111 protein-coding genes, 5 tRNA genes, 1 rRNA gene, 4 pseudogenes, 1 riboswitch and 1 other annotated feature are annotated in these 110,909 nt (G+C 64.2%); of the genes and pseudogenes, 13 read left to right on the forward strand and 108 right to left on the reverse strand.

Features of this window, described 5'->3' with window-relative positions:
- Window positions 1–103 precede the first annotated feature (103 nt).
- Together BLU17_RS24325 and BLU17_RS24330 are read right to left on the reverse strand one after the other, a co-directional pair.
- Window positions 104–427, reverse strand: a pseudogene (locus BLU17_RS24325) (integrase core domain-containing protein); the annotation flags it as partial.
- 20 nt (window positions 428–447) lie between these two features.
- Window positions 448–1,682: pseudogene (locus BLU17_RS24330) on the reverse strand (IS3 family transposase).
- Window positions 1,285–1,401 (reverse strand) — a sequence feature (AL1L pseudoknot). (Overlaps the previous pseudogene by 117 nt.)
- On the opposite strand from BLU17_RS24330, the gene BLU17_RS24335 reads away from it, so the two are divergent.
- Entirely contained in the window at window positions 1,681–3,639 is a 1,959-nt protein-coding gene (locus tag BLU17_RS24335; RefSeq protein WP_092002547.1) for a phage/plasmid primase, P4 family, read from the forward strand. The pseudogene BLU17_RS24330 and the gene BLU17_RS24335 overlap by 2 nt on opposite strands.
- A gap of 107 nt (window positions 3,640–3,746) precedes the next feature.
- Here the strand turns inward: BLU17_RS24335 and BLU17_RS24340 are convergent, their stop codons facing one another.
- The 8 genes from BLU17_RS24340 to BLU17_RS24375 form a co-directional block, all read right to left on the reverse strand.
- Complete coding sequence (locus BLU17_RS24340; protein WP_092002550.1) at window positions 3,747–4,970, reverse strand: tyrosine-type recombinase/integrase; 1,224 nt, start codon at window positions 4,968–4,970, stop codon at window positions 3,747–3,749.
- Window positions 4,971–5,130: 160 nt separating this feature from the next.
- A tRNA-Thr gene (locus tag BLU17_RS24345) sits at window positions 5,131–5,206 on the reverse strand.
- 18 nt (window positions 5,207–5,224) lie between these two features.
- Window positions 5,225–5,713, reverse strand: a complete 489-nt coding sequence (locus BLU17_RS24350; RefSeq protein WP_092002553.1) for a ClpXP protease specificity-enhancing factor — start codon at window positions 5,711–5,713, stop codon at window positions 5,225–5,227.
- A 79-nt stretch (window positions 5,714–5,792) separates the two neighbouring features.
- Window positions 5,793–6,404: a glutathione S-transferase N-terminal domain-containing protein gene (locus BLU17_RS24355; protein ID WP_027797364.1), complete on the reverse strand. Its 612-nt coding sequence runs from the start codon at window positions 6,402–6,404 to the stop codon at window positions 5,793–5,795.
- 114 nt (window positions 6,405–6,518) lie between these two features.
- Entirely contained in the window at window positions 6,519–7,304 is a 786-nt protein-coding gene (locus BLU17_RS24360) for a cytochrome c1 (protein WP_092002792.1), read from the reverse strand.
- A gap of 18 nt (window positions 7,305–7,322) precedes the next feature.
- Window positions 7,323–8,708, reverse strand: coding sequence for a cytochrome b (locus BLU17_RS24365; protein WP_092002556.1), 1,386 nt, complete (start codon window positions 8,706–8,708; stop codon window positions 7,323–7,325).
- Complete coding sequence (gene petA / locus BLU17_RS24370) at window positions 8,708–9,328, reverse strand: ubiquinol-cytochrome c reductase iron-sulfur subunit (RefSeq protein WP_092002559.1); 621 nt, start codon at window positions 9,326–9,328, stop codon at window positions 8,708–8,710. The genes BLU17_RS24365 and petA overlap by 1 nt, the downstream gene beginning before the upstream one ends.
- A gap of 282 nt (window positions 9,329–9,610) precedes the next feature.
- Window positions 9,611–10,357, reverse strand: a complete 747-nt coding sequence (locus BLU17_RS24375) for a Nif3-like dinuclear metal center hexameric protein (RefSeq protein WP_092002562.1) — start codon at window positions 10,355–10,357, stop codon at window positions 9,611–9,613.
- A gap of 19 nt (window positions 10,358–10,376) precedes the next feature.
- Here BLU17_RS24375 and BLU17_RS24380 point away from each other — a divergent pair, with 19 nt between their 5' ends.
- Window positions 10,377–11,591 (forward strand): Do family serine endopeptidase, encoded by a 1,215-nt coding sequence (locus tag BLU17_RS24380; RefSeq protein WP_092002564.1) that lies wholly within the window; start codon window positions 10,377–10,379, stop codon window positions 11,589–11,591.
- Between the two features lie 126 nt (window positions 11,592–11,717).
- Here BLU17_RS24380 and tatC read toward each other — a convergent pair whose 3' ends face one another.
- From tatC to BLU17_RS24520, 28 genes are all read right to left on the reverse strand, one after another.
- Window positions 11,718–12,500, reverse strand: a complete 783-nt coding sequence (gene tatC, locus BLU17_RS24385; protein ID WP_092002567.1) for a twin-arginine translocase subunit TatC — start codon at window positions 12,498–12,500, stop codon at window positions 11,718–11,720.
- A gap of 45 nt (window positions 12,501–12,545) precedes the next feature.
- A complete protein-coding gene (gene tatB / locus BLU17_RS24390; RefSeq protein WP_092002570.1) occupies window positions 12,546–13,106 on the reverse strand; it encodes a Sec-independent protein translocase protein TatB in 561 nt (186 codons plus the stop codon).
- Window positions 13,107–13,154: 48 nt separating this feature from the next.
- Window positions 13,155–13,397 (reverse strand): Sec-independent protein translocase subunit TatA, encoded by a 243-nt coding sequence (gene tatA / locus BLU17_RS24395; RefSeq protein WP_092002573.1) that lies wholly within the window; start codon window positions 13,395–13,397, stop codon window positions 13,155–13,157.
- A 129-nt stretch (window positions 13,398–13,526) separates the two neighbouring features.
- Window positions 13,527–13,895 carry a histidine triad nucleotide-binding protein gene (locus BLU17_RS24400; protein ID WP_092002576.1) on the reverse strand — a complete coding sequence of 123 codons (369 nt, stop codon included), beginning with the start codon at window positions 13,893–13,895 and terminating at the stop codon, window positions 13,527–13,529.
- Window positions 13,896–13,956: 61 nt separating this feature from the next.
- The gene (locus BLU17_RS24405; RefSeq protein ID WP_092002579.1) at window positions 13,957–14,349 is read right to left on the reverse strand and encodes a DUF4870 family protein; all 393 of its coding nucleotides are present in this window, start codon (window positions 14,347–14,349) and stop codon (window positions 13,957–13,959) included.
- 37 nt (window positions 14,350–14,386) lie between these two features.
- Entirely contained in the window at window positions 14,387–14,755 is a 369-nt protein-coding gene (locus tag BLU17_RS24410) for a phosphoribosyl-ATP diphosphatase (protein WP_092002582.1), read from the reverse strand.
- Entirely contained in the window at window positions 14,752–15,177 is a 426-nt protein-coding gene (gene hisI, locus BLU17_RS24415) for a phosphoribosyl-AMP cyclohydrolase (RefSeq protein WP_092002585.1), read from the reverse strand. Before hisI ends, BLU17_RS24410 begins: the two co-directional genes overlap by 4 nt.
- A gap of 4 nt (window positions 15,178–15,181) precedes the next feature.
- Window positions 15,182–15,955, reverse strand: a complete 774-nt coding sequence (hisF, locus tag BLU17_RS24420; RefSeq protein ID WP_092002589.1) for an imidazole glycerol phosphate synthase subunit HisF — start codon at window positions 15,953–15,955, stop codon at window positions 15,182–15,184.
- Window positions 15,956–16,152: 197 nt separating this feature from the next.
- Complete coding sequence (gene hisA / locus BLU17_RS24425; protein WP_092002592.1) at window positions 16,153–16,905, reverse strand: 1-(5-phosphoribosyl)-5-[(5-phosphoribosylamino)methylideneamino]imidazole-4-carboxamide isomerase; 753 nt, start codon at window positions 16,903–16,905, stop codon at window positions 16,153–16,155.
- 176 nt (window positions 16,906–17,081) lie between these two features.
- Window positions 17,082–17,723 (reverse strand): imidazole glycerol phosphate synthase subunit HisH, encoded by a 642-nt coding sequence (gene hisH, locus BLU17_RS24430; RefSeq protein WP_092002595.1) that lies wholly within the window; start codon window positions 17,721–17,723, stop codon window positions 17,082–17,084.
- 245 nt (window positions 17,724–17,968) lie between these two features.
- Entirely contained in the window at window positions 17,969–18,556 is a 588-nt protein-coding gene (gene hisB, locus BLU17_RS24435) for an imidazoleglycerol-phosphate dehydratase HisB (RefSeq protein WP_092002598.1), read from the reverse strand.
- Between the two features lie 54 nt (window positions 18,557–18,610).
- Window positions 18,611–19,687, reverse strand: a complete 1,077-nt coding sequence (gene hisC / locus BLU17_RS24440; RefSeq protein ID WP_092002601.1) for a histidinol-phosphate transaminase — start codon at window positions 19,685–19,687, stop codon at window positions 18,611–18,613.
- Between the two features lie 254 nt (window positions 19,688–19,941).
- A complete protein-coding gene (gene hisD / locus BLU17_RS24445; protein ID WP_092002604.1) occupies window positions 19,942–21,261 on the reverse strand; it encodes a histidinol dehydrogenase in 1,320 nt (439 codons plus the stop codon).
- Window positions 21,262–21,339: 78 nt separating this feature from the next.
- On the reverse strand, window positions 21,340–22,038 hold the full coding sequence (hisG, locus tag BLU17_RS24450) for an ATP phosphoribosyltransferase (protein WP_092002607.1): 699 nt from the start codon (window positions 22,036–22,038) through the stop codon (window positions 21,340–21,342).
- The gene (gene murA, locus BLU17_RS24455; RefSeq protein WP_092002609.1) at window positions 22,035–23,297 is read right to left on the reverse strand and encodes a UDP-N-acetylglucosamine 1-carboxyvinyltransferase; all 1,263 of its coding nucleotides are present in this window, start codon (window positions 23,295–23,297) and stop codon (window positions 22,035–22,037) included. The genes hisG and murA overlap by 4 nt, the downstream gene beginning before the upstream one ends.
- A gap of 108 nt (window positions 23,298–23,405) precedes the next feature.
- Window positions 23,406–23,645 carry a BolA family protein gene (locus tag BLU17_RS24460; RefSeq protein WP_092002612.1) on the reverse strand — a complete coding sequence of 80 codons (240 nt, stop codon included), beginning with the start codon at window positions 23,643–23,645 and terminating at the stop codon, window positions 23,406–23,408.
- Between the two features lie 27 nt (window positions 23,646–23,672).
- On the reverse strand, window positions 23,673–24,440 hold the full coding sequence (locus BLU17_RS24465; protein WP_092002615.1) for an ABC transporter permease: 768 nt from the start codon (window positions 24,438–24,440) through the stop codon (window positions 23,673–23,675).
- Window positions 24,437–25,363 (reverse strand): ABC transporter ATP-binding protein, encoded by a 927-nt coding sequence (locus BLU17_RS24470; protein WP_092002796.1) that lies wholly within the window; start codon window positions 25,361–25,363, stop codon window positions 24,437–24,439. Before BLU17_RS24470 ends, BLU17_RS24465 begins: the two co-directional genes overlap by 4 nt.
- 323 nt (window positions 25,364–25,686) lie before the next feature.
- Complete coding sequence (locus BLU17_RS24475) at window positions 25,687–25,959, reverse strand: STAS domain-containing protein (RefSeq protein ID WP_092002619.1); 273 nt, start codon at window positions 25,957–25,959, stop codon at window positions 25,687–25,689.
- Window positions 25,956–26,588, reverse strand: coding sequence for an MlaC/ttg2D family ABC transporter substrate-binding protein (locus BLU17_RS33940; protein ID WP_092002622.1), 633 nt, complete (start codon window positions 26,586–26,588; stop codon window positions 25,956–25,958). Before BLU17_RS33940 ends, BLU17_RS24475 begins: the two co-directional genes overlap by 4 nt.
- Before the next feature lie 171 nt (window positions 26,589–26,759).
- The gene (locus BLU17_RS24485) at window positions 26,760–27,770 is read right to left on the reverse strand and encodes an MlaA family lipoprotein (RefSeq protein ID WP_092002625.1); all 1,011 of its coding nucleotides are present in this window, start codon (window positions 27,768–27,770) and stop codon (window positions 26,760–26,762) included.
- A gap of 10 nt (window positions 27,771–27,780) precedes the next feature.
- Window positions 27,781–28,332 (reverse strand): outer membrane lipid asymmetry maintenance protein MlaD, encoded by a 552-nt coding sequence (gene mlaD / locus BLU17_RS24490; RefSeq protein WP_176929188.1) that lies wholly within the window; start codon window positions 28,330–28,332, stop codon window positions 27,781–27,783.
- A 66-nt stretch (window positions 28,333–28,398) separates the two neighbouring features.
- A complete protein-coding gene (mlaE, locus tag BLU17_RS24495; RefSeq protein WP_092002628.1) occupies window positions 28,399–29,175 on the reverse strand; it encodes a lipid asymmetry maintenance ABC transporter permease subunit MlaE in 777 nt (258 codons plus the stop codon).
- Window positions 29,172–29,993: an ABC transporter ATP-binding protein gene (locus BLU17_RS24500; protein WP_092002631.1), complete on the reverse strand. Its 822-nt coding sequence runs from the start codon at window positions 29,991–29,993 to the stop codon at window positions 29,172–29,174. The genes mlaE and BLU17_RS24500 overlap by 4 nt, the downstream gene beginning before the upstream one ends.
- 168 nt (window positions 29,994–30,161) lie before the next feature.
- The gene (gene thiE / locus BLU17_RS24505) at window positions 30,162–31,274 is read right to left on the reverse strand and encodes a thiamine phosphate synthase (protein ID WP_092002634.1); all 1,113 of its coding nucleotides are present in this window, start codon (window positions 31,272–31,274) and stop codon (window positions 30,162–30,164) included.
- A complete protein-coding gene (locus tag BLU17_RS24510; protein ID WP_092002637.1) occupies window positions 31,271–32,089 on the reverse strand; it encodes a thiazole synthase in 819 nt (272 codons plus the stop codon). The genes thiE and BLU17_RS24510 overlap by 4 nt, the downstream gene beginning before the upstream one ends.
- A gap of 79 nt (window positions 32,090–32,168) precedes the next feature.
- Window positions 32,169–32,366 (reverse strand): sulfur carrier protein ThiS, encoded by a 198-nt coding sequence (gene thiS / locus BLU17_RS24515; protein WP_092002640.1) that lies wholly within the window; start codon window positions 32,364–32,366, stop codon window positions 32,169–32,171.
- A gap of 55 nt (window positions 32,367–32,421) precedes the next feature.
- Entirely contained in the window at window positions 32,422–33,570 is a 1,149-nt protein-coding gene (locus BLU17_RS24520) for an FAD-dependent oxidoreductase (protein ID WP_092002644.1), read from the reverse strand.
- A 240-nt stretch (window positions 33,571–33,810) separates the two neighbouring features.
- A riboswitch (TPP riboswitch) is annotated at window positions 33,811–33,925 on the reverse strand.
- 275 nt (window positions 33,926–34,200) lie between these two features.
- Here BLU17_RS24520 and BLU17_RS24525 point away from each other — a divergent pair.
- The 4 genes from BLU17_RS24525 (at window position 34,201) to BLU17_RS24540 (ending at window position 39,846) form a co-directional block, all read left to right on the forward strand.
- A complete protein-coding gene (locus BLU17_RS24525; protein ID WP_092002647.1) occupies window positions 34,201–35,958 on the forward strand; it encodes an ABC transporter ATP-binding protein/permease in 1,758 nt (585 codons plus the stop codon).
- Window positions 35,955–36,737, forward strand: a complete 783-nt coding sequence (locus tag BLU17_RS24530; RefSeq protein WP_092002651.1) for an SDR family NAD(P)-dependent oxidoreductase — start codon at window positions 35,955–35,957, stop codon at window positions 36,735–36,737. Before BLU17_RS24525 ends, BLU17_RS24530 begins: the two co-directional genes overlap by 4 nt.
- 228 nt (window positions 36,738–36,965) lie before the next feature.
- The gene (locus BLU17_RS24535) at window positions 36,966–38,261 is read left to right on the forward strand and encodes an MFS transporter (RefSeq protein WP_092002654.1); all 1,296 of its coding nucleotides are present in this window, start codon (window positions 36,966–36,968) and stop codon (window positions 38,259–38,261) included.
- 220 nt (window positions 38,262–38,481) lie between these two features.
- Window positions 38,482–39,846 carry a D-amino acid dehydrogenase gene (locus BLU17_RS24540; protein WP_092002657.1) on the forward strand — a complete coding sequence of 455 codons (1,365 nt, stop codon included), beginning with the start codon at window positions 38,482–38,484 and terminating at the stop codon, window positions 39,844–39,846.
- A 13-nt stretch (window positions 39,847–39,859) separates the two neighbouring features.
- On the opposite strand, the gene thpR is transcribed toward BLU17_RS24540, so the two are convergent.
- The 4 genes and pseudogenes from thpR to BLU17_RS24560 all read right to left on the reverse strand — a co-directional run.
- Window positions 39,860–40,420, reverse strand: a complete 561-nt coding sequence (gene thpR / locus BLU17_RS24545) for an RNA 2',3'-cyclic phosphodiesterase (protein ID WP_092002659.1) — start codon at window positions 40,418–40,420, stop codon at window positions 39,860–39,862.
- A gap of 437 nt (window positions 40,421–40,857) precedes the next feature.
- Window positions 40,858–42,324: a glutamate synthase subunit beta gene (locus tag BLU17_RS24550; protein ID WP_092002661.1), complete on the reverse strand. Its 1,467-nt coding sequence runs from the start codon at window positions 42,322–42,324 to the stop codon at window positions 40,858–40,860.
- A 114-nt stretch (window positions 42,325–42,438) separates the two neighbouring features.
- Complete coding sequence (locus BLU17_RS24555) at window positions 42,439–47,139, reverse strand: glutamate synthase-related protein (protein WP_092002664.1); 4,701 nt, start codon at window positions 47,137–47,139, stop codon at window positions 42,439–42,441.
- A gap of 632 nt (window positions 47,140–47,771) precedes the next feature.
- Window positions 47,772–48,461, reverse strand: a pseudogene (locus BLU17_RS24560) (transposase); the annotation flags it as partial.
- A gap of 188 nt (window positions 48,462–48,649) precedes the next feature.
- Here BLU17_RS24560 and BLU17_RS24565 point away from each other — a divergent pair.
- On the forward strand, window positions 48,650–49,369 hold the full coding sequence (locus BLU17_RS24565) for an OmpW/AlkL family protein (protein WP_092002667.1): 720 nt from the start codon (window positions 48,650–48,652) through the stop codon (window positions 49,367–49,369).
- 375 nt (window positions 49,370–49,744) lie between these two features.
- Window positions 49,745–50,122: an ElaB/YgaM/YqjD family protein gene (locus BLU17_RS24570; protein WP_092002670.1), complete on the forward strand. Its 378-nt coding sequence runs from the start codon at window positions 49,745–49,747 to the stop codon at window positions 50,120–50,122.
- Between the two features lie 39 nt (window positions 50,123–50,161).
- On the opposite strand, the gene ugpQ is transcribed toward BLU17_RS24570, so the two are convergent.
- From ugpQ to pilM, 8 genes are all read right to left on the reverse strand, one after another.
- A complete protein-coding gene (ugpQ, locus tag BLU17_RS24575; RefSeq protein ID WP_092002672.1) occupies window positions 50,162–50,917 on the reverse strand; it encodes a glycerophosphodiester phosphodiesterase in 756 nt (251 codons plus the stop codon).
- 38 nt (window positions 50,918–50,955) lie between these two features.
- Window positions 50,956–52,098: a deoxyguanosinetriphosphate triphosphohydrolase gene (locus BLU17_RS24580; RefSeq protein ID WP_092002675.1), complete on the reverse strand. Its 1,143-nt coding sequence runs from the start codon at window positions 52,096–52,098 to the stop codon at window positions 50,956–50,958.
- A gap of 133 nt (window positions 52,099–52,231) precedes the next feature.
- Window positions 52,232–53,314 carry a 3-dehydroquinate synthase gene (aroB, locus tag BLU17_RS24585; RefSeq protein ID WP_092002678.1) on the reverse strand — a complete coding sequence of 361 codons (1,083 nt, stop codon included), beginning with the start codon at window positions 53,312–53,314 and terminating at the stop codon, window positions 52,232–52,234.
- Window positions 53,315–53,364: 50 nt separating this feature from the next.
- Complete coding sequence (gene aroK, locus BLU17_RS24590; protein ID WP_092002682.1) at window positions 53,365–53,919, reverse strand: shikimate kinase AroK; 555 nt, start codon at window positions 53,917–53,919, stop codon at window positions 53,365–53,367.
- A gap of 131 nt (window positions 53,920–54,050) precedes the next feature.
- Window positions 54,051–55,649, reverse strand: coding sequence for a type IV pilus secretin PilQ (locus BLU17_RS24595; RefSeq protein ID WP_092002687.1), 1,599 nt, complete (start codon window positions 55,647–55,649; stop codon window positions 54,051–54,053).
- A complete protein-coding gene (locus BLU17_RS24600) occupies window positions 55,646–56,518 on the reverse strand; it encodes a hypothetical protein (RefSeq protein WP_143189332.1) in 873 nt (290 codons plus the stop codon). Before BLU17_RS24600 ends, BLU17_RS24595 begins: the two co-directional genes overlap by 4 nt.
- A complete protein-coding gene (locus BLU17_RS24605; protein WP_143189333.1) occupies window positions 56,515–57,186 on the reverse strand; it encodes a fimbrial assembly family protein in 672 nt (223 codons plus the stop codon). Before BLU17_RS24605 ends, BLU17_RS24600 begins: the two co-directional genes overlap by 4 nt.
- Window positions 57,187–57,191: 5 nt before the next feature.
- On the reverse strand, window positions 57,192–58,172 hold the full coding sequence (gene pilM, locus BLU17_RS24610) for a type IV pilus biogenesis protein PilM (protein WP_092002697.1): 981 nt from the start codon (window positions 58,170–58,172) through the stop codon (window positions 57,192–57,194).
- 253 nt (window positions 58,173–58,425) lie between these two features.
- Between pilM and BLU17_RS24615 the strand changes: the two genes are divergently transcribed.
- Window positions 58,426–60,873 carry a penicillin-binding protein 1A gene (locus BLU17_RS24615; protein WP_092002700.1) on the forward strand — a complete coding sequence of 816 codons (2,448 nt, stop codon included), beginning with the start codon at window positions 58,426–58,428 and terminating at the stop codon, window positions 60,871–60,873.
- A 61-nt stretch (window positions 60,874–60,934) separates the two neighbouring features.
- Here the strand turns inward: BLU17_RS24615 and cyaY are convergent, their stop codons facing one another.
- The gene (cyaY, locus tag BLU17_RS24620; RefSeq protein WP_092002702.1) at window positions 60,935–61,252 is read right to left on the reverse strand and encodes an iron donor protein CyaY; all 318 of its coding nucleotides are present in this window, start codon (window positions 61,250–61,252) and stop codon (window positions 60,935–60,937) included.
- 53 nt (window positions 61,253–61,305) lie between these two features.
- Here cyaY and BLU17_RS34450 point away from each other — a divergent pair.
- Window positions 61,306–61,389: pseudogene (locus tag BLU17_RS34450) on the forward strand (hypothetical protein); the annotation flags it as partial.
- Window positions 61,390–61,406: 17 nt separating this feature from the next.
- Here BLU17_RS34450 and BLU17_RS34455 read toward each other — a convergent pair.
- On the reverse strand, window positions 61,407–61,637 hold the full coding sequence (locus tag BLU17_RS34455; RefSeq protein ID WP_342713861.1) for a hypothetical protein: 231 nt from the start codon (window positions 61,635–61,637) through the stop codon (window positions 61,407–61,409).
- On the opposite strand from BLU17_RS34455, the gene lysA reads away from it, so the two are divergent.
- Window positions 61,636–62,907 carry a diaminopimelate decarboxylase gene (gene lysA / locus BLU17_RS24630; RefSeq protein ID WP_092002709.1) on the forward strand — a complete coding sequence of 424 codons (1,272 nt, stop codon included), beginning with the start codon at window positions 61,636–61,638 and terminating at the stop codon, window positions 62,905–62,907. The two genes, BLU17_RS34455 and lysA, sit on opposite strands and share 2 nt — an antisense overlap.
- Before the next feature lie 97 nt (window positions 62,908–63,004).
- On the opposite strand, the gene msrQ is transcribed toward lysA, so the two are convergent.
- The 5 genes from msrQ to BLU17_RS24655 all read right to left on the reverse strand — a co-directional run bounded on the left by msrQ (window position 63,005) and on the right by BLU17_RS24655 (window position 69,341).
- Entirely contained in the window at window positions 63,005–63,724 is a 720-nt protein-coding gene (gene msrQ, locus BLU17_RS24635) for a protein-methionine-sulfoxide reductase heme-binding subunit MsrQ (protein WP_092002712.1), read from the reverse strand.
- 14 nt (window positions 63,725–63,738) lie between these two features.
- Entirely contained in the window at window positions 63,739–64,740 is a 1,002-nt protein-coding gene (gene msrP, locus BLU17_RS24640; protein ID WP_092002802.1) for a protein-methionine-sulfoxide reductase catalytic subunit MsrP, read from the reverse strand.
- Window positions 64,741–64,946: 206 nt separating this feature from the next.
- Window positions 64,947–66,191 carry a c-type cytochrome biogenesis protein CcsB gene (gene ccsB / locus BLU17_RS24645; RefSeq protein ID WP_092002715.1) on the reverse strand — a complete coding sequence of 415 codons (1,245 nt, stop codon included), beginning with the start codon at window positions 66,189–66,191 and terminating at the stop codon, window positions 64,947–64,949.
- A gap of 68 nt (window positions 66,192–66,259) precedes the next feature.
- Window positions 66,260–68,494, reverse strand: coding sequence for a cytochrome c biogenesis protein ResB (locus BLU17_RS24650; protein WP_092002718.1), 2,235 nt, complete (start codon window positions 68,492–68,494; stop codon window positions 66,260–66,262).
- A 172-nt stretch (window positions 68,495–68,666) separates the two neighbouring features.
- Complete coding sequence (locus tag BLU17_RS24655) at window positions 68,667–69,341, reverse strand: c-type cytochrome (RefSeq protein ID WP_092002721.1); 675 nt, start codon at window positions 69,339–69,341, stop codon at window positions 68,667–68,669.
- 237 nt (window positions 69,342–69,578) lie between these two features.
- On the opposite strand from BLU17_RS24655, the gene yihA reads away from it, so the two are divergent.
- Window positions 69,579–70,229, forward strand: coding sequence for a ribosome biogenesis GTP-binding protein YihA/YsxC (gene yihA / locus BLU17_RS24660; RefSeq protein WP_092002724.1), 651 nt, complete (start codon window positions 69,579–69,581; stop codon window positions 70,227–70,229).
- A gap of 421 nt (window positions 70,230–70,650) precedes the next feature.
- Window positions 70,651–71,649: a porphobilinogen synthase gene (gene hemB, locus BLU17_RS24665; protein ID WP_092002727.1), complete on the forward strand. Its 999-nt coding sequence runs from the start codon at window positions 70,651–70,653 to the stop codon at window positions 71,647–71,649.
- A 94-nt stretch (window positions 71,650–71,743) separates the two neighbouring features.
- Here the strand turns inward: hemB and dsbD are convergent, their stop codons facing one another.
- The 51 genes from dsbD to rrf all read right to left on the reverse strand — a co-directional run.
- Window positions 71,744–73,714 carry a protein-disulfide reductase DsbD gene (gene dsbD, locus BLU17_RS24670; protein ID WP_092002731.1) on the reverse strand — a complete coding sequence of 657 codons (1,971 nt, stop codon included), beginning with the start codon at window positions 73,712–73,714 and terminating at the stop codon, window positions 71,744–71,746.
- Entirely contained in the window at window positions 73,707–74,018 is a 312-nt protein-coding gene (gene cutA, locus BLU17_RS24675; RefSeq protein ID WP_176929190.1) for a divalent-cation tolerance protein CutA, read from the reverse strand. Before cutA ends, dsbD begins: the two co-directional genes overlap by 8 nt.
- A 248-nt stretch (window positions 74,019–74,266) precedes the next feature.
- Window positions 74,267–74,659 carry a 50S ribosomal protein L17 gene (gene rplQ, locus BLU17_RS24680; RefSeq protein ID WP_027797304.1) on the reverse strand — a complete coding sequence of 131 codons (393 nt, stop codon included), beginning with the start codon at window positions 74,657–74,659 and terminating at the stop codon, window positions 74,267–74,269.
- Between the two features lie 126 nt (window positions 74,660–74,785).
- Window positions 74,786–75,763, reverse strand: coding sequence for a DNA-directed RNA polymerase subunit alpha (locus tag BLU17_RS24685; protein WP_027819335.1), 978 nt, complete (start codon window positions 75,761–75,763; stop codon window positions 74,786–74,788).
- A gap of 124 nt (window positions 75,764–75,887) precedes the next feature.
- Window positions 75,888–76,511, reverse strand: coding sequence for a 30S ribosomal protein S4 (rpsD, locus tag BLU17_RS24690; RefSeq protein ID WP_092002737.1), 624 nt, complete (start codon window positions 76,509–76,511; stop codon window positions 75,888–75,890).
- A gap of 151 nt (window positions 76,512–76,662) precedes the next feature.
- On the reverse strand, window positions 76,663–77,067 hold the full coding sequence (gene rpsK, locus BLU17_RS24695) for a 30S ribosomal protein S11 (protein ID WP_006052224.1): 405 nt from the start codon (window positions 77,065–77,067) through the stop codon (window positions 76,663–76,665).
- A gap of 28 nt (window positions 77,068–77,095) precedes the next feature.
- Window positions 77,096–77,461 (reverse strand): 30S ribosomal protein S13, encoded by a 366-nt coding sequence (gene rpsM, locus BLU17_RS24700; protein WP_092002740.1) that lies wholly within the window; start codon window positions 77,459–77,461, stop codon window positions 77,096–77,098.
- 35 nt (window positions 77,462–77,496) lie between these two features.
- On the reverse strand, window positions 77,497–77,613 hold the full coding sequence (gene rpmJ / locus BLU17_RS24705) for a 50S ribosomal protein L36 (protein ID WP_027819338.1): 117 nt from the start codon (window positions 77,611–77,613) through the stop codon (window positions 77,497–77,499).
- A gap of 21 nt (window positions 77,614–77,634) precedes the next feature.
- The gene (gene infA, locus BLU17_RS24710; protein ID WP_004521905.1) at window positions 77,635–77,853 is read right to left on the reverse strand and encodes a translation initiation factor IF-1; all 219 of its coding nucleotides are present in this window, start codon (window positions 77,851–77,853) and stop codon (window positions 77,635–77,637) included.
- An 8-nt stretch (window positions 77,854–77,861) separates the two neighbouring features.
- Window positions 77,862–79,208 (reverse strand): preprotein translocase subunit SecY, encoded by a 1,347-nt coding sequence (secY, locus tag BLU17_RS24715; protein WP_028206524.1) that lies wholly within the window; start codon window positions 79,206–79,208, stop codon window positions 77,862–77,864.
- A 59-nt stretch (window positions 79,209–79,267) separates the two neighbouring features.
- Entirely contained in the window at window positions 79,268–79,702 is a 435-nt protein-coding gene (gene rplO / locus BLU17_RS24720) for a 50S ribosomal protein L15 (protein WP_092002743.1), read from the reverse strand.
- Between the two features lie 34 nt (window positions 79,703–79,736).
- Window positions 79,737–79,919 carry a 50S ribosomal protein L30 gene (rpmD, locus tag BLU17_RS24725; protein WP_004202755.1) on the reverse strand — a complete coding sequence of 61 codons (183 nt, stop codon included), beginning with the start codon at window positions 79,917–79,919 and terminating at the stop codon, window positions 79,737–79,739.
- Between the two features lie 11 nt (window positions 79,920–79,930).
- Complete coding sequence (rpsE, locus tag BLU17_RS24730; protein ID WP_042269744.1) at window positions 79,931–80,449, reverse strand: 30S ribosomal protein S5; 519 nt, start codon at window positions 80,447–80,449, stop codon at window positions 79,931–79,933.
- A 14-nt stretch (window positions 80,450–80,463) separates the two neighbouring features.
- Entirely contained in the window at window positions 80,464–80,829 is a 366-nt protein-coding gene (gene rplR, locus BLU17_RS24735; RefSeq protein WP_028228149.1) for a 50S ribosomal protein L18, read from the reverse strand.
- Between the two features lie 12 nt (window positions 80,830–80,841).
- Window positions 80,842–81,372 carry a 50S ribosomal protein L6 gene (gene rplF / locus BLU17_RS24740; protein ID WP_028222619.1) on the reverse strand — a complete coding sequence of 177 codons (531 nt, stop codon included), beginning with the start codon at window positions 81,370–81,372 and terminating at the stop codon, window positions 80,842–80,844.
- An 18-nt stretch (window positions 81,373–81,390) separates the two neighbouring features.
- Window positions 81,391–81,786 (reverse strand): 30S ribosomal protein S8, encoded by a 396-nt coding sequence (rpsH, locus tag BLU17_RS24745; RefSeq protein WP_092002746.1) that lies wholly within the window; start codon window positions 81,784–81,786, stop codon window positions 81,391–81,393.
- Between the two features lie 14 nt (window positions 81,787–81,800).
- Window positions 81,801–82,106: a 30S ribosomal protein S14 gene (gene rpsN / locus BLU17_RS24750; protein ID WP_028228152.1), complete on the reverse strand. Its 306-nt coding sequence runs from the start codon at window positions 82,104–82,106 to the stop codon at window positions 81,801–81,803.
- Window positions 82,107–82,113: 7 nt separating this feature from the next.
- Window positions 82,114–82,653 carry a 50S ribosomal protein L5 gene (gene rplE / locus BLU17_RS24755; protein WP_092002749.1) on the reverse strand — a complete coding sequence of 180 codons (540 nt, stop codon included), beginning with the start codon at window positions 82,651–82,653 and terminating at the stop codon, window positions 82,114–82,116.
- Between the two features lie 16 nt (window positions 82,654–82,669).
- The gene (gene rplX / locus BLU17_RS24760; RefSeq protein WP_092002752.1) at window positions 82,670–82,978 is read right to left on the reverse strand and encodes a 50S ribosomal protein L24; all 309 of its coding nucleotides are present in this window, start codon (window positions 82,976–82,978) and stop codon (window positions 82,670–82,672) included.
- A gap of 9 nt (window positions 82,979–82,987) precedes the next feature.
- Window positions 82,988–83,356: a 50S ribosomal protein L14 gene (rplN, locus tag BLU17_RS24765; RefSeq protein WP_028213345.1), complete on the reverse strand. Its 369-nt coding sequence runs from the start codon at window positions 83,354–83,356 to the stop codon at window positions 82,988–82,990.
- Window positions 83,357–83,704: 348 nt separating this feature from the next.
- On the reverse strand, window positions 83,705–83,977 hold the full coding sequence (gene rpsQ / locus BLU17_RS24770; RefSeq protein ID WP_065062790.1) for a 30S ribosomal protein S17: 273 nt from the start codon (window positions 83,975–83,977) through the stop codon (window positions 83,705–83,707).
- Window positions 83,974–84,168, reverse strand: a complete 195-nt coding sequence (gene rpmC / locus BLU17_RS24775) for a 50S ribosomal protein L29 (RefSeq protein WP_075159014.1) — start codon at window positions 84,166–84,168, stop codon at window positions 83,974–83,976. Before rpmC ends, rpsQ begins: the two co-directional genes overlap by 4 nt.
- 10 nt (window positions 84,169–84,178) lie before the next feature.
- Window positions 84,179–84,595 carry a 50S ribosomal protein L16 gene (gene rplP / locus BLU17_RS24780; RefSeq protein WP_092002755.1) on the reverse strand — a complete coding sequence of 139 codons (417 nt, stop codon included), beginning with the start codon at window positions 84,593–84,595 and terminating at the stop codon, window positions 84,179–84,181.
- A gap of 2 nt (window positions 84,596–84,597) precedes the next feature.
- Window positions 84,598–85,401 (reverse strand): 30S ribosomal protein S3, encoded by an 804-nt coding sequence (gene rpsC, locus BLU17_RS24785; RefSeq protein ID WP_092002758.1) that lies wholly within the window; start codon window positions 85,399–85,401, stop codon window positions 84,598–84,600.
- Window positions 85,402–85,412: 11 nt separating this feature from the next.
- A complete protein-coding gene (gene rplV / locus BLU17_RS24790) occupies window positions 85,413–85,742 on the reverse strand; it encodes a 50S ribosomal protein L22 (protein WP_004199272.1) in 330 nt (109 codons plus the stop codon).
- A gap of 12 nt (window positions 85,743–85,754) precedes the next feature.
- On the reverse strand, window positions 85,755–86,030 hold the full coding sequence (gene rpsS, locus BLU17_RS24795) for a 30S ribosomal protein S19 (protein ID WP_027797286.1): 276 nt from the start codon (window positions 86,028–86,030) through the stop codon (window positions 85,755–85,757).
- 10 nt (window positions 86,031–86,040) lie between these two features.
- On the reverse strand, window positions 86,041–86,868 hold the full coding sequence (gene rplB, locus BLU17_RS24800) for a 50S ribosomal protein L2 (protein ID WP_092002761.1): 828 nt from the start codon (window positions 86,866–86,868) through the stop codon (window positions 86,041–86,043).
- A gap of 2 nt (window positions 86,869–86,870) precedes the next feature.
- On the reverse strand, window positions 86,871–87,185 hold the full coding sequence (gene rplW / locus BLU17_RS24805) for a 50S ribosomal protein L23 (protein WP_028206513.1): 315 nt from the start codon (window positions 87,183–87,185) through the stop codon (window positions 86,871–86,873).
- On the reverse strand, window positions 87,182–87,802 hold the full coding sequence (gene rplD, locus BLU17_RS24810) for a 50S ribosomal protein L4 (RefSeq protein WP_028213350.1): 621 nt from the start codon (window positions 87,800–87,802) through the stop codon (window positions 87,182–87,184). Before rplD ends, rplW begins: the two co-directional genes overlap by 4 nt.
- Window positions 87,802–88,461, reverse strand: coding sequence for a 50S ribosomal protein L3 (rplC, locus tag BLU17_RS24815; RefSeq protein ID WP_092002805.1), 660 nt, complete (start codon window positions 88,459–88,461; stop codon window positions 87,802–87,804). Before rplC ends, rplD begins: the two co-directional genes overlap by 1 nt.
- Window positions 88,462–88,669: 208 nt before the next feature.
- Window positions 88,670–88,981: a 30S ribosomal protein S10 gene (gene rpsJ / locus BLU17_RS24820; protein WP_017777154.1), complete on the reverse strand. Its 312-nt coding sequence runs from the start codon at window positions 88,979–88,981 to the stop codon at window positions 88,670–88,672.
- Between the two features lie 127 nt (window positions 88,982–89,108).
- Entirely contained in the window at window positions 89,109–90,299 is a 1,191-nt protein-coding gene (gene tuf, locus BLU17_RS24825; protein ID WP_012402197.1) for an elongation factor Tu, read from the reverse strand.
- Window positions 90,300–90,383: 84 nt separating this feature from the next.
- A complete protein-coding gene (fusA, locus tag BLU17_RS24830) occupies window positions 90,384–92,486 on the reverse strand; it encodes an elongation factor G (RefSeq protein ID WP_092002764.1) in 2,103 nt (700 codons plus the stop codon).
- Window positions 92,487–92,619: 133 nt separating this feature from the next.
- Window positions 92,620–93,090, reverse strand: a complete 471-nt coding sequence (gene rpsG / locus BLU17_RS24835) for a 30S ribosomal protein S7 (RefSeq protein WP_008343817.1) — start codon at window positions 93,088–93,090, stop codon at window positions 92,620–92,622.
- Window positions 93,091–93,278: 188 nt separating this feature from the next.
- Window positions 93,279–93,659 carry a 30S ribosomal protein S12 gene (gene rpsL / locus BLU17_RS24840; RefSeq protein ID WP_027797953.1) on the reverse strand — a complete coding sequence of 127 codons (381 nt, stop codon included), beginning with the start codon at window positions 93,657–93,659 and terminating at the stop codon, window positions 93,279–93,281.
- A gap of 286 nt (window positions 93,660–93,945) precedes the next feature.
- Window positions 93,946–95,793 (reverse strand): DNA helicase RecQ, encoded by a 1,848-nt coding sequence (recQ, locus tag BLU17_RS24845; RefSeq protein WP_092002768.1) that lies wholly within the window; start codon window positions 95,791–95,793, stop codon window positions 93,946–93,948.
- A gap of 337 nt (window positions 95,794–96,130) precedes the next feature.
- Complete coding sequence (locus tag BLU17_RS24850) at window positions 96,131–96,406, reverse strand: hypothetical protein (RefSeq protein ID WP_092002771.1); 276 nt, start codon at window positions 96,404–96,406, stop codon at window positions 96,131–96,133.
- Window positions 96,407–96,650: 244 nt separating this feature from the next.
- On the reverse strand, window positions 96,651–100,901 hold the full coding sequence (gene rpoC, locus BLU17_RS24855; RefSeq protein ID WP_092002773.1) for a DNA-directed RNA polymerase subunit beta': 4,251 nt from the start codon (window positions 100,899–100,901) through the stop codon (window positions 96,651–96,653).
- 21 nt (window positions 100,902–100,922) lie between these two features.
- Window positions 100,923–105,029: a DNA-directed RNA polymerase subunit beta gene (gene rpoB, locus BLU17_RS24860; protein ID WP_092002776.1), complete on the reverse strand. Its 4,107-nt coding sequence runs from the start codon at window positions 105,027–105,029 to the stop codon at window positions 100,923–100,925.
- A 364-nt stretch (window positions 105,030–105,393) separates the two neighbouring features.
- Window positions 105,394–105,768 (reverse strand): 50S ribosomal protein L7/L12, encoded by a 375-nt coding sequence (gene rplL / locus BLU17_RS24865; RefSeq protein WP_092002781.1) that lies wholly within the window; start codon window positions 105,766–105,768, stop codon window positions 105,394–105,396.
- 66 nt (window positions 105,769–105,834) lie between these two features.
- Entirely contained in the window at window positions 105,835–106,332 is a 498-nt protein-coding gene (gene rplJ / locus BLU17_RS24870) for a 50S ribosomal protein L10 (RefSeq protein ID WP_092002783.1), read from the reverse strand.
- A 311-nt stretch (window positions 106,333–106,643) separates the two neighbouring features.
- Entirely contained in the window at window positions 106,644–107,339 is a 696-nt protein-coding gene (gene rplA / locus BLU17_RS24875; protein WP_092002786.1) for a 50S ribosomal protein L1, read from the reverse strand.
- A complete protein-coding gene (gene rplK / locus BLU17_RS24880; RefSeq protein WP_090541963.1) occupies window positions 107,340–107,771 on the reverse strand; it encodes a 50S ribosomal protein L11 in 432 nt (143 codons plus the stop codon).
- A gap of 191 nt (window positions 107,772–107,962) precedes the next feature.
- A complete protein-coding gene (nusG, locus tag BLU17_RS24885; protein WP_028208939.1) occupies window positions 107,963–108,520 on the reverse strand; it encodes a transcription termination/antitermination protein NusG in 558 nt (185 codons plus the stop codon).
- Window position 108,521: 1 nt separating this feature from the next.
- Complete coding sequence (secE, locus tag BLU17_RS24890) at window positions 108,522–108,902, reverse strand: preprotein translocase subunit SecE (protein ID WP_092002789.1); 381 nt, start codon at window positions 108,900–108,902, stop codon at window positions 108,522–108,524.
- Window positions 108,903–108,939: 37 nt separating this feature from the next.
- Window positions 108,940–109,015: transfer RNA gene (locus BLU17_RS24895), tRNA-Trp, on the reverse strand.
- A 70-nt stretch (window positions 109,016–109,085) separates the two neighbouring features.
- On the reverse strand, window positions 109,086–110,276 hold the full coding sequence (tuf, locus tag BLU17_RS24900; protein ID WP_012402197.1) for an elongation factor Tu: 1,191 nt from the start codon (window positions 110,274–110,276) through the stop codon (window positions 109,086–109,088).
- A gap of 109 nt (window positions 110,277–110,385) precedes the next feature.
- A tRNA-Thr gene (locus tag BLU17_RS24905) sits at window positions 110,386–110,460 on the reverse strand.
- A gap of 16 nt (window positions 110,461–110,476) precedes the next feature.
- A tRNA-Gly gene (locus BLU17_RS24910) sits at window positions 110,477–110,550 on the reverse strand.
- Between the two features lie 40 nt (window positions 110,551–110,590).
- A tRNA-Tyr gene (locus BLU17_RS24915) sits at window positions 110,591–110,676 on the reverse strand.
- Between the two features lie 143 nt (window positions 110,677–110,819).
- Window positions 110,820–110,909, reverse strand: a 5S ribosomal RNA gene (gene rrf / locus BLU17_RS34615); the annotation flags it as partial.

Below are 110,909 nucleotides of genomic sequence, written 5' to 3' on the forward strand. Positions count from 1 at the left end.
ATTTCCCCCCATATCGAGCCTGATACCGGACAGCCAGCCGGGGCCGACGCTCGCCTTGAGTATTTTGGATACCTTAATTTATGAATAACGAAAAGTGTAGTGGTCAACTCATCCCGGACACTGCGTTAAGTTTTTCTTCCGCAACCGCCGGTGCCAGTCCGTCGTTGAACTGATGCGGCCGTATCCAGTTGTACCGGTGCATCAGGTAGTGGCTGATATCGCGATGTGCTTCCTGCGCCGACATGTAACCCACTGACGGCTGCCATTCCGTCTTGAAGCTGCGAAACAGCCTCTCCATCGGGGAGTTATCCCAACAATTGCCACGACGGCTCATGCTCTGCCGTATCCGATAACGCCATAGGCGCTGACGGTATTTCCGGCTCGCATACTGGCCGCCTTGATCCGAGTGGAACTGAACCGCCCCGGGAATCGTGGAGGCTGGTCGGTTTAAGTTAATACGGGTTCAGCGGCAGCTGTTTCAAGTTGCCGATAGTAGTTTGCCTCAGCTTCGGCGGGCGGGATATAGCCGAGGGGTTCCATCAATCGATGATGATTGAACCAGGCCACCCACTCCAGCGTTGCCAGTTCAACGGATTCCCGCGTTTTCCAGGCGCGGCGATGAATCAGTTCAGCCTTGTACAAGCCGTTGATCGTTTCAGCCAAGGCGTTGTCATAGCTGTCGCCCCGGCTGCCGACCGACGGTTCGATGCCCGCTTCGGCCAGCCGTTCGCTATAGCGAATACTGACGTATTGGGACCCTCTGTCCGAATGGTGTATCAAGGTCCCGTCGTCGCCCGGGCGTCGCGCGTAAAGCGCCTGTTCAAGTGCATCCAGAACGAAGTCCGTGGTCATCGAGGTGCTGACGCGCCAGCCGACAATACGGCGAGCGAATACGTCGATCACGAAGGCCACGTACAGCCAGCCCTGCCACGTCGAAACGTAGGTGAAATCCGAAACCCAGAGCTGGTTCGGCCGTGCCGCCTTGAACTGGCGATTGACCCGATCCAGTGGGCGCGGGGCTATGGCATCAGGAACAGTCGTGCGAACACGCTTGCCTCGCATCACGCCGCGCAAACCCAGTTGCTTCATCAACCGTTCGACCGTGCAGCGCGCCACCGCGATACGCTCCCGGTTCATCTGCTTCCAGACTTTATCGGCACCGTAGACCTGCATGTTGGCCCGTCACACACGCTCGATCTCCGGCCGCAGACGTTCATCGCGGATTGCGCGAACAGAGCGCCGCGACGGATCACGAAGCTGCGCGGCATGGCGTCGGTAGCCCGACGGGGCAATCCGCAAGACCTTGCAGATCGGCTCGACCCCGAAGGTGTCGCGATGCTGATCTATAAAGGCCTTCAGGACTTGAAACGGCGGTCGAGCTCCGCCTGGGCGAAAAACGCGCTCGCGACCTTGAGAATCTCGTTGGCACGACGCAACTCCTTGACTTCGCGCTCCAGGGCCTTGAGGCGCTCGCGCTCGTCTGAGGTCACGCCATCGCGCTCACCGTGGTCGACCTGGTCGCGCTTGACCCACTCGTGCAGTGTCTGCGGTGTGCAGCCGATCATCGGCGCAATCGATTCGACCGCCGCCCACATCGACGGATGTTCGCTACGCTGCTCGCGCACCAGACGCACTGCGCGCTCCCGGACTTCCGGGGAAAACTTGGTTACCTTCTTGTTCATGGCTCCATTCTCTCAAGAGTTGGAGCCTCCACAAAATCCGGGGCGGTTCAAAACCTCTCCCGGCCACTACCACGCGGTCTGGCTCGTCGACGGTTGCCCGATCGAAGCGTATCGCCACGTGCAGGCGTTTATCGCCAAGAAGTTTGGCGGCGATCCGAACGTAACCGACGTGACTCGCTGCATGCGTCTCGCGGGCACTATCAACAGGAAGAACGGGCAGAACCACGTGGTCAGGATCGTTTCACCGACAGAAGGCGAAGAGTGCACGCCGATTGCGTTTAGCGAGTTCAGACGCGCGTTCGGTATGAAGCCGAAGCGCAAACCTACTGCGCAGAAGCGACCGCATGGCGCGGGTACGCATGACCTTGAGGAGGTGCGCCGCGCACTGGAGAAAATCCCGGCCGAGGAGCGCCACATCTGGCTCTATATCGGTATGGCTCTGCACTCAATCTTGCCTAACGCTCAGGGCAAAGCTTTGTGGGACGATTGGGCCAAGACTGCTAGGGGCAAGTTCGATCAGGCCGAACAGGATCGTGCATGGCGCAACTTCAAGTCGACCGGCGGCGTTACGAAGGGGACGTTGTTCTACTACGCACAACAGTTCTCCCCCGGTGTCACGCATGTTGACGTTCCGACCACCGAAGCCGATCTCGCGAAGCTGTTTGTCGCAACGTACAAGGGCGAGGTCGCATTCGACCGCCACACCTCGGCGTGGTGGGTATTTGACCGCACGTGGGAAAAGTCGCCGCATCTGGCACTGCGCCGCTGCAAGACGATGATCGAAAACCTGATCGAAGCGACGCGCGGCGTGCAATCCGAGAAGCAGAGCGGCGTGTTGTCCGCCCTCCAGCGTCAAGCGACCGCGTCTTCGCTTACTGCGATCCTCCGTCACGCCTCGCTCGATGCCGACGTGGAGATTTCCGGCTCGCGTTTCGATACCAACTCCGACCTGCTCGGGGTAGAGAACGGCGTTATCGACCTCGTCGTTGGACGGCATCGCCCTGCGCGTCCGGACGATTTCATCACGCTGAGCTGCGGTACGGCCTATGACGCCGAAGCCAGGTGCCCCGAGTTCGTGAAGTTCATCGAAAGCATTACCGAGGGCGATAACGAGTTCGCGCACTATATTCAGCGCGCGCTGGGCTACAGCGTGTTCGGCCACACCCGCGAACAGGTTTTCTTCCTGATTATCGGTCTGGGTGCGAACGGCAAAGGCGTATTGCTGCGTGTGCTGAATCAGGTGCTGGGCGACTATGGAAGGACAGTAGCTCCGAACCTGCTGCAACGCGCCTACAATGGCAATCCGAACGCGTCGACTTCGGCGCTTATGGCGCTCAAGGGTGCCCGGCTGTACGCGTGTACGGAGTTCGACGGGCAGAAGCGTTTCGACGAGGCGTTCGTGAAGCAAATCAGCGGCAGCGATGCGTTGACGGGCCGCTGCAATTTCGGGGAGCAGGAAACGTTCAAGCCGGTAGGCAAGCTCTGGCTGTCAACGAATTCCGATCCGGAAATTGCACACGACAATAAGGCAGTATGGCGTCGCCTTCTCGTCATTCCGCTGATGCGCAGCTTCAGCGGCAAGGACTGCGATCCTGACCTCGAAGAAAAGCTCGTGCATGAGGCACCAGGCATCCTGAACTGGCTCATCGAGGGTGCGCAGCAGTATCGCGTGCGCGGACTCGGCCAGTGCGCGAAGGTTGTGTCAGAGACCGCAAAGCTGCGCTCGCGCTCGGATACGGTTCGTTCGTGGCTGATGGCCTGCTGCTCGACGAGGAATGCCTCAGTGATTCAAGGGGCCAAGGATGTGTACGACAGTTACCGCGCCCACACCCGTAACAATGGACGTACCGCACTGACGGTTGCCAAATTCAACGCGAAGCTCGAAAAGCTCGGATTTGAACATGTGCGCCGTGCTGCATTCAACGGCTGGAAGGGCTTCGTGCTGAAGAGTGAATGAATGAGGTCATGGCCGGGGGCAGTGAATCGCCCTCTGGCCGATTCACCCCGCTTCGATTTCGTCAACCTGCCCCCTCGATAGATTCTCCCAGCCGGGCGCGGAATTCGTTACTTTCGCAGTCGCGAGCGCCCGAACTCAGTCGGTGCAGCGAATCCGTCAGTTGCCGCACTGTCAAGATAGTCCGCCCATACCTGCATCATCTCCCTGCGCTCCACGAGATACTGAGCCCGGTTGTACGCCGCGCGGACCTTGTTTCGCTCCGCGTGCGCCAGCTGGCGTTCAATCCAGTCGGGCTGAAAACCCATCTCGTTCAGGATGGTCGATGCGGTCGCGCGGAAGCCATGCCCTGTCGCCCGCGAGTGGTAGCCCATGCGGTATAGCGCGTACAAGACGGTATTCTCGCTGATGAAAGCTCCGCGCCCATTGCGCGACGGAAAGACATAGTCGCCATCGCCATTGATCGCCTCCAGCCGTCTTAGTACATCGACGGCCTGCCGCGAGAGTGGAACGATGTGCGTCTCACGCATCTTCATCCGCTCAGCGGGAATGCGCCATTCGCCCCCGTCGAGATCGAACTCGGTCCATCGCGCGGCCCGCAGTTCCCCTGTACGTACAAACGTCAGTGCTAGAAGCCGCAAGGCTAACCGCGTCTGCAAATCGCCATCGTACTCCGTAACTTTTCGTACGAACTCAGGTAAATCTGCATGGCCCAGCGCCGCGTAGTGCCGCTTCTCTGGCGTTTTTAACGCACCTCGCAGATCGGCCGACGGATTGTATGTCCCGCGCCCAGTCGCGATAGCGTATCGGAACACCGCACTGCACCTCTGCAGAACTCGACCGGCAACTTCCAGCGCACCGCGTTTTTCAATGGTGCGCAATACCTCAAGCAACTCCGGAGCGGTGACCTCGACCAACGGGCGATCACCAAGCGTTGGGAAAACGTCAGCTTCGAGCGATCCGAGAATCTTCGCGGCATGTGAGGCGGTCCAACTCGCCCGCTTGGTCTGGTGCCACTCGCGCGCCATCACCTCAAAAGTGTTCGACCGGTCGTCGGCGTTCTGCTTTGCCGCCCGTTTGCGCTCGGTAACCGGGTCGATGCCCTGCTTGACTAGCGTCTTCGCGTCGTCCCGTATCTTGCGCGCTTCGGCAAGCGTAACGTCTGGATAAACCCCGATCGCAAACAACTTTTGCTTGCCTGCTATCCGGTACGCCATGCGCCAGTAGCGGGAACCGTTCGGGTGGACGTGGAGGTACATCCCCCCGCCGTCCGTCAGTTTGTACGGTTCGGCGGTGGGCTTGGCGTTGCGGACAGCGGTGTCTGTAAGGGGCATGGCGTCGATACCAACATCCTTGGCTTTGGTACCAACGAATATACCAGCAATTTTTCCGGGCACTTTCGGATGCAATCGAACGCCAGCAAACAAAAAACCCCGCAAGACCGTTGATCTTACGGGGTTTTTAACTTCCGTCGGGTCACGACGGATTTGAATGTGGTGCCGGCTGCAGGACTCGAACCCGCCACCTGATGATTACAAATCAACTGCTCTACCAGATGAGCTAAGCCGGCGTAGCCCGCTATTCTACTTCATTTGACGATCTTGAGGTGACCCTTGCTGCCCTTGCCGCCGCCGTCTTCATCCTTGTCGGCCTGGCGGGTAGCCGCCTGCGCTGCCGGCTCGCCGGCAGGCTCGTCGCGCGCTTCGTGCGGCGCTGCTTCTTCGTGGTCCTCGGAAGACAGCACATCGTCGGCACCGCCGGCCGGCGACTCGACGGGGAAGGCCATGCCCTGTCCGTTTTCGCGAGCATAGATCGCGAGCACGTTCGACACCGGCACCTCGATCTTGTGCGACTTGCCGGAAAAGCGAGCATGGAACTCGATCATTTCGTTGCCCATCTGCAACTGGCTCGTCGCCTCGAAGCTGATGTTCAGAACGATCTCGCCGTCACGCACGAACTGCCGCGGCACGCGCGTGCTGTTGTCGACCCGCACTGCGATATGCGGCGTGAAGCCGTTGTCGGTGCACCACTCGTACAGCGCGCGCAGCAGATACGGCTTGGTGGAAATCTCTTGCATCAACAATCCTCTCGCGAGGCGGCGCCCACACCCACGCCGTGCACGCCGCCTCTGTTACCCGCAACTACCGGGATACTGCTTAACGACGCATGACCTTTTCCGACGGCGTCAGCGCCTCGATGTACGCCGGACGGCTGAAAATGCGCTCGGCGTACTTCATGAGCGGCGCGGCGTTCTTCGACAGCTCGATGCCGTAGTGGTCGAGACGCCACAGCAGCGGCGCGATCGCGACGTCGAGCATCGAGAACTCTTCGCCCAGCATGTACTTGTTCTTCAGGAAGATCGGCGCGAGCTGCGTGAGGCGGTCGCGGATCGCGAGGCGCGCCTTCTCGTGGTTCTTCTCGGCGGCCTTGCCCTTCTCGTTTTCGAGCGTGCTCACGTGCACGAACAGTTCCTTCTCGAAGTTGAGCAGGAACAGACGCGCGCGCGCGCGCTGCACCGGGTCGGCCGGCATCAGTTGCGGATGCGGGAAGCGCTCGTCGATGTACTCGTTGATGATGTTCGATTCGTACAGGATCAGGTCGCGCTCGACCAGAATCGGCACCTGACCGTACGGATTCATCACGGCGATGTCTTCCGGTTTGTTGAACAGGTCGACGTCGCGGATTTCGAAGTCCATGCCCTTTTCGAACAACACCAGCCGGCAGCGCTGGGAGAACGGGCAGGTAGTGCCGGAGTACAGAACCATCATGATTTACATTTCCTCAATAAACCCAAAAGGCCAGCGGGCGAAAAAACCGTCTGACGGTCCCTGAACCGTCAGACGGCTTCTCGTCGCACCGGCCCCACGTCGGTCAGGACGTGCCTATTTGATATCTTTCCAGTACGCGGCGTTCAATCGCCATGCAAAAAAGCTCAGGACGCCAAGGAACAGGAGCACCCACACGCCAAGCTGCCTGCGGGTTTTCTGCTCGGGTTCGGCCATCCAGCCGAGGTATGCCACCAGATCGGCCACGTCGGCATCATAATCCGCCGGCGAAAGCTTCCCTGGCACGACCTGCTGGAATCCAGCAAAGCGACGGACTTTTTCCCCGGTTTCCTCGTCCGTCGTGTCCTCGAACTTCACCGTGCGTATGCCCTGCAACTGCCACAGCACGTGCGGCATGCTTACGTTCTCGAACACCAGGTTGTTCCAGCCGGTCGGCCGCGTGTCGTCGCGGTAGAAGCTGCGCAGGTACGTGTACAACCAGTCACGCCCTTTCGCCCGCGCTTCCACGGAGAGGTCCGGCGGTGCTACGCCAAACCACGATTTCGCGTCGTCCGGGCGCATCGCGATGGACATCGTGTTGCCGACCTTGTCGGTCGTAAACAACAGATTATCTTCGATTTGCTTCTGCGGAATGCCGAGATCCTGCAACCGGCTGTAGCGCATCAAGTTCGCACTATGGCAATTCAGGCAATAGTTTACAAACAATTGGGCGCCGTGTTGCAGCGAAGCAAGATTTTCGCCGTTATCGGGTGCGCGGTCGAGCGGAATGTTTTCCTGCGCCCCTGCCGATCCCACCCCAAATGCACACGAGAGCGCCAGCGCGGCCACGCTGGCCCGGACGCTCGCCTTCACGAGCGCCGAAAAAAGAGATTTCCTCGTCATGTCTTTCTCGCTCGTCAATTAATGGGACTTGAACCGCACACGCTCGGGCGGCTGCCTGAAGGTGCCAAGCGGCGTCCAGAACGGCATGCCGAGGAAAAACGCGAAATAGACCAGCGCGCACACCTGCGCGATCAGCGTGGCGGCGGGCGATGGCGGCTTGGTGCCGAGGAAGGCGAGCGTAAGGAATGCGAGCACGAAGACGCCGAGAAATACCTTATGGAAGAACGGCCGATACCGGATCGACTTAACCGGCGCGCGATCGAGCCACGGCAGGAAGAAAAGCGAAATCACCGCCGTGCCCATCACCACTACGCCCCAGAACTTCGATTCGGTGAAGTACATCGCGAGAAGCACGAGCACGGCCAGCACCGGCAGCCCCACGCGCCATTTGCCGCGCGCGCGCACAAGCGCGAGCAGCCCGAGCAGCGCGATCACGATCATCAGCACGATCTTGAACGGGTCGGTCGTGGCGCGCAGCATCGCGTAGAACGCCGTGAAGTACCAGACCGGCGCAATTTCGGGCGGCGTTTGCAGCGGGTTGGCCGGCACGAAGTTGTTCGCCTCGAGGAAGTAGCCGCCCATCTCCGGCGCGAAGAACACGATCCCCGCGAAAATCATCAGGAAGATGCACACGCCCATGAAATCGTGCACGGAGTAATAGGGATGGAACGCAATGCCGTCGAGCGGAATGCCGTTCGCGTCCTTTTTCTCCTTGATCTCGATGCCGTCCGGGTTGTTCGAGCCCACCTCGTGCAGCGCGATGATGTGGCAGATCACGAGCCCGATCAGCACTAGCGGGATGGCGATCACGTGGAACGCAAAGAAACGGTTCAGCGTGACGTCCGACACCACGTAGTCGCCGCGAATCCACAGCGAGAGGTCCGGGCCGATGAAGGGGATCGCCGAGAACAGGTTCACGATCACCTGCGCGCCCCAGAACGACATCTGCCCCCACGGCAGCAGATAGCCGAAGAACGCCTCGGCCATCAGGCACAGGAAAATCGCGCAGCCGAAGATCCACACGAGTTCCCGCGGCTTGCGGTACGAGCCGTACAAAAGCCCGCGGAACATGTGCAGGTACACGACCACGAAGAACATCGAGGCGCCCGTGGAATGCATGTAGCGGATGAGCCAGCCCCACGGCACCTCGCGCATGATGTACTCGACCGACGCGAACGCGAGCGTCGAATCGGGCTTGTAGTTCATGGTCAGGAAGATGCCGGTGACGATCTGGTTGACGAGCACGAGCAGCGCAAGCGAGCCGAAGAAGTACCAGAAGTTGAAGTTCTTCGGCGCGTAGTATTCGGAGAGATGCGCGCGCCAGGTCGCGCTCAGCGGAAAGCGCCTGTCGATCCAGCCGACGACGCCCGTGGTGTTCACCTCTTTTTCGGTTCCCGTCGCCATCACGCTTCTCCTTTTTCGTCCTTGCCGATCACGATCTGCGTCGGCGACGCAAACATGTAGCGGGGAATGTCGAGGTTCTGCGGCGCCGGCTTGTTCCTGAACACGCGGCCGGAAAGATCGTAGGTGGAGCCGTGGCAAGGACACAGGAAGCCGCCCGGCCAGCTGTCGGGCAGGTTCGGCTGCGGGCCTTCCTGGAAGCGCGGCGTCGGCGTGCAGCCCAGATGCGTGCACACGGCGACGGCCACGAGAATGTTCTGATGCTCGGCGCGCGAACGGAACTCGTTCATGCAGTAGTCGGGCATCGGCATCGAGAACGGGTGTTCGGAGTTCGGGTCGGCCAGATCGGGATCGGCCTTCTTGACGTCCGCCATCATGCGATCCGTGCGATTGAGGATCCACACGGGCTTGCCGCGCCAGGCCACGGTCAGCAGCGAGCCGGGCTGCAGATTCGTGATGTCGACTTCGACGGGCGCGCCGGCGGCACGGGCTTTCTCGGATGGTGCAAAGGAACCGACGAAGGGTACGACAGTGGCCACGCCTCCAATGCCACCTGCTACGGACGTCGCAATCAGCCAGGTTCGGCGGCTGCCATCGACGCGGTCATTCTCGTTGTCTCGCATCACATCGCCCCACTTCTGAGTTGGATTTATCCGTCACGCCAGCTTACCCGCGGTGCTGCCGAACGCTAGTTTGCGCGAATGGAGTTGGCATTTACAAGGGGCGCTCCTGAAAAAGCCCCGGAAGTCCTTGATATCTCGGGGTTTTCCCGCAGAAAAGAGGGCCACTTTCTTTTCGGTTTGTAAATGCCTCATGAATAAAACCATGCTGCGGCATGACAATTCGGGCATGGCTCGATGCCGTGCCCGATATCCGCTCAGTGGGGACGCGGACCGTAAAAGCGATTAAACGGGATTATGGATGTCGATGAAGAGATGCTCGATGTCGAACGCTTCGGAGAGGTGCGCCCCCAGTGCCTGGACGCCGAAGCGCTCAGTCGCGTGATGGCCCGCGGCAAGGAATGCCACGCCGCTTTCCGCCGCCGTGTGCGTGGTCTGCTCGGAAATCTCGCCGGTGAGGAAGACGTCGGCGCCGGCATCGATGGCCGCGTCGAAGAAGCTTTGCGCCGCACCCGTGCACCAGGCCACGTGGCGCAGTTCCCAGTCGGGGTCGCCGAGCGCGAGCGGCACGCGTCCCAAGGTTTGCTCCACCTGGGCGGAGAAGTGCGCAAGCGTGATCGGCATGGGCAGCGTCGTCATCCAGCCGAGATCCTGCTCGCCGAAGCGTTTTTCGCCTATCCAGCCCAGTTTGGCGCCTAGCTGCGCGTTATTGCCGAACTCGGGGTGGCTGTCGAGCGGAAGGTGATAGGCGAAGAGATTGAGGTCGTTCGCGAGCAGCGTATGCAAACGCCGGTATTTGCGCCCTGTGATCTGCGGCGCCTCGTTCTTCCAGAAGTAGCCGTGATGGACGAGCACGGCGTCGGCGCCCCATTCGAGCGCGGCTTCGAGGAACGCAAGCGAGGCAGTCACGCCTGTGGCGATCTTCTCCACGCGCCGCCGCCCTTCCACCTGCAGACCGTTCGGGCAGTAGTCCTTGAACCGCGCGGATTCCAGAAGATTGTTCAGATACAATTCCAGTTCGATCCGATCCATATAATCCTCTAATCTTCAGATGCTTAGACGCTTTTGGCTGTTCTTCGCCCAGGCGGTGACGGTCCTGCTGGCGTTGATGTTCATCATCGCGACGCTCAAGCCGCAGTGGCTGCAGCACCAGGGGCAGTTCGGCAAGCAGCTCGCCGAGCCGATCGTCGCACTACGGGAAGTCGCGCCTGGCATCGGCGGAAGCCCCGCCCAGGGCTCCTATGCGGACGCCGCCCAGAAGGCCATGCCCGCGGTCGTCAACGTGTTCTCGAGCAAGGATGGGTCGCTGCCGCCCGACCCCCGCCAGAACGATCCGCTATTTCGCTACTTCTTCGGCGATCGCAACAATAACCACAAGCAGCAGGAGCAGCCTGCCGCCAACCTCGGTTCGGGCGTCATTGTCAGTCCGGACGGTTACATTCTAACTAACCAGCACGTTATCGACGGCGCGGACCAGATCGAAATCGCGCTTTCCGACGGCCGCACCACGAACGCAAAGGTGATCGGCATCGATCCGGAAACCGATCTCGCCGTGCTCAAGATCAACCTGCCGAACCTGCCGACCATCACGCTCGGCCGCATGGACCAGACGCGCGTAGGCGACGTCGTGCTCGCCATCGGCAATCCGTTCGGCGTGGGACAAACGGTCACGATGGGCATCATCAGCGCGCTCGGCCGCAATCACCTGGGCATCAACACGTTCGAGAACTTCATACAGACCGACGCGCCGATCAACCCGGGCAACTCGGGCGGCGCGCTCGTCGACGTAAACGGCAACCTGCTCGGCATCAACACCGCCATTTACTCGCGCTCGGGCGGCTCGCTCGGCATCGGCTTCGCGATTCCGGTGTCGACGGCGCGCAGCGTGCTGGAAAGCATCATCACCACGGGCTCGGTCACGCGCGGCTGGATCGGCGTGGAACCGCAGGACGTGACACCCGAGATCGCCGACTCGTTCGGGCTCAGGGAAAAATCGGGTGCGATCGTCGCGGGCGTGCTGCAGGGCGGCCCCGCCGACAAGGCCGGCATCAAGCCGGGCGACGTGCTGACTTCGGTGAACGGCGAGGCCATCACCGACACCACGCGCCTTCTGAACGTGATTGCGCAGATCAAGCCTGGCACCGACGCGAAGGTCCACCTCGTGCGCAAGAACAAGGACATGGATCTCGACGTGCTGATCGGCAAGCGCCCGCCGCCGCCCAAGCAGCCCGAGCAGGAAGACGGCGAAGGCGATGACGGGGGTTGACGCCCCCTGGCATCCGGCGTGCGAATGGCGGATATGCGGCAGCGCCCTCGCCGCGCTACAGGAAAGCAAAAAGGCCGCGAACGGGTTCGCGGCCTTTTTGCTTTCCTGATTCTCCCGCTGGCGACGCTAGCCAGCCGCCTGGCTCTCGTCTGCGGCCTTCTTTTCGCCGGTGCCGACAAAAATACGCGCCGCGATGATGCCCGCCTCGTACAGGACGATCAGCGGCAACGCCAGGATGAGTTGCGAGAACACGTCCGGCGGCGTCACGACGGCCGCGACGATGAACGCGCCGACGATCACATAGGGCCGGATCTCCTTGAGCTTTTTCACCGTCAGCACGCCCATCCGCACGAGCAGCACGACGACGATCGGCACCTCGAAAGTCACGCCGAACGCAATGAACATGGTGAGCACGAAGCTCAGGTAATTGTCGATATCGGTCGTCATCTCCGCACCGAGCGGCGCGTTGTAGTGCGCCATCACGCGGAAGATGGTCGGGAACACCACGAAATACGCGAACGCCATGCCGCACAGGAAGAGCGTGTAGCTGCTCGCCACGAGCGGTGCGACTAGCTTCTTTTCGTGCTGATAGAGGCCAGGCGCGACAAACGCCCAGATTTGATAGAGCACGAACGGCAGCGCGATCACGAAGGCCACGAGCATCGTGACTTTCATTGGCACGAAGAACGAGCCGGTCACGTCGGTCACGATCATCTTGCCGTCGCGCGGCAGGTTCTGCATGAGCGGACGTGCGAGCAGCCGGAAGATGTCGGGCGCCCAGTACACGAGGCCGACGAATACGACGACCACGGCAATGCCCGCGCGAATGATGCGATCACGCAGTTCGACGAGATGGGAAATGAAGGTCTCTTCGGAGCCTTCTTCCTGATTTTGCTGGGGGTCGCTCACACCGGCCCTCTGTTGGAAATGAAGGTGCGCAAAGGCGGATCGGCTTCAGAAAAACCGCGTGCGCCGACGCAGGCTAGCCGGCGTGTGCTGCGCGACGCGCGCCGCGCCCGACTGCACTCGCGTTCGGCGCAGCGTGGCGCGCTTGTACCAGACGGGCGCCGCGCCCTGCTTCACGCGCCAGTTCTTGCGCTTCGCGACGCTCGTGCTTGCATTACCGGAGCGCCAGCTGGACTGGGTTACCGTGCCGTCCGCGGCGTTGGCGGCTGCGCCCTCGAGGCTTGCCGGATCGGCGCCGCCCGCGATGCTCGGCGAAACCGAGGTGCCCGCGTTCCAGGCGTCGTTCAGCTCTGCTTCATGCTTGCGCAGGTTCTCGTGGACGGTTTTCTCGACGTTCTGAGCGGCCGACTCGAACTCGGTCTTCATGCGGCGCAATTCGTCGAGTTCGATCTCGCGCGTGACTTCCGCCTTGACGTCGTTGATGTAGCGCTGCGCGCGCCCGAACAACGCGCCCGCCGTACGCGCGACGCGCGGCAGCCGCTCCGGCCCGAGTACGACCAGCGCAACAACGCCGATCAGCGCCATCTTGGTTAAACCGAGATCGAGCATGAATGGAATTTCCGTCAGCTTGGCGGCGGGAGAGAGCGGCTGCCGCGTCTAGCGGTAGTCGTTCGAGCGTTGCGTCTTGTCCTTGGCTTCGACGTCGACTGCTCCGCCGTTGGCCGGCAGTTCGCGCTTTTGTGCGTCGGCGGCGGGCGCTTCGCCGTCCCGCATGCCTTCCTTGAAACCCTTCACCGCGCCGCCCAGATCGCTACCGATATTGCGCAGCTTCTTCGTGCCGAAAACGAGCGCCACGATCAGCAAGACGATCAGCCAGTGCCAGATGCTCAACGAACCCATGATTGACTCTCTCCTTAACCCCGCCGCCGCGCTTACTGCGCGGCGCGAAAAATTATGCCTGTGTGACGTTGCAGAGGCGTGGCGTGCGCCCCTTTAACGCCGCCGATTGCGCGGATTGCCGCGTGCATTTCAGCCCATGCGGTGCCACGGACGCGGCCCGGCCAGCAGATGCGCGTGCAGGTGATAGACCTCCTGGCCGCCGCCCGGTCCCGTGTTCACGACCGTGCGAAACCCGGTTTCGCCGCCCGTGTACGACACGCCGAGCTCTTTTGCCAGCCGCGCGACCAGTACAAACATTCTACCAAGCAGCGGTGCATCGTTTTCGCCGCAATCGGCAAGGGTGGGAATATGCTGGCGCGGAATCACGAGGACGTGCGTTTCTGCCGCGGGACGGATGTCGCGGAAAGCGACGAATTCCTCGTCCTCGTACACCCGCGTGCTGGGGATTTCGCCATCGGCGATCTTGCAGAAGAGACAGGTGCTGCGGTCGTGACTCATGGTGCTCCTGGTGAGCGACAAGACGCCAGATTGGACAAGCGGTACCGGACGCCCGGGCCGCTCAGAACCAGGCGCGCGGGTTCTGCAGCGGCTTGTTGTCGTACAAATATAGCCAGCCTTTGATGATACGGTACAACGTCCAGATTGCGACAGCCCACAAAATCGGAATGCCGACCAGCACGAAAATGAGCACACCGCCGATCAGATGCCCGGCGAGACCGAGCCAGAACGTGCGGATTTGCCAGGTGAAGTGCTGCTCGTAGGGCGTGCCGAGCGCTTCGTCGCGTTTGAGGTAATTGAGAATGATGGCGACCAGCACGGAAATACCGCCCGTGAGCCAGTACACCGCATACAGCGCATAGAGCACGTGCGTGAAAGTGCGCAGACTGCGCAAACGGTCGGCATCGACACTGTTACGGTACGAAGGGGGCGGATAATCGCCGGACGTGGACATGGTGTTCGTCTCCGGGTGTGTCGGCCGAGCGCAACCCTCAGTCGCCGTTCGCTTCGCGCTCGCGGCTCTTGCGCAGCGCCTTTTCCTCGAGCCCCGAAAGCCCTTCGCGACGTTCCAGCTCCGCGAGCACATCGGCAGGGCTCAGATCGAAGTGAGAGAGCGTAACGAGGCAATGGAACCACAGGTCGGCCATTTCGCCCACCAGCGCCTTCGGCGCGCCGCCCTGCCGCACGTCTTTCGCGGCCAGCACGACTTCCGTCGCTTCCTCGCCGACCTTTTTGAGCACCGCGTCGTCGCCCTTGTGGAAGAGCCGCGCGACGTAGGAAGCGTCCGGATCGCCGCCCTTGCGGCTGTCGATCACCGCCGCGAGGCGCAGCAAGGTGTCGTTGGTGTTCAGTTGTGTCATTTGTAAATATGTTCGGGGTCTTTCAGCACGGGATCGACAGCGACCCAGCGGCCTTCGTCGACAGTGCCTTCGAATTGCTGGAAGAAGCACGAGTGACGGCCCGTGTGGCACGCGATGCCCGAAACCTGCTCGACCTTGAGCAGTACGACATCTTCATCGCAGTCGAGGCGGATGTCGCGCACGTGCTGCACGTGGCCCGACTCCTCGCCCTTGAACCACAGACGCTGGCGCGAGCGCGAGAAGTACACCGCGCGGCGCAACTCGACCGTCCTGGCGAGCGCCTCGCGATTCATCCACGCGAACATGAGTACGTCGCCCGTAGTGGCTTCCTGCGCGATCACGGGCACGAGGCCGTTGGCGTCCCAGTTGACCTTGTCGAGCCAGCCGGCCTTGGCGGCATCCTGCGTCTCAGCATTGCTCATGGCGTCACATCCTCACCGAAATGCCCCGGTCGGCCATGAAGCGCTTCGCCTCGCCCACCGTGTGCTCGCCGTAGTGGAAGATGCTCGCAGCCAGCACGGCGTCGGCGTGGCCCTTGACGATGCCGTCCGCGAGATCCTGGAGACAGCCCACGCCGCCCGAGGCGATCACCGGGACCGGCACCGCGTCGGACACCGCGCGCGTAAGGTCGAGGTCGAAGCCGCTCTTCGTGCCGTCGCGGTCCATGCTCGTGAGCAGGATTTCGCCCGCGCCCAGCTCGGCCATCTTGCGCGCCCATTCCACGGCGTCGATGCCCGTTGCCTTGCGGCCGCCGTGCGTGAAGACTTCCCAGCGCGAGGGCTCGCCCGGCGCCGAGGTCCGCTTCGCGTCGATGGCGACGACGATGCACTGCGAGCCGTATTTGTCGGCGGAATCGCGCACGAGCTGCGGATTGGCGACCGCCGACGAATTCATGCTGACCTTGTCCGCCCCGGCGTTGAGCAGGCGCCGGACGTCCGCCACGGCGCGCACCCCGCCGCCCACGGTCAACGGAATGAATACCTGGGAAGCCACCGCTTCGATGATCGGCAGGATGAGGTCGCGCTGGTCGGAAGTTGCTGTGATGTCGAGGAACGTGAGTTCGTCGGCACCCTGATCGTCGTAGCGGCGCGCGATTTCCACGGGGTCGCCTGCGTCGCGCAGCTCGACGAAATTGACGCCTTTCACGACGCGCCCGGCGGTCACGTCGAGGCAGGGGATGATGCGTTTGGGTAGAGCCATGATGTTGCCGAATTAACGGATCGGTTGATGCCCGGAGCCGTGCCGAGGCAGGCCCGTTCGGGCCATTGTCGCGCGCTTCGCCGGCACCCGACGCGTTTCGAAAAAATTATCGCGAAAAATATCGCGCGCGCCGCGCTTATGTGGCGCGGCTGCGCCAAAACAAAAGGCCTCCGGTAACGGAGGCCAGCATGCGACCCTTACGCGTCGTCCGATTCGCGCAGGCTGTCTGCGCGCGTTTGTGCCTGGGCGAAATCGAGGTCGCCCGAATAGATCGCGCGGCCGCAGATCACGCCTTCGACACCCTCGTCCTCGACCTCGCAAAGCGCGTCGATGTCGGCGAGGTTCGAGAGGCCGCCGCTCGCGATGATCGGAATCTTCACCGCACGCGCGAGGCGCACCGTTGCTTCGATGTTGATGCCCTGAAGCATGCCGTCGCGGCCGATGTCGGTGTAGATGATCGACTCGACGCCGTAGTCCTCGAACTTGCGCGCGAGATCCACGACTTCGTGGCCCGTGAGTTTGCTCCAGCCGTCGGTGGCGACCTTGCCGTCCTTCGCGTCGAGCCCGACGATGATATGGCCCCCGAATGCCGTGCAGGCTTCCTGCAGGAAGCCGGGATTTTTCACCGCCGCCGTGCCGATGATGACGTAGGAGAGGCCGTCGTCGAGATAGCGCTCGATGGTGTCGAGATCGCGGATGCCGCCGCCCAGTTGCACGGGAATCTGGTCGCCCACTTCCGCGATGATCTCGCGAATCGCGTCTTCGTTCTTCGGCTTGCCTGCGAACGCGCCGTTCAGGTCGACAAGGTGCAGGCGCCGTGCGCCGCGCTCGACCCAGTGTCGGGCCATGGCCGCCGGTTCCTCGGAAAAAATCGTCGCCTGGTCCATATCGCCTTGCTTGAGGCGCACGCAGTGACCGTCTTTGAGATCGATGGCCGGAATCAGCAGCATAGCTTCGGGTGTGTCTGGGAATGAGGTTGAAATCTGCCGGCGCCGACGGAAAAAAGGCCCGATCCGACGCCGTTTCGCTAGTTTAGTACAACTCTTTCGGCGGCCTGGCTGATGCAAATCGAATGCCGCGGCGCTCCTGCGCAAAAGCACGGCTGCGAGCGTCAGGCCGCGGGAAATCAGGGATTCCAGTGGACGAAGTTGCGATAGACGCGCAAGCCCGTAGCGGCACTCTTTTCCGGGTGGAATTGGGTGGCGAAGATGTTATCTCTCGCCACTGCCGAGGTAAAGGCTGTGCCGTACGGCGTCTCGCCCACGGTGTGCGCCGGGTCGGCCGGCACGACGTAGTAGCTGTGCACGAAATAGAAAAAGCTTTCGTCCGGCACGCCTTCCCACAAGGCGTGCGCGCGCGTCTGGCGCACGCGGTTCCAGCCCATTTGCGGGACCTTGAAGCGCGAGCCGTCGTCCTGCAACCGCCCCTCCAGCTCGAAGCGCACGACCTTGCCCGGCAAAAGGCCGAGGCCCTTCGTGTCGCCTTCCGCGCTCCAGTCGAACAGCATCTGCTCGCCCACGCACACACCCATGAGCGGCTTGGTACGCGAAGCTTCGAGCACGGCGTCCTGCAGGCCCGACTCGGCGAGGCTGCGCATGCAGTCGGGCATCGCGCCCTGACCCGGCAGCACCACGCGGTCGGCCGCGCGGATCGCCTCGGGGCGCCCGACGATGGCCACCTCGGCTTCCGGCGCGGCGTGCATCAACGCCTGGGCCACCGAACGCAGGTTGCCCATCCCATAATCCACAATTGCAATTGAAGTTTTCATTTCGAATCCGGCCTGCTCGTCAGGCCCTGCCCCTGGCTGTGCGGGCGCGTGCGCGCCGCGATATGCCCTGATCTGCTCTCAAAGCCGTCAATGTACGCTAGTCGGCACGCGCAAGCCCATAGACCAAATGGCCAATGTGGCGCAATCGCCGCACCGTCGACCGCATCGGCGCGAAACCCCGCCAAGGCGCGTGCCTGCCTGGTCCGCGCGGCGCGGCGCGCCTTCTGGTCGCGCGAAGGCCTGCCCTAGAGGCTGCCCTTCGTCGACGGAATCCTGCCTGCCTGACGTTCGTCCAGTTCGGCAGCCTGACGCAGTGCGCGGCCGAATGCCTTGAACACGGTTTCCATCTGATGATGCGCGTTGAGGCCGCGCAGATTGTCGATGTGCAGCGTCACGCCTGCATGGTTCACGAAGCCGCGAAAGAACTCGATCGACAGGTCGACGTCGAACGTGCCGATGCGCGCGCGCGTGAACGGCACATGAAATTCGAGGCCCGGACGCCCCGAAAAATCGATCACGACGCGCGAAAGCGCCTCGTCGAGCGGCACGTAGGCGTGCCCGTAGCGGCGGATGCCCTTCTTGTCGCCGATGGCCTGCGCCACCGCCTGGCCGAGCGTGATGCCGACGTCTTCCACCGTATGGTGGTCGTCGATATGCGTGTCGCCATGCGCCTCGATTTCCAGATCGATCAGACCGTGTCGTGCGATCTGGTCGAGCATGTGGTCGAGAAACGGCACGCCGGTCGCGAGCTTTTGCTCGCCGGTGCCGTCCAGATTGAGTTTCACGCGGATTTGCGTTTCGCTGGTGTTGCGAACGACTTGCGCGACGCGCATGGCAATTTCCTTCAAACAGCCCGTAACAGGAGGATGGGAGAGCGAAGCGTCGGCTTACTTGAGCACGAGCTTCAGGGCAGCGAGCAATTGCGCGTTTTCGTCGGGGGCCCCGACGGTCAGACGCACGCAATTCGCCAGCAATGGGTGCATTTTACCCACGTTTTTAATCAGGATCCGGGCGGACAGCAGCGTATCGAATACCGCCGCCGCGTCCGGCACGCGCACGAGCAGGAAGTTGCCCGCGCTTTCGAACACCTGCGCACCCGGCAGCTTCGCCACTTCGGCCGCGAGCGCCGCACGCCCCGCGCGCAGTTGCGCGGCCTGCGCGTCGAGCACGTCGATGTGGTCGAGCAGCAGGTCGGCGGCCGCCTGCGTGAGCACGTTCACGTTGTAGGGCGGGCGCACCTTGTCGAATTCGTTGAGCCATGCCGGACGCCCGGCCAGATAGCCAAGGCGGATGCCCGCGAGCCCGAGCTTCGACATCGTGCGCATCACGACCACGTTGTCGAACTCGCCCGCGCGCGGCATCCAGCTTTGCATGGCGAACGGCTGGTAGGCTTCGTCGATCACCACGAGGCTCTTCGACGCGGCAGCCGCTTCGATCACGCGCTCGATGTCGGCGTCGTCGAACAGCGTGCCCGTGGGATTGTTCGGGTACGCGAGCCAGATCACGGCCGGCGTGTGTTCCGCGACGGCCGCGAGCGTCGCTTCGATATCGAGCGTGAAGTCGGGCTTCAGCGGCACGCCGACGAACTCCACCTGCGCAAACTTCGCCGACATCGCATACATGACGAAGCCCGGCACCGGCGCGAGCACTTTCGCGCCCGGCTTCGCGCACGCCGTCGTGATCATGCTGATGATCTCGTCCGAGCCGTTGCCGAGCAGCACGTCGCAGTCGGCCGGCACGCGCATTGCGTTCTTGAGCTTTGCGATCAGCGCCTCGGGGCGCGGCGCGGGATAACGGTTGAGCGCGACCGCAGCAAGGCGCTCGCCCAGTTGCGCGGCAAGGCCGGCCGGCAGCGGATACGGATTTTCCATGGCGTCGAGCTTCACGAAACCGGAAGCGTCGGGCACCGGGTAGCTCGTCATCGCGAGCACGTCGCGACGGATGATGTCTTGTGGTGTCGTCATGTCGGAAGGCGGCACGCGAAAAGCGGGTCCGCCAGCACGGGCGGCTCGGTGAGCCGGCCGCCCTGGTTATCGTCGTGGTCTCTGCTGCGCGTGGGTAACACTGCGGATCGGGCTGCTGCGCCCCGCGCACGCACGGGGCTGGCCGCTGCACAACGTCTGCGTGCTGCGCGGCGGCGTCACTCGACCAACTTTCTCTCTACGGGAAGCGACTTGCCGAGGCGCGCCGCTCCCCGCAACGGGGCGTCGGACCGCCCTTACCCCTGCCTCATGCGGAATTCGGCGCTGCGCGCGTGAGCTTGCAGGCCTTCGCCGTACGCCAGCTCGGCCGCGATTTCGCCGAGCGTTTGCGCGCCTTCCGCGCTCACTTCGATCAAGCTCGAGCGCTTGATGAAATCATAGACGCCGAGCGGCGACGAGAAACGTGCGGTACGAGACGTAGGCAGCACGTGATTCGGCCCCGCGCAGTAGTCGCCGAGGCTCTCGCTCGTGTAGCGGCCGAGGAAGATCGCGCCCGCGTGGCGGATCTCGCTGCCCCACTTCTGCGGCTCCAGCGCCGAGATTTCGAGGTGCTCGGGCGCGATCTCGTTGGCGATCGAGCAGGCTTCCGCCATGTCGCGCACCTTCACGAGCGCGCCGCGGTTCGTGAGCGACGTGGCGATCACGTCGGCGCGCGGCATGGCGGGCAGCAGTTCGTCGATGGCCTCTTCCACGCGCTTGATGAACGCCTCGTCGGGGCACAGCAGGATCGACTGCGCGAGTTCGTCGTGCTCGGCCTGCGAGAACAGGTCCATCGCCACCCAGCGCGGGTCGGTCGTGCCGTCGCACAGCACGAGGATTTCCGAGGGGCCCGCGATCATGTCGATGCCGACCGTGCCGAACACGCGGCGTTTGGCCGACGCCACGTAGGCGTTGCCGGGGCCGCAGATCTTGTCGACGGGCGGAATCGTGTCCGTGCCGTAGGCGAGCGCGGCGACGGCCTGCGCGCCGCCGACCGTGAACACGCGATCGACGCCGCCGAGCAGCGCCGCCGCCAGCACGAGCGGGTTCTTCACGCCGTCGGGCGTGGGCACGACCATGACGATCTCGCGCACGCCCGCGACGCGCGCGGGAATCGCGTTCATCAGCACCGACGACGGATACGCGGCCTTGCCGCCCGGCACGTAGAGGCCCACGCGGTCGAGCGGCGTGACCTTCTGGCCGAGCACGGTGCCGTCGGCTTCGGTGTACTGCCAGCTATGCGAGCCGCACTCGATGCGCTGCTTCTCGTGGTAGCCGCGCACGCGCGCGGCCGCCGCTTCGAGCGCCGCGCGCTGCTTGGGTTCGAGGCTCTCCAGCGCCGCTTCGAGTTCGGCGAACGGCAGCTCCAGCGCCGCGACGCTCGTGGCCGTGAGGCGGTCGAAGCGGTTCGTGTAGTCGAGCACGGCGGCGTCGCCGCGCGCCTTCACATCGGCGAGAATCTGCGCCACCGCGCGCTCGATGGCCTCGTCCTCGCTCGCCTCGAAGGCGAGCACCGCGTGCAGCGCCTTCTTGAAGCCTTCGGCGCTGGAATCGAGTTTGCGCATCGTGATAGCCATGCTGGTATCCATCCGTATCGGTTGTGCGCGCGGCGCCCCGCTGACACGCGAGGCGCACGGCGCGCGTGCGGCGCCTTCCTACGCGGCCTGCTCGCGGCGCGACGCGCGTTCGAACGCGTCGATGATGGGCCGCAGCGCAGCACGCTTGAGTTTCAGGGCCGCCTGATTCACGACGAGGCGCGACGAGATCTCCATGATCTCCTCGACCTCGACCAGATTGTTCGCGCGCAGCGTGCCGCCCGTGCTCACGAGGTCGACGATCGCGTCGGCGAGACCGACGAGCGGCGCGAGCTCCATCGAGCCATACAGCTTGATGAGGTCGACGTGCACGCCCTTGGCCGCGAAGTGCTGGCGCGCGGCTTCCGTGTACTTGGTCGCCACGCGCAGGCGGGCGCCCTGGCGCACCGCATTCGCATAGTCGAAGCCCGCCTTCACGGCCACCGAAAGACGGCAGCGCGCGATGTCGAGATCGACCGGCTGATAAAGGCCGCCGCCGCCGTGCTCGTTGAGCACGTCCTTGCCCGCCACGCCGAAGTCGGCCGCGCCGTATTCCACGTAGGTGGGCACGTCGGTCGCGCGCACGATGATGACGCTCAGATTCGGGTCGGTGGTCGGCAGGATCAGCTTGCGCGAGGTTTCCGGGTCTTCGGTCACGTGCACGCCCGCGGCGGCGAGGAGCGGCATCGTCTCCTCGAAGATGCGGCCCTTGGACAGTGCAAGCGTGAGCGGCGCGCCGGCCGCGGCCGCCGGTGTGGGCTTGGAGTCGACCGTGCTCATGCCGCGTTCCCCTTGATGCGCGTCACGTTCGCGCCGATCTTCGTGAGCTTGGCTTCCATGCGGTCATAGCCGCGGTCGAGATGATAGATGCGGTCGATCAGCGTTTCGCCGTCGGCGCACAGGCCCGCGATCACGAGGCTCGCCGAAGCGCGCAGATCGGTCGCCATCACCTTCGCGCCCGACAGCTTCTCGACGCCCGCCACGAGCGCCGTCTTGCCGTCGATCGTGATGTGCGCGCCGAGACGGTTCAGTTCCTGCACGTGCATGAAGCGGTTCTCGAAGATCGTCTCGACGACCTGCGAGGTACCGTCGGCGATCGCGTTGAGCGCCATGAACTGCGCCTGCATGTCGGTCGGGAACGCCGGGTATTCCGAGGTGCGCACGTTCACGGCGCGCGCGCGCTCGTGCATGCGCACGCGCATCCAGTCGTCGCCCTCTTCGATCGTCACGCCCGCTTCGCGCAGCTTGTCGGTGACGGCGTCGAGAATGCGCGGACGCACGTGGCGCAGCGTGACGTCGCCGCCCGCGGCCGCGACCGCGCAGAGGAACGTGCCCGCTTCGATGCGGTCGGGAATGACCGTGTGCTGCGCGCCGTGGAGCTTCTCCACGCCCTGGATGACGAGACGGTCGGTGCCGATGCCGTCGATCCTGGCGCCCATCGCCACGAGCAGATGCGCGAGGTCGCCCACTTCGGGTTCGCGCGCGGCGTTCTCGATCACCGTTTCGCCGTCGGCGAGGACGGCCGCCATCAGCAGGTTTTCCGTGCCGGTGACCGTGATCATGTCGGTGACGATGCGCGCGCCCTTCAGGCGCTTCGCGCGCGCCTCGATGAAGCCGTGCTCGATGTTGATCTCGGCGCCCATCGCCTGCAGGCCCTTGATGTGCTGGTCGACGGGGCGCGCGCCGATCGCGCAGCCGCCCGGCAGCGACACCTTCGCCTCGCCGAAGCGCGCGACGAGCGGCCCGAGCACGAGGATCGAAGCGCGCATGGTCTTCACGAGTTCGTACGGCGCGACGAGGTTGTCCACCTTCGAGGCGTCGAGCTGCACGCGCGCGCCGTCCTGTCCGGTGCGCACGCCCATCTGGTTGAGCAGCTTGAGCGTCGTGCGCACGTCCTGGAGGTCGGGCACGTTGTCGAGATGCACGGGTTCCGCGCTCAACAGGCCTGCGCAGAGAATGGGCAACGCGGCGTTCTTCGCACCCGAAACGGCGACTTCCCCTGCGAGCTTCCGCCCGCCGACGATGACGAGTTTATCCATGCCTGAGGTTTCCTGATCGGTGCGGCCGGTTTGCGGGCCCGCTTCGTGTTGAGCTGCGCCGCTTGCTGCGGCGCCTTTGTCCTGGGTAATTCGCACTGAGATTCCAGATTATGCGTTCTGCCATTCGGCGGGCGTGAGCGTCTTCATGCTGAGCGCGTGGATTTCCGCGCGCATGCGCTCGCCGAGCGCCGCGTAGACGAGCTGATGGCGCTGGATCAAGCGCTTGCCGTCGAATGCCGACGAGACGATTGTCGCGAAGAAGTGCTGGCCATCGCCTTCGACTTCGAGGTGCTCGCATGCGAGACCTGCCGAGATGTACTGCTTGACCTGTTCCGGAGTCGGCAACATGAGTATGGCTCCTGCCTGATATTGCGCTTAGTGACGCAGCTTGTACCCGCTCGCAAGCAGACGCATCGCGAGCGTGGCGAGCGCCACGAAAAACACGAAAACGATCGAGAGGCTCACGAGCGGGTTGATATCGGACAGGCCGAAGAACCCGTAGCGGAAGCCATCGATCATGTAGAAGAACGGATTGAGCCGCGACACCTCGCGCCACAGCGGCGGCAGCGTATGGGTCGAGTAAAACACGCCCGAAAGAAACGTGAGCGGCATGATGAGAAAGTTCTGGAACGCCGCGAGCTGGTCGAATTTTTCCGCCCAGATGCCGGCGATCAGGCCGAGCGTGCCGAGGATCGCCGAGCCGAGCACGGCAAACGCGAGTATGTAAACCGGCGCGGCGAAGCTCATCGGAATGAACCAGATCGTCACGACGAACACGCCCGCGCCGACGGCGAGGCCGCGCACGATCGAGGCGAGCACGTAGGCGCCGAACATTTCCCAGGCGGCGAGCGGCGGCAACAGCACGAATACGAGATTGCCCGTGATCTTCGACTGGATTAACGACGACGAGCTGTTTGCAAAGGCGTTCTGCAGCACGCTCATCATCACGAGGCCCGGAATCAGGAAGCTCGTGTACTCCACGCCCGGATACACTTCCACGCGGCCGCGCAGCGCGTGGCCGAAGATCGTGAGATAGAGCAGCGCCGTGATGACGGGCGCGAGCACGGTCTGGAACGCGACCTTCCAGAAACGCAGCACTTCCTTGTAGAACAACGTGCCGAATCCACCGCGATAGCCGCTCATGCGAGACCCTCGACCACTTCGGGACCGTTCATCACCTGCACGAATACATCCTCCAGATCGGCCTTGCGCACTTCCATTTCATCGAGCTTGCAGCCGTTCGCGCGGCAGAGGGCGAGAATGCGCTCCACGTCGTCGTAGCTCGCGAGCCGCAGCAAATGCTGGCGCGCGTTGACGTTCGACGGATCGACTTCGAGCGCGCGCAATTCGCCGGGCAACACGCCCTCCGAGAAACGCAGGAAGAGCTGCGTGCCGGCGAAGCGCTGCAGCAGCGTGCTGGTGCGCTCGAGCGCGACCATCTCGCCGCGGCGCAGCATGGCGATGCGATCGCATAGCTGCTCGGCCTCTTCGAGGTAATGCGTGGTGAGCACGATGGTGTGCCCCTCGCGATTCAGACGCGCGATGAACTTCCACAGCGTCTGGCGCAGTTCCACGTCCACGCCGGCGGTGGGCTCGTCGAGCACGATCACGGGCGGACGATGCACGAGCGCCTGCGCGACCAGCACGCGGCGCTTCATGCCGCCCGAGAGCGCGCGCATGTTCACGTCCGCCTTCTCGGTGAGGTCGAGATTGGCCATGACTTCGTCGATCCACGCGTCGTTGTTGCGCAGACCGAAGTAGCCGGACTGGATGCGCAGCGTCTCGCGCACGGTGAAGAACGGATCGAACACCAGTTCCTGCGGCACGACACCGAGGTTGCGGCGTGCGTTGCGGTAGTCGGCGACGACGTCGTGGCCGCGCACGGCGATCGAACCCTCGTCCGCGCGGGCGAGGCCGGCAAGAATGCTGATGAGCGTCGTCTTGCCCGCGCCGTTCGGTCCGAGCAGCCCGAAGAACTCGCCGTCTTCGACCGTGAAGCTGACGCCCTTGAGCGCCTGAAGCGCCTTGTAGCGCTTCTTGACATTACGGATTTCTATGGCTGGCATGACAAATACGCCGCCCGTGCGCACGGCGCGGCTCAAGAATGCATCAATGCTGCGGGGAAGACCGGAATTGGGGACGGCCTGTGACGCCGGCCTTGCTGTCTCGACGCACGCTTGACCGGTGCCGCCCGGTCGGTGCGATTGTGCGATTGGTGCGATTGGTGCGATCCGTACTTTTCGCGTACTTTTCGCGCCGAGGCAGCGCCCAAAAAACGGTTGATTATAGGCCAAGTCGGAAACCCCGGCCCGGCCCTGAGATGAGGAAGCGTCGGTCTGGTTGCGCGGCGATGCCGCCCGCACGCGCACGTGCGGCCAGACGACTCGCGTCAATGTCGCTCGTGCAGGAGCGAATCGACGCCGTAGGCGCGCGCGAGAGACGCGAGCGCGGAAGGCAGGTTAAGCACGGCGAGGGAAGCGCCGCGCTCGCGCGCGGCGCGTTGCCAGGCGATCAGCACGGCGAGCGCCGACGAGTCGAACCGGGTGAGCGCCGCGCAGTCCACGGCGGATGCGCCCGCCGAAATCTGCGCCAGGCCTGCGAGGAGCGCGGCCTTCGCGCTCTCGTGGGTCAGGGTGGCGCCGGTGGCGAAGCGCTCGCTCACGAGGTCGCCTTGCCCGAGGCGAGCTGCTGGTTGCGCTGCGTAAGGAACTGGATCAGGCCGTCCACGCCGCCTTGCTGGATCTTTTCCTGGAATTGCTGCTGGTAGGCCTGAATGAGCCATGCGCCGAGCACGTTGATGTCATACACACGCCAGCCTTGCGCCGTCTTGTACAGGCGATAGTCGAGCTCGATCGGCTGGCCGTTGTTCAGCACGGTCGAGCGGACCACGACGTCGGTATCGTCCGGGTTCGCGCGGAACGGCTTGTACTGGATCTGCTGGTCGCGCACCTGGGCGAGCGCGCCCGAATAGGTACGGATCAGGAGCGTCTTGAACTGCTCGATGACCTGCTGCTGCTGCTCCGGCGTGGCCGCGCGCCAGTTGCGGCCCATCGCGAGTTGCGTGGTGCGGCGGAAGTCCGTGTACGGCAGGATCTTTTCGTTGACGAGCTGCGTGATCTTGCTGATGTCGCCCGACTGGATCGACTTGTCACCCTTGATCTGGTCCATTACCTGCTGCGTGACCGTCTTGACCATTGCGTCGGGATTGCCGGTATCCACCGTTTGGGCGAACGCGCCGCCGGCAAACGAAAAAAACATGGCGAAAATCGGGTACAGAAAGAATTTCTTCATATCGAGTCCTGCTTGTTGGGGGACATGAGCCCCGTTGGAACCAACGATATCACGCGAGTTCTATCTCGCTATGTCACAAACTGCCAGCAAACTGCGACAAGCGTTTCTGCTTGTTACGTCAGACGTTTATGTCGAACGTTCGACCAGGCGACGCGACGCCGGCCACGGCGTTCAATGCAGACGCAGCAGCCCCGGAAAACCGATGCGCGCCGGCGGGATCATCTGGTCGCCCGGCACGTTGGTTTCGGATGCGCCCACGGGCGCGGCTGCGCCAGCCGGGCCTTCCAGCGTGGCAGGGGCGGCCGTTTCGCCGTTGGGGAGCGCAGACGGCATGCTGGCCGCGCCCGGTGCAGCCGCACGCCCGGTGCCAGACGCCGGAGCAACCGCGCCGGCCGACGCAGGCGCGGGTGCCCCCGCGGCCGCCGCGCCTTCGTCGACGTCGTCGTACTTCGGCAGCGGAGCGCCATCGCCGTAATCAGGCAGGTTGTCGCCGGACGCGCGTCCGTCCGAAAGCAGATAGCGGCGACGCTGCAGATAGGCGTTACGAACGAACGAATACCGGTCGATCGCCGCGCCTTCGAGCAGATCGCTCGCGCCCAGCAGGTTCGCGCGCGTGCTCACCACGTTCAGCCCGTACAGGCCCCACGAGAGCGCGGCCGGATCCACGTACGTGAGCGGATTGATGAAGTAGTTGGGCACGAGCGCCACGCCGTCGCGCACCGTGCTCGGGCCGAAGAGCGGCAGCACGAGGTACGGGCCGGACGGCACGCCGTAGTGGCCGAGCGTGAGGCCGAAGTCCTGGTTGTGCTTGGGCAGCTTCGCGAGCGTCGCGACGTCGAACAGGCCGCCCACGCCGAAGACCGTGTTGATCACGATCCGCATGATGTCCTGCACGCCGTCCGTGATCTTCAGCTGCAGGAAGTTGTTCGCGGCGTTGTAGACGTCGCCGATGTTCGCGAAGAAGTTCGTCACGCTGTCGCGAACCGGCTGCGGCGTCACCTTCACATAGCCCTGCGCCGCCGGCTTGAGCGCGTACCGGTCGACCTTGTCGTTGAACGTGTAGACCGTACGGTTGAAGCCTTCCCAGGGATCTTCCTTCGACGGCGTCTGCACCGTCGAGCACCCCGCGAGAGCAAGCGCCGCCGCGCCGAGCGTAATGGCGCGCATGCGTGTGGTCGTCATTTTTTTCTCCTTATTGTGCCGCCGGAGCTGCCGGGGCCGACGCGGGCGCCGCTGCGGGCGCCCCATCCGCGCTTGCGCCGCCGGGCGACTTCGCGGCCCCCGAATCGGCCGCCTTGCTATAGAGGAACTGGCCGATGAGGTTTTCGAGCACGATGGCCGACTGCGTCATCGAAATGGTGTCGCCGGCCTTGAGCATTTCCGAATCGCCGCCCGGCTCGAGGCCGATGTACTGCTCGCCGAGCAGGCCAGCCGTCAGGATCTTCGCGGATGTGTCCTTCGGAAACTGGTACTGCTGGTCGATATTGATCGTCACCAGCGCCTGATAGGTGTTGGTGTCGAACCCGATCGACGCCACCCGGCCCACCGTCACGCCCGCGCTCTTCACCGGCGCGCGCGGCTTGAGACCGCCGATATTGTCGAACTTGAGCTTCACCGGATAGGTGGGCTGGAACGACAGCGAGCTCATGTTGCCGGCCTTCAGCGCCAGAAACAGCAGCGCGATAAAGCCCAGCACCACGAACAGGCCGACCCAGAAGTCGAGAGCATTCTTTTTCATCGTCATCCCAATGAGAATCCGTTGCGGCGGCGCTCATGCAAGCGCCGCGAGGCCGGGGTGCGGCCCGGCGCCTTAGCTGAACATCAGCGCGGTGAGCAGGAAGTCGAGGCCGAGCACCGCGAGCGATGCATACACGACCGTCTTCGTGGTCGCACGCGACACGCCTTCGGGCGTGGGTTTCGCCTCGTAGCCCTGATAGAGCGCGGTGAACGTGACGGCGAAGCCGAACACGATACTCTTCAGCACGCCGTTGCCGACGTCCGCCCAGACGTCCACGCCGCCCTGCATCTGCGACCAGAACGCGCCGGCGTCCACGCCGATCAGCAGCACGCCGACCACGTAGCCGCCGAGAACGCCGACCGCGCTGAAAATGGCCGCGAGAACCGGCATGGCGACCACGCCCGCCCACATGCGCGGCGCGACCACGATGCGCACGGGGTCGACGGCCATCATCTCCATCGCCGTGAGTTGCTCGCCGGCCTTCATGAGGCCGATTTCGGCCGTGAGCGACGTGCCCGCGCGGCCTGCGAACAGAAGCGCGGTGACGACGGGACCGAGCTCGCGCACGAGCGAGAGCGCCACGAGCAAACCGAGCGCCTGTTCGGAGCCGTAACGGTTGAGCGTGTAATAGCCCTGCAGGCCGAGCACGAAGCCCACGAACAGACCGGACACCGCAATGATCAACAGCGAATAGTTGCCGACGAAGTGGATCTGCTTCGTGACAAGCCGCGGGCGGCGCAGCAGCGGGAAGAATTCGAGCAAGAGCCGCAGGAAGAGGCGCGTGGCGTGCCCCGCGCGTGCGATCGTGTCGAGCACGGTGCGCCCGACCGAGCTGATGGCGCCGATCATGAGCGGCCTCCGCCAATGCCGAAGTCCGCTTCGAGCGGCACGTTCGACGGGTAGTGAAAGCGGAACGGACCGTCCGGCGCGCCGTCGATGAACTGGCGCACGGTCGGGTCGGTCGAGGCGCGCAGTTCGGCGGGCGTGCCCTGCGCCTGCACCCGGCCGTTCGCGAGGAAGTAGACGTAGTCGGCGATTGCGAACGACTCGGGCACGTCGTGCGTGACGAGGATCGAGGTCGCGCCGAGCGCGTCGTTGAGCGTGCGGATGAGGTTCGCCGTAATGCCGAGCGAAATCGGGTCGAGTCCAGCGAACGGCTCGTCGTACATCATGAGCTCGGGGTCGAGTGCGATGGCGCGCGCGAGCGCCACGCGGCGCGCCATGCCGCCCGAGATTTCCGAGGGCGCGAGGTCGCGTGCGCCGCGCAGGCCGACGGCATTGAGCTTCATGAGCACGAGGTCGCGGATCAGCTCTTCGGGCAGGTCGGTGTGCTCGCGCAGCGCGAAGGCGACATTCTCGAACACCGACATGTCGGTGAACAGCGCGCCGAACTGGAACAGCATGCCCATCTTGCGGCGCAGCGCGTAGAGACCTTCACGCGATTGCGTGCCGACATCCTGGCCGCCGAACAGCACCTGGCCGCGCTGGGCACGCACGAGGCCGCCGATCAGGCGCAGCACTGTGGTTTTTCCGCCACCTGACCCGCCCATGACCGCCACCACCCGGCCGCGCCCGAAGCGCATGTTCAGGCCGGACAGGACAAGCCGGTCGCCGTAGCCGAAGTCGACGTCGCGCAGCTCCAGTAGGGTCTCGGAAGTTGAGGGCACGTGGCTGACAGTCCATTTACACGAAGGCGGGATTATAGGGCCATCGTGAAAAACCTGCCGTGGCGCACCCAGTCCCGCTGAGGTAAGCCGCTTTGCCCGCTGCTGCGGTTTGCGGCCGCCTGGTCCCGGGTTTGCGCACGCGGCGCGCCCCCAAGCCAGGGCGGACCATTATTGCGTAAACGCGTTGCGCAATGCAGCAACAGCAGCAGCCGGATCGGCCGCCTCGGTCACGGCGCGCACCACCGCCGCGCTGCCGGCGCCCGTGGCGAGCACGTCGGGCAGCACATTGCCGTCGATGCCGCCGATCGCCACCACCGGCACGACGCCGTCCAGCAGCTTCACGTAGCGGGCGAGGCGCGCGAGGCCTTGGGGCTCGGTGGGCATCGCTTTCGTCGTGGTGGCGAATACCGCGCCGCAGGCCAGATAGCTCGGGCGGAAGTGGAGCGCCGTCAGCATTTCGAAGTAGCCGTGCGTGGAGAGGCCGAGCCGCACGCCCGCCGCCGCGATCGCGCCGAGATCGGCTTCGCGCAGGTCCTCCTGGCCGAGGTGCACGCCATACGCGCCCGCGGCAACGGCCTCGCGCCAGTGATCGTTGATGAAAAGCCGGGCGTCGTGCTTGCGGCCCGCCGCGACGCAGCGCTCGATCTCGTACGTGAGCGCCGCGGACTTCGGCTGCTTGCTGCGCAGCTGCACCGTCTTCACGCCGTAGTCGAGTACGCGTTCGACCCAGTCGGCCGTCGGCAGCACCGGGTAGAGGCCGAGCTTCGCCGGGCATGGCGCGAACGGCTGCGCGGGCGCAGCCGGCAGGCCCAGCACGCGCGGAAAACGCCTGATGTCGGCCGGCCAGGCGTCGGCTTGCCGTTCGTCGCCGTCGCGCCAGGCGAGCGCGAGCACAAGCGCGTCGTGCGGGTCGAACCCGCAGTCGAGAAACGCCGCCAGCGCCGGAATCCAGTCCTCCGCCAGTTCGCCTTCGAGCGCATAGCGCTCGCCGCCCAGGTGCAGCGTGGCGCGCGCCGACTTCGGATCGTCGCCCGCCGCTTCGATCACGCCAGCGCCGTCGGTCATCCAGCGCGCGATGCTGGCGAGATGCGGCGCCGCATCGGTCACGACGATGAGATCGCCGCCGTTGGGCATATCGGGCGGCGTGAGGCAGATGCGCCACGGCGCATGCGTGGGCGGCCAGTCGCCGAGGCGCGCGCGGATGCGCTCCGCCGTTTCGGTGAGCTCGTCGGCGGGCGGCCAGAACAGCTCGCGGTCCTGTAGTCGTAGCGTCTCGGTCATCGCTTGTCTCCATCCTGGTGCCAGAACGGCATGCCCACCACGGGCGTGCTCGCCACTGCGGCTTCGCGCTCGGCCATCGGCCCGGCGAGGAACGCGGCGCGCCCCGCCTCGACGCCGAGCGCGAACGCGCGCGCCATGGCCTCGGGGTGCGTGGCCTGCGAAACCGCCGTGTTGAGCAGCACGCCGTCGAAGCCCCACTCCATCACCTGGCACGCATGCGACGGCACGCCGAGGCCCGCATCGACGATGAGCGGCACGTCGGGCAAGCGCTCTCGCAGCACGCGCAACGCGTATGGGTTGATCACGCCCTTGCCGGTGCCGATCGGCGCTCCCCACGGCATGAGCGCCTCGCAGCCTGCGTCGAGCAGACGCCGGCCGATCACGAGGTCCTCGGTGCAATACGGCAGCACCTTGAAGCCGTCCTTCACGAGCCGCGAGGCGGCCTCGATCAGGCCGACCGGATCGGGCTGCAGCGTGTAGTCGTCGCCGATCAGTTCGAGCTTGATCCAGTCGGTTTCGAAGACTTCGCGCGCCATGTGCGCGGTCGCCACGGCCTCGTTGACCGTGAGGCAGCCGGCCGTGTTCGGCAACAGCGGCACACCGTGGCGCCTGAGCAAGTCGAAGAAGCCCGCCTCGGCGGTGCCGTCGTTCATCTGGCGGCGCAGCGCGACGGTAATCATGCCGGGGCACGCGGCGGCCATCGAATCGGCCAGCGATTGCAGCGACGGATAGCGCGACGTGCCGAGCAGCACGCGGCTCGCGAAAGTTTCGCCGTAGAGCGTGAGCGCGTCGGCGGATGGAGGATTGGTGGTCATGGCGTGAAATCCCTGGCGGTGTCGTGAGAGCGCGGTCAGCATGTGCGCGATGCGCGGCCTGTGGCTGGGCGAGCGCGGCTCAGCCGCCGGCCACGGGGCTCACGACGTCGAGGCGGTCGCCCGCCCGGAGCGCGCGCGCGCCGTGCTGGGCGCGCGCCACGAAGTTGCCGTTCAAGGCGACGGCGAACGGAGGACGCGCGCCGAACGCGGCGAGCGCATCGGCGACCGTCGCGCCCTCGGGCAGCGTGACGGGCTTCTGGTTGATGTGAATGTCCATGGCAAATACGTTCTCAGACTGCGGTTTGTTTCGGTTGGCGTCGCACGCGTGCACATCAGGCGGACGCGTGCGCGCGCGGCCCGTGCAGCATGTCGCCCCAGCGCGACGCACGGCGCAGCGACTCGAACGAGTCGGCGTCGTTCACGCGCGCGTCGAACAGCGCCTGCGCGAAGCGCACGGCTTCGTCGGCGACTTCCGGCGCGATCATGAAGCCGTGCCGGTAGAGGCCGTTCACGCGCAGCGTCGTCGTGCCATCCCAGATCAGCGCCGGGCGATGGTCGGGCAGCGTCGGGCGGCACTGCGAGTTCAGCTCGAGGATGCGGGCCTCGCCGAACGCCGGATGCACCGCAAACGCCGCGCTCAGCAGTTCGAGCGCCGAGCGCACGCTCACGGGCGAACGATCCTCGCCTTCGATTTCGGTGGCGCCGATCACATAGACGTCGTTCTCCTTCGGCGCGAGGTAGAGCGGATAGCGCGGATGCAGCAGGCGCACGGGCCGCGTGAGGCCGATACCCGGCGCATGCACGCGCGCCACCTCGCCGCGAATGCCGCGCAGACCCGGCAGCGTCGGTTTCGCGCCCAGCCCGCGGCAGTCGATCGTCACGCGCGCGGGCGGCAGGTTGGCTTCGTCGACCGTGGTGTGCCAGTGCGCCTCGACGCCGCGCGCGGCCAGCCCGGCCGCCAGCGCGGCCAGCGTCTGGCGATTGTCGAGCTGGCCTTCGCCTTCGAGCAGCCAGCCGCGCGCGAAACGTCCGGCGAGCGCCGGTTCGGCCGCGTCGAGCTGCGCACCGGCGAGCGCGACAAAGTTGGCGTCGGCGAGCGAGCGCGGCGCGTTGGCGCGCACGCGGCGCTCGAAAAGCGGCGCCTCGGTGCGATCGGCGCTATGCCAGACGACGAGCGTGCCGTTGCGCTGGAAGAAGACGGGCTCGGGCAGCTCGGCCAGAATGCGCGGCCAGCTTTCGAGCGACGCCACGCCAAGCTCGGTGATGAGCAGTTCGGCGACGGCGGCTTCGGCGAGCGGCGCGAGCATGGCCGCCGCGACCCAGGCAGCGGCCTCGCTGCCTTCGGGGCCGCCGCGCTCGTAAAGCGCAACGCGATGGCCCTCGCCGGCGAGACGCCACGCGACGAGCCGGCCGCACAGGCCGCCGCCGAGCACGGCGAAGTCGGGCACGCTGCCCACGCTGCGAAGATGGGCGCGACTCATGACGACGCTCCGGCGAGCAAGGGGAGCGGGGCGCAAATCAGGGAACAAGCAAGAGAATAGGCGGTCATCGTATCCTTTCCGTACGGTAGCAGCAGACGTACCCAAGGACGAAACCGGCTGGCAAGGCCGACCGTGGAGGCTATGCGGCGCAGACGGCCCGAAACGCAAATCTACGGACCCGAGCGCCGGACGCGCAGCCCGGCGGGAAACCTGGCGCCCCTGCAAAGGCCGGGGCTCCGGCAAGACTTTCTGGAAACTTCCCGCGCCGGTATTACCCGGATCGGGTGCGAAGGGTCTCTCTCAGCCTCACTCGCGGCATGCCCGGCATACCGGTGAAGCACCCCTGTTTCGTCAACGTCGATTAGACCACAAAACGCGCGCGGCCCGCAAACCTCGGCGGGACGACAATTCGGCTCCGGCACAATGCCCTGCGCCCGCCTCTTTCGCCTCGCAGGCCCACGCGGTGAGACAATGGGCGCCACGCTACGGCGGCGCCGGCGCGCGCTTTTGTCTCATTAAGTCTCGCTTAAGCGCCCGGCGACAGAATCGCTGCGAAAATCGCTGCACTACGGCCGTCGCTCGGCATGCGGCGCATGCCGCCAGGCGGGCCGCCACACCTTCAGGATGCACATGACCAACCAACCTTCCCGTGCCACACCCGATCAGAACGAGCATCAGAAGATCACCGCGTGGAGCCTGATCAAGCCCTACTGGGTGTCCGAGGAACGCTGGATCGCATGGGGCCTGCTCGTCGCGATCATCGTGATGAACCTGCTCGTCGTGTGGATCAACGTGCGGCTCAACGGCTGGAGCGCCGACTTCTACAACGCGCTGCAGAACAAGGACGTCAAGCGGTTCCCGCATCTGCTGATGATCTTCTCGGGCCTTGCGTTCGGCTTCATCATTCTCGCGGTGTATGGCCGATATCTGCGCCAGATGCTCGGCTTTCGCTGGCGCCAGTGGCTCACCAACCGCTTCCTGAACGAGTGGCTCGGCCACGGCGCGTTCTATCGCATCGAACGCGACCGCCTCGCCGACAACCCCGACCAGCGGATCAGCGACGACCTCCAGTCGTTCGCCACGACAACGCTCTCGCTCACGCTCGACCTGCTCTCCACCGTCGTCACGCTCATCTCGTTCATCACGATCCTGTGGACGCTCGCGGGCGCGCTCACGATCACGCTGGGCGGCACGCCGCTCGCGATTCCGGGCTACATGGTCTGGGCGGCCGCGCTCTACGCGGTGTTCGGCTCGCTCGTGATCCAGAAGGTCGGCCACCCGCTCGTGTCGATCAATTATCAGCAACAGAAGGTGGAGGCGGACTTCCGCTTCGGCCTCATCCGTTTGCGCGAAAACGCCGAGCAGATCGCGCTGTACGACGGCATGGACACCGAGCGCGGCAGCGCGCAAGGCCTCTTCCAGCACATCCGCGACAACTGGTGGCGCGTGATGAAGTACACGAAGCGCCTCACCTTCGTGCTGAGCTTCTACGGCCAGATCGCCATCATCTTCCCGCTCGTGGTGGCGGCGCCGCGCTACTTCGCGGGCGCGTTCACGTTCGGCGTGCTCATGCAGATCTCGCAGGCGTTCGGCACCGTGAGCGACTCGTTTTCGTGGTTCATCAACAGTTACGCCACGCTGGTCGAATGGCGCGCTACCGTGAACCGTCTGCGCGAGTTCGTGCGCGTGGTCCACTCGCCGCGCCTGAAGGAGTCGGTTTCGCCGGCCACCGAGCATGGCGGCATCAACCTGCACTACGTCGACAACAACGAGCTCGCCACCGCGCACCTCAAGCTCGCGCTGCCCAACGGCACGCCGCTCTCCGAAGTGCGCGACATCGCCATCAAGCCCGGCTCGCGCTGGCTCGTGCGCGGGCCATCGGGCGCGGGCAAGAGCACGCTGATGCGCGCGCTCGCGGGTCTCTGGCCGTTCGGCGAAGGCTCGATCGACGCGCCCGTGGATGCGCGCATGATGTTCATCCCGCAGCAAAGCTACCTGCCGATCGGCACGTTGAAAGCCGCGCTCACCTACCCCTCGCCCGCCGACGACTACAGCGACGAAGACTGCCGCGAAGCGCTGCGCGCCTGCCGCCTCGAGGACTATGTGGACCGGCTGGACGAATCGGCGCACTGGACGCGCGTGCTCTCGCCGGGCGAGCAGCAGCGTGTCGCGGGGGCGCGCGTGCTGCTGCACAAGCCCGACTATCTGTTTCTCGACGAAGCGACGAGCGCGCTCGATCCCGACAACGAAGGCCGCCTCTACAAGCTCTTCATGGAACGCCTGCCGAAGGCGGCCATCGTGAGCGTCGCACACCGCGAATCGCTTGCGGCCTATCATCACGAAACGCTCGAGATCGAGCGCATGCCGGAAGAACGGGTGGCCGCGTGAGCGCAGCCGGCGCTGACCAGGGCTTTGCGCGCGTCGTCCTGATTACGGGCGCGGGCTCGGGCATCGGCGCGGCGCTTGCGCGTCGCATCGCGGGGCCCGGCGTCGCGCTGATGCTGCACGCGCGCGGCGCGGACGAAGCGGCGCGCGCCCGGCTCGCCGCTGTCGCTGCGCAGTGCGGGCAGCGAGGCGCCGCTTGCGCCACGACATACGGCGATCTCGCCGAAGCGGGCAATGCGCCCGCGCTCGTGGAGCGCACGCTTGCGCACTTCGGCGCACTCGACCAGCTTGTCGCCAACGCCGGGCATGCGCAGCGCCAGACGCTCGCCGCGCTCGACACCGGCTCGCTCGAAGGGGCCTTCGCGGCCATGCCCGCGGCGTTCGCCGCGCTCGTGCAGCGCGCGCAGCCGGCGCTCGAGCGCTCGGCACGCGCCCGGGTGGTCGCGCTCAGCTCGTTCGTCGCGCACCGCTATCGCGCCGACGCGCCTTTCGCCGCCACCGCGGCCGCGAAGGCCGCGCTCGAATCGCTCGCCAAGACCGCCGCGGCGGAACTGGCGCCGCGCGGCGTGACCGTGAACTGCGTCGCGCCCGGCTATACGCGCAAGGACAAGGGCCCCACGCCCGAAAACGCCCCCGTCTGGGCGCGCGCGGCACAGGAAACGCCGCTCGGCCACGTGGCCGATCCCGCCGATATCGCCGAGCTCATCGCCTTTCTGCTGTCGGACGCCGCGCGCCACATCACCGGCCAGGTAATCCACGTCGACGGCGGGCTGACGCTCTAGCGCCCTGCCGCCCGGCGGGCTCAGCCCCCCCTCGCCTCACCACGGTTTTGCACCGTAAAATATCCGCACAGCACACGGAAGACGGGCAGCGGTCCGCCGCGCAAGCCACGTCGGCGTCACGCACATGCGCCATCTGTGTCGCTTGCGGCACGCGCACCGCCGACGGCGGTCGTCAAGCATCGTTGAACGGTCGTTGCACGCACAACAAATATGGGGGGAAGACAGGCGATGGGCTACTTTCAATGGTTCACCGAGTTGAACGAGCGTGAGCGGCGCACGCTCTACGCGGGCTTCGGCGGCTATGCCGTCGACGCGTTCGACTTCATGATCTACTCGTTCCTGATCCCGACGCTCATCGCCGCCTGGGGCATGACGAAGAGCGAAGCCGGCATGATCGCGACGAGTTCGCTGATTTCCTCGGCGATCGGCGGCTGGCTCGCCGGCATCCTCGCGGACCGCTACGGCCGCGTGCGCGTGCTGCAGTGGACCATCGCCACCTTCGCGGTCTTCACCTGCCTCTCCGGCTTCACGCATTCGTTCTGGCAACTGCTCGCCGCGCGCACGCTGCAGGGCATCGGCTTTGGCGGCGAATGGACGGTCGTCACGATGATGATGGCCGAGACAATCCGCTCGCCGCAGCATCGCGCCAAGGCCGTGGGCACCGTGCAAAGCAGCTGGTCGTTCGGCTGGGGCGCGGCCGCCGTCCTCTACTGGGCCTTCTTCGCCCTGCTGCCCGAAGCGTACGCGTGGCGCGCGTGCTTCTGGATCGGCATCGTGCCCGCGCTCTGGATTCTCTACGTGCGCCGCAACGTGAGCGACCCCGAGGTGTTCGTCGCGACCCGCCGCGCGCGCGAAAGCGGCGCGGCGCAGGGCGGCTTCCTGCAGATCTTCGCGCCCGCGCATCTGGCCACCACGGTGCTCGGCAGCGCACTGTGCACCGGCATGCTCGGCGGCTATTACGCGATCACGACCTGGCTGCCCACCTACCTCAAGACGGTGCGCCACCTCTCGGTGTTCAACACGAGCGGCTATCTCATCGTGCTGATCGTCGGCTCGTTCACGGGCTATATCGTCGGCGCGATCCTCTGCGACAAGATCGGCCGGCGCGCCTCCTTCATCCTCTTCGCCATCGGCTCGTTCGCGCTCGGCATGGCCTACACGATGCTGCCCATCACCGACACCGCCATGCTCCTGCTCGGTTTTCCGCTCGGCATCGTCGTGCAGGGCATCTTCGCGGGCGTGGGCGCGTACCTCTCCGAGCTCTATCCGAACGCGATCCGCGGCTCGGGCCAAGGCTTCTGCTACAACCTCGGGCGCGGTCTCGGCTCCTTTTTCCCGATTCTCGTGGGCACCTTCGCGCAGACCACGTCGCTCGTGAAGGCGATCGGCGCGGTGGCGGGCGCAGGCTACCTGCTCGTGATCGTCGCCGCGCTGTGTTTGCCCGAAACGAAGGGCAAGGTGCTCACCGACGAACTGCCCGCCGCGTCGGACGAGCGCTCGTCTGCGCAATCCGCTGCACGATGAGCGCGAGCATGCTGCCATACCGTCCGTCCCCTTCGAGGGCGTGTCTGCACGGGAAACGCGCATGCGGACGCCTGAAATCGCCGGCAGCGCAAGGAGCGCGAAGCGCCGTTTCGCCGCGCCGGACAGGCGACGAACGACGCGACCATGCACGCGGCCGTTCCTGCGGCGATGCCCGCGCGCTTCCTGCGCAGTTTCCCATGCACACAGACCCTGGCCCGGCATGAAAACGATCGTCCTCGGCGCCGGTGTGATCGGCGTCGCTACTGCGTACTATCTGAGCGAACGGGGCTGCGACGTCACGGTCGTCGAGCGGGAACCGGGCGTCGCGCTCGGCACGAGCTTCGGCAACGCCGGGGTGATCGCGCCCGGCTACGTCACGCCGTGGGCCGCGCCTGGCATGCCCGCGAAGCTCGTCAAATATCTGCTCAAGCCGACTTCGCCGCTCATCTTCCGACCCACGCTCGACGCCGCGCAATGGCGCTGGATCGCCCGCTGGCTGCGCGAATGCGATCTCGCGCGCTTTCGCGCGAACAAGCAGCGCATGCAGCGCATCGCCTGCTACAGCCGCGAGTGCCTGCACGCATTTCGCGCCGCGCATGCGTTCGAGTACGGGCGCAGCCAGGGTTATCTGCAGCTCTTTCGCAGCGACTACGACGTCGAACTCGCACAGCCGGCGCTCGGTGTGCTGCGTGAGGCCGGCATCGTCTTTCGCGAACTCGATGCCGCGGCCTGCGCGCAGACCGAGCCGGGCCTCGCCTGGTCACGCGTGAAGCCCGTGGCCGGCGTCTATTTGCCCGACGACGAGGCCGGCGACTGCGCGCGCTTCACGCGCGAGCTGCGCTCGGTGTGCGAAGCGCGAGGCGTGACGTTCCTGCTCGACACCGAGGTGCTCGCGCTCGAAGCCGCGGGCGGCAAGGTGAGCGGCGTGCGCGTGCGCGCCGTGCCCGGCCGCGGCGCCGCGAACAACCGACGCGAACGGCGCGAGCAGCGCCGCGCGCCCGCCGAAGTGCTGCGCCCCGCGGAGCGCAGCGTTCGCCCCGACGCCGCGCCGCAGACGCTCCGCGCGGACGCCGTGGTGGTCGCGCTCGGCGTGGAGAGCGCGGCGCTCGTCGCGCCGCTGGGCGTGCGGATACCGCTGTATCCGGTGAAGGGCTATTCGGCCACGCTGCTCGTGGTCGACGAGCAGAAGGCGCCGCGCGCCGCGCTCATGGACGAGTCGCTCAAGACGGCGATCACGCGCTTCGGGCCGTATCTGCGCGTAGCGGGCACGGCGGAACTCGGCGACCACCGCGCGACACTGCGCGAGCAGGCGCTGCAGACGCTCATGAAAGTGCTCGACGACTGGTTTCCGCACGCGGCGACGCCTTCGTCCGCGCAGTTCTGGGTCGGACGCCGGCCGATGGTGCCGGACGGCGCGCCGCTGCTGGGCGGCTCAGGCGTCGATGGCCTGTGGCTGAACGTCGGACACGGTTCGACGGGCTGGGCGATGTCGATGGGCTCGGGCCGCGTGCTCGCGGATCTCGTGACGCAACGCAAGCCGGAAATCGATCTCGACGGGTTGACGCTGGCGCGCTATCGACGATAGCGCGGGCGACGCCTCAATCGAGCGCAACGCTCGCCAGGGCCTCGTAGCGCGCGCCTTGCCTCGCCAGCGTGCTCGAATACAGCACCAGCGCCTCGAACCGCAACGGCGGCAGCGCTTCGCCGCCGCTCGCCGCCGGCGCGCCCACCGCGTCGCGCGCGAACCGCGCGAGCGTCACATGCGGGCGAAACGCCCGTGCGTCGAGCGGTAATCCCACGTCCGCCATCAGCGAGCGCACGCGCCAGTCGAGCGCCGTGAACGCATCCGACATCGCCAGCACGGCCACCATCAGCCGCGGATGCGCGCGCCCCGGCCAGCATTCGATCGTCGCGACCTGCGCGGGTGGAATGCGCGGCGCGCCCTCCGGGAGACGCCGCGAGAGCGCCTCGCCCTGGTCGAACGACATCGCGCCGATGAACGCCACCGTCAGATGCAACTGCGCATACGGCACGCGCCGCGCGTTGGGCGGCACGTCGAGCGCGGCGAGCGCGTCGCGTGACGCCGCATCGGGCGAAAGCGCGACGAAACAGCGCCGCCATTGTTGCGTATCGCGATCGGACTCGCGGGCTTCGGACATGATCGGCGGGCCTCGGTGGGTCGGGCAATCGCGTCATGGTAGCGCGCTCGTGCGCGGCGCGCGCCCATGCAAACCCTCAGAGGGATGCGTACCGCACACGGGCGTAAAAAAGCCGGGTCACCCTTGCGGGTGCCCGGCTTTGTGGCATTGCGTCTGCTGCTGTCTTCCGTGCGCCCCATCGAAGTGGGGGATGCACCGGATTTAACGCGGCAACGCCGAGCCGCCCATCAGATACGCATCGACGGAGCGCGCGCATTGCCGACCTTCGCTGTCGACCAGAGTTAGCGCTTTAGCGCTTACTCTGGTCCCAATCCGCGCCTTAACGCGGCAACTCCGAACTGCCCATCAGATACGCGTCGACGGAGCGCGCGCATTGCCGACCTTCGCTGTCGACCAGAGTTAGCGCTTTAGCGCTTACTCTGGTCCCAATCCGCGCCTTAACGCGGCAACTCCGAACTGCCCATCAGATACGCATCGACGGAGCGCGCGCATTGCCGACCTTCGCGGATCGCCCACACAACAAGCGACTGGCCGCGGCGCATGTCGCCGGCGGTGAAGACCTTGTCGACCGACGTGTAGTACGCCTTCTCGCCTTCGGTCGAGGCACGCACGTTGCCGCGCGCATCCTTCTCGACGCCGAACGCTTCGAGTACCGGCGAAACCGGCTGCGTGAAGCCCATGGCGAGCAGCACGAGATCGGCCTTCATTTCGAATTCCGAGTCCGGCACTTCGACCATCTTGCCGTCCTTCCACTCCACGCGCGCGGCGATCAGCTTCTCGACCTTGCCGTTCTTGCCTTCGAGGCGCTTCGTCGCGACCGACCAGTCGCGCGAGCAGCCTTCCTCATGCGACGACGAAGTGCGCAGCTTGACCGGCCAGTACGGCCACACGAGGGGCTTGTTCTCGGCTTCGGGCGGTTGCGGCAGCAGTTCGAACTGCGTGACGCTCTTCGCACCGTGACGGTTGGAGGTGCCCACGCAGTCGGAACCCGTATCGCCGCCGCCGATCACGACCACATGCTTGCCCTTGGCGAGCAGCTGGTTCGGCAGCTTGTCGCCGGCGTTGACCTTGTTCTGCTGCGGCAGGAATTCCATCGCATAGTACACGCCCTCGAGTTCGCGGCCCGGCACCGGCAGATCGCGCGGCGTTTCCGAACCGCCCGCGATCACCACGGCGTCGAACCGTTCCTTCAGCTCGTCGGGCGAGATCGTTTCCTTCGCCGTGTTGCCGACGAACGCGGGCAGTTCGCCCTTGCCGATGAAGACGTTGGTGCGGAACGTCACGCCTTCGGCTTCCATCTGGCGCATGCGGCGGTCGATCAGCCACTTCTCCAGCTTGAAGTCGGGGATGCCGTAGCGCAGCAGGCCGCCGACGCGGTCGTTCTTCTCGAACACCGTCACGTCATGGCCGGCGCGCGCAAGCTGCTGCGCGGCGGCGAGGCCTGCGGGACCCGAGCCCACGACGGCGACCTTCTTGCCCGTCTTGTGCTTCGCGACCTGCGGCGCGACCCAGCCTTCGGTCCACGCCTTGTCGATGATCGCGTGCTCGATCGACTTGATGCCGACCGGGTCGTTGTTGATGCCGAGCGTACACGCCGCTTCGCAGGGCGCCGGGCAGATACGGCCCGTGAACTCGGGGAAGTTGTTGGTCGAGTGCAGGACTTCGATCGCGCTCTTCCAGTCCTGGCGGAACACGAGGTCGTTGAAGTCCGGAATGACGTTGTTGACCGGGCAGCCGTTGTTGCAGAACGGAATGCCGCAGTCCATGCAGCGTGCGCCCTGGATCTTCGCGTCGGCGTCGGAGAGCGCCGCCACGAATTCCTTGTAGTGCTTCACGCGCGTGAGCGGTGCTTCGTACGCCTCATGCTGGCGCTCGAACTCGAGAAAACCGGTTGCCTTACCCATTTGGTTCTCGTTTATCTGATTGATTCGCGAAATTCGCGGTGAGGGGGACCGCGCCCGCCGCCGCATCAAGGTGCGCAGCGGGCGCTTCGTCGTCTTAAGGTCGTCGTCGCGGAATCAGGCGGCCAGTTCTTCCTGGCTCGCCTTCTTCGCGCCGAGTTCGCCGAGTGCGCGCTTGTATTCCGTCGGGAACACCTTCACGAACTGGCGGCGCGCCGCGTCCCAGTTTTCGAGCAGCGCCTTTGCGCGCGGCGAGCCCGTGAACTGGAAGTGACGCTCGACGAGCCCCTTGAGCAGCGCTTCGTCGGTCTGGCCCGTGTGCCACAGTGCGCGGTCCACGGTGCGCTCCTGTTCGGCCTGCTGCAGGACCGGCTCGAGCGCGACCATCGACTTGTTGCACTTGCCGGCGAAGGCGCCGTCCGGATCGTAGACATAAGCCACACCGCCCGACATGCCGGCCGCGAAGTTGCGGCCCGTCTCGCCGAGCACGACCACCGTGCCGCCCGTCATGTATTCGCAGCCGTGGTCGCCCGTGCCTTCGACCACCGCCGTCGCGCCCGAGTTACGCACGCAGAAGCGCTCGCCCGCGACCCCGCGGAAGAACGATTCGCCTTCGAGCGCGCCGTACATCACCGTGTTGCCGCAGATGATGTTTTCTTCGGACTTGCCGCGGAAGTCGTTGGTCGGACGAATGATGATGCGCCCGCCCGACAGGCCCTTGCCGACGTAGTCGTTGCCGTCGCCCACGAGGTCCAGCGTGATGCCGCGTGCGAGGAACGCGCCGAAGCTCTGGCCCGCCGTGCCCTTCAACTGGATGTGGATCGTGTCTTCCGGCAGGCCATCGTGGCCGTACTTCTTCGCGACGACGCCCGAAAGCATCGCGCCGACCGTGCGGTTCACGTTGCGCACCGGCTGGATGAACGAGACGTGCTCGCCCGTTTCGATCGCGGCCTTCGCCTTCTCGATCAGCGTGTGATCGAGTGCGCGGTCGAGACCGTGGTCCTGCGTGTCGACGTGCTTGCGCGCGACTTCGGCGCCCACCTGCGGCTGGAAGAACACGCGCGAGAAGTCGAGACCCTTCGCCTTCCAGTGCTCGACGCCCTTGCGCATGTCGAGCAGATCGGCGCGGCCGACGAGGTCCTCGAACTTGCGGATGCCCAGTTGCGCCATGATTTCGCGCACTTCCTCGGCGATGAAGAAGAAGAAGTTGACGACGTGCTCGGGCTGGCCCGAGAACTTCGCGCGCAGCACCGGGTCCTGCGTCGCGACGCCGACCGGGCAGGTGTTCAGGTGGCACTTGCGCATCATGATGCAGCCTTCGACGACGAGCGGCGCCGTCGCGAAGCCGAATTCGTCGGCGCCGAGCAGCGCGCCGATCACGACGTCGCGGCCCGTCTTCATCTGGCCGTCGGCCTGCACGCGAATGCGGCCGCGCAGCTGGTTGAGCACGAGCGTCTGCTGCGTTTCGGCGAGGCCGAGTTCCCACGGCGTGCCGGCGTGCTTGATCGACGAGAGCGGCGAGGCGCCCGTGCCGCCGTCGTGGCCGGCGATCACGACGTGATCGGCCTTGGCCTTCGCCACACCGGCGGCCACCGTGCCCACGCCCACTTCCGACACGAGCTTGACCGAGATCGACGACACGGGGTTCACGTTCTTCAGATCGTGAATCAGTTGCGCGAGATCTTCGATCGAGTAGATGTCGTGGTGCGGCGGCGGCGAGATGAGGCCCACGCCCGGCACCGAGTAGCGCAGCTTGCCGATGTACTCCGAGACCTTGTGGCCCGGCAGCTGGCCGCCTTCGCCGGGCTTCGCGCCCTGCGCCATCTTGATCTGGATCTGGTCCGCCGACGACAGGTACTCGGCCGACACGCCGAAGCGGCCCGACGCGACCTGCTTGATCTTCGAGCGCAGCGAGTCGCCGTCCTTCAGCGGGATGTCCTTCACGACTTCCGGACCGATGATCGACTGCAGCGTGTCGCCGTTCCTGATCGGAATGCCGCGCAATTCGTTGCGATAGCGGTTCTCGTCCTCGCCGCCCTCGCCCGTGTTCGACTTGCCGCCGATGCGGTTCATCGCGACGGCCAGCGTGGCGTGCGCTTCCGTGCTGATCGAGCCGAGCGACATCGCGCCCGTGGCGAAACGCTTGACGATTTCCTTCGCCGGCTCGACGTCGTCGATCGAGATCGCGCGGGCCGGGTCGAGACGGAACTCGAACAGGCCGCGGAACGTCATGTGACGCTTCGTCTGGTCGTTGATGAGGTGCGCGTATTCCTTGTACGTCTGATACGAGTTGCTGCGCGCCGAGTGCTGGAGCTTGGCGATCGCATCGGGCGTCCACATGTGGTCTTCGCCGCGCACGCGGTAGGCGTACTCGCCGCCCGCGTCGAGCATGTTCGCGAGCACGGGGTTGTCGCCGAACGCGTCGCGGTGCATACGGATCGCTTCTTCCGCGACGTCGAACAGGCCGATGCCGCCGACCTTCGAGGCCGTGCCCTTGAAGTACTTGCCGATGAGTTCGTCGGAGAGGCCGACCGCCTCGAAAATCTGCGCGCCCGTGTACGACATGTAGGTCGAGATGCCCATCTTCGACATCACCTTGAGCAGGCCCTTGCCCACCGCCTTGGTGAAGTTGTAGACGGCCTTCTCCGCCGACAGGTCGCCCTTCAGGCCCTGCGCCATCTGCGCGAGCGTTTCCATCGCGAGGTACGGGTGCACGGCTTCCGCGCCGAAACCGGCGAGCAGCGCGAAGTGGTGCGTTTCGCGCGCCGAACCCGTTTCCACGACGAGCCCCGTGCTCGTGCGCAGACCGTGCTGCACGAGGTGCGAGTGGATGGCCGAAGTGGCGAGCAGCGCGGGAATCGCGACGTTGTCGCGGTCCGCGCGGCGGTCCGAGACGATCAGGATGTTGTAGCCCGACCTGACGGCGTCGACGGCTTCCGCGCACAGCGACGCGAGACGCGCCTCGATGCCTTCCTTGCCCCAGGCCACCGGGTAGCAAATGTTCAGCTCGTAGCTGCTGAACTTGCCGCCCGTGTACTGCTCGATCGCGCGGATCTTCGCGATGTCCTTGAAGTCGAGCACCGGCTGCGACACTTCGAGGCGCATCGGCGGGTTGATGTTGTTGGTGTCGAGCAGGTTCGGCTTCGGGCCGATGAACGACACGAGCGACATCACCATGTTCTCGCGGATCGGGTCGATCGGCGGGTTCGTGACCTGCGCGAACAGCTGCTTGAAGTAGCTGTAGAGCGTCTTGTTCTTGTTGGACATGACCGCCAGCGGCGAGTCGTTGCCCATCGAGCCGACGGCCTCTTCGCCCGACATCGCCATCGGCGCCATCAGGAACTTGAGGTCCTCCTGCGTGTAGCCGAACGCCTGCTGACGGTCGAGCAGCGCGGCGGCTTCGGCGCGCGCGGTCGCGACGTCCTCGGCCTTCGGCTCGATCTCGTCGAGCTTGATGCGCACGGCGTCGATCCAGCTCTTGTAGGGCTTGGCGTTGGCGAGGTTGTCCTTCAGTTCCTTGTCGTCGATGATGCGGCCGTGCTCCATGTCGATCAGGAACATCTTGCCCGGCTGCAGGCGCCACTTTTTCACGATCTTCGACTCGGGGATCGGCAGCGTGCCCGCCTCCGACGCCATGATGACGAGGTCGTCGTCGGTGACGATGTAGCGCGCCGGACGCAGGCCGTTGCGGTCGAGCGTCGCGCCGATCTGGCGGCCGTCCGTGAACGCGATCGCGGCGGGGCCGTCCCACGGCTCCATCATCGCGGCGTGGTACTCGTAGAACGCCTTGCGGTTCTCGTCCATCAACGTGTGCTGCTCCCACGCTTCCGGAATCATCATCATGACCGCGTGGACGAGCGGATAGCCGGCCATCACGAGCAGTTCGAGACAGTTGTCGAACGACGCCGTGTCCGACTGGCCCGGATAGATCAGCGGCCAGAGCTTGGGCAGGTCGTCGCCGAGCACGTGCGAGGCGATCGCGCCGGTGCGGGCGTTCAGCCAGTTGACGTTGCCCTTCACGGTGTTGATCTCGCCGTTGTGGGCGATCATGCGGTACGGGTGCGCCAGTTCCCAGGCCGGGAACGTGTTCGTGGAGAAGCGCTGGTGCACGAGCGCGAGCGCCGAGACCACGCGCTCGTCCTGCAGGTCGCGGTAGTACACGCCGACCTGGCCCGCCAGCAGCAGCCCCTTGTAGACGACCGTGCGCGCCGAGCACGACGGCACGAAATACTCCTTGCCGTGCTTGAGCTTGAGCGCCTGGATGCGGTGGCTCGCGGTCTTGCGGATGATGTAGAGCTTGCGTTCGAGCGCGTCCGTAACCATCACGTCCTTGCCGCGGCCGATGAAGATCTCGCGGATCAGCGGCTCGCTCGCCTTGACGGTGGGCGAAATGGGCATGGTGTGGTCGACCGGCACGTCGCGCCAGCCGAGCACGACCTGGCCTTCGGCGCGCACCGTGCGCTCCAGTTCCTGTTCGCACGCGAGGCGCGAGGCGTGTTCCTTCGGCAGGAAGATCATGCCGACGCCGTACTCGCCGAACGGCGGCAGCGTCACGCCCTGCTTGGCCATTTCCTCGCGATAGAACGCGTCCGGAATCTGGATCAGGATGCCCGCGCCGTCGCCCATCAGCGGGTCGGCGCCGACGGCGCCCCGGTGGTCGAGGTTTTCGAGAATCTTCAGGCCTTGCTGAATGATTTCGTGACTTTTCTTGCCCTTGATGTGGGCGACGAAGCCGACGCCGCAGGCGTCGTGTTCGTTTTGCGGGTCGTAGAGACCTTGCGCGGCGGGCACCGCGGCGCGCTGCTGGTGATCGTTCATGGGGACACCGTCAGAGTGGGGCCGTTGCCGGCCGTTGAATCCGTGTTCTTTGTTTCCCGCCGCTTGCGTGACCGCTGTACGGCGTTTGCGCGGGGTGATACGTGCTTCCCGCGTTATGCGCCCAGGAGAGCCGAAAGGCGAATATACGCGACGAATCAAGGGCATGCAAATAAAACGTGATGATAGAACCCTAATTATCGACTTGGTGCATTCGCACAATTATTTAATGGGGCCGCATTAAAAACAGGCAAAAGAAAACGGCATCCGATGATGCCGCTTTCGCCATAACCCTTTGAACCGAAAGGTAATCAGTGTGTGCCGGTACCCGGTTTGCGCTCCTCGAGCCCGGAAGCCGGATCGGACGAGCTGCCGCTCCCCGGACCCTGCGATCCGCTCGAATGGCTGCTCGAGCCCCCCGCATTCCCGCCCGATGTTGTCGCTGAACCGGTGCCGGCATGGCCTTCCCCGGGCGTCGCCGTCTGGTCGCCCGGATGCGCGGCAGGGTGGACGCCAGAATGGGGGCCAGGTTGACCGGCGCCATGAGCGGCAGGCTGACTCGCGCCAGCTGCAGCCGCGGCACCCGTCGGCGCGCCGATCGCCCCGGCCGGACCTGCCCCAGGCGTGCCCGGCGCCTCGCGCACCTTGCGCGGCCGCCCGCGCGGCAGCGGCGAGACCCGCCGGTTCGCGCTGCGCGATGCCCAATCGCGATAAGTATCGCTGCCGAGCACCCAGCCCTTGAGCGTCGCCTGCATGAGCTGCGTGGTCTCGCGTTCGTCGAGCGGCTGCTCGCAGAGTTCGCGGTACGCGCGCTGACGCTCGAACGGCGTATTGCCGAGCGCCCAGTACAGCGGATGGTCGGTAATGAGGCTGTCGACGGTCAAGCCGATGTGATGACGGTAGCTCGACCACCGATAGTCCTCCGGGGCCGTCACGAGGTGGCTGCGCACCGGCGCGAGCTCGACGACGCGGCTCGCCAGCAGGAAAAAGCGCTCGCCTTCGATGACTGTCGCGCGATAGCGCCCCTCCCAGAGCGTGCCGCGACGCGCATAGCGCCGGTTGAAATGCGCCACGTAGCGCCGGCCGACCGCCTGCATCGCCTTGGGCAAGCTGGACTCGTCGGAGGGCGTGACAAGCAGTTGCACAGCGCCGGGCATCAAAACCCACGCATGAACCGCCAGATGATGATCGCGCGCCGCAGCCTTCAGGCAGTCGATGAACAGTTCGTAATCCTGGTCATCGACGAACGCGGGTTGCTGATCGAGTCCGCGCAGGATCACATGCTGCGGCTGATCGGGAACATAAAGACGTGCAAGCCGTGCCATGCTCGATTTTCCTGGTTCCGTTGGTGAATACCCGCAGACCCGTCGGGCCGCACCAGCGTTACTTCTCGCAGGCATGCGGCTTCGGCGGAAAGCTCGCGGCGCTTAGTAAAAAGGCTCTAACGGTCGCGTATGGTTTGTTGCAAACGTTGTGTTCATAATGAGCGGGCCTTTCATGGAGGAGCACAAATATGAAATTAAAACAGGCGCTGGCGGGGGTCGCCGCGCTCGCCAGTTTCACGGCAGCACACGCACAGACAGCAAACACGTTCTACGTCACCACCGGCTGGTTCCGCTTCATGCCGCAGGACACCAGCGACCCGCTCAAGATCGATAGCGCAGGCGGAACGCCCGTCAACATGGCCATTCCGAACACGGGGGCCAGCGTGGGTTCGTCGGACACCCTCGGCGTGTCCCTCGGCTACTTCATCACCGACCATATCGCCACGGAAGCCGAACTGGGCATTCCGCCGAAGTTCGACATTTCCGGCGGCGGCATCCTCGACTCGTTCGGCAAGGTGGGCTCGGCGCGCCTGTGGAGCCCGGCGCTGTTGTTCAAGTACTACTTCAACAGGCCTGAAGCAAAATTCCGGCCTTACGCCGGCATTGGCTTTACCTATGCCTGGTTCTCCAACGCGAAGATCACCAACGGCGCCTTCGAGCAGGGCGTACTTGGGGGTCCGACCAGTGTTTCCACCGATCGTTCCTGGGCCCCCGTGTTTAACCTGGGCTTCAACTACAACTTCACGAAGCACTGGTTCGCGGGCTTCTCGCTGTCGTACATCCCGATCAACGTGACCGCGACGTACACCACGACCCTCAACAACCAGTTGGGCACGGTGCGGACAGCCGAATCCAAGATTCGCCTGAATCCGCTCGTAACCTACCTGAAGGTCGGCTACATGTTCTAACGCGCTCCGGCGCCCTGCTTCATTCCGTGCCCGCCCTTTGCCCAGCCTTTGCGGCGTCCGGCGAAGGGCGGCACTTTCCTTCCCGCAGTTCCCTTCCTGCCTTAACGTCTCCATCAGATTATCCCCACACTCGCATGGGCTTATCCCGATTCTATGCCTCTGCGGAAAAGCGTGCTGTCCCCGTAATCAACTGTTTTGTCACCAGAGAGCAAAGCCCCGTCTGGCGTGCGTTTGCGGCCGACCGGCTGCGCTTCTTCAAATCTCGGGCACTGGAATTGCGCAATACTTGTATTCCGGCCCTTGCCCTGCAGCGCCCTTTTTCGTGCGCCCCGCGGCGAGCCTTTTATCTATGACTTTTCAACGACGGAGCCATACATGAGCGCCTTTCCGAATACGCGAGAAGCCCTCGGAGATTCCTGGACGCGCACGAGCCGCCACGCGCGGCGCATCGCACGCCGCGGCCGCAGCGCCGCCGCCGATATCACCGACGAGCTGCGCGATCTGCTCGCCGAACTGGAAAACACGCTGGGCGAGGGGACCCAGGCCGACGCCGTCGCGCTGCGCGCCGACATTCGCAAGCGTCTCGATGCCGCACGCGAGCGGCTCGAAGTAGCGCGTGCGGCCGCGCGCGACCACACCGACGCGGCCATCGCCGGAGCCGACGACTATGTGCACCGCAACCCGTGGCAAGCCGTTGCGATCGTCGGCGGCGTGGCGCTGGTGGCGGGCGCACTGCTCGCGCGTTGTCGCTGAAACGCCGCCAAAGCGGCGCGCGCCGCCCACGCTAGCGCCTCAGTCGTCGAGCGCGCGCGGGCCGATCAGATCGATGCGGTCCGTGCAGATCGTATCGACGCCCCAGCGCACGAGTTGCCGAGCCCGGTCGAGGTCGTTCACCGTGTAGGCGAGGATGAAAAGCCCGGCCGACTTGATGCGCTCGACAAGCGCCTCGTCCAGATGGCGATGGCTGGCATGCAGCGACAGGCAACCGAGCGCGGCGGTCTGCGCTCGCCAGTCGGCCGGCACGCGCTCGAACAGCAGGCCGCGCGGCAGATCGGGCGCGGACTCGCGCGCCGCCTCCAGCGCGGCATAGGAAAACGACGAGAGCAGCGGCGCGATGTCCGCTTTTGTGTCTTCCGCCCACAGGCGCGCCGTCTCGGCGCCGACGATACGCCCCGTCTCCGCATCACGGCCCGCACAGGGCTTGATCTCCACATTCGCGGCGAGCCCCGACTCGCGGCAAAACGCGGCGACCTGGGCGAGCGTCGGCATCGGCTCGCCTGCAAAACGCGCATCGCGCCAGCTCCCCGCATCGAGCGCCGCGAGTTCGGCGTAGCGCATGTGCGCGGCCGCGCCGTAGCCGTTCGAGGTACGCTCGACGGTGTCGTCGTGCAGCAGGAACACGACGTTGTCGGCGGACAGCTTCGCGTCGAACTCGACCATCGTATGGCCGAAGCTCGCGCCGGTGCGCAGCCCCGCCAACGTGTTCTCGGGCGCGAGCGTGCCGCCCCCTCGGTGCGCGGCGACGCGCGGATACGGCCAGGACTTCATCGCATGGACTCCCGGAATCGGCGAGGCGCGACGCGCACTCAAACGTCGTCGGTGACGACGAATAGCCGGCGGTATTCCTTCAGCGCATACCGGTCGGTCATGCCGGCAATGTAATGCGCGATCGAACGCGGCTGCGCGGCGGCATCGGGCGTGAGGTACGCGGGCGGCAGAAGGCGCGGATCCTCGCTGAACGCCCCGAACAGCCCCTTCACGACGCGCTGCGCCTTGTTGGCCATGCGCATGACCCGATAGTGGCGATACAGGTTGCGATAGAGAAAGCGCTTGAGCACGGCCGCCTGCGTCGCCACGCGCTCGCTGTGCGCGACGAGCGCGGGCGCGGCACGCACGTCTTCGAGCGACTTTGGCGCATGTTCGGCGAGATTGCGCTGCGTCTGCCCGATCAGGTCGGCGATCAGCGTGTTGATGATGCGCCGCACCGTCTCGTGGATGAGCCGCCTGCCCTCGATTTGCGGATACTCCCCGCGTGCGGCTTCGTAGTGCGTTTGCCAGAGTTCGACCTCGGCCAGTTGCTCGATGGTGAGCAGGCCCGAGCGCAGGCCGTCGTCGACGTCGTGGTTGTTGTAGGCGATCTCGTCGGCGATGTTGGCGATCTGCGCCTCGATCGACGGTTGCCGGCCGAGCAGGAAACGCTCGCCCAGATCGCCCAAATGCCGCGCATGCTCGCGCGAACAATGCTTGAGTATGCCCTCGCGCGTCTCGAAGCACAGGTTAAGGCCGTCGAACGCGCCGTAATGCTCCTCCAGCTCGTCCACCACGGCGAGGCTCTGCAGATTGTGCTCGAAGCCGCCGTGCTCGCGCATGCACTCGTTGAGCGCGTCCTGGCCCGCATGGCCGAACGGCGTATGGCCGAGGTCGTGCGCGAGCGAGATCGCCTCGACGAGATCCTCGTTCACGCGCAGGTTGCGCGCGACCGAGCGTGCGATCTGCGCGACTTCGAGGCTGTGCGTGAGCCGCGTGCGAAAGAGATCGCCCTCGTGGTTCACGAAGACCTGGGTCTTGTATTCGAGACGCCGAAAAGCGGTGGAGTGGACGATGCGGTCCCGGTCGCGCTGAAATTCGCTGCGCGCGGCCGGTGGCGGTTCGGGATAGCGCCGCCCGCGCGAACGCGATGCGTGCGCCGCATAGGGCGCGAGGTCCGCCTCGTGCGAGGCGGCAAGCACCGCGCCGGCATTGCCGGACGCGGCCCGGTCGCCATGCCCGGGCGCACGATGGGGATCGCTCGGGGGATTACTACGGGTGTCGCTGCGGGTATCGCTCACCGTTCCTCCGCAAGGGGTTGTGGCTCGCGGCGCGTCAGCCTTGCGTCGTGGCGGCGAGCGTGGCCTGCACGGTTTCGTCGGGCGCGCGACCGATGTGCGTCTCGCCGAAGCGCTTGAGCAAGATGAATTTGATGGCCCCGCCCTCCGCTTTCTTGTCGACCTGCATCAGCTCGACATAGCGGTCCGCGCCCAGCGCGGGCGCGCGCACCGGCAGCTTTGCGGCCTCGACCACACGCACGAGCCGCGCACGCGAAGCCTCGTCCAGCATGCCCATGCGGACCGAAAGATCGGCAGCCATCACCATGCCGCAGCCGACCGCCTCACCATGCAGCCACTCGCCATAGCCGAGGCCCGCCTCGATCGCGTGGCCGAACGTGTGGCCGAAATTGAGAATGGCGCGCAGGCCGCCTTCACGCTCGTCGTCTGCCACGACCGAGGCCTTGATTTCGCACGAGCGCTTGACCGCGTGCGCGAGCGCTGCGGGCTCGCAGCGGTTGAGCGCGTCGACGTTCGCTTCGATCCAGTCGAAGAATTCGGCGTCGGCGATCGCGCCGGTCTTGATGACTTCGGCGATACCGGCCGCCAGCTCGCGCCCGGGCAAGGTGCGCAATACGCCGATGTCCGCGATCACGGCCTGCGGCTGGTAAAACGCGCCTATCATGTTCTTTCCAAGCGGATGATTGATACCCGTCTTGCCGCCCACCGACGAATCGACCTGCGAGAGCAGCGTGGTCGGCACCTGGATGAACGGCACGCCGCGCATGTAGCACGCCGCCGCGAAACCAGTCATGTCGCCCGTCACGCCGCCGCCCAGCGCGATGAGCGTGGTCTTGCGGTCGGCGCGCACGCTGAGCAGCGCGTCGAAGATCTCGTTGAGCGTTTCCCAGTTCTTGTGCGCCTCGCCGTCGGGCAGCACGACCGTGTTGACGTCCTTGCCGAGCGGCGCGAGCGCGGTGCGCAGCGTCTCGCCGTAGAGCGGGTCTACGACGGTGTTCGTCACGATCGTCACCGACTTGCCGGCGATATGCGGCGCGAAGAGCGCGGTCTGTCCGATCAGGCCGGAGCCGATATGGATGGGGTAGGCGCGGTCGCCCAGTTCGACGTTGACGGTAATCATGCTCTGAATCTAGTGGGTTTCTGATGCGCAACCTGATGCACGGCCGCGCCCTACTCGCGCGCCGTGGCCCTCGCGACGCCAGCCATGTCGAGCTGCATCAGCACCATGTTGACGAGTCCGTTGACCGACGGTCGGCCGGTTTCGATCACGAAGTCCGCAATCTCGCGATAGAGCGGGTCGCGCACTTCGTAGAGCGCCTCGAGCCGCGCCTTGGGATCTTCCGTTTGCAGCAGCGGGCGGTTCTTGTCGCGCCGCGTGCGCAGCCACAGATCGTGCGGATGCGCGCGCAGATACACGACGAAGCCGCGCGTCTTGAGCGCCGAGCGGTTCTCGGGCCGCAGCACCGCGCCGCCGCCCGTGGCGAGGACGATGCCTTCACGCGCCGTGAGCTCCTCGATCACCTGGGCCTCGCGGTCGCGAAAGCCCGCTTCGCCTTCGAGTTCGAAGATCACGGGGATGCGCGCGCCGGTGCGCGCTTCGATCTCGTGATCGGAGTCGAAGAACGGACGCTCCAGCCGGCGTGCGACCGCCCGGCCCACGGTCGTCTTGCCGGCGCCCATGAGCCCTACGAAAAATACATTGGCGTTTGCGTCCCGCACTTGCAGCGTTTCCTACGAAAGGTTGGTGCCGCAGCTTACTGGCAAAGCGGCGGCGTTGTCGAGTCTGCGGCCCCCGTGTTCCGGCCCCGCGAGCGTGCCGGTGTGCATAGGTGCCCGATTCGCCCTGCGAATGAGGGTCAATTCGACTCCACGACGCGCGGCGTGATGAAGACCACCAGTTCGCTGCGCTGATCCCGATGCGCGCGATGGGAAAAAAGCGCGCCCAGAACCGGTATTTTGCCCAGGAGTGGCACACGCGTCACATCATCGCGGTCATCTGTTGCGTCGATCCCCCCAATCGAGACCGTGCCGCCGTCCTCGATTTCCACGCGGGTCTGTACGTGTTTGGTATTGATCGCGGGCCCGGCGGCCGTCTGCTCGCCGACACTGTCCTTCGCCACGTCGAGATCGAGTATCACGTGGCCGTCTGGTGTGATCTGCGGCTCGACTTCGAGTTTCAGGCTCGCTCGACGGAACTGCACGCCGGAAACACCCTGCCCGACCTTGGCCTGGTACGGCAACTCCGTGCCCTGCTCGACGATCGCCTTGGTGCGGTCGGCGGTGATGACTCGCGGACTCGACACCACCCGCCCACGCCCCTCGGCCTCGAGCGCGCTCAACTGGATGTCGAGCAGGCGCGTGGCGCGCGCAGCCAGCAGCGTAAGCCCCAGCCCTGCGGCATTGAAACCCGATATCGGGCCCGCCGCGAGGTCGTAGACCGTGCCGTCCGCGCCGGCGTTGAGTCCACGCGCTGTCGTACCGTCAGCATTCACGGGCGTCAAGCCGAGGCGCGCGCCTAGCTCTCGCGAAAGCCCCTCGTTCCCCTCGACGATACGCGCCTCGATCAGTACCTGCCGCGCCGGCGCGTCGAGCCGCCGCACGAGTTCGCCGATCGGGTCAAGCCGCGCCGGCAGGTCGGTGACGAACAGAAGATTGGTGCGCGCGTCCGCCACGGCCGCGCCCCGCTTCGATAGCGCGCGCTGCGCTCCCGCACCGCTCAGCAGACGGCGCAGATCCTCTGCGCGCGCGTAGTGCAGTTCGAACGAGCGGCTCTCCAGCGGCTCGAGCTCGGCGGCCCGCGCGTGCGCCTCGAAACGCTGACGCTCGCGCGCCGCCAGCTCCGCAGCGGGCGCGATCCAGATCACCTCGCCGATGCGCGACATCGCGAGGCCGTTCGCCTCCAGCAGCAGGTCGAACGCGGCGCGCCAGGGCACGCGATCGAGGCGCAACGTGACCTGCCCGCGAACATGCTCGCTCGCTACGATATTGAGCTTCGTGAACTCGGCGAAAGCGTGCAGAACGGCCGTGAGTTCCGCGTGCTGGAAGTTGAGCGTTATCGGCCGGTTGGGCGGCAATCCATCGCTTGCCGAGGCGGGATCGCTGATCCGCAACGTCGGTCGCAAGGGTACGGGCGGCCCTTCGAGCGGAACGGCAGACGGTGCGTCGCTGCCGGAATCCCGCGACGGCTGCGCGGCGGGCGCCGCAACGCCGGAAGCGCCATCCGCATTCCCGGCCGGTTCTTCCTCGGGAGGCGCCGTCTCGCTGCCTCTCGCGAACGGATTGGCGACCCATTGCGCGGACGCCCCCGCTCCATCGGGCAACGGCGGCGCCTCATAGTGCGCAACCGCGCCCGACGACCGCGCCCACGCGGGTTGCGGCAACGGCACCGCCGCCCACGCGGCAACGCTTGTCAATCCGGCGCCGACCAAGCCGACGCCCCAGCGGATCGCGTTCATTTCGCCCCCTCCGCCCAGTTGAGCGCGCGCCTTGCGCCGCTCGCGAAAACGACGACGCGCGCGGGCCCGACCTGCTCGACGACCCCGTTGCCGATTGCCTGTCCGGCTTGCGCTGTCACGACGCCCTCGGGCGTTTCCAGGAGCGCGACAATGCGCTGCCGGTCCTGGAGGATGCCGGCGAGGCGCCAGCCATCATTGCCGGGCCCGGCCGCAGCCGTACGGGCAAACGGGTCGGGAGCCGAAGCTTCAGCAGGCGCGGACGCCAACCGCACGGCAGGAAGCGCATCGTAAACACGCAATGCCGCCGTGATCGACAAGCCGGCTCCCGCGCGCCGGATCGCCAGTTCGTCCGGCGCAGTCAGTGCCGGTTCGCGTGCGAATCCTTCGAGCAGCTCGAGTAGCTGCGCGAAGCTTCCTTGCGCGACGAGCTTGATCGAACGGAACGCCTCCCCTTTCGCGCCGCCGGGCGCGCCAGGTTCGAGCATGTGCAGCACGAGGCCCGACTGCGCGGCCAGTTGCGAGATACGCCGGATGTCTTCGGCGGAATTGCCCACGTATGAGGCACGCGCGGGCGTTCGCGCCGCAGCTTCGCGCAGCGCGGGCAGACGCGCCAGCGCTTGCTGCGCGTGATCGCGGCGCATCTGGGCATCCGCCAGCGAGACACGCTCCGCGCGCACGCGCAGCGGGTCCCACACGATGCAAGCGCCGCTCAGCAGCACGCCCGCGAGCACTGCGATCGCCAGCGCCACCGCCAGCCGGCGTCGCGTGCCCCAGGCGTGGAGTGGCAGCCAGCCACGCCAAGCGACCCTGTGACGGGCCCGCGCCGCTGCGCGCCCCCGGTTCTGCGCCACCTCTGCCATCGCGTTCATTTGGCCTCCGCGGAAACGGGGCTTCCCGGAGCGCTGGGTGCGCGAACCGCCCTGGCCTCTGGCACAGCGGTCGCGCCTTGCCAGACGAGATGCGCGCTCACGTGAATCGGCCCCTCATCCTGCGCGCGCTCGCGCGCTGCGCCAGCCGGCGCCCCGCGTTTGAGTTCGCGCACGCTCACCGCCTCTACGTCGGGCAGCGCGCGCAGACGGCCGAGCCAGGCCGCAGCCGCAGACTCGTCCGCAGCACTCGCCTGCAGATCGGTTTCGTCGGCGAACTGCGTGAGTTGCTGCAAGCCGACACCCGGCGGGACATCGCTCGCGAGTGCGCCTGCAAGTGCGAAAAAGCGCGCAGTCGCCCGTGCGTGCAGCCGCGCGAGCCGCTCGCCGGCAAGCCGCGCTTCGCCTTCGCGCTCGAGGCGCTGCGCCTCGGCGAGCGGAGCGCGCCAGTGTGCGATCGATCGTTCCAGCGCCTCGCGCCGGACTTCGAGCCCGCTGCGCGCCATATGCTGCGAAAGCACGACGACGAGCGCGCACACGCAACCCGCCAGCGCGGCGACGAGCCATTCGGCCAGCAGGCGACGACGCAGTCTTCTGATTGCGCGCTGCCGCCACGGCAACAGATTGAATCCGCCGATGTCGCGCCGCGGACCCGCGCGTGTGGTGCGCACGAGCGTCATTCCCCCACCCCGCGCAGTGCGAGCCCGAACGCCACCGCACACGCCGGATCGTGCACAAGCGTTGCCGCGAGCGGCCACCCGACATCGGCAAGCGGCCCGCATTCGAACGGCAGCACCGGCGCGCCCAGCGCCTCACCGATGTCGGCCAGCGAGAAGTCCACGCCGCGCAACATCGCGAGCTCCCCCGAAATCTGCACGCAGCCGGCCTGGTCGGCGCCAACCAGGTCGCGCAACGCTTCCACGAGATCGGCGTGTTCGAGCGCAGGAAAGCGCATTTGCCGGATGACCGAGTCGTCGACGAGATACCAGCCGTGTACGCCTTCCGGGCCGACCCAGAGCGCGACCCACGGCTCGAGCGGCGGCAGTTCGTAGGCCGCCGCGTGCCGCATGGCGCGCAACGCGGCGTGCGCTTCGTCGTCCACGGCGCAAAGCGTGATGCCCGCCATCGCTGCGCATTCGATGCGCGCCTCCAGATGCTGCCGCGCGGTCGCCGCGATGGTCACCTGCGTTTCGGCCGCGTGCGGCGTGGCCGGCAGCACATTCCAGTCGACCGCCAGCTCGCCGCGCTCGACGCCCGCCACGCGCTCGGCCTCCGCCAGCACGAACGGCTCGAGCCCGGCGTGCAGGCCCGAGTCGTCCACCGAGCCCGCCGGCGCGAGGCGTGCGAGCGGCACCGTGGCGACGAGCGTCGCGCTCGCGGGCAGGGCCAGCGCACAACGCAGCGAAGCGGCTGCGCACGCGCGCGGCAGCTCGGAGAACACGTTGCGCAGCGCTTCGACCACCGCAGCGCGATCGACGATCTCCGCGCCCGCCATCGCCTCGCGCGCGAGCGGCGCGCTCGCCAGCCATTCGAGGCGCACGGGCCCCGCCCCGACGATGCGCTGGCTCAACACCACGAGCGACACGCCGCGCGCGCCCAGATCCACTCCCGCGGCGTAGCGGCGCGCGCCCAACAATACCGGATTCCCGAACCCCATCGCACTCCTCCCGAACGTCTGTGCGCCGCAAACCGTTCGCAGCGCGTCGATGGGGAAATTGTGCGAAGCGGCGCCGACCGCGAATACTCGGCCTTATGGCCAACGTTGGGCGCAGGCGCTACCCACGCGCGAAGGCCGCGTCTACAGTGCGAATATCGGTTTGCGCACTCGCCCGACCCCGTTCATGTAAGCATCCCGAAAGTACGCGGGCGGGCGGCGGCTATAATCGCGGGACCGTTTTTCTGGTGTTCGTATGCAAGATCAGCCTCCATCGTCCGTACCGCCTTCCACGCCGCCCGAGCCCCCACGGCGGCGTAAGCGCCCATGGTGGGCAACGTTGCTGATCGCGTTTTTCGGCCTGATCTTCGCGGGCGTGGTGTGCATGGCGCTCGTGCTCGGCTACGCGCTCGTCGTGGCCACGCCCAACCTGCCGTCGCTCGACGCGCTCACCGACTATCGTCCGAAGGTGCCGCTGCGCATCTATACGCGCGACCACGTGCTGATCGGCGAATTCGGCGAGGAGCGGCGCGACATCGTCCATTTCCGGGACGTGCCCGACAACCTCAAGAAAGCCATTCTCGCCATCGAGGACGCACGCTTTTACGATCACGGCGGCGTCGATCTCGCCGGTATCGCGCGCGCGGGCATGGTCGCGCTCACCAACGGCCACGCCACCCAGGGCGCGAGCACGATCACCATGCAGGTGGCGCGCAACTTCTTCCTTTCGAGCGAAAAGACCTACACGCGCAAGATTTACGAGATGCTGCTCGCCTACAAGATCGAGTCGAAGCTCTCGAAAGATCAGATTCTCGAGGTGTACATGAATCAGATCTATCTGGGCCAGCGCGCGTATGGCTTCGCGAGCGCCGCACGCGTGTATTTCGGAAAGGACCTGAAAGACCTCACGCTCGCCGAATGCGCGATGCTCGCCGGGCTACCCAAGGCGCCCTCGGCCTATAACCCGGTCGTCAATCCCAAGCGCGCAAAGGTGCGCCAGGAATACATCCTCCAGCGCATGCTGGAACTGCACTACATCACGCAGCAGCAGTACGACGAGGCCGCGCAGCAGCCGCTCGTCGTCAAGGGCGCGGGCAAGGAGTTCAGCGTCCACGCCGAGTACGTCGCGGAGATGGTGCGCCAGATGATGTACGCGCAGTACCACGAGGAGGCGTACACGCGCGGCCTGAACGTCGTCACGACGATCGACTCGGCCGATCAGGACGTCGCCTATCGCGCGCTGCGCAGAGGGCTGATGGACTACGAGCGCCGCCACGGCTATCGCGGGCCCGAGGCGTTCATCGACCTGCCCGCCGACACCGACGACCGCGAGCAGGCCATCGACGACGCCCTCGTCGAGCATCCCGACAACGGCGAACTCGTCGCGGCGGTCGTCACCGCCGCGAGCCCGAAGGAAGTGCAGGCCACCTTCATGGACGGCAACACCACGGCCATCACCGGCGACGGGCTGCGCTTCGCGCAGTTCGCACTAAGCGCACGCGCGCAGCCGTCGCAGCGCATCCGGCCAGGCGCGGTCATCCGCGTGGCGCGCGACAATGCGGGCGAGTGGTCGATCACGCAACTGCCGCAGATCGAAGGCGCGTTCATCTCGATCGTGCCGCAGGACGGCGCGATCCGCGCGCTCGTGGGCGGCTTCGACTTCAACAAGAACAAGTTCAACCACGTCACGCAGGCGTGGCGCCAGCCGGGCTCGAGCTTCAAGCCGTTCATCTATTCGGCGTCGCTCGACAAGGGGCTCGGGCCGGCCACCGTCATCAACGATGCGCCGCTCTTCTTCAGCGCGGCGGAAACGGGGGGGCAGCCCTGGGAGCCGAAGAATTACGGCGGCGGCTTCGACGGCCCCATGACCATGCGCACGGCGCTCATGAAGTCGAAGAACCTCGTGTCGATCCGTATCCTCAACCACATCGGCACGAAGTACGCGCAGCAGTACATCACGCACTTCGGCTTCGACGCCGACCGGCATCCGGCCTACCTGCCGATGGCGCTCGGGGCGGGCCTCGTCACGCCGCTGCAGATGGCGGCCGGCTACTCGGTGTTCGCGAACGGCGGCTACCGCGTGAACCCGTATCTGATCGCCGAGGTCACCGACCAGCGCGGCATGGTCGTCGCCCAGGCGCAGCCGCTCGTGGCCGGGCAGAACGCGCCGCGCGCCATCGACCCGCGCAACGCGTACATCATGAACAGCCTCTTGCAGAGCGTCGCGCAGCACGGCACGGGGGCGAAGTCGAACGCCCTCAAGCGCACCGACCTGGGCGGCAAGACCGGCACCACGAACGATTCGCGCGACGCGTGGTTCGCGGGCTACCAGCACACGCTGGCCGCAATCGCGTGGATCGGTTACGACAACCCGCGCAGCCTCGGCGACAGGGAAACGGGCGGTGGCCTCGCGCTACCGGTATGGATCGATTACATGCAGAAGGCGCTCACCGGCGTGCCCGAGTACAAGATGGCGATGCCCGACGGCATCGTCTCGCTCGGCGAGGAGCTCTATTACGCCGACGCCACGCCGGGCCACGGCTTCGTTTCGGCGGTGGGCATCAGCCAGGCGGCGCTCGAAGCGTCGGCGAGCGGCGCATCGGGCACATCGGGCGCAGCCGACGACGCCGACGCCGCGCCGGCGCCCGAGCATGTGAATGCGAAAGAAAAGGAGGACATCATGAACCTGTTCCGCGGGCACTGAGCTTCGCCGAACCGGGGCAAAGAAAAACGGGCGCCAGTTCAAGCAGCGCCCGTTTTCACGTTCAGGGTTCGAACCGCACCGGCTCGCCCGCCTGTTCCGTCGCGTAGGCCGTGAGCGCCGAGAAGAATTCGGTGCCCGTGCGCGTGTCGCGCCATTGGCCGTCGATGAAGCGATAGTGGAAACCGCCGGCCTTCGCCGCGATCCAGATTTCGCGCATCGGCGGCTGCAGGTTCACGATGATCTTCGAGCGATTCTCGAATTCGAGCGTCAGAACGTTGCCGCTGCGCTCGAGTTCGATATCGGCGCTGGCCTCGTCCACGGCCCGCTCCACGGCTCCCAGCACGGCCTCCGCGCGGCTCAGGTAGTCACTGTCTGGCATGCTAAACTCCACCGGTTATTCATTCAGGGACAATTATGCGTGTCATTTCGCAGATGCGCGCAGCGGCATCCCGCGTATCGACGCCCGGCGCGATTCTAGCGGCTTTTGCGGTCTGCGCCGTCGCGCTCGCAGGCTGCGGCCAGCGCGGGCCGCTCTACATGCCCACCGTGCCGCCGCTTCCGCCCAAGCCCAGCTTCGAAACCGCGCCGCCGCAAACCGGCGCGTCGGCGCCCGAAGCGGCTTCGGCGCCCGTCGGCTCGATACCCGACACTTCGGGCACGCCGCTCTCGTTGTCTCCGGACAGCGAAGTCAGCACCCCGTCCGCGACCACCGGCAGCCCGCAACCGGCTTCCGGCGCAACGCCAACCCAGTAAATCGCTCGCATGACCCAGTCCGCTTTTCACCGTGACAACGGCACGCTCTTCGTAGAAGGCGTGTCGGCCGCCGACCTCGCCGCGCAGTACGGCACGCCGCTCTACGTTTATTCGCGCAAGGCGCTCACCGCCGCGTGGCACGCCTACGCAGACGCCTGCGCCGGCCGCCGCGCCAAAGTGCACGTCGCGGTGAAGGCGAACAGCAATCTCGCGGTGCTCAACCTCTTCGCGCGCGAAGGCGCGGGCTTCGACATCGTCTCCGCAGGCGAACTCGCACGCGTGCTCGCGGCGGGCGGCAAGGCGCAGGACGTGGTGTTCTCGGGCGTCGGCAAGACGGCGGCCGAAATGCGCGAGGCGCTCGAAGCGGGCGTGAAGTGCTTCAACGTCGAATCGATTCCCGAACTCGACCGGCTCAACGCAGTTGCGGGCCAGCTCGGCAAGAAAGCGCCCGTTTCGCTGCGTGTGAACCCCGACGTCGATCCGAAGACGCACCCGTACATTTCCACGGGCCTGAAGGCGAACAAGTTCGGCGTCGCATTCGAGGACGCGCGCGCGACCTATCGCGCCGCCGCAGCCATGCCGCACCTGGAGGTGGCCGGCATCGACTGCCACATCGGCTCGCAAATCACCGAGATCGCGCCGTATCTCGACGCCATCGACAAACTGCTCGAACTCGTCGACCAGATCGAAGCCGATGGCGTGAGCATCCGCCACATCGACGTCGGTGGCGGACTCGGCATTCGCTACGACGACGAAACGCCGCCCGACATCGGCGAATTCGTGCGCACGGTGCTCGATCGCATCGAGGCGCATGGCACGAAGACGGGCAAGGTCCGCGACGTGTACTTCGAGCCGGGCCGCTCGCTCGTGGGCAATGCGGGCATCCTGCTCACCACGGTCGAGTTCCTCAAGCCCGGCTCGGAGAAGAATTTCGCGATCGTCGACGCCGCGATGAACGACCTCGCTCGCCCCGCCATGTACGACGCCTATCACGCGATCGAGCCGGTCGTGGAACGCCAGTCGGCCCCGCAGACTTACGACGTGGTCGGCCCCGTGTGCGAAAGCGGCGACTGGCTCGGCCGCGCGCGCGCGCTCGCCATCGAGCCGGGCGACGTGCTCGCGATCCGCTCGGCGGGCGCCTACGGCTTCGTGATGAGTTCGAACTACAACACGCGCGCACGCGCGGCCGAGGTCATGGTCGATGGCACGCGCGTGCATCTCGCGCGCGAGCGCGAAAGCGTGGCGCAGCTATTCGCGAACGAGCGCCCGCTGCCGGACTGAGCGAGTAAATGCGCAATTAACCGGGCGTTTCGAGCGCTCGCGCCACAGTAAAAAAGCGACGCTACGGCGTCGCTTTTTTTTCGCATACGCGAGCCAGTCAGGCAACGCCCGCGCCCGATCGCGCGGAGCGCCACCGCGCGAGCAGCCACACGCCCGCGCGCCAGCCCAATAGCACGAGCATGATCGCGCCATAAAGCTTCGGCAGCACTAGATCGTGCTTGCCTGCCTTCATCCACCAGAAGTGCAGGATCGCCAGCACGCCGATCGCGTAGACAAGCCGATGCAGCGTTTGCCAGCGGCGCCCGAGCCTGCGCGCCATCGCGCGCGTGGACGTCGCGGCGAGCGGAATCAGCAGCACGAACGCCGCGAAGCCCACCGTGATGAACGGCCGCTTGCCCACGTCCTTGAGCATCGCGGCGACGTCGAACCACTTGTCGAACCAGACGTAGGTCGTGAAGTGCAGCGCCGCGTAGAAAAACGCGTAGAGCCCGAGCAGGCGTCGAAAGCGGATCAGCGCGTTCCAGCCGGTGAGCCGGCGCAGCGGCGTGACGGCGAGCGTGATGCAGAGGAACACGAGCGTCCACAGGCCCGTGGAGCGCGTGATGAACTCGATCGGATTCGCACCGAGCCGGTCGGTGAAGCCGAACAGCACGATGCGTGCAAGCGGATACAACGCCGCGACGAATACCGCCGCCTTCGCCCATGGCAGCCAGCGCGGGCCGGCCGCGCTCGCGGCGCGCGCACCGGCCTTCGCGAGTATTGCGCGCGGCAAGGCGTCAGCCTGCGGTGTCGTCGTCGATTCCATCTCTCGCTCCATCGGCCGCTCGTGACTCAAAAGTTCTTGCGCAGATCCATACCCTGATACATCGACGCCACGAGGTCGCCGTAGCCGTTGAACATGAGCGTCTTGCGCTTGGGCTGGAAGAAGCCGTCCTCGCCGATGCGCCGCTCGGTGGCCTGGCTCCAGCGCGGGTGGTCGACATTCGGATTCACGTTCGAATAGAAGCCATACTCGTTCGGCGCGTACTTGTTCCAGCTCGTGGGCGGCTGATTCGACACGAAGCGGATCTTCACGAGCGACTTCGCGCTCTTGAAGCCGTATTTCCACGGCACGATCACGCGCACGGGCGCGCCGTTCTGGTTCGGCAACACCTCACCGTACAGGCCCACCGTGAGCAGCGTGAGCGGATTCATCGCTTCGTCCATGCGCAGGCCTTCGGAGTACGGCCAGTCGAGAATCGGCTCGGCGAGGCCCGGCATCTGGGAAGGGTCGGCGAGCGTGATGAACTGCACGTAGCGTGCGTTGCCCGTGGGCTGCGCGCGGCGGATCAGTTCGGAGAGCGAAATGCCGATCCACGGAACCACGATCGACCAGCCTTCCACACATCGATGCCGGTACACGCGCTCTTCGAGCGGCGCGAGCTTGAGGATCTCGTCGATATCGTAGACCTTCGCGTTCTTCACCTCGCCCTCGACGCTCAGCTTCCACGGACGCGGACGCAGCGTGTGCGCGTTCTCGGCAGGATCGCCCTTGTCGGTGCCGAACTCGTAGAAGTTGTTATAGGTCGTGATGTCCTTGTAGGGCGTGACCTTGTCCAGCGCGACGAATTTCGCGTTCGTTTGCGCGGCGAGCTTCTGCGCCTTCGGGTCGCCGGGCGCGTATTCAGCGAATGCCCGCGAAGCGCCGAACGGCCCCGCAAGGCCGCCGAGCGCGAGCGCGCCTGCCGCCTGCAAAATGCGCCGGCGCTGCTCGAACACCTTTTGCGGCGCGATTTCGCTCGCGGGGATGTCGTCGCCGTTGAGCAAGATTCTGCTGCTCCGCTTGATCCACATGTTGCTGCTCTCCTGCGTCGTACGCGGCGTGCCGCCAATGCGTTGAAGGTGCTCGATCCGGCCCCGCCGTACGATGCCCGGCAAGGATCGAGTGGATGGCCTCAAGCCGGCAAACGCGCATTGAGCGCAAAGCTTCCCGTCGGACGAAAAAAAACCGCCGGAGCACGAGGCATCCGACGGTTAGTTCGTCGTGCGGGCAGTGGCGGTTACAGCTTGCCGTAGCTGTGCAGGCCCGAAAGGAACATGTTCACGCCGAGGAACGCGAAGGTCGTGACAAGCAGGCCCGTGAGGGCCCACCATGCCGCCACGCCGCCGCGCAGACCCTTCATGAGACGCATGTGCAGCCAGGCCGCGTAGTTGAGCCAGACGATCAGCGCCCAGGTTTCCTTCGGGTCCCAGCTCCAGTAGCCGCCCCACGCCTGCGCGGCCCAGAGCGCGCCAAGAATCGTCGCGATGGTGAAGAACGCGAAGCCGACGGCGATCGACTTGTACATGACGTCGTCGAGCACGTCGAGCGTGGGCAGGCGGTCCGCCAGCACGCCGCGCTCCTTCATGATGTAGGCCACGCCCACCATCGCCGAAAGCGCGAAACTGCCGTAGCCGATGAAATTCGCGGGCACGTGGATCTTCATCCACCAGCTTTGCAGTGCGGGCACGAGCGGCTGGATCTGCTGCGCGTCGCGCGAGATCGAGTACCACATCAGAAATCCCACGGCCGCGCTGATCACGAGCAGCACGAATGCGCCGAGCGCGCGCGTGTCGTAGTGCCTTTCGTAATACAGATAGAAGAGCGCCGTGATGAGGCTGAACAGCACGAACACTTCGTAAAGATTCGAGATGGGAATATGGCCGACGTCCGCACCGATCAGGTAGGACTCGTACCAGCGCACCATCAGGCCGACGAAGCCCATGAGCACCGCCGCCCATGTGAGCTTCGTGCCAATTGCGCCGCCCGAAGGCGAACGCGAAAGCAGACCGATCCAGTAGAACAGCGTGGCGAGCACGAAAAGCGCGCTCATCCACAGGATGGCCGACTGGCTGGAAAGGAAATACCGGAGGAAGAACGCCTGATCGGCGCGCGCGAGGTCGCCTTGATAGATCTGGATCGCGCCGACCGAAAGCACGGCAATGCAGGCCATCAGCAAACGCGCGGGCTTCCAGCGCCAGCCGAGCACGACGAGCGCCGGCGTCGTGCCGCCCAGCACGAGCTTGTCGTAGTAATTCATGTGCGCGTGATAGCGCGAGAGCGCGAAACCCGCGCCTGCCACGAGCGCCAGCGCGAACAGCCAGTCGAGCGCCGTGAGGCGCAGCAGGAAGGGGCGTTCGTCGAACAGGGCGTCGGCACGGGGGTCGTGGGCGCCCGAGGCGTCGCGCGCGACGGCTGCGTTCGCCCCGGCCGTGCGCTCGGCGCGGCGGGCCTTCGCGGAGGAGGAAACCTGAGACAAGTCCATGGGCTTACCGGTGTTGATCGTGAGTGGCTGCAAGCACGCGCATAAAACGGGCGCCGATCGCGCGTGGATCAAGGCGCACGGTCCGTACCGCCGCCCGCGCCTGTTTCAACCGTTGCGCCAGTCTGCGGCGCCGCGCCCAGCGCGCGGCCCACTGCGTCGCGCGTACGGGCGAACTCCTTCTCGAAGTCAAGGGTACGGCGGGCGGTCGACATCGCCATGATGACGTCGACGCCGTGGCCCTCGCCATCGGGACCCGCCCGGTCCTTCAGCCAGAACCACAAGCGCCGCTCACGCACATAAAACATCGAAAAGATGCCGAGCACGAGCAACAGGCTGCCAAGATACACGACTTTCTTGCCCGGCGCGCGCGTCAGCTGAAATACCGAAGCTTGCACCTGCCTGAATGAATCAAGCTGTAGATAGACGGGAGATCCGTACAGGAAGCTGTCGGATATCGCGTTGATCGAGTCCTGTACGAAGCGCGCGGCGTCGGCATCGGGTTTCAGATCGGGCTCGCCGGCCTGCTCGCGGGCGAGTTGCCACAGATCCCATGTCGCACCCTCCAGCATGCGCAGCAGGAGACCCGCGGCCTTCTCCTGCTGGTCCTTCGGCACCGACTTGTCGATGAACGCCGCCACGGCCTGGAAGCCACCGGCCGCGCCGCCAGCCAGGCCTGCGGCCCCCCCTTGCTGCGCATCGGCGCCCGAGAAAAGCGTCAGCACGCGTTCGGCGCTGTCCTCGAGATGCTGCTGCAACTCGCGGTTCGAAGCGGGGACGGAGCGTGCCGCGAAACGCTTCGCCGCCTGGGCGCGCAGCGCGGGGTCCTCGAACGCGGCTCGCAGCCTCATCCACTCCTTAGGCGTGCCCGCGCTGTCGGCGGGAATGCGCAGGTAGCGGAACGGATCGTCGGGATTCTCGCGCATGCCCGCGAGAAACATGCGATCGCCGCCGCCCACGTCCACGGGCAGCATGTAGTTGTTGTACTCGCGCGCCTGGCCGTTCTTGTCGCGCACCTTGTACTGCACCGAGGGCCCGACGTTATGCAGGTCGAGCGGCTTCGAGCTCTTCGCGCCGGAACCGAGGCGTTCATCGAACGCCTCCTTGAGCGACTGATGCGCGACGCCGCGCGCGTCGTTCGCGCCGCTGCCGTTCGAGATGTTCTCGACGTTGATCGCGCGGAAGTCCGCGAATTCGATAGTTTGCCCGTCCACGCCCGGCACCGTCTGGCCGGCGGGCACGGCGAGGGGCGCCGAATTGCCGATCGTCCCGCCGAACGGGAAGCTCTTCGCGCTCCCGCCCGACATGGGCCACGCGGTCATCGACATCTGCGAGCCGCCGTCCTGGAAACTCGACTGGTAAATCGACACGCCGTCGTACTCGAATGGCTCGTTCACTTCGATGCGCGCCGGAATGCGCTGGCCCGTCTTGTGATCGATCACGACGATGTCGCTCGCGAAGAGCTTGGGCATGCCCGTCGAGTAGTAATCGACGATGAACTTGTTGAGCTGGATCGAGAACGGCAGGTCCTGGATCAGCGAACCGTCGGGCTGGTTGAGGATGGCCGTGGAAACGTACTGGCCCTCCGGCACCCAGGCGTAGCCGCGGAACGTCGGGTTCGAGGTCGAAAGCCGGTGCTCGGGCGCAATGTCGTTGATGACGGCATTGCTGCGGATGGGCGTCTTGTCGAAGAGCCACATCTGGAACTTGATCGGCAGGTTGCTGTCGAGCAACCCGCCGATGCAGATGATCACGATCGCGAGGTGCGCGAAGATGTAGCCGATCTTCGTGAGCGCGCCGCGCTTGGCCGCGATGAGCGTGGCGGCCTCCGTTTCGCGCGTCACGAACCGGTAGCCCATGCGCCCCACCAGCTTGCCGAGCGTGGCCGCCGTTTGCCCGCGCGTGCCGCCCTCGACCGCGAATTCGCCCTTGTGATGGAACGCGCGCAGGCTGCCTTCGCGCACCTTGTCTTTCCAGCTTTTCACGTCCGCGAGCATCTTCGGCGCGTTGCGGATCACGCACAGCGAGATCGACACGACGAGAAAGCCGAGGATCGTCATGAACCACCACGCGCTGTAAACCGTGTAGAGGCTCAGTGAGCGGAAGATGTCGGCCCAGAAGGGGCCGAACTGGTTGACGTAGTTCGGGTACGGGTCGTCCTGCGTGAGCACCGTGCCGATGATGCTCGCAATGGCGAGCACGACGAGCAGCGCAATCGCGAAGCGCATCGAACTGAGCAGTTCGACGGCGCTCCTCACCGCCTTCCGGCGGACATTCAACTGCAAACCCTGCGTGGTGACGCTCATTCAAACTCCGCTTTTCGCTTCTTGCTGGTCGGCGCTACAGCAAAAAAGGGTGCAGGCGCGCCGCCAGCATGACGACGCCCTCACCCTTTTTCTTGTTCTTCGGCCAGTCCGCCAAACGCAGCCAACTGCGACAGACAGCTGCGGCGGACAACCGCGCGGCGAGCCGCTCCGCTCAGTGCAGGCCGGCGGCGTAATCGGCGACGGCCTTGATCTCGTCGTCGGAGAGCCGGTGCGCGATGGCCCGCATCGGATCGTTATTGTTGCGCGTGCCCTGCTGGAAAGCATTGAGCTGTGCCACGATATATTCCGACCACTGGCCAGACAGGCGCGGATACTGGATCGGAATGCCCTGCCCCGTGGGTCCGTGGCACGCCGCGCAGGCCGGCACGCCCCTTTCGGCGATGCCGCCGCGCCAGATCGACTGGCCGAACGGCACGGTCTTCGCATCGCGCGCGTAGCCGGGCTTGGGGGTCTGCGAGGCGAACCAGGCGGCGACGTTGATCATATCCTGGTCAGAGAGGGCGGCCGCGAAACCCGCCATGATGGGATTGGCGCGCGCGGCGGGCTTGCCGCCGGGCTGCGGCTTGAAATCCTTGAGTTGCTTGACGAGATAGTCGGCGTGCTGGCCGGCGAGTTTCGGATAGGCGCCGCCGGTGCTGTTGCCGTCCGCCGCGTGACAGGCCGCGCACACCTGCGCGGCGATGGCTTGCCCCCGGGCGACGTCCGGTTTGGCGGGCGTTCCCTGATCCGCCGCTTGCGCCTGCACCGCCATCACGAATAAACCTGCTGTAAGACCTGACGCTATCGCACTCTCGAACACCTTCAAGGACTTGCCCAGTCGATTCATTCGCGCACCTTGTTTCGTCTTGTGGGAATCAGGTTCTGCAATGGACGACAGCGACCGATCTACGCCGTAAGGCCCGCGCCGGCCTCACCGGTATTCAGTAAACCGTCGCATTGTACAATAGCGCGCAAGGCGGCACCGCGCCAGTCAGGCCTGCCCCCGATATCCCAGATTCCACCCCGAGCGCTTTCGGGTCCGGCGGGCCACCCGCCGCGTTGTTTCATATTGTGGTCCTATCCGATGGCCTTCCTGCTGCACCAAGCCCGCTTCTTCACGACGGTCAACCACCTGCGCGATCTGCCCGCCACGGCGCGGCCCGAGGTGGCATTCGCCGGTCGGTCGAACGCCGGCAAGTCCACCGCCATCAATTTGCTGTGCAATCAGAAACGTCTCGCGTTCGCCTCGAAGACACCTGGCCGCACGCAGCACATCAACTACTTCGCAGTCGGTCCCGCCGACGAACCGGCCGGCTATCTCGTCGACTTGCCCGGTTACGGCTATGCCGAAGTGCCGGAAGCCGCGAAGGCGCATTGGGAGCAGTTGCTCTCGCTCTATCTGCAAACGCGCGCGCAACTTTCGGGTCTCGTACTGATGATGGACGCGCGCCGCCCGCTCACCGAACTCGACCGCCGCATGGTCGAATGGTTTGCGCCGACGGGCAAACCCATTCACGCCCTCCTGACGAAGTGCGACAAATTGACGCGTCAAGAAAGCGTGGTCGCGCTGCGCACGGCAAACAAGGCGTTCGACGAATACCGCAAGCAAGGCTATGAAGGAAAGCTAAGCGCCCAGCTCTTTTCGGCGCTCAAGCGCGTGGGGCTGGACGAGGCGCACGCCGTGATCGAGAGCTGGATCGTGCCGCAAGAGGCCGCGAGCGAAGCGGCGGAATAAGACGCCACATAGGCGGGTCGTTGCTCATAGGCTCCGCAGGCCCGCAGCCAGCTCGGAGCCCGTGCCATCAGGCATTTCGCGTGCTTTCGTCAGATCTTTTCGCAATGCCGACCGAGTTTCGCCGCGTATAGGTAACAGCGGGTAACAGCGGGCATCAGCGCACATACGACCCCCTGCCCCAGACCGCCAACGCGCTTTTCCGTTCGGCTCGCAGGCGCCGCGGTCCTTCCCCGCATCCAGAAAAAAACCCGCCGTAGTTGCCGGCGGGTTAAACAGCCTTATCGAAAAACGACAGGCACCCGCTCAGGGAGGAGAAGCGGGGAGCTCGGCGACAGGCGCCTCGCTCGATCGGTATGATATACCATTGTCCCGAAAAGTTTCCTGCGCTCCGGGCCCCCTCCCGTTCAAGATATCCGCCGACATGAGCTTCTACCCGCATCATCGTCCGCGCCGCATGCGACGTGACGATTTCTCGCGCCGTCTGATGCGCGAAAACCTCCTCACCACGAACGACCTGATCTACCCCGTATTCGTCATTGCTGGCAACAACGTGCGCGAAGCCGTGCCGTCGATGCCCGGCGTCGAACGCGTGTCGATCGATCTGCTGATGGGCGTCGCCGAGCAGTGCGTCGAACTCGGCATTCCGGTGCTTTCGCTCTTCCCCGTCGTCGATCCCGCCCTCAAGACGCCCGATGGCATCGAGGCCACGAATCCCGACGGCGTGATTCCGCGTGCCGTGCGCGAGTTGAAGAAGCGCTTCCCCGATCTCGGCGTGCTTTGCGACGTCGCGCTCGACCCGTACACGAGCCACGGCCAGGACGGCGTGCTCGACGAAAATGGCTACGTCATCAACGACGAGACCATCGAGATCCTCGTCGCGCAGGCGCGCGTGCAGGCCGAAGCGGGCGTCGATATCGTCGCGCCGTCGGACATGATGGATGGCCGTATCGGCGCGATCCGCGAGATGCTGGAGAGCGAAAACCACATCCACGTGCGCATCATGGCCTACTCGGCCAAATATGCTTCGGCGTTCTACGGCCCGTTCCGCGACGCCGTGGGCTCGGCGTCGAATCTGGGCAAGAGCAACAAGATGACCTATCAGATGGACCCGTCCAACTCCGACGAAGCGCTGCGCGAAGTGCGCCTCGACATCGAGGAAGGCGCCGACATGGTGATGGTCAAGCCCGGCATGCCGTACCTCGACATCGTGCGTCGCGTGAAGGACGAATTCCGCTTCCCGACCTATGTGTACCAGGTGAGCGGCGAGTACGCCATGCTCAAGGCCGCCGCGCAAAACGGCTGGCTCGACCACGACAAGGTGATGATGGAGTCGCTGCTCGCGTTCAAGCGCGCGGGCGCCGACGGCATCCTCACGTATTTCGCGCTCGACGCAGCGCGTTTGCTGCGCGCCCAGAAGTAAGCGCGGCGCGCATCGCATGAAAAAAGGCACGTCCGCGGACGTGCCTTTTTGCTTCCAGAGTCCGCGTAAATCCGCTTACGCACGATACCGGCGATCAAGTTGACGGCGAGGCCGACGGTTGCGCCGCCGGAGCGGTCACGCGATCAAGCCTCGCGAGAAAGCGGTCGGCGTTCTCGTAGCCGACCACGCGCAACACTTCACGACCCTGCGTATCGAAGAAGATGATGCCCGGCGGTCCGAACAAACCGAAGCGCTTGAGCAGCGCCTGATCGTTGGTGTTGTTGGCGGTCACGTCGGCACGCAACAGGCCAAGCTGCGCGAGGCGCGCCTGTACGCGCGGATCGCTGAACGTGAACTTCTCCATCTCCTTGCAGCTCACGCACCAGTCGGCGTAGAAGTCGAGCATCGACGGCTTGCCTGCGGTTTTGAGCGCCACGTCGAGCTGCGCAGGCGAGCGCACCGGCGCAAATGCGAGCGCATTCGCTTCGCCGGCGCCGGCGCCGGGGGGCTTTGTACCGGCAACGGCGGCGTCGCTCGCACCGCCCGCGCGCGTCGCGAGCACCGCGAGCGGACGCAGCGGATCGGTCGACCCCGCCGCGAGACCGACGATGAGCGTCGCGGCCCAGATCGCGAACGCGGCACCCACGCCGCGCCCGAGGCGCCGCCAGACGTTGGACGCGCCCGCATTCGGCGTGAAAAGCCCGAGCGCGGCGGCTGCGAGCAGCAGCCAGAGCGCGGCGAACAGCATCTGCGCAGCCGCGCCGAGCACCGGCCAGACGATCCACAGCGCGGCGGCCAGCAGCACGACGCCGAAGAATACCTTTACGCCGTCCATCCATGCGCCCGCGCGCGGCAGCAGCGAGCCCGCGCCGAGGCCGAGGATCATCAGCGGGACGCCAAGTCCGAGGCCCATCGCGAAGAGCGCTGCGCCGCCGAGCACGGCGTTGCCGGTATGGGCGATGAACGCGAGCACCGCGAAAAGCGGCGCGGTCATGCAGGCGCCCACCACGAGCGCGGAGAGCGCGCCCATCACCGCGACTGCGGCGAATTTGCCGCCCGAGCGGCCCTGCGTGGCGCGCGAGGCGCCGTCCTGCCAGCGCTGCGGCAGTGCGATGTCATAGCCCGCGATCAGCATGACGGCGAACGTAGCAAGGAGCACGGCGAACACGCCGAGCACCCATGGATTCTGCAGCCAGGCACCGAGACTCTGGCCGACCAGCGCAGCGGCAATGCCAAGGACGGTGTAGACGAGCGCCATGCCGAGCACGTAGACGAACGAAAGCGCGAAGGCGCGCGCGCGGGTCACGCGCGCGCCTTCGCCGACGATGATCGCCGAGAGGATCGGGATCATCGGATACGAGCAGGGCAAGAGGCTCAGCACCATGCCCGCGACGAAGTACAGGCCGATCACAGCGAAGAACCCGCCGCCTTGCAGCAGCGATTGCGCGTAGTCGGCACTTGTGGCGCGTTCGTACCAAGGTTCGGTGCCGGCGGTGACGGCCGCGGCGTTTGTTTGCGGCACGGGTGCGGGCGATGCCGGACGAGCCGCATCCGGCGCCGCGCTTTGGCCTGCCGTCGCGGCCTGCAAAGCGGCACCGGTCACATGGTAGACGTGCTCGGCAGGCGGATAACAGATGCCCGCGTCGGCACAGCCCTGCGACGTCACGGCGAGATCGAACGGGCCGATCGCCTTTTGTACCGGCACCCGGATCGTCACCTCGCCGCGATAGGTTTCGACGTTCTTCTGAAACGTCGGATCGAACTTCACATGGCCGGGCGGGATCTGGGCAACGCCGAGCTGCGCCGTGCCATTGCGCGCCGCAAAGGCGAAGCGCTCGCGGTACATGTAGTAGCCGTCCGCGATCTTGAAGTGCACGTCGACCATGCCTGGCGCTTCACTCGCGCTGAATGTGAACGCCTGATCGGGCGGCAGGAAATCATCGTCTGCGGCACGCGCGAGAGACGCGCCGAACAACATCGGCAGCAGGCAGCAGACGAGCAGGAAAAAGCCGGACAGCGAGGCGTGCGGCGCGGCGCGGGAACGCCGAACAAAGCGGTTAAACATGAATGGTGCGCCGGGTCTCGGCATTGACCCATTGCCCATAAGCGTTCGACGCCGTCACTTGCCAGGAGAGAATCTCGGGCGTTTCGTAGGGATGCTGGGTCTGGATGAACTGTTCGAGCTCGGCCGCTCGGGCAACGCTCGTCTTGAAAAGCAACTGGATCTCTTCGCCCGACTCGATCCTGCCCTGCCAGTGATACTGCGAGTGCACGGCGCCAAGGCGCGACACGCACGCGGCGAGACGCTGCGCGAGCGCTGCGGAAGCAAGCGTTTCGGCGGTGTCCCCGTCGGGCACCGTAGTCAGCATCAAGGTCACATTGAGGGTCACGACGACTCCGGCGTGGCGCCCGCGCGCAACAGCGGGCGCGGGCTTCGAGGCAGAACGTTATCGTACCATCGGCGCCGATTGGCTTCCCTCCCGCGCCATGACGACAAAGAGCCGCTACAAAGATAAACAGGCCGCGCCGCCCTTTAATCCGCACCGAAAACAAAAAAGCCAGGCTAAGCCTGGCTTTTTTTGCATGCCACCCGATGCAAGCTCGAGCGACTGGAAGCTTATTCCGCTTCCTGGACGTTCTCTTCGGCCACTTCCGGGCGGTCGAGCAGTTCGACCAGCGCCATCGGCGCGTTGTCGCCGACGCGGAAACCGAACTTCAGGATGCGCAGGTAGCCGCCCGGACGGTTCGCGAAACGCGGACCGAGCACGTCGAACAGCTTCGTGACCGAGTCACGATCGCGCAGGCGGTTGAACGCCAGACGGCGGTTTGCCAGCGACGGCTTCTTGCCGAGCGTGATGAGGGGCTCGACGACCTTGCGGAGTTCCTTCGCCTTCGGCAGCGTGGTCTTGATGACTTCGTGCTCGATCAGCGAGTTGGACATGTTACGGAGCATTGCCAGACGGTGGCTGCTCGTGCGGTTCAGTTTCCGCAGACCATGACGGTGACGCATTTCAGTTTCCTTGAAACAAAGTTTTGGTCCAGCTCTTCTATCGCCCCTTTACAGCGAGGCACGGGCCGGTACGTGAAAAAGGCAAGACGCGGATTCTAAAGGAAAATCCGCGTCCGTGCCACAGACTTACTTGTCGAGACCGGCCGGCGGCCAGTTTTCGAGCTTCATGCCGAGCGTGAGACCGCGCGAAGCGAGCACTTCCTTGATCTCGTTGAGCGACTTGCGACCGAGGTTCGGGGTCTTGAGCAGCTCGTTCTCGGTGCGCTGGATCAGGTCGCCGATGTAGTAGATGTTCTCGGCCTTCAGACAGTTCGCCGAGCGAACCGTGAGTTCGAGATCGTCCACCGGACGCAGCAGGATCGGGTCGATCTGCGGCGCGCGCGACGGGGCTTCCGCCGCCGTTTCCGTGCCTTCCAGCGCAGCGAACACCGACAGCTGATCCACGAGGATGCGCGCCGACTGGCGGATCGCTTCCTCCGGCGAGATCACGCCGTTGGTCTCGATGTTCATCACGAGCTTGTCGAGGTCGGTACGCTGCTCGACGCGCGCGCTTTCCACGGCGTAGCTCACGCGGCGAACCGGCGAGAACGACGCGTCCAGCACGATGCGGCCGATGATCTTGGCCGACTCGTCGCCGTAGCGGCGCACGTTGCCCGGCACGTAGCCGCGGCCCTTTTCGATCTTGATCTGCACGTCGAGCTTGCCGCCCTTCGTCAGATGCGCAACGACGTGTTCCGGGTTGATGACTTCGCAGTCGTGCGAAAGCTCGATGTCGCCGGCGGTGACGACGCCTTCGCCTTCCTTGCGCAGCGTAACCGTCACTTCGTCACGGTTATGCAGCTTGAACACCACACCCTTCAGGTTCAACAGCAGGTTGACCACATCCTCTTGCACACCATCGAGCGTCGAGTATTCGTGCACGACGCCTGCGATCGTCACTTCGGTCGGCGCGTAGCCCACCATCGACGACAGCAGCACGCGCCGAAGCGCGTTACCCAAGGTGTGGCCATAACCGCGTTCGAACGGCTCCATGACCACTTTCGCGTGGTTGTCGCCGAGCGATTCCACAGCGATGATCTTGGGTTTCAACAAACTGGTTTGCATAGGTTTTCCTTTTCAATACCCTCGGCTCGTTACACCGATAAGGCTGAGATGGCAACAACCTGAAAAAAACGGCCGAGGCCGCCTCCTGCGCGAAGCACAGAGGTTACCCCGGCCGTCAATTCGATTAGCGCGAATACAATTCGACGATCAGGCTTTCGTTGATGTCGCCAGCGATGTCGCTGCGCTCGGGCATACCCTTGAAGGTGCCTTCGAACTTCTTCGCGTCGACCGCGACCCAACCCGGCATACCGCCTTGCTCGGCGAGCGACAGGGCTTCGACGATACGCGCCTGCTTCTTCGCCTTTTCGCGAATCGAGACGACGTCGCCAGCTTTCACTTGCATCGAGGGGATATTCGCGACGACGCCGTTCAGCGTGAGAGCCTTGTGGCTCACGAGCTGGCGCGCTTCAGCGCGGGTCGATGCGAAGCCCATGCGGTACACGACGTTGTCGAGACGCGATTCGAGCAGTTGCAGCAGGTTTTCGCCGGTGTTGCCCTTGCGGCGATCGGCTTCCGCAAAGTAGCGGCGGAACTGACGCTCGAGCACGCCGTAGATGCGCTTCACTTTTTGCTTTTCGCGAAGCTGCGTGCCGTAGTCGGACGTACGGGCGCCCGAGGTGCGACCGTGCTGGCCCGGCTTGCTGTCGAGCTTGCACTTGTCGGCGAGCGAGCGGCGCGCGCTCTTCAGGAACAGGTCGGTGCCTTCACGGCGGGACAGCTTGGCCTTCGGGCCGATATAACGTGCCACGTTGCTTTCCTTCGATGATTGATCACGTGAACCTTGCGGGTTTCACGCTAGTCCGGCCCTTTGGACCGAACGGTGGGCTTAGTCAATTCAATAACGCCGAGAGCCTGGGTCGCCGTTCCCGGCGGCTCAGGCGTTCGGCTAAAGCGACGCCTTAGATACGGCGGCGCTTCGGCGGACGGCAGCCGTTGTGCGGGACCGGCGTCACGTCGGAGATCGCGGTGATCTTGATGCCAAGACCATGCAGCGCGCGCACCGCCGATTCGCGGCCGGGACCAGGGCCCTTGATCCGCACTTCGAGGTTCTTCACGCCGTATTCCATCGCCACTCGGCCAGCCGACTCGGCTGCAACCTGGGCTGCGAAGGGGGTCGACTTACGCGAACCCTTGAAGCCCTGACCGCCCGAGGTCGCCCAGGCAAGCGCGTTGCCTTGACGGTCGGTGATCGTGATGATGGTGTTGTTGAACGACGCGTGAACGTGAACCACGCCCTCGGCGACGTTCTTCTTGACCTTCTTGCGAACGCGTTGCGCCGCGGAGTTGTTCGAAGCCTTAGCCATTACGTTTTCCTGTAACTGTCAGTTCCGCTTACTTCTTCAGCGACTGTGCTGCGCGGCGCGGACCCTTGCGCGTGCGCGCATTGGTGCGCGTACGCTGGCCACGCAGGGGCAGGCCCTTGCGATGGCGCACGCCGCGGTAGCAGCCGAGGTCCATCAGGCGCTTGATGTTCATCGTGACTTCACGGCGCAGATCGCCTTCGACGACAAACTTGCCCACTTCCTCACGCAGCTTTTCGAGATCCGCGTCGTTCAGGTCCTTGACCTTCTTGTTAAACGGCACACCAGCGGACACGCAGATGTTGCGCGAACGCGTGCGGCCGATACCGAAAATCGCCGTCAGGCCGATTTCCGTGTGCTGGTGGTTCGGGATGTTAACCCCTGCGATACGAGCCATTGTTTTTCCTCAAACAAAAAGCGCAAGCGCGCTAATCAGCCTTGGCGCTGCTTGTGGCGCGGGTCCGAGCTGCAGATCACACGAACGACGCCGTTGCGCTTGATGATTTTGCAGTTGCGGCAAATGCGCTTTACCGATGCCATCACTTTCATGATATTACCCTTTTTCCTAAATCACTTCGCCCGGAACACGATCCGCGCACGCGACAGATCGTAAGGCGTCAACTCAACCGTCACCTTGTCGCCCGGGAGAATGCGGATGTAGTGCATCCGCATCTTTCCGGAAATATGTCCCAGAACGACATGGCCGTTTTCCAGCTTCACCCGGAAGGTCGCGTTGGGGAGATTTTCGATAACCTCGCCTTGCATCTGGATTACATCGTCTTTGGCCATAGGTCCTTTCAACGCATCGGGACGCCGCCGCCCTTGAAGTTGGCCTTCTTGAGCAGCGATTCATATTGTTGCGACATCACGTACGACTGCACCTGCGCCATGAAGTCCATTGTGACGACGACAATGATCAGCAGCGACGTTCCACCAAAATAAAACGGCACATTCCAGCGCAGCACCAGAAACTCCGGCAGCAGGCAAACGAACACGATATAGATCGCACCGGCCAGCGTCAGACGCGTGAGGATGCGGTCGATATAACGTGCCGTCTGATCGCCCGGGCGGATGCCAGGTACGAACGCGCCACTCTTTTTCAGGTTGTCGGCCGTTTCCCTGCTGTTGAACACCAATGCGGTGTAAAAGAAGCAGAAGAACACGATCGCCAACGCATACAGCAACACGTACACGGGCTGGCCAGGCTTGAGGGCTTCGGCCACGTTGTGCAGCGTGTCCGCGAACCAGCCGGTTCGCGAACCCGAACTGAACCAGTTCAGGATGGTTGCCGGGAACAGGATGATCGACGACGCGAAGATCGGCGGAATCACACCCGACATGTTCAGCTTGAGCGGCAGGTGGGACGACTGCCCGCCGTAAATCTTGTTACCGACCTGACGCTTCGCATAGTTCACGAGGATCTTGCGCTGGCCGCGCTCGATGAACACCACCAGATACGTCACGGCTGCGATCAGCACGACCACGATGATCGCCGAGATGATGCTCATCGAGCCGGTGCGAACCAGTTCGAAAAGCCCACCGAGCGCATTCGGGAAGCCCGCCGCGATCCCACCGAAGATGATGATCGAAATACCGTTGCCGAGCCCGCGCTCCGTGATCTGCTCACCGAGCCACATCAGGAACATCGTGCCGGTCACGAGCGTCACGACCGTCGTCAGGCGGAACACCATGCCCGGATCGATCACGAGGCCAGGCTGATTCTCCAGCGCGACCGCGATGCCGAACGCCTGAAACGTCGCCAGCACCACCGTGAAGATCCGCGTGTACTGCGTGATCTTGCGTTGCCCAGCCTGCCCTTCCTTCTTCAGCGCTTCGAGCTGCGGCGAAACGATCGCCATCAGCTGCAGGATGATCGACGCCGAGATATACGGCATCACACCCAGCGCGAAAATCGTAAACCGAGACAGCGCGCCACCCGAGAACATGTTGAACATGCCCAGGATGCCGCCCGACTGGCTCTGGAAGAGCTTCGCCAGTTGGTCCGGATCGATACCCGGAACCGGAATATGCGCGCCGATGCGATAAACGACCAGCGCCAGCAGCAGGAACACTGCACGCCGGCGCAGGTCGCCGAACTTCGGAGCGCTGCGACCGGTTTTTGCGAGACTCGGGCTGTTAGCCAAGTAGCTTCTCCGATGCAGATGCTAGTGACGGCGGGCAAGCCCGCACGCACCACTCACAATCACTCGGCAAAAGAGCCGCCTGCTGCTTCGATCGCAGCACGCGCGCTCTTCGTCGCACCCAGACCCTTCACGACGACCTTGCGCTTGATCTCGCCGGTGGCGATGATCTTTGCGCTTCTGGTCAGTTCGCCCACGAGGCCTGCCTGCTTGAGGGCCAGCAGATCGACTTCGTCGACCGGCAGCTTCTCGATGTCGGCGAGGCGCACTTCACCGACGAATTCCTTCGTCAGCGAAGTGAAGCCGCGCTTCGGCAGACGACGCTGCAGCGGCATTTGACCGCCTTCGAAGCCAACCTTGTGGAAGCCGCCCGAACGCGATTTCTGACCCTTGTGACCACGGCCGGCGGTCTTGCCGAGGCCGGAGCCGATGCCGCGACCGACGCGACGCTTGGCGTGCTTCGCGCCTTCTGCCGGCTTCAGGTTATTCAATTCCATTTCAAACTCCTGGAGTCTTTGGTCCGCGTGCGCTTTAACCGATGACCTTGACGAGGTACGAGACCTTGTTGATCATGCCGCGCACTGCCGGCGTGTCCTGCAGCTCGGAAACCGAGTTCAGGCGGCGCAGGCCGAGACCGCGCACAGTGGCGCGGTGCGATTCGCGGGTCCCAATCAGGCTCTTGACGAGCTGAACCTTGACAGTTTTTTCAGACATGGTGCCCACCCTTAGCCCAGAATGTCTTCGACGGACTTGCCGCGCTTCGCCGCGATGTCGGCCGGCGTCGACTGCTTGCGCAGGCCGTCCAGCGTCGCACGAACGAGGTTGTACGGGTTCGTCGAACCGTGGCTCTTGGCCACGACGTTCTGCACGCCCATCACGTCGAACACTGCGCGCATCGGGCCGCCGGCGATCACGCCGGTACCGTCCTTCGCCGGAGCGAGGAGGACCACCGATGCGCCGTGCTTGCCATGCACTTCGTGTTGCAGGGTGCCGTTCTTCAGGGGCACCTTGAACATGTTGCGGCGAGCTTGTTCCATCGCCTTCTGGACAGCAACCGGCACTTCCTTCGCCTTGCCCTTGCCCATACCGACGCGGCCATCACCGTCGCCGACCACGGTCAGTGCGGCGAAGCCGAGAATACGGCCACCCTTCACGACCTTGGTCACGCGATTGACCGAAATCATTTTTTCGCGAAGGCCGTCGTCGCGTTCGTCAGCCTGAACTTTCGCTTGCATCTTTGCCATGACGAATTCCTTCCTTAGAACTTGAGCCCGGCTTCACGCGCAGCCTCAGCCAGCGCCTTGACGCGGCCGTGGTAGCGGAAACCCGAGCGGTCAAAGGCGACGGATTCGATGCCGGCAGCCTTGGCCTTTTCTGCGATACGCTTGCCGATCAGCGTGGCAGCGGCGACGTTGCCGCCCTTGCCCGACTGGTCAGCCAGTTGCGCACGCACTTCGGCTTCGAGCGTCGACGCGCTGGCCAGCACCTTGGTGCCGCAGGGCGAGAACACTTGCGCATAGATGTGCGTGTTCGTGCGATGCACGGCCAGACGCGCGACCTGCAGCTCAGCGATCTTGAGACGCGTCTGACGAGCGCGGCGCAGGCGAGATTGAGTCTTATCCATGATTGCGCACCCTTACTTCTTCTTCGTTTCTTTGAGGATCACAACCTCGTCGGCATAACGCACGCCCTTGCCCTTGTAGGGTTCAGGCGGACGATAACCGCGCACTTCCGCAGCGGTTTGGCCGACTTTCTGCTTGTCGATCCCCTTGATCACGATTTCCGTTTGCGACGGGGTTTCAGCCTTGACGCCTTCCGGCATCTGGTGCACCACGGGGTGCGAGAAACCCAGCGACAGGTTCAGCTTGTCGCCTTGCGCTTGAGCACGATAACCGACGCCAACCAGCGTCAGCTTGCGCTCGAAACCCTTCGTCACGCCTTGCACCATGTTCGCGACGATCGCGCGCATCGTGCCCGACATCGCATTGGCTTCGCGGCTTTCATCGGTCGGCTCGAACTTGAGCGTACCGTTGTCGTTCACCACCTTCACGAGGCGGTTCGCAGCTTGCGAAATCGTACCCAGCGGGCCCTTGACGGTAATCTTCTCGTCGCTGAGCGTCGCTTCTGCGCCTTGCAGCGCGATCGGGCTCTTACCTACTCGAGACATGTTTCTTCTCCTTAGGTCTTAAGCGACGTAGCAGATAACTTCGCCGCCGACGCCATTAGCGCGCGCCTTGCGGTCCGTCATCACGCCCTTCGGCGTCGAAACGATCGCCACGCCGAGGCCGTTCATGACCTGGGGGATCTCGTTGCGGCCGCGGTACACGCGCAGACCGGGCTTCGAGACGCGCTCGAGGCGCTCGATGACCGGACGGCCGGCGTAGTACTTCAACGCGATGTTCAATTCCGACTTCGCACCTTCGGTTTTCACCGCGAAGTCGTCGATATAACCTTCGTCCTTCAGAACCTGCGCAATCGCAATCTTCACTTTCGACGAGGGCATAGCAACCGAAACCTTCTCGACCATCTGCGCATTGCGGATGCGAGTCAGCATATCGGCGATAGGATCACTCATGCTCATTTATGTTTCTCCTATTACCAGCTCGCCTTGGTGACGCCAGGAATCTCGCCACGGAACGCGATTTCACGAATCTTGTTACGTGCGAGACCGAATTTGCGGAACGTGCCACGCGGACGGCCCGTGATCGCGCAGCGGTTACGCTTGCGGGTCGGGTTCGAGTTGCGGGGCAGTTGTTGCAGTTCGAGGCGAGCTGCGTAGCGCTCTTCTTCCGACTTGCTTTGGTCGTCGATGATCGCCTTCAGCGCTGCGCGCTTCGGCGCAAATTTCGCTGCCAGACGAGCGCGCTTCTTTTCACGTTCGATCAGTGCCAGTTTAGCCACGGTAACCTCAGTTTCTGAACGGGAACTTGAAGCCGGCGAGCAGTGCCTTTGCTTCTTCGTCGGTCTTCGCAGTCGTCGTGATGCTGATGTTCAGCCCACGCAGCGCGTCGATCTTGTCGTAGTCGATTTCGGGGAAAATGATCTGCTCTTTCACACCGATGTTGTAGTTACCACGGCCGTCGAACGCCTTGCCCGACACGCCGCGGAAGTCGCGCACGCGGGGCAGCGCCACCGTCACGAAACGGTCGAGGAATTCGTACATGGCCTGGCCACGCAGCGTGACCATCGTGCCGATCGGATAGCCTTCGCGGATCTTGAAACCGGCGATTGCCTTGCGCGACTTCGTGATGACGGGCTTCTGGCCGGCGATCTTCGTGAGGTCGCCAACGGCGTGCTCGAGGACCTTCTTGTCGGCGACGGCTTCGCCAAGACCCATGTTCAGGGTGATCTTGGTGAGGCGCGGCACTTCCATGATGGACTTGTAACCGAACTTCTCGATCAGGCCCGGAACGACCTTCTCTTTATAAAATTCTTGCAAACGTGCCATTTTTTACTCCGCAGCGTCAGGCGCTCAGAACAGCACCGGTCGTCTTCAGGAACCGAACCTTCTTGTCCCCTTCGACCTTGATGCCGACACGCGACGGCTTGCCGTTCGCGTCGACCAGCGCGACGTTCGAAATCTGCAGCGGCATCGCCTTGGCTTCCACGCCGCCAGTCGTACCCTTCATGGGGTTCGGCTTCACATGCTTCTTGACGATGTTGATGCCGTCGACAGTGACGCGCTCTTCGCCCACGGCCAGCACGACACCGCGCTTGCCCTTGTCTTTGCCGGTGATGACGATGACTTCGTCACCCTTGCGAATCTTATTCATCGCGACTCCTTACAGCACTTCCGGCGCAAGCGAAACGATCTTCATGAATCGTTCGCTACGCAGCTCACGCGTGACCGGCCCAAAGATACGGGTGCCGATCGGCTCAAGCTTGGTATTCAAAAGCACGGCGGCGTTGCCATCGAACTTGATCAGCGAGCCGTCTTGACGGCGCACGCCCTTCGCGGTGCGAACCACAACAGCGTTGTAGATTTCGCCCTTCTTCACGCGCCCACGCGGCGTTGCTTCCTTGACGCTCACCTTGATGATGTCGCCAATGCTGGCATAACGACGCTTCGAGCCGCCGAGCACCTTGATGCACATGACTTCACGCGCACCCGTGTTGTCGGCCACTTCAAGCCGAGTTTCGGTCTGGATCATGGTTTATCTTTCCCAACTTAATCCGGTTGCGCCACCATGGCACATCCGGTCAGTCTTGGTCCCGTCAGCCGCGCCGCCACTAGAACGACCGCTCAGCTGCTTGGGTAAGAACAGCAGCGACGGCAAACGAAACCGGCCATCGCATTCCGGTGAATCTTGCTAACCCGGACTGGCGCCCGGATTTTGCTTCCCCACCTATTTTCGCTTGCCGCTTTGCCAACAGCAAACCCATAAAGAGGGAAGACCAAGATTGTAACTGGACAATCTTGGTCTTGCAAGCGAAATCTTTAGCGATTTCAACTACTTCTGCACCCCGGAAACTGGCTCCCCGGGGCGTTGCGTCACTTTTTAGATGACGCGTGCCGCTTCGACCAGCTTCGACACGGTCCAGGCCTTCGTCTTCGACAGAGGACGGGTTTCCTGGATTTCGACGAGGTCGCCCTCGTTGTACGTGTTCGATTCGTCGTGAGCGTGGTACTTCTTCGACTGCACGACGTACTTGCCGTAGATCGGGTGCTTGACGCGGCGCTCGACCAGGACGGTGACCGTCTTGTCCATCTTGTTGCTGACGACCTTGCCGACCAGCGTCCGCTTAAGCGAGGTTTTCACGCTTTCGTTCATTTCTGGTTCGCCTTCTCAGTCAGGACGGTCCGCACACGTGCGATGTCGCGACGAACCTTCTTCAGCTGGCTCGTGTTCGTGAGCTGCTGGGTCGCGAGTTGCATGCGCAGGCCGAATTGCGCCTTCAAGAGGTCCGACAGCTCCTTGTTGAGCGCGGCCTTGTCTTTCTGGTGAAGTTCGGATGCCTTCATCATTCACTCCTTAGGCGCCGAGCTGGCGAACCATGAAGACCGTCTTCAGCGGCAGCTTGGCTGCAGCCAGACGGAAGGCTTCACGGGCCAGTTCTTCGGTCACACCATCCATTTCGTACAGCATCTTGCCCGGCTGAATCTCGGCGACGTAGTACTCCGGGTTACCCTTACCGTTACCCATACGTACTTCGGCCGGCTTTTGCGAGATCGGCTTGTCCGGGAAAATGCGAATCCAGATGCGGCCGCCGCGCTTGATGTGACGCGTCATTGCACGACGTGCCGCTTCAATCTGACGCGCGGTCAGGCGACCGCGACCGATAGCTTTCAGACCGTATTCACCGAACGAAACCGCGTTGCCGCGCGTTGCGACGCCGGTGTTACGACCCTTCTGCTCTTTGCGATACTTCCTGCGTTTCGGTTGCAGCATCGTTATTCTCCACTCTTGCCGTCACCGCCGGCGGCGCCACCAGCACCGCGGCGGGGCGCGCCACGACGGGCACCCGGTGCGCCTTCGCCATCACGGCGCGGGCGGCGATCGCCAGGACGTGCGTTGCGGCGCGGACGCTTTTCTTCGGCGACTTCTTCCACCACCGGTGCGTCGTTGCGGCCGAGCGTGTCGCCCTTGTAGACCCAGACCTTCACGCCGATGATGCCGTACGTCGTCTTCGCTTCCGAGGTTGCGTAGTCGATGTCGGCACGCAGCGTGTGAAGCGGCACACGACCTTCGCGATACCACTCGGTACGCGCGATTTCGATGCCGTTCAGACGGCCGGCGCTCATGATCTTGATGCCCTGGGCACCCAGACGCATCGCGTTCTGCATCGCGCGCTTCATCGCGCGGCGGAACATGATCCGGCGCTCGAGCTGCTGCGTGATCGAATCGGCGATCAGTTGCGCATCGGTTTCCGGCTTGCGGATTTCCTCGATGTTGACGTGAACGGGCACGCCCATGCGCTTCTGCAGTTCGGCCTTGAGGAGTTCGATGTCCTCGCCCTTCTTGCCGATCACGACACCCGGACGCGAGCTGTAAATCGTGATGCGGGCGTTCTTTGCCGGACGCTCGATCACAACACGGCCCACCGAAGCGTTCTTCAGCTTCTTCTTCAGGTATTCACGAACACCGATGTCTTCCTTCAACATCGCCGCGAAATTGTTGTTGTTCGCGTACCAGCGCGAAGCCCAATTGCGGCTGACGGCCAAACGGAAGCCAGTCGGATGAATTTTCTGTCCCATCGTATGGCTCCTTAATTCCCGACCGTCACAGTGATGTGACAGGATTGCTTCTCGATGCGGTTGCCGCGGCCCTTGGCGCGCGCGGTGAAACGCTTCAGCGAAGCCGCCTTGTCGACGTAGATGCTCTTGATCTTGAGCTCGTCGATGTCAGCACCTTCGTTGTGTTCCGCGTTTGCGATCGCCGAGAGCACAACCTTTTTCACGATGCCAGCCGCTTTCTTCGGCGAGAACGTCAGGACGTTCAGCGCCTTGTCGACCGGCAGACCGCGGATCTGGTCAGCCACAAGGCGCGTTTTCTGCGCCGAGATGCGGGCACCGCGATGAATTGCCTTCACTTCCATCTTGATTGCCCCTTATTTCTTGGCCTTCTTGTCGGCCGCGTGACCCTTGAACGTACGGGTCAGTGCGAACTCGCCAAGCTTGTGGCCGACCATGTTTTCCGTGACATACACCGGAACGTGCTGACGGCCGTTGTGCACGGCGATCGTCAGGCCGATGAAGTCCGGCAGGATCGTCGAACGACGCGACCAGGTCTTGATCGGTTTCTTGTCACGCGTAGCTGCAGCCGCCTCAACCTTCTTCAGCAAATGGGCGTCGCAGAACGGACCTTTCTTGATAGAACGTGCCATTGCCTACTCCTTAACGCTTGTGACGGCGCTGGACGATCATGCTCGTCGTGCGCTTGTTGCTGCGGGTGCGATAGCCCTTCGTCGGCGTGCCCCACGGGCTCACCGGGTCGCGACCTGCGGCCGTCTTGCCTTCACCACCGCCGTGCGGGTGATCGACCGGGTTCATTGCAACGCCGCGCACCGTCGGGCGGATACCGCGCCAGCGGTTCGCGCCGGCCTTGCCGATCTGGCGGAGGCTGTGCTCTTCGTTGCCGACTTCACCGATCGTCGCGCGGCACTCGACGTGCACGCGGCGGATTTCGCCCGAACGCAGACGAACCTGCGCGTAGACGCCTTCGCGAGCCAGCAGCATCGCCGACGTACCGGCCGAACGCGCCATTTGCGCGCCCTTGCCCGGCAGCATTTCGATGCAGTGGATCGTCGTACCGACCGGGATGTTGCGGATCGGCAGGGTGTTGCCCGCACGGATCGGCGCTTCCGAACCCGACATCAGCTGCGTGCCAACCGTCACGCCCTTCGGCGCGATGATGTAGCGGCGCTCGCCGTCTGCGTAAAGAACCAGCGCAATGTTCGCGCTACGGTTCGGGTCATACTCGAGACGCTCCACCTTCGCGGGGATGCCGTCCTTCGTACGACGGAAATCGATCACACGGTAGTGATGCTTGTGACCGCCACCCTGGTGACGCGTCGTGATGTGACCGTTGTTGTTACGACCGGCCTTCGAGGATTGCTTTTCGAGCAGCGGTGCGTACGGCGCGCCCTTGTGCAGATCCTTGTGGACGATCTTGACCATCGCGCGGCGACCCGGCGAGGTCGGCTTAACTTTCACGATTGCCATGATTACTTGGCCTCCGCTTCAAAGTTGATTTCCTGGCCGGGCTTCAGGCAGACATACGCCTTCTTCACGTCCTTGCGCTTGCCGTTGAAGCGACCAAAGCGCTTGGCCTTGCCCTTCTGGACCAGCACGTTGACGGACTCGACTTCCACCTTGAACAGCAGCTCGACAGCAGCCTTCACTTCCTGCTTGTTCGCGTCCGGCGCGACTTCGAAGACGACTTGTTCGTTCTTCTCCGCAACCAGCGTCGCCTTTTCGGAGATCACCGGTGCGAGCAGGACCTGCATCAAACGATGATCGTTCTTGCGAATCTCGCTCATGACAGCAACTCCTCGATCTGGGCGACCGCTGCCTTCGTGATCAGGATCTTCTTGAAGTAGATCAGCGAGAGCGGGTCGGCAAAGCGCGGCTCAACAACTGCCACGTGGGGCAGGTTGCGCGACGCGAGATACAGGTTCTCGTCGACCGTGTCGGTGATGACCAGCACGGATTCGAGACCCATGGCCTTGAACTTTTCGGCCAGCAGCTTGGTCTTCGGCGCCTCGAGCGAGAGCTCTTCCACGACCGAGATACGGCCTTCGCGGGCCAGCTGCGAGAAGATCGAGCAGAGGCCTGCGCGATGCATCTTCTTGTTGACCTTGTGCGAGAAGTTTTCTTCCGGCGAGTTCGGGAAGATGCGACCACCGCCACGCCACAGCGGGCTCGACGACATACCGGCACGAGCACGGCCCGTACCCTTCTGACGCCACGGCTTCTTGGTGGTGTGCTTGACCTGTTCGCGGTCCTTCTGCGCGCGGTTACCGCTGCGCGCGTTCGCCTGGTAGGCGACGACGATCTGATGGATCAGCGCTTCGTTGTAGTCACGGCCGAACACGACGTCCGACGCGTTAACTGCCGCGCCTTCCTGACCATTAGCGTTCAGGAGCTTCAGTTCCATTATTGCGCTCCTTTCTTGGCGCGCGCCTTGACGGCCGGCGTCACGAAAACCTTGCCGCCCTTCGCACCCGGCACGGCACCCTTGACCAGCAGCAGCTTGCGCTCTGCGTCGATACGGGCGATTTCGAGGTTCTGCACCGTCACGGTTTCGTCACCCATGTGACCGGTCATGCGCTTGCCCGGAAACACGCGACCCGGATCCTGCGCCATACCGATCGAGCCCGGCACATTGTGCGAGCGCGAGTTACCGTGCGAAGCACGGCCCGAACTGAAGTTGTAACGCTTGATGGTACCGGCGTAGCCCTTACCGATCGAGGTGCCTTGCACGTCGACCTTCTGGCCCTCTTCGAAGAGATCCACACCGATCACGGCGCCATTCGACAGCTCGGCAGCCTTGGCGGCGTCGATCTGGAATTCCTTGAGGATTTCACCGGCTTGAACGCCGGCTTTGGCGAGATGACCTGCGAGCGGCTTCGTCACGCGCGATGCACGGCGCGTACCGAACGCAACCTGAACGGCCGTGTAGCCGTCGGTTTCAACAGTCTTGATCTGCGTCACGCGGTTGTCGGACACGTCCAGCACGGTCACGGGAATCGAGTCCCCATCGGCCGTGAAGATACGGGTCATGCCAACCTTGCGACCTACGAGTCCAAGGCTCATCGTTTTCTCCATTCCCGACTGCGATTGGTCGGGGCTAATTTACAAAGTGCCGGTGCTTTTTCGTTCCCTCTCGGGGTAAAGATCCGAAAGGGACACACCGATTTTTTGCGCAAACGCGCGAAAAGACGTCAAGTATAACGCCCCTTCTCGTTTTTCGCAAGCAATCAAAGACTTAGCGCTGCCCGGCTGGCCAGGCAGCGCTCGATGCTTACTGCAGCTTGATTTCGACGTCCACGCCAGCCGGCAGGTCCAGCTTCATCAGCGCGTCGACGGTCTTGTCCGTCGGGTCGACGATGTCCATCAGGCGCAGGTGGGTACGGATTTCGAGCTGATCGCGCGACGTCTTGTTGACGTGCGGCGAACGCAGGATGTCGAAACGCTGGATGCGCGTCGGCAGCGGCACCGGGCCACGGACGATTGCACCCGTCCGCTTCGCCGTGTCGACGATCTCGGCGGCCGACTGGTCGATCAGACGATAGTCGAAAGCCTTCAGGCGAATACGGATTTTTTGGTTCTGCATGACGATTCCTTGGAAAGAGCGAGGTGACGTTGCGTCACCGGATTAAGTAAAGAGCGTAGGACCCGCCTGCGGCGGAGAGCCGCGGACGGGTCCCGGGTACATCGACTTCTACGGCAAGCCAGCGATTTTACTCGATGATCTTGGCGACGACACCGGCGCCGACGGTACGGCCACCTTCGCGGATTGCGAAGCGCAGACCTTCTTCCATCGCGATCGGCGCAATCAGCTTCACCGTGATCGACACGTTGTCGCCCGGCATCACCATTTCCTTGTCCTTCGGCAGCTCGATCGAGCCCGTCACGTCCGTCGTACGGAAGTAGAACTGCGGACGGTAGTTGTTGAAGAACGGCGTGTGGCGGCCGCCTTCGTCCTTGCTCAGCACGTACACTTCCGCCGTGAAGTGCGTGTGCGGCGTGATCGAACCCGGCTTGGCCAGCACCTGGCCGCGCTCCACGTCTTCACGCTTCGTGCCGCGCAGCAGGATACCGACGTTGTCGCCTGCCTGACCCTGGTCGAGCAGCTTGCGGAACATTTCCACGCCCGTGCAGGTCGTCTTCACCGTCGGCTTGATACCGACGATCTCGATTTCCTCGCCGACCTTGATGACGCCGCGCTCGACGCGACCCGTCACCACCGTGCCGCGGCCCGAGATCGAGAACACGTCTTCCACCGGCATCAGGAACGCGCCGTCAACCGCGCGCTCCGGCGTCGGGATGTACGTGTCCAGCGCGTCGGCCAGGTTCATGATCGCCACTTCGCCCAGCTCGCCCTTGTCGCCTTCGAGCGCCAGCTTCGCCGAACCCTTGATGATCGGCGTGTCGTCGCCCGGGAAGTCGTACTTCGACAGGAGTTCGCGCACTTCCATTTCGACCAGCTCGAGCAGCTCGGCGTCGTCGACCATGTCGCACTTGTTCAGGAACACGATGATGTACGGCACGCCAACCTGACGGGCCAGCAGGATGTGCTCGCGCGTCTGCGGCATCGGGCCGTCGGCGGCCGAGCACACCAGGATCGCGCCGTCCATCTGCGCGGCGCCCGTGATCATGTTCTTCACGTAGTCGGCGTGGCCCGGGCAGTCGACGTGTGCGTAGTGGCGGTTGGCCGTTTCGTACTCGACGTGCGCGGTGTTGATCGTGATGCCGCGTGCCTTTTCTTCCGGCGCTGCGTCGATCTGGTCGTACGCCTTCGCCTCGCCGCCGAACTTCGCGGTCAGAACCGTCGTGATCGCTGCCGTCAGCGTGGTCTTGCCGTGGTCAACGTGACCGATCGTGCCCACGTTCACGTGCGGCTTGGTCCGTTCGAATTTACCTTTTGCCATGTTTCTCTTCTTTCAAAAAAGTGATGAACCGGTGACTATGCGATGCGGACCGGGCTCGTGCCCGATCCACCTTTGCGCCGATGCTTACTTCGCCTTCGCGCTGATGATCGCGTCGGCCACGTTACGCGGTGCTTCTGCGTAGTGCTTGAATTCCATCGTGTACGTTGCGCGCCCTTGCGTCAGCGAGCGCAGCGACGTCGAGTAGCCGAACATTTCCGACAGCGGCACTTCGGCGCGAACGATCTTGCCGCCGCCAACCATGTCTTCCATGCCCTGGACGATACCGCGACGGCCCGACAGGTCGCCCATCACGTTGCCCATGTAGTCTTCCGGCGTTTCGACTTCCACAGCCATCATCGGTTCGAGGATGACCGGCTGCGCCTTGCGCATTGCTTCCTTGAACGCCATCGAACCGGCCATGCGGAACGCATTTTCGTTCGAGTCGACGTCGTGGTACGAACCGAACGTCAGGTGAACCTTGACGTCGACGACCGGGAAGCCCGCCAGCACGCCTGCCTTCAGCGTGTCCTGGATACCCTTGTCGACCGCGGGGATGAATTCGCGAGGAATCACACCGCCCTTGATCTCGTCCAGGAACTCGTAGCCCTTGCCCTGCTCATTCGGTTCGAGCGTGATGACCGCGTGACCGTACTGGCCGCGACCACCCGACTGCTTGACGAACTTGCCGTCCACGTCCTTCGCCGTTGCGCGGATCGTTTCGCGGTACGCAACCTGCGGCTTGCCGACGGTTGCTTCCACGTTGAATTCGCGCTTCATGCGGTCGACCAGGATTTCGAGGTGCAGCTCGCCCATGCCCGAAATGATGGTCTGGCCCGATTCCTCGTCCGTCTGGACGCGGAACGACGGGTCTTCCTGCGCCAGGCGGTTCAGGGCGAGGCCCATCTTTTCCTGGTCAGCCTTGGTCTTCGGCTCGACGGCCTGCGAGATCACCGGCTCCGGGAACACCATGCGTTCGAGAACGATCGGGTTCGCCGGGTCGCACAGCGTGTCGCCCGTGGTCGCTTCCTTCAGGCCGACCGCGGCGGCGATGTCGCCCGCGCGAACTTCCTTGATTTCTTCGCGGTTGTTCGCGTGCATCTGCAGAATACGGCCGAGGCGTTCCTTCTTGCCCTTGGTCGAGTTCAGCACCGTGTCGCCCGAGTTGACGACGCCCGAGTACGCGCGGAAGAAGATCAGCTGGCCGACGAACGGGTCCGTCATGATCTTGAACGCGAGTGCCGAGAACTTCTCGTCGTCGGCTGCGCGGCGCTCCGCCGACTCGCCGTTTTCGAGTTCGCCCTTGACCGGGGGAATGTCCACCGGCGACGGCAGGAAGTCGATCACGGCGTCGAGCATGCGCTGCACGCCCTTGTTCTTGAACGCGGTGCCGCACAGCATCGGCTGGATTTCGCAGGCGATCGTACGGTCGCGCAGCGCCTTGACGACTTCCGCTTCCGTGAGCGCTTCGCCGCCGAGGTACTTTTCCATCAGCTCTTCGCTGGCTTCGGCGGCCGACTCGATCATCTTTTCGCGCCACTCGTTGCACGTGTCGACGAGTTCAGCCGGGATGTCGACGTAGTCGAACTTCGTGCCTTGCGAGGCTTCGTCCCAAATGATGGCCTTCATCTTCAGGAGGTCGACGACGCCCTTGAAGTTTTCTTCCGAGCCGATCGGCACCACGACGGGAACCGGGTTCGCCTTCAGGCGGGTCTTCAGCTGGTCGTAGACCTTGAAGAAGTTCGCGCCGGTGCGGTCCATCTTGTTGACGAACGCGAGGCGGGGCACCTTGTACTTGTTCGCCTGGCGCCACACCGTTTCCGACTGCGGCTGCACGCCGCCCACTGCGCAATAGACCATGCACGCGCCGTCGAGCACGCGCATCGAGCGCTCGACTTCGATCGTGAAGTCGACGTGCCCCGGGGTGTCGATGATGTTGATGCGGTGCTCGGGATAGTTGCCGCCCATGCCCTTCCAGAACGCGGTCGTAGCAGCCGAGGTGATCGTGATGCCACGCTCCTGCTCCTGCTCCATCCAGTCCATGGTCGCGGCGCCGTCGTGAACTTCACCAATCTTGTGGTTCACGCCGGTGTAAAACAGAATGCGCTCGGTCGTCGTCGTCTTGCCGGCGTCGATGTGAGCGCTAATACCGATGTTGCGGTAGCGCTCGATAGGAGTCTTGCGAGCCACTTTGATCCTCTATGGGGAGGTGCGCGCCGGGTTCGACCCAACGCGCCTGAACACAAACGGGCGAGGCGCTCGATAAGCGCACCCGCCCGGAATTTTTTCCGCCTTTGGAGCAAACCCCGGTAGGGGTTTTCTCTTAGAAGCGGAAGTGCGAGAACGCCTTGTTCGCTTCTGCCATCCGGTGAACTTCGTCGCGCTTCTTCATCGCGCCACCGCGGCCTTCAGCCGCTTCTTGCAGTTCACCTGCCAGACGCAGGGCCATCGACTTCTCGCTGCGCTTCTTCGCGGCTTCACGCAGCCAACGCATCGCCAATGCCATACGACGCGAGGGGCGCACTTCGACCGGAACCTGATAGTTCGCACCACCAACGCGGCGGCTCTTCACTTCCACCACCGGCTTCACGTTGTTGAGCGCGACAGTGAACACTTCCAGCGGGTCCTTGCCACCCTTGGTCTGGATCTGTTCGAAAGCGCCGTACACGATACGCTCGGCAACCGACTTCTTGCCGGAGAGCATCAGCACGTTCATGAACTTGGCTACATCAACGTTGCCGAACTTCGGATCCGGCAACACTTCCCGCTTGGGGACTTCGCGACGACGCGGCATGTTTCTTCCTTTAACTTTTCAGTTGAAGCGCGGGTGTATCCCTTGCGCTCCGCGGCCACCAACTAACCCGATTCATCCATGACGACTTACCAGCCTGGTCGGGTGACCACTTACTCGACAGCACCGGCCAATCCGGCACCTGTCGCTTTTATCGCCGGCACGCTTGCGAGCACGACGACACCCGACTCTTACTTCGCAGCCTTCGCGCGCTTCGCGCCGTACTTCGAACGAGCCTGCTTACGATCCTTGACGCCCTGGGTATCCAGCGAGCCACGAACCATGTGGTAACGCACACCCGGCAAGTCCTTCACACGGCCACCGCGGATCAGCACGACCGAGTGTTCCTGCAGGTTGTGGCCTTCACCACCGATGTACGAAATGACTTCGAAGCCGTTCGTCAGGCGCACCTTGGCGACCTTACGGAGTGCCGAGTTCGGCTTCTTCGGCGTCGTCGTGTACACGCGGGTGCACACGCCGCGACGCTGCGGGCAGTCCTGCAAGGCCGGCGACTTGCTCTTCGTAGCTTCCGAAGCGCGGCCTTTGCGAACCAGTTGATTGATGGTTGGCATTGTTTATTCCTGAAATTGAACAAAATCGACGCATTTATTTCCGGGCAAAGCGGAAAAGCGTGCGTATCGAACCCCGGAACTCGCTAAATGACGTTCGCTTTCGCCGCGTTTTTATGAATTCGGATGAATTCAACCGACGAACACGCACATCCCAAGAACCGGAACCCAGCATGATATTCCGAAAATACCAAGCGAGTCAACGGCTTGCGATATTTCGGATGACCGAGGATGTGACAGCGCCGCGACGATCCGGCGGCTTTTGGATACCGGTGTAAAAACTCGCGGCTTACTCGTCGCCGACGACCTCGACGAGCTCCTCGCCGAAGCGCTCGAGCTTGCGTGCGCCGATGCCCGGAATGTCGCGCAGCTCGTCGACCGATTCCGGTCCGGTGCGCGCGATTTCCGCCAGCGTGGCGTCGTGAAAAATGACGTAGGCCGGCACACCCTCGCTCTTCGCGGTTTCGGTCCGCCAAAGGCGCAGCCGCTCCCAACGCGATCGCTGACGCGGGCTCATGCCAAGGGTTGGATCGGCGCGCTCGCTCGTGCGCCCCGAGGCGGCGCGCGTGCGCGTGGGCTTCACATAACGGCGCATCGTGACCTTCTGCTCGCCTTTGAGCACCGGTTTGCTCGCCTCGGTGAGCACGAGCGAGCCGAAACCGTCGTGGTCGACGGTGAGGTAACCGAACGCCACCAGCTGCCGGAAGATCGCCCGCCATTCGGCTTCCGAAAGCGCGGAGCCAATGCCGAACGTGGAGATTTTCTCGTGCCCGCGCTGCAGGATTTTCTCGTTGCGGTTGCCGCGCAGGATGTCGATCAGGTGACCCGCGCCGAAGTTGAAACCGCTCGCGCGCTGGGCGCGAAACACGCAGGAGAGCGCCATTTGCGCTTCGCGCGTGGCGTCCCATGTGGCGGGCGGCTCGAGACACGTGTCGCAGTTGCCGCACGGCTGGCTCTCCTCGCCGAAGTACGCGAGCAGGCGCACCCGGCGGCACGAGGCGGCTTCGCACAAACCGAGCAGCGCGTCGAGCTTGCCCGTCTGTACGCGTTTGTGCTGCTCGTCGGCTTCGGACTCGTCGATCATCTTGCGCTGCTGCACGACGTCGCCGAGACCGTAGGCCATCCATGCATTGGCCGCCAGCCCGTCGCGGCCCGCGCGGCCCGTTTCCTGATAGTAGCCTTCCACGCTCTTGGGCAAATCCAGGTGCGCGACGAAGCGCACATCCGGCTTGTCGATCCCCATGCCGAACGCGATCGTGGCACACATCACCACGCCCTCCTCGCGCTGGAACAGCTCCTGGTGCCTCTGGCGCACCTCGAACTCCATGCCGGCGTGGTACGGCAGCGCGCGTAGCCCCTGGCCTTTGAGCCACTCCGCAGTTTCCTCGACCTTGCGGCGCGAGAGGCAGTACACAACGCCCGCATCCGTGGTGCCGTCGGCGCGCGTATGCTCCGCGCGAATGAAGTCGAGCAACTGTGCACGCGCATTGTCCTTTTCGACGATGCGGTAGCGGATGTTCGGCCGGTCGAAGCTCGAGACGAACACGCGGGCGTCGTCGAGCGCGAGACGATGCACGATCTCGTCGCGGGTGATGGCGTCGGCCGTCGCTGTGAGCGCGATGCGCGGCACGTTCGGAAAGCGCTCGTGCAGCACCGAGAGCTGGATGTACTCGGGCCGGAAATCGTGCCCCCATTGCGATACGCAGTGCGCCTCGTCGATCGCGAAGAGACCGATGCGCGTGCGCTCGAGCAAATCGAGAAAGCGCGGCGTCATAAGACGCTCGGGCGCAACATAAAGCAGATCGAGATCGCCCTCGCGCAGAGCCCGCTCGGTGGCCGCCGCTTCGGCCGCGCTCAACGTCGAATTGAGATACGCCGCGCGCACGCCGACTTCCGTGAGCGCGGCCACCTGGTCCTGCATGAGCGCGATGAGCGGCGAGACGACGATGCCCGCCCCCTGCCCCGCTTCCTGGCGCACGAGCGCCGGAATCTGGTAGCACAGCGACTTGCCTCCGCCGGTCGGCATGAGCACCAGCGAATCCCCGCCCGCCGCGACGTGCTCGACGATCTCGGCTTGCTGCCCTCTAAACGCGGGATAACCGAAGACTTCGTTGAGGATTTCGAGCGAGCGGGACATGGAAGGGCGGAGTTCTGGAGCGGGTCGGCGCATTTTACCAACCACCAGGCATGCCAAACACCCAATCGAAGCACGTTGGACGAACGGTAGAGGCTATGCGCCCGCCGGGCGGCCGTTTGTACCTCTCCGTCCGGGACACGCGGACGGATGACGATGGACGGCGCGTCCGTTGCGCCGCGCAGCGGGAAGCGAGCGGCGACAAGGCGGGAACCGGCTACGAGCGGGGCGAACGGTGAAGACGCGGGACGATGCGGGGAAACGACGGAATGCGCAGGCAGATGTGCCCGCGCGACAGCTGGCTTACCCGTTTCGAACCGGCGCCAGCGCGGCGCAGGTCCTAGCGCGCGGGCATCCGGGCGACGCGAATGCTTCCGATGATGGCCACGAGCCCCACCGGAATGAACACGAGCGAGCCGAGCGTAATCAGGAATGCGCCCATCTTGACCCGGCCGGCGACCTGCATGATGAAGCCGATGATGATAAAGGCCCAAACCACGAGAAACGTCGCGAAGAACCACGCGGCCTGCTGAATCCCGACGTGATGCAGCAGATACGAAAAGATGCCGACCGACGCCAGCAGATTCAGAAACAGACCGGCCCCAACGACCCTCATGATTACCGCCTCCAGATTCAGATGATGTGGCCCGAGCCGGACGAAACGCCGCGGGCTGACAGACTTGGCGCGCTACGTTAGCACGCCTCACCGACGCGCGCAGCGGCCGCGCCAGCGCTGCGGCACGAGGCCGCAGACATGACTACGTCACGCACGGCATGGCCAGCGCACGCAAAAAAAAGCCGCCCGGTTCAAACCAGAGCGGCTTTTGCGAGGCCAGGAGGCGGCTTGCGCCGCCCCGTGCTTACTCGTCCGTCGTATGCGGCTGTTGCGGCTGCTCGGCGGCCGGGGTTTCCGGCGTACCGAACTCGAACGCTTCTTCCGCTGCGATCTGGTCGAAACGCTCGCGATCCGACATTTCCTTCGCCCTGCGCGCCTTGTGGAACGCGAGACCGGTACCGGCCGGAATCAGACGGCCGACGATCACGTTTTCCTTCAGCCCGCGCAGATCGTCGCGCTTGCCCATGATCGCCGCTTCGGTCAGCACGCGGGTCGTTTCCTGGAACGATGCCGCCGAGATGAACGAGTCGGTCGAGAGCGAGGCCTTCGTGATACCGAGCAGCACGTTCTCGTACGTTGCCGGACGCTTGTCTTCCGCGTTCATCTTGTCGTTTTCGTCGAGCATGTCCGACCGCTCGACCTGTTCGCCAGGAATGAAACGCGTATCGCCGTTGTCGACGATCTGCACGCGGCGCAGCATCTGACGCACGATCACTTCGATGTGCTTGTCGTTGATCTTCACGCCCTGCAGACGGTACACGTCCTGCACTTCGTCCACGATGTAGCGCGACAGCGCCTCGATACCCTGCAGACGCAGGATGTCGTGCGGATCGGCCGGGCCGTCCACGATCATTTCGCCCTTGTTGACGACCTGACCGTCGTGGACCAGCACCTGCTTTTCCTTCGCGATCAGGAACTCGTGCTGGTTGCCCTCGAGGTCCGTGATGACGAGACGCTGCTTGCCCTTCGTGTCCTTGCCGAACGACGTCGTACCCGTGACTTCCGCCAGGATGCCGGCGTCCTTCGGCGAACGTGCTTCGAACAGTTCCGCCACACGCGGCAGACCGCCGGTAATGTCACGCGTCTTCTGCGCTTCGGTCGGGATACGTGCGAGCACTTCACCCACCTGCACCTGCTGACCGTCCTTCACGGTAATCAGCGCGCCGACCTGGAAGCCGATCTGCACCGAATGCTCCGTGCCCGGAATCTTCACTTCGTCGCCGTTCGCGTCGATCAGCTTGACCTGCGGACGCACGCTCTTCGAAGCCTGCGAGCCGCGGCGCTTCGCGTCGATCACGACGAGGGTCGACAGACCCGTGACGTCGTCGATCTGCTTGGCCACGGTCACGCCTTCCTCGACGTTCTCGAACTTCACCGTACCGCCGTACTCGGTGATGATCGGGCGCGTGAGCGGGTCCCACGTCGCGAGCTGCGTGCCGGCCTTGATCGCCGCGCCGTCGAGCTGCAGCAGCGTCGCGCCGTACGGCACCTTGTGACGCTCGCGCTCGCGGCCGTGGTCGTCGGCGATGATGGCTTCGCCCGAACGCGAGATGACGATCTGCTCGCCCTTCGCGTTCGTGACGTAACGCATCGTCGCCGTGAAGCGCACGGTACCGTTCGACTTGGCTTCCACCGACGAGGCCACCGCCGCACGCGACGCCGCACCGCCGATGTGGAACGTACGCATCGTGAGCTGCGTGCCCGGTTCGCCGATCGACTGCGCCGCGATCACGCCGACCGCTTCGCCGACGTTCACGCGCGAACCGCGGCCGAGGTCGCGGCCGTAGCAGGCCGCGCACAGGCCGTAGCGCGTTTCGCAGGTGAGCGGCGTGCGCACGCGCACTTCGTCGATGCCCAGACGCTCGATCTCTTCGACCGCATCTTCGTCGAGCAGCGAGCCCGCTTCGTACAGCGTTTCCTGCGATTCCGGATTGACGACGTCCGCCACCGCGACGCGGCCGAGAATCCGGTCGCGCAGCGCTTCGACGACTTCACCGCCTTCCACGAGGGCCTTCATGGCCACGCCGTTCGACGTGCCGCAATCGTCCTCGACCACCACGAGATCCTGCGTCACGTCGACGAGACGACGCGTCAGGTAGCCCGAGTTCGCGGTCTTCAGTGCCGTATCCGCCAGACCCTTACGTGCGCCGTGGGTCGAGATGAAGTACTGCAGCACGTTCAGACCTTCGCGGAAGTTCGCGGTAATCGGCGTTTCGATGATCGAGCCGTCCGGCTTCGCCATCAGGCCGCGCATCCCCGCCAGCTGACGGATCTGGACCGCGGAACCCCGCGCGCCCGAGTCGGCCATCATGTAGATCGAGTTGAACGATTCCTGACGCGTTTCCTTGCCGTCGCGGTCCACCACCGGTTCCGTCGCGAGCTGCTCCATCATCGCCTTGCCGACCGCTTCCGACGTCGCCGACCAGATGTCGACCACGTTGTTGTAGCGTTCCTGCGCGGTGACGAGACCCGACATGTACTGACGGTCGTATTCCTTCACCTTCTTCGCGGCGTCGCCGACGATGGTTTCCTTCTGCGGCGGCACGAGCATGTCGTCCACGCAGATCGAAATGCCGGCGCGCGTGGCGAGGCGGAAACCCGACTGCATCAGCTGGTCGGCGAAGATCACCGTTTCGCGCAGACCGCACTTGCGGAACGCCGTGTTGATGAGCCGCGAAATTTCCTTCTTCTTCAGCGGCTTGTTCAGCACGGTGAACGGCAGGCCCGGCGGCAGGATTTCCGAGAGGATCGAGCGGCCGACCGTGGTCGCGTACAGCGAGATCTTCGGCACGAACGCCGGTGCGCCTTCCGACTTGTCCTCGTTGTGGACCATTTCGGTAATGCGCACGTTCACGCGCGAAGCCAGCTCGACTTCCTTGTTCTCGTAGGCGCGCAGCACTTCCGACACGCCCGTGAACGTCATGCCCTCGCCCTTGCCGTTGATCGCTTCACGCGTGGCGTAGTAGAGGCCGAGCACGATATCCTGCGACGGCACGATCGACGGATCGCCGTTGGCCGGGAACAGGACGTTGTTCGACGCGAGCATGAGCGTGCGCGCTTCCATCTGCGCTTCGAGCGACAGCGGCACGTGAACGGCCATCTGGTCGCCGTCGAAGTCGGCGTTGAACGCCGCGCAGACGAGCGGGTGCAGCTGGATCGCCTTGCCTTCGATCAGCACCGGCTCGAAAGCCTGGATGCCGAGACGGTGCAGCGTCGGCGCGCGGTTCAGCATGACCGGGTGCTCGCGGATCACCTCTTCGAGGATGTCCCACACCACCGGCGTCTGGTTCTCGACTTCCTTCTTCGCGGCCTTGATCGTGGTCGCGACGCCCATCGTCTCCAGCTTGTTGAAGATGAACGGCTTGAAGAGTTCGAGCGCCATCAGCTTCGGCAGGCCGCACTGATGCAGCTTGAGCGTCGGACCCACCACGATGACCGAACGGCCCGAGTAGTCCACGCGCTTGCCCAGCAGGTTCTGACGGAAGCGGCCGCCCTTACCCTTGATCATGTCGGCGAGCGACTTCAGCGGACGCTTGTTCGCGCCCGTCATCGCCTTGCCGCGACGACCGTTGTCGAGCAGCGAATCGACGGCTTCCTGGAGCATCCGCTTTTCGTTGCGGACGATGATCTCCGGCGCCTTCAGTTCGAGCAGACGCTTCAACCGGTTGTTACGGTTGATGACGCGGCGATACAGGTCGTTCAGGTCCGAGGTCGCGAAACGGCCGCCGTCGAGCGGCACGAGCGGACGCAGTTCCGGCGGCAGCACCGGCAGCACTTCGAGCACCATCCATTCGGGCTTGATGCCCGAACGCTGGAAGGCCTCGAGCACCTTCAGGCGCTTCGCGTACTTCTTGATCTTCGCTTCCGAGCCGGTGTTCTTCAGCTCGGTGCGCAGCGTCTCGACCTGCTCGTCGATGTTGATCGCGCGCAGCAGTTCGCGCACGCCTTCCGCGCCCATCTCGGCGCGGAATTCGTCACCGTATTCCTCGACCTTGTTGTAGTAATCCTCTTCGGTCATGATCTGCCGCGCCTTCAGCGGCGTCATGCCCGGTTCGATCACCACGTACGCTTCGAAGTACAGCACGCGCTCGATGTCGCGCAGCGTCATGTCGAGCACCATGCCCAGACGCGACGGCAGCGACTTCAGGAACCAGATGTGCGCGACCGGCGAGGCCAGTTCGATGTGGCCCATGCGCTCGCGGCGCACCTTGGCGAGCGTGACTTCCACGCCGCACTTCTCGCAGATCACGCCACGGTGCTTCAGGCGCTTGTACTTGCCGCACAGGCACTCGTAGTCCTTGATCGGCCCGAAGATCTTTGCGCAGAACAGACCATCCCGTTCCGGCTTGAAGGTACGGTAGTTGATGGTCTCCGGCTTCTTCACTTCGCCGAACGACCACGACCGGATCTTGTCCGGCGAGGCCAGACCGATCTTGATCGCGTCGAAAACTTCTTCTTGTTGGACTTGCTTGAATAGATCGAGCAGAGCTTTCATTGCCTTCTCTCCGTAGTCCGATTAGTTGCGGTCGAGGTCGATGTCGATGCCGAGCGAGCGGATTTCCTTCACCAGCACATTGAAGGATTCCGGCATGCCCGCGTCGATCACGTGGTCGCCCTTGACGAGGTTCTCGTACACCTTCGTCCGGCCCGTCACGTCATCGGACTTCACCGTCAACATTTCCTGCAGCACATACGAAGCGCCATACGCTTCGAGCGCCCACACTTCCATTTCACCGAAGCGCTGACCACCGAATTGCGCCTTGCCACCCAGCGGCTGCTGCGTGACGAGCGAGTACGGACCCGTCGAACGCGCGTGCATCTTGTCGTCGACAAGGTGGTGCAGCTTCAGGTAGTGCATGTAGCCCACGGTGACCGTACGCTCGAACATTTCGCCCGTGCGGCCGTCGTACAGACGCACCTGGTTCTTCGACTTCGTCATGCCGAGGTTCTGCGCGATATCGTCCGGATAGGCGAGATCGAGCATCTTCGACATTTCCTCTTCGGTCGCACCGTCGAACACCGGCGTGGCGAACGGAACGCCTTCGCGCAGGTTCTTCGCCAGTTCGAGGATCTCGTCGTCGCCGAAGCTGTCGAGGTCTTCCTTGTGGCCCGACTCGTTGTAGATCTTCGTGAGGAACGCACGGAGTTCTTCAACCTTCGCCTGACGCTGCAGCATTTCGCCGATACGCCAGCCGAGACCCTTCGCGGCCCAGCCGAGGTGCACTTCGAGCACCTGACCCACGTTCATCCGCGACGGCACGCCGAGCGGGTTCAGCACGACGTCTGCCGGACGGCCGTCGGCCATGTACGGCATGTCTTCGATCGGGACGATCTTCGACACGACGCCCTTGTTGCCGTGACGGCCGGCCATCTTGTCGCCGGGCTGCAGGCGGCGCTTCACCGCGAGGTACACCTTGACCATCTTCAGCACGCCCGGCGGCAGTTCGTCGCCTTGCGTGAGCTTCTTGCGCTTCTCTTCGAACGCCAGATCGAACTGGTGACGCTTTTCTTCGATCGAGTTCTTGATCGCTTCGAGCTGCGCCGCCGCTTCTTCGTCCGCGAGGCGGATGTCGAACCAGTGGTAGTGGTCGAGGTCGCTCAGGTAAGCCTGATCGATCTTCGTGCCCTTCGCGAGCTTCTTCGGACCGCCGTTCGCGACCTTGCCGTCGAGCATACGCGCGAGACGCTGGAACGCGTCGCCTTCCACGATACGCAGCTGGTCGTTCAGATCGAGGCGATAGCGCTTCAGTTCGTCGTCGATGATCTGCTGCGCGCGCTTGTCGCGCTGGATGCCTTCGCGCGTGAACACCTGCACGTCGATCACGGTGCCGCTCATGCCCGACGGCACGCGCAGCGACGTGTCCTTCACGTCCGACGCCTTCTCGCCGAAGATCGCGCGCAGCAGCTTTTCTTCCGGCGTGAGCTGGGTTTCGCCCTTCGGCGTGACCTTGCCCACGAGCACGTCGCCGGCTTCGACTTCCGCGCCGATGTACACGATGCCCGACTCGTCGAGACGGCCAAGCTGCACTTCCGCGAGGTTCGAGATGTCGCGCGTGATTTCTTCCGGTCCGAGCTTCGTGTCGCGAGCCACGACGTTCAGTTCTTCGATGTGGATCGACGTGTAGCGGTCGTCGGCCACGACCTTCTCCGAGATCAGGATCGAGTCTTCGAAGTTGTAGCCGTTCCACGGCATGAACGCGATCAGCATGTTCTGGCCGAGCGCGAGCTCGCCCAGATCGGTCGACGCGCCGTCGGCCAGCACGTCGCCGCGCGCAACCTTGTCGCCCATCTTCACGATCGGACGCTGGTTGATGTTCGTGTTCTGGTTCGAACGCGTGTACTTGATGAGGTTGTAGATGTCGACGCCAACCTCGCCCGCCACCGCTTCGTCGTCGTTCACGCGAATCACGATACGGCCCGCGTCGACGTAGTCCACCACGCCGCCGCGCAGCGCCTGAACCGTCGTGCCCGAGTCGACCGCGACGGTGCGCTCGATGCCCGTACCGACGACCGGCTTTTCCGGACGCAGACACGGCACGGCCTGACGCTGCATGTTCGAGCCCATCAGTGCGCGGTTCGCGTCGTCGTGCTCGAGGAACGGGATCAGCGAGGCAGCAACCGAGACGATCTGCGACGGCGCCACGTCCATGTACTGGATGCGGTCCGGCGTGACCATCAGCGTTTCGCCGGCTTCACGCGACGAGACGAGTTCGTCGGTCAGCGTGCCGTCTTCGGCCACGGCCGCGTTCGCCTGCGCGATCACGTAACGGCCTTCTTCGATCGCCGAGAGGTAGTCGATCTGGTCGGTCACCTTGCCGTCCGCGACCTTGCGGTACGGCGTTTCGAGGAAGCCATATTCGTTCAGGTGCGCGTACAGCGCGAGCGAATTGATCAGGCCGATATTCGGACCTTCCGGCGTTTCGATCGGGCACACGCGGCCATAGTGGGTCGGGTGCACGTCGCGGACTTCGAAGCCTGCGCGCTCGCGCGTCAGACCGCCCGGGCCCAGTGCGGAAACACGGCGCTTGTGCGTGATTTCCGAGAGCGGGTTGGTCTGGTCCATGAACTGCGACAACTGCGACGAACCGAAGAACTCGCGAATCGCCGACGAAATCGGCTTCGAGTTGATCAGGTCGTGCGGCATCAGGTTTTCGCTTTCGGCCTGGCCGAGGCGTTCCTTCACCGCGCGCTCGACGCGCACGAGACCCGCGCGGAACTGGTTCTCCGCGAGTTCGCCCACGCAGCGCACGCGACGGTTGCCCAGGTGGTCGATGTCGTCCACTTCGCCCTTGCCGTTGCGCAGCTCGACGAGGATCTTGATGGTCGCGAGGATGTCGTCGTCCTGCAGCGTCATCGGGCCGACGATTTCGTCGCGGCCCACGCGGCGGTTGAACTTCATACGACCCACCTTCGAGAGGTCGTACGCTTCTTCGCTGTAGAACAGGCGGTTGAACAGCGCCTCGACCGCTTCTTCGGTCGGCGGCTCGCCCGGACGCATCATGCGGTAGATCGCAATGCGCGCGGCCATCTTGTCGGCCGTTTCGTCGATACGCAGCGTCGACGAGATGTACGGACCCTGGTCCAGATCGTTCGTGTAGAGCGTCTGGATGTCCTTGATCTTCGCTTCGCGCAGCTTGTCGAGCACGCTTTCGGTGATTTCGTCGTTCGCGTTCGCGATGACTTCACCGGTATCGCCGTCGACGACGTTCTTCGCCAGCACGCGGCCGAGCAGATAATCTTCGGGGACCGAAATATACGTGGTCTTCGCGTTTTCGAGGTCGCGGATGTGCTTCGCGTTGATCCGCTTGTCCTTCTGGACGATGACCTTGCCGTCACGGTCGCTGATGTCGAAGCGCGCGACTTCGCCGCGCAGACGCTCCGGCACGAACTCCATCTGCGCGCCTTCCTGCATCAGCGAGAAGTTGTCGAACACGAAGAAGTTCGCGAGGATCTGTTCCGGCGTGAGGCCGATGGCCTTCAGCAGGATCGTGACCGGCATCTTGCGGCGACGGTCGACGCGGAAATACAGCACGTCCTTCGGGTCGAATTCGAAGTCGAGCCACGAGCCGCGGTAAGGAATGATACGGGCCGAGAAGAGCAGCTTGCCCGAGCTGTGCGTCTTGCCCTTGTCGTGTTCGAAGAACACGCCAGGCGAGCGGTGCAGCTGCGAGACGATGACACGCTCGGTGCCGTTGATGACGAACGAACCGGTCGGCGTCATGAGCGGAATTTCGCCCATGTACACTTCCTGCTCCTTCACTTCCTTCACGACCGGCTTGCTCGGCGATTCCTTGTCGAGCAGGACGAGACGGACCTTGGCGCGCAGCGCCGAGCAGTACGTGAGGCCACGCTGCTGGCATTCCTTGATGTTGAATGCCGGCGGCGAGAGCATGTAGCTCACGAACTCTAGACGAGCAAAGCCGTTATGGGAAACAATAGGAAAAACCGACGAAAACGCTGCCTGCAGACCTTCCGGTTTGCGTTGCACAGTCGGCGTTTCTGCTTGCAGAAACGTGCTGAATGATTCAAGCTGGGTAGCCAGCAGGAAAGGAACCTGGTGAACGATGGGGCGTTTCGCGAAACTCTTGCGAATACGCTTCTTCTCGGTGAAGGAATAGTGCATACGATCTCCGAATCACGGCGGGTAGGACGACCCGAGTGTTCACCGACTGAGACCCGATGGCTTCGCGAGCCCTGGAAGCTTGGTGGTTGGCCTCTACCAACCGCTGGCTGACGGCAACGGATTTCGGCTTGTCATAACGTGCCCGCTGCCCGACCAAACTTGCCTTCTGCAGTCGCTTCAGAAGACAAAGAGAATCGCCGCCCGCCACGATGAATCCTCGCAGCGAAAGACGGTTTTCTTTGGCTTCTGGGTTCCACATTCCCGCCTCCGACTCGTCAAAATCGAACACAAAAACGCAGAACCCACAAAGCACAAAAAGGCCGGCGGTGTAAAAACCGCCAGCCTTCGCACAGCGCGCTGAAACTTACTTGATTTCAGCCTTCGCGCCGGCTTCTTCCAGCTTCTTCTTCGCTTCTTCAGCAGCAGCCTTGGGCACCGCTTCCTTCACGGGCTTCGGTGCGCCGTCGACCAGGTCCTTCGCTTCCTTCAGGCCGAGACCCGTCAGTTCACGAACGGCCTTGATGACCGACACCTTGTTCGCGCCGGCTTCAGCCAGGATGACCGTGAATTCGGTCTGCTCTTCAGCAGCAGCAGCAGCGCCGCCGCCTGCCGGGCCAGCGACTGCCACAGCAGCTGCCGACACGCCAAACTTCTCTTCGAATGCCTTGACCAGTTCGTTCAGTTCGAGAACCGACATCGCGCCAACGGCTTCGAGGATGTCTTCTTTTGCGATTGCCATTTGAAATTACTCCAGATTTGAATTCGGAAACAGCTAGCGATCCTTCTCGCCCGCTCGTGTTCGCTATTAAGCAGCTTCGGCTTGCTTCTTTTCCGCCAGCGCGGCCAAAGCGCGCGCCATACCGGAAACCGGAGCCTGCATAACGAACAGCAGCTTCGAGAGCAGTTCTTCGCGGCTCGGGATGCTGGCCAGCGCTTGCACGCCTGCCTTATCCATCACCTTGCCTTCGTAGGAACCAGCCTTGATGACCAACTTGTCATTGCCCTTCGCGAAGTCATTGACGACCTTCGCAGCAGCAATGGCATCTTCCGAGATGCCGTAGATCAGGGGGCCAGTCATCTGCTCTGCCAGCGGAGCAAACGGGGTACCTTCGACAGCGCGACGCGCCAGCGTGTTCTTCAACACGCGCAGGTACACCTGCTGCTCGCGCGCTTTCGCGCGCAGCTTGGTCAGATCGCCAACCGCGATTCCACGATACTCGGCCAGCACCATGGTCTGAGCCTTCGCGACGTGCGCGGAGACTTCAGCCACGACGGCCTGCTTACCTTCTTTGTTCAGTGGCACGGTTAACCTCCAGATTCGACATTCAACGCTCTCGCGCCAGATGCCGCGTTCAACAACGGCGACCGACCAGTCCGGAGTAAATCAGCTTGCATCGCCGGGCGTTACCGCCCGCTTCCGCTCACATCAGCACTTCAAAACTTTTTCGGGTTCGCCATCTGCGTTGGCTTTGCATTAAGGACGCGCCCAACTGCTGCACTTCCGCCAACGGTCTTTGACAACCGGTTGTGCCGCGCAGACTGCCGCTTCACAACCGCCCAAAGCCCTTTAAACCCGCGCTGCACCCCTTTGGGGGGCCCAACGCGGCATAACTATTACGCTGCGAGCGACGTCTGGTCGACGCGAACGCCAACACCCATCGTGCTCGACACCGCGATCTTGCGCAGGTACACGCCCTTGCTCGTCGCCGGCTTTGCCTTGTTCAGCGCGTCGAGAAGCGCGTCAAGGTTGCTGCGCAGCGCTGCCGGCTCGAACGACGCCCGGCCAATGGTCGCGTGGATGATACCGGCCTTATCGACACGGAATTGCACCTGACCAGCCTTCGCGTTCTTGACCGCGGTCGCCACGTCCGGCGTCACGGTGCCGACCTTCGGGTTCGGCATCAGGCCACGCGGGCCGAGGATCTGGCCGAGCGTACCGACGACGCGCATCGTGTCCGGCGAAGCGATCACGATGTCGAAGTTCAGGTTGCCGCCCTTGATCTGTTCAGCGAGATCTTCCATACCGACGATTTCTGCGCCGGCTGCCTTGGCCTGCTCAGCCTTTTCGCCTTGCGCGAACACCGCGACGCGGACCGACTTGCCGGTGCCCGCAGGCAGAACGACCGAGCCGCGAACGACCTGGTCCGACTTCTTCGCGTCGATGCCGAGCTGCACTGCAACGTCGATCGATTCGTCGAACTTCGCCGTGGCGCACTCCTTCACGAGCGACAGCGCGTCGCCGATCGGGTATTGCTTCTGGCGGTCGATCTTGGCGGCCAGAGCCTGTTGACGCTTGGAAACCTTAGCCATTTACACGCCCTCCACGGTGATGCCCATCGAGCGGGCGCTGCCAGCGATCGTGCGAACCGCTGCGTCCATATCGGCTGCCGTAAGGTCCGGCATCTTGGTCTTGGCGATTTCCTCGGCTTGCGCGCGGGTGATCTTGCCAACCTTGTCGGTGTGCGGCTTGCTCGAACCCTTGTCGACCTTCGCTGCCTTCTTGATCAGAACCGTAGCCGGCGGCGTCTTCAGGACGAACGTGAAGCTCTTGTCTGCGAATGCCGTGATGACGACCGGGACCGGCAGACCCGGCTCCATCGCTTGAGTCTGCGCGTTGAATGCCTTGCAGAACTCCATGATGTTCAGGCCGCGCTGACCGAGTGCCGGACCGACCGGCGGCGACGGGTTGGCTTTACCTGCAGGAATCTGCAGCTTGATAAAGCCGATGATTTTCTTTGCCATGTTGAAAACCTCTTTGGAACGCGTGAGCGTTCTGGTGAGTGATAGCGCGCGTTCGCCGCAATCTTCGCTGTGTCAACAGCTTGCGCAGCATTTACAGCCGACCGGACTACTGGCGCTCCTCTACGGCCATTACGCGGACCGTAAGCGCGGAAAGCGGACCGCACCCTAAGGCACGATCCGTCGTATTCGATTTACAGCTTTTCGACCTGGCCGAATTCGAGCTCGACCGGCGTGGCACGCCCGAAAATGGTGACGGAGACCCGGACACGCGACTTTTCGTAGTTGACTTCTTCGACGCTGCCGTTGAAGTCCGTGAACGGACCTTCCTTCACGCGGACCATCTCGCCGACTTCGAACAGGGTCTTGGGGCGCGGCTTCTCCACGCCTTCCTGCATCTGCGACATGATCTTTTCGACTTCGCGCGGCGAAATCGGGCTCGGGCGATTACGCGCCCCGCCGACGAAACCAGTCACCTTGGCCGTGTTCTTCACGAGGTGCCACGTTTCGTCTGTCATTTCCATCTCGACCAAGACGTAGCCCGGGAAGAAACGACGCTCGGTCACCGATTTGTGACCGCCCTTCACCTCGACCACTTCTTCAGTCGGCACGAGGATCTGGCCAAATTTGTCCTGCATGCCAGCACGTTCGATGCGCTCCTGAAGCGCACGTTGCACGCTCTTCTCCATGCCGGAGTAGGCGTGCACTACATACCAACGTTTTCCGCTCGGGGATGCCGGTGTATCGCTCATATCATTTCCAACCCAGAATCGCCGAGAAAATCACCCACTCGATGGATTTGTCGCAAACCCACAGAATGATGGCCATTGCCAGCACAAAACCGAAGACCACCAGCGTCGTTTGCGTGGCCTCTTTGCGAGTCGGCCAGACGACCTTGCGAACTTCCTTGTACGAGTCTTTGGCAAATGCGATGAAGCTCTTGCCAGGCGCCGAGAGAAGACCGACTACCACCCCCGCGATCACGCCCACTGCGAGCGCCGCACCGCGGACATACCACTCCTGGCTACCGAGCCAGTAGAACCCTACGAACCCGGCCACAACCAACAATACACCCGCCCCAAGCATCAGCTTGTCGCTGGAAGTATTAACAGTTTCGACGGAAGGATTCGCCATAACACCTTAAAGAACAACGCGCCGTAGCGCGGGAAGTTGGCAGGGGCAGAGGGAATCGAACCCCCAACCTTCGGTTTTGGAGACCGACGCTCTGCCAGTTGAGCTATACCCCTAAACCATTTTGGGGTTGGCGGCATCGCCAACCCCGAAACCACTCAGTCGATCAACGAGACTGGCAAAAACTTACTCGATGATCTTGGCGACGACACCGGCGCCGACGGTACGGCCGCCTTCGCGGATTGCGAAGCGCAGACCTTCTTCCATCGCGATCGGCGCAATCAGCTTCACCGTGATCGACACGTTGTCGCCCGGCATCACCATTTCCTTGTCCTTCGGCAGCTCGATCGAGCCCGTCACGTCCGTCGTACGGAAGTAGAACTGCGGACGGTAGTTGTTGAAGAACGGCGTGTGGCGGCCGCCTTCGTCCTTGCTCAGCACGTACACTTCCGCCGTGAAGTGCGTGTGCGGCGTGATCGAACCCGGCTTGGCCAGCACCTGGCCGCGCTCCACGTCTTCACGCTTCGTGCCGCGCAGCAGGATACCGACGTTGTCGCCTGCCTGACCCTGGTCGAGCAGCTTGCGGAACATTTCCACGCCCGTGCAGGTCGTCTTCACCGTCGGCTTGATACCGACGATCTCGATTTCCTCGCCGACCTTGATGACGCCGCGCTCGACGCGACCCGTCACCACCGTGCCGCGGCCCGAGATCGAGAACACGTCTTCCACCGGCATCAGGAACGCGCCGTCAACCGCGCGCTCCGGCGTCGGGATGTACGTGTCCAGCGCGTCGGCCAGGTTCATGATCGCCACTTCGCCCAGCTCGCCCTTGTCGCCTTCGAGCGCCAGCTTCGCCGAACCCTTGATGATCGGCGTGTCGTCGCCCGGGAAGTCGTACTTCGACAGGAGTTCGCGCACTTCCATTTCGACCAGCTCGAGCAGCTCGGCGTCGTCGACCATGTCGCACTTGTTCAGGAACACGATGATGTACGGCACGCCAACCTGACGGGCCAGCAGGATGTGCTCGCGCGTCTGCGGCATCGGGCCGTCGGCGGCCGAGCACACCAGGATCGCGCCGTCCATCTGCGCGGCGCCCGTGATCATGTTCTTCACGTAGTCGGCGTGGCCCGGGCAGTCGACGTGTGCGTAGTGGCGGTTGGCCGTTTCGTACTCGACGTGCGCGGTGTTGATCGTGATGCCGCGCGCCTTTTCTTCCGGCGCTGCGTCGATCTGGTCGTACGCCTTCGCCTCGCCGCCGAACTTCGCGGTCAGAACCGTCGTGATCGCTGCCGTCAGCGTGGTCTTGCCGTGGTCAACGTGACCGATCGTGCCCACGTTCACGTGCGGCTTGGTCCGCTCAAACTTACCCTTGGCCATTTTCGACTCCTAAGAGGATTTTTCCGTACGTTGCGCGGGGCGCGCAAACAATCACTGGCTTGCTGCTGCCTGCTCGATGCGAGGCCTCGGAGGCTCGCTAGATACCGGCTGGTGCCCATGGGCAGGATCGAACTGCCGACCTCTCCCTTACCAAGGGAGTGCTCTACCACTGAGCCACATGGGCAATTACTTCATTTCGCTGGAGCGGGTGAAGGGAATCGAACCCTCGTCGTAAGCTTGGAAGGCTTCTGCTCTACCATTGAGCTACACCCGCAAGGATTGCCGATTCCCGACACTTAACTACAGCTGAATTCTGGTGGAGGAGGTTGGATTCGAACCAACGTAGGCGTAAGCCAACAGATTTACAGTCTGCCCCCTTTAGCCACTCGGGCACCCCTCCGCAGAGAACTGATGATTATGGTTGGACATCCGATAAGTGTCAAGCACTTTATTCGGCGCCAAACCCACAACGCTCTCACTTATAGTGAGAGCAAAAAAGCAAAAACCCCGGCTTTTGAGGGCCGGGGTTTTGCAGGTGGAGGAGCCTGACGATTACCTACTTTCACACGGGCAATCCGCACTATCATCGGCGTGGAGTCGTTTCACGGTCCTGTTCGGGATGGGAAGGGGTGG

Source organism: Paraburkholderia lycopersici (genome assembly GCF_900096975.1).
In the GTDB taxonomy this organism is placed as follows: domain Bacteria; phylum Pseudomonadota; class Gammaproteobacteria; order Burkholderiales; family Burkholderiaceae; genus Paraburkholderia; species Paraburkholderia lycopersici.

Excerpts from the sequence above, each read along its gene's own strand:
- rpsQ (WP_065062790.1), bottom strand. The coding sequence starts at position 83,977 with ATGAACGAAAGCGTGAAAACCTCGCTTAAGCGGACGCTGGTCGGCAAG.
- BLU17_RS24380 (WP_092002564.1), top strand. The coding sequence starts at position 10,377 with ATGCTTAGACGCTTTTGGCTGTTCTTCGCCCAGGCGGTGACGGTCCTG.
- rplR (WP_028228149.1), bottom strand. The coding sequence starts at position 80,829 with ATGGATAAGACTCAATCTCGCCTGCGCCGCGCTCGTCAGACGCGTCTC.
- rplD (WP_028213350.1), bottom strand. The coding sequence starts at position 87,802 with ATGGAACTGAAGCTCCTGAACGCTAATGGTCAGGAAGGCGCGGCAGTT.
- hisC (WP_092002601.1), bottom strand. The coding sequence starts at position 19,687 with ATGACGACACCACAAGACATCATCCGTCGCGACGTGCTCGCGATGACG.
- ccsB (WP_092002715.1), bottom strand. The coding sequence starts at position 66,191 with ATGGACTTGTCTCAGGTTTCCTCCTCCGCGAAGGCCCGCCGCGCCGAG.
- lysA (WP_092002709.1), top strand. The coding sequence starts at position 61,636 with ATGACCCAGTCCGCTTTTCACCGTGACAACGGCACGCTCTTCGTAGAA.
- BLU17_RS34455 (WP_342713861.1), bottom strand. The coding sequence starts at position 61,637 with ATGCGAGCGATTTACTGGGTTGGCGTTGCGCCGGAAGCCGGTTGCGGG.
- rpmC (WP_075159014.1), bottom strand. The coding sequence starts at position 84,168 with ATGAAGGCATCCGAACTTCACCAGAAAGACAAGGCCGCGCTCAACAAG.
- hisB (WP_092002598.1), bottom strand. The coding sequence starts at position 18,556 with ATGCGCGTCGCGCAAGTCGTTCGCAACACCAGCGAAACGCAAATCCGC.
- rpsC (WP_092002758.1), bottom strand. The coding sequence starts at position 85,401 with ATGGGACAGAAAATTCATCCGACTGGCTTCCGTTTGGCCGTCAGCCGC.
- rpmJ (WP_027819338.1), bottom strand. The coding sequence starts at position 77,613 with ATGAAAGTGATGGCATCGGTAAAGCGCATTTGCCGCAACTGCAAAATC.
- cutA (WP_176929190.1), bottom strand. The coding sequence starts at position 74,018 with ATGCTGACTACGGTGCCCGACGGGGACACCGCCGAAACGCTTGCTTCC.
- BLU17_RS24850 (WP_092002771.1), bottom strand. The coding sequence starts at position 96,406 with ATGAGGGTCGTTGGGGCCGGTCTGTTTCTGAATCTGCTGGCGTCGGTC.
- BLU17_RS24335 (WP_092002547.1), top strand. The coding sequence starts at position 1,681 with ATGGCTCCATTCTCTCAAGAGTTGGAGCCTCCACAAAATCCGGGGCGG.
- yihA (WP_092002724.1), top strand. The coding sequence starts at position 69,579 with ATGGCCTTCCTGCTGCACCAAGCCCGCTTCTTCACGACGGTCAACCAC.
- tuf (WP_012402197.1), bottom strand. The coding sequence starts at position 90,299 with ATGGCAAAAGGTAAATTCGAACGGACCAAGCCGCACGTGAACGTGGGC.
- BLU17_RS24565 (WP_092002667.1), top strand. The coding sequence starts at position 48,650 with ATGAAATTAAAACAGGCGCTGGCGGGGGTCGCCGCGCTCGCCAGTTTC.
- rplW (WP_028206513.1), bottom strand. The coding sequence starts at position 87,185 with ATGAGCGAGATTCGCAAGAACGATCATCGTTTGATGCAGGTCCTGCTC.
- BLU17_RS24615 (WP_092002700.1), top strand. The coding sequence starts at position 58,426 with ATGCAAGATCAGCCTCCATCGTCCGTACCGCCTTCCACGCCGCCCGAG.
- petA (WP_092002559.1), bottom strand. The coding sequence starts at position 9,328 with ATGCGAGACAACGAGAATGACCGCGTCGATGGCAGCCGCCGAACCTGG.
- BLU17_RS24685 (WP_027819335.1), bottom strand. The coding sequence starts at position 75,763 with ATGCAAACCAGTTTGTTGAAACCCAAGATCATCGCTGTGGAATCGCTC.
- recQ (WP_092002768.1), bottom strand. The coding sequence starts at position 95,793 with ATGTCCCGCTCGCTCGAAATCCTCAACGAAGTCTTCGGTTATCCCGCG.
- BLU17_RS33940 (WP_092002622.1), bottom strand. The coding sequence starts at position 26,588 with ATGAAGAAATTCTTTCTGTACCCGATTTTCGCCATGTTTTTTTCGTTT.
- BLU17_RS24365 (WP_092002556.1), bottom strand. The coding sequence starts at position 8,708 with ATGGCGACGGGAACCGAAAAAGAGGTGAACACCACGGGCGTCGTCGGC.
- rpoB (WP_092002776.1), bottom strand. The coding sequence starts at position 105,029 with ATGCACTATTCCTTCACCGAGAAGAAGCGTATTCGCAAGAGTTTCGCG.
- tatA (WP_092002573.1), bottom strand. The coding sequence starts at position 13,397 with ATGGGTTCGTTGAGCATCTGGCACTGGCTGATCGTCTTGCTGATCGTG.
- dsbD (WP_092002731.1), bottom strand. The coding sequence starts at position 73,714 with ATGTTTAACCGCTTTGTTCGGCGTTCCCGCGCCGCGCCGCACGCCTCG.
- BLU17_RS24360 (WP_092002792.1), bottom strand. The coding sequence starts at position 7,304 with ATGACGAGGAAATCTCTTTTTTCGGCGCTCGTGAAGGCGAGCGTCCGG.
- BLU17_RS24520 (WP_092002644.1), bottom strand. The coding sequence starts at position 33,570 with ATGAGTCGCGCCCATCTTCGCAGCGTGGGCAGCGTGCCCGACTTCGCC.
- msrP (WP_092002802.1), bottom strand. The coding sequence starts at position 64,740 with ATGTGGATCAAGCGGAGCAGCAGAATCTTGCTCAACGGCGACGACATC.
- aroB (WP_092002678.1), bottom strand. The coding sequence starts at position 53,314 with ATGATTACCGTCAACGTCGAACTGGGCGACCGCGCCTACCCCATCCAT.
- rpsK (WP_006052224.1), bottom strand. The coding sequence starts at position 77,067 with ATGGCTAAGGCTTCGAACAACTCCGCGGCGCAACGCGTTCGCAAGAAG.
- secE (WP_092002789.1), bottom strand. The coding sequence starts at position 108,902 with ATGGCGAATCCTTCCGTCGAAACTGTTAATACTTCCAGCGACAAGCTG.
- rplE (WP_092002749.1), bottom strand. The coding sequence starts at position 82,653 with ATGGCACGTTTGCAAGAATTTTATAAAGAGAAGGTCGTTCCGGGCCTG.
- cyaY (WP_092002702.1), bottom strand. The coding sequence starts at position 61,252 with ATGCCAGACAGTGACTACCTGAGCCGCGCGGAGGCCGTGCTGGGAGCC.
- BLU17_RS24340 (WP_092002550.1), bottom strand. The coding sequence starts at position 4,970 with ATGCCCCTTACAGACACCGCTGTCCGCAACGCCAAGCCCACCGCCGAA.
- murA (WP_092002609.1), bottom strand. The coding sequence starts at position 23,297 with ATGGATAAACTCGTCATCGTCGGCGGGCGGAAGCTCGCAGGGGAAGTC.
- hisI (WP_092002585.1), bottom strand. The coding sequence starts at position 15,177 with ATGAGCAATGCTGAGACGCAGGATGCCGCCAAGGCCGGCTGGCTCGAC.
- rplF (WP_028222619.1), bottom strand. The coding sequence starts at position 81,372 with ATGTCTCGAGTAGGTAAGAGCCCGATCGCGCTGCAAGGCGCAGAAGCG.
- pilM (WP_092002697.1), bottom strand. The coding sequence starts at position 58,172 with ATGGGGTTCGGGAATCCGGTATTGTTGGGCGCGCGCCGCTACGCCGCG.
- BLU17_RS24470 (WP_092002796.1), bottom strand. The coding sequence starts at position 25,363 with ATGCCAGCCATAGAAATCCGTAATGTCAAGAAGCGCTACAAGGCGCTT.
- tatB (WP_092002570.1), bottom strand. The coding sequence starts at position 13,106 with ATGCTCGATCTCGGTTTAACCAAGATGGCGCTGATCGGCGTTGTTGCG.
- msrQ (WP_092002712.1), bottom strand. The coding sequence starts at position 63,724 with ATGGAGCGAGAGATGGAATCGACGACGACACCGCAGGCTGACGCCTTG.
- mlaE (WP_092002628.1), bottom strand. The coding sequence starts at position 29,175 with ATGATCGGCGCCATCAGCTCGGTCGGGCGCACCGTGCTCGACACGATC.
- nusG (WP_028208939.1), bottom strand. The coding sequence starts at position 108,520 with ATGAGCGATACACCGGCATCCCCGAGCGGAAAACGTTGGTATGTAGTG.
- rpoC (WP_092002773.1), bottom strand. The coding sequence starts at position 100,901 with ATGAAAGCTCTGCTCGATCTATTCAAGCAAGTCCAACAAGAAGAAGTT.
- BLU17_RS24535 (WP_092002654.1), top strand. The coding sequence starts at position 36,966 with ATGGGCTACTTTCAATGGTTCACCGAGTTGAACGAGCGTGAGCGGCGC.
- rpsJ (WP_017777154.1), bottom strand. The coding sequence starts at position 88,981 with ATGCAGAACCAAAAAATCCGTATTCGCCTGAAGGCTTTCGACTATCGT.
- BLU17_RS24540 (WP_092002657.1), top strand. The coding sequence starts at position 38,482 with ATGAAAACGATCGTCCTCGGCGCCGGTGTGATCGGCGTCGCTACTGCG.
- hemB (WP_092002727.1), top strand. The coding sequence starts at position 70,651 with ATGAGCTTCTACCCGCATCATCGTCCGCGCCGCATGCGACGTGACGAT.
- BLU17_RS24650 (WP_092002718.1), bottom strand. The coding sequence starts at position 68,494 with ATGAGCGTCACCACGCAGGGTTTGCAGTTGAATGTCCGCCGGAAGGCG.
- hisG (WP_092002607.1), bottom strand. The coding sequence starts at position 22,038 with ATGAGCACGGTCGACTCCAAGCCCACACCGGCGGCCGCGGCCGGCGCG.
- rplA (WP_092002786.1), bottom strand. The coding sequence starts at position 107,339 with ATGGCTAAGGTTTCCAAGCGTCAACAGGCTCTGGCCGCCAAGATCGAC.
- rplC (WP_092002805.1), bottom strand. The coding sequence starts at position 88,461 with ATGAGCCTTGGACTCGTAGGTCGCAAGGTTGGCATGACCCGTATCTTC.
- BLU17_RS24375 (WP_092002562.1), bottom strand. The coding sequence starts at position 10,357 with ATGGATCGGATCGAACTGGAATTGTATCTGAACAATCTTCTGGAATCC.
- BLU17_RS24350 (WP_092002553.1), bottom strand. The coding sequence starts at position 5,713 with ATGCAAGAGATTTCCACCAAGCCGTATCTGCTGCGCGCGCTGTACGAG.
- rpmD (WP_004202755.1), bottom strand. The coding sequence starts at position 79,919 with ATGTCTGAAAAAACTGTCAAGGTTCAGCTCGTCAAGAGCCTGATTGGG.
- BLU17_RS24405 (WP_092002579.1), bottom strand. The coding sequence starts at position 14,349 with ATGTCCACGTCCGGCGATTATCCGCCCCCTTCGTACCGTAACAGTGTC.
- rpsH (WP_092002746.1), bottom strand. The coding sequence starts at position 81,786 with ATGAGCATGAGTGATCCTATCGCCGATATGCTGACTCGCATCCGCAAT.
- rplB (WP_092002761.1), bottom strand. The coding sequence starts at position 86,868 with ATGGCAATCGTGAAAGTTAAGCCGACCTCGCCGGGTCGCCGCGCGATG.
- rplL (WP_092002781.1), bottom strand. The coding sequence starts at position 105,768 with ATGGCAATCGCAAAAGAAGACATCCTCGAAGCCGTTGGCGCGATGTCG.
- BLU17_RS24595 (WP_092002687.1), bottom strand. The coding sequence starts at position 55,649 with ATGAACGCGATCCGCTGGGGCGTCGGCTTGGTCGGCGCCGGATTGACA.
- rpsM (WP_092002740.1), bottom strand. The coding sequence starts at position 77,461 with ATGGCTCGTATCGCAGGGGTTAACATCCCGAACCACCAGCACACGGAA.
- rpsL (WP_027797953.1), bottom strand. The coding sequence starts at position 93,659 with ATGCCAACCATCAATCAACTGGTTCGCAAAGGCCGCGCTTCGGAAGCT.
- rplO (WP_092002743.1), bottom strand. The coding sequence starts at position 79,702 with ATGGAATTGAATAACCTGAAGCCGGCAGAAGGCGCGAAGCACGCCAAG.
- rplN (WP_028213345.1), bottom strand. The coding sequence starts at position 83,356 with ATGATCCAGACCGAAACTCGGCTTGAAGTGGCCGACAACACGGGTGCG.
- rpsS (WP_027797286.1), bottom strand. The coding sequence starts at position 86,030 with ATGGCACGTTCTATCAAGAAAGGTCCGTTCTGCGACGCCCATTTGCTG.
- BLU17_RS24570 (WP_092002670.1), top strand. The coding sequence starts at position 49,745 with ATGAGCGCCTTTCCGAATACGCGAGAAGCCCTCGGAGATTCCTGGACG.
- rplV (WP_004199272.1), bottom strand. The coding sequence starts at position 85,742 with ATGGAAGTGAAGGCAATTCATCGCGGTGCCCGCATCTCGGCGCAGAAA.
- rpsE (WP_042269744.1), bottom strand. The coding sequence starts at position 80,449 with ATGGCAAAGATGCAAGCGAAAGTTCAGGCTGACGAACGCGACGACGGC.
- rplP (WP_092002755.1), bottom strand. The coding sequence starts at position 84,595 with ATGCTGCAACCGAAACGCAGGAAGTATCGCAAAGAGCAGAAGGGTCGT.
- BLU17_RS24600 (WP_143189332.1), bottom strand. The coding sequence starts at position 56,518 with ATGAACGCGATGGCAGAGGTGGCGCAGAACCGGGGGCGCGCAGCGGCG.
- BLU17_RS24555 (WP_092002664.1), bottom strand. The coding sequence starts at position 47,139 with ATGAACGATCACCAGCAGCGCGCCGCGGTGCCCGCCGCGCAAGGTCTC.
- BLU17_RS24525 (WP_092002647.1), top strand. The coding sequence starts at position 34,201 with ATGACCAACCAACCTTCCCGTGCCACACCCGATCAGAACGAGCATCAG.
- rplX (WP_092002752.1), bottom strand. The coding sequence starts at position 82,978 with ATGAATAAGATTCGCAAGGGTGACGAAGTCATCGTCATCACCGGCAAA.
- hisD (WP_092002604.1), bottom strand. The coding sequence starts at position 21,261 with ATGGCTATCACGATGCGCAAACTCGATTCCAGCGCCGAAGGCTTCAAG.
- BLU17_RS24355 (WP_027797364.1), bottom strand. The coding sequence starts at position 6,404 with ATGATGGTTCTGTACTCCGGCACTACCTGCCCGTTCTCCCAGCGCTGC.
- ugpQ (WP_092002672.1), bottom strand. The coding sequence starts at position 50,917 with ATGAAGTCCTGGCCGTATCCGCGCGTCGCCGCGCACCGAGGGGGCGGC.
- thiS (WP_092002640.1), bottom strand. The coding sequence starts at position 32,366 with ATGGACATTCACATCAACCAGAAGCCCGTCACGCTGCCCGAGGGCGCG.
- thiE (WP_092002634.1), bottom strand. The coding sequence starts at position 31,274 with ATGACCGAGACGCTACGACTACAGGACCGCGAGCTGTTCTGGCCGCCC.
- hisH (WP_092002595.1), bottom strand. The coding sequence starts at position 17,723 with ATGAAAACTTCAATTGCAATTGTGGATTATGGGATGGGCAACCTGCGT.
- thpR (WP_092002659.1), bottom strand. The coding sequence starts at position 40,420 with ATGTCCGAAGCCCGCGAGTCCGATCGCGATACGCAACAATGGCGGCGC.
- BLU17_RS24485 (WP_092002625.1), bottom strand. The coding sequence starts at position 27,770 with ATGACGACCACACGCATGCGCGCCATTACGCTCGGCGCGGCGGCGCTT.
- BLU17_RS24400 (WP_092002576.1), bottom strand. The coding sequence starts at position 13,895 with ATGAGTCACGACCGCAGCACCTGTCTCTTCTGCAAGATCGCCGATGGC.
- BLU17_RS24460 (WP_092002612.1), bottom strand. The coding sequence starts at position 23,645 with ATGTTGCCGACTCCGGAACAGGTCAAGCAGTACATCTCGGCAGGTCTC.
- rpsG (WP_008343817.1), bottom strand. The coding sequence starts at position 93,090 with ATGCCGCGTCGTCGCGAAGTCCCCAAGCGGGAAGTGTTGCCGGATCCG.
- BLU17_RS24510 (WP_092002637.1), bottom strand. The coding sequence starts at position 32,089 with ATGACCACCAATCCTCCATCCGCCGACGCGCTCACGCTCTACGGCGAA.
- BLU17_RS24550 (WP_092002661.1), bottom strand. The coding sequence starts at position 42,324 with ATGGGTAAGGCAACCGGTTTTCTCGAGTTCGAGCGCCAGCATGAGGCG.
- rplQ (WP_027797304.1), bottom strand. The coding sequence starts at position 74,659 with ATGCGTCACCGTCATGGTCTGCGGAAACTGAACCGCACGAGCAGCCAC.
- BLU17_RS24655 (WP_092002721.1), bottom strand. The coding sequence starts at position 69,341 with ATGAATCGACTGGGCAAGTCCTTGAAGGTGTTCGAGAGTGCGATAGCG.
- BLU17_RS24465 (WP_092002615.1), bottom strand. The coding sequence starts at position 24,440 with ATGAGCGGCTATCGCGGTGGATTCGGCACGTTGTTCTACAAGGAAGTG.
- mlaD (WP_176929188.1), bottom strand. The coding sequence starts at position 28,332 with ATGACGATGAAAAAGAATGCTCTCGACTTCTGGGTCGGCCTGTTCGTG.
- rplK (WP_090541963.1), bottom strand. The coding sequence starts at position 107,771 with ATGGCAAAGAAAATCATCGGCTTTATCAAGCTGCAGATTCCTGCAGGT.
- hisF (WP_092002589.1), bottom strand. The coding sequence starts at position 15,955 with ATGGCTCTACCCAAACGCATCATCCCCTGCCTCGACGTGACCGCCGGG.
- BLU17_RS24410 (WP_092002582.1), bottom strand. The coding sequence starts at position 14,755 with ATGACACAACTGAACACCAACGACACCTTGCTGCGCCTCGCGGCGGTG.
- tuf (WP_012402197.1), bottom strand. The coding sequence starts at position 110,276 with ATGGCCAAGGGTAAGTTTGAGCGGACCAAGCCGCACGTGAACGTGGGC.
- hisA (WP_092002592.1), bottom strand. The coding sequence starts at position 16,905 with ATGCTGCTGATTCCGGCCATCGATCTCAAAGACGGTCACTGCGTGCGC.
- infA (WP_004521905.1), bottom strand. The coding sequence starts at position 77,853 with ATGGCCAAAGACGATGTAATCCAGATGCAAGGCGAGGTTATCGAAAAT.